The organism is Microbacterium sp. BDGP8, assembly GCF_029991045.1.
Lineage (GTDB): Bacteria > Actinomycetota > Actinomycetes > Actinomycetales > Microbacteriaceae > Microbacterium > Microbacterium plantarum.
The window spans coordinates 2,104,655-2,213,286 of the sequence record NZ_CP120712.1 but is presented as its reverse complement, the minus strand read 5'-3'; the positions used below and the strand labels follow the sequence as shown (position 1 = coordinate 2,213,286).

126 protein-coding genes and 1 tRNA gene (2 of these 127 running past the window's edge) are annotated in these 108,632 nt (G+C 68.5%); 75 read left to right on the top strand and 52 right to left on the bottom strand.

Annotated features, from left to right (window positions below):
* From P6897_RS10745 to P6897_RS10705, 9 genes are all read left to right on the top strand, one after another.
* A protein-coding gene (locus tag P6897_RS10745; RefSeq protein ID WP_282501207.1) for a hypothetical protein crosses the window boundary here: on the top strand, nt 1-282 show its 3' portion. It extends 18 nt beyond the left edge of the window; 282 of the gene's 300 nt are visible here — the last part of the coding sequence; its start codon lies off the left edge, out of view; its stop codon occupies nt 280-282.
* 83 nt (nt 283-365) lie between these two features.
* Entirely contained in the window at nt 366-581 is a 216-nt protein-coding gene (locus tag P6897_RS10740) for a hypothetical protein (RefSeq protein ID WP_282501206.1), read from the top strand.
* Nucleotides 582-670: 89 nt separating this feature from the next.
* The gene (locus P6897_RS10735) at nt 671-829 is read left to right on the top strand and encodes a hypothetical protein (protein WP_282501205.1); all 159 of its coding nucleotides are present in this window, start codon (nt 671-673) and stop codon (nt 827-829) included.
* Nucleotides 830-1,186: 357 nt separating this feature from the next.
* Nucleotides 1,187-1,837: a hypothetical protein gene (locus P6897_RS10730; protein ID WP_282501204.1), complete on the top strand. Its 651-nt coding sequence runs from the start codon at nt 1,187-1,189 to the stop codon at nt 1,835-1,837.
* A gap of 10 nt (nt 1,838-1,847) precedes the next feature.
* Nucleotides 1,848-2,123, top strand: coding sequence for a hypothetical protein (locus P6897_RS10725; protein WP_282501203.1), 276 nt, complete (start codon nt 1,848-1,850; stop codon nt 2,121-2,123).
* Nucleotides 2,120-2,392 carry a hypothetical protein gene (locus tag P6897_RS10720; RefSeq protein ID WP_282501202.1) on the top strand — a complete coding sequence of 91 codons (273 nt, stop codon included), beginning with the start codon at nt 2,120-2,122 and terminating at the stop codon, nt 2,390-2,392. The genes P6897_RS10725 and P6897_RS10720 overlap by 4 nt, the downstream gene beginning before the upstream one ends.
* Nucleotides 2,392-2,868 (top strand): single-stranded DNA-binding protein, encoded by a 477-nt coding sequence (locus P6897_RS10715; RefSeq protein WP_282501201.1) that lies wholly within the window; start codon nt 2,392-2,394, stop codon nt 2,866-2,868. Before P6897_RS10720 ends, P6897_RS10715 begins: the two co-directional genes overlap by 1 nt.
* Before the next feature lie 11 nt (nt 2,869-2,879).
* Nucleotides 2,880-3,794 carry a hypothetical protein gene (locus P6897_RS10710; protein ID WP_282501200.1) on the top strand — a complete coding sequence of 305 codons (915 nt, stop codon included), beginning with the start codon at nt 2,880-2,882 and terminating at the stop codon, nt 3,792-3,794.
* Nucleotides 3,795-3,982: 188 nt separating this feature from the next.
* On the top strand, nt 3,983-4,759 hold the full coding sequence (locus P6897_RS10705) for a hypothetical protein (RefSeq protein WP_282501199.1): 777 nt from the start codon (nt 3,983-3,985) through the stop codon (nt 4,757-4,759).
* Here P6897_RS10705 and P6897_RS10700 read toward each other — a convergent pair.
* From P6897_RS10700 to P6897_RS10685, 4 genes are all read right to left on the bottom strand, one after another.
* Complete coding sequence (locus tag P6897_RS10700; protein ID WP_282501198.1) at nt 4,752-5,843, bottom strand: hypothetical protein; 1,092 nt, start codon at nt 5,841-5,843, stop codon at nt 4,752-4,754. The two genes, P6897_RS10705 and P6897_RS10700, sit on opposite strands and share 8 nt — an antisense overlap.
* Nucleotides 5,844-5,964: 121 nt before the next feature.
* Nucleotides 5,965-6,801 (bottom strand): serine/threonine-protein kinase, encoded by an 837-nt coding sequence (locus P6897_RS10695; protein ID WP_282501197.1) that lies wholly within the window; start codon nt 6,799-6,801, stop codon nt 5,965-5,967.
* 376 nt (nt 6,802-7,177) lie between these two features.
* Nucleotides 7,178-7,939, bottom strand: a complete 762-nt coding sequence (locus P6897_RS10690) for a DUF5677 domain-containing protein (protein ID WP_282501196.1) — start codon at nt 7,937-7,939, stop codon at nt 7,178-7,180.
* 477 nt (nt 7,940-8,416) lie between these two features.
* Nucleotides 8,417-8,653, bottom strand: coding sequence for a DUF2188 domain-containing protein (locus tag P6897_RS10685; protein ID WP_282501195.1), 237 nt, complete (start codon nt 8,651-8,653; stop codon nt 8,417-8,419).
* A 108-nt stretch (nt 8,654-8,761) separates the two neighbouring features.
* Here P6897_RS10685 and P6897_RS10680 point away from each other — a divergent pair, with 108 nt between their 5' ends.
* The 26 genes from P6897_RS10680 (at nt 8,762) to P6897_RS10555 (ending at nt 29,292) form a co-directional block, all read left to right on the top strand.
* Nucleotides 8,762-9,058 carry an HNH endonuclease gene (locus P6897_RS10680; RefSeq protein ID WP_282501194.1) on the top strand — a complete coding sequence of 99 codons (297 nt, stop codon included), beginning with the start codon at nt 8,762-8,764 and terminating at the stop codon, nt 9,056-9,058.
* A gap of 134 nt (nt 9,059-9,192) precedes the next feature.
* On the top strand, nt 9,193-9,444 hold the full coding sequence (locus P6897_RS10675) for a LysM domain-containing protein (protein WP_282501193.1): 252 nt from the start codon (nt 9,193-9,195) through the stop codon (nt 9,442-9,444).
* A gap of 165 nt (nt 9,445-9,609) precedes the next feature.
* Entirely contained in the window at nt 9,610-10,083 is a 474-nt protein-coding gene (locus tag P6897_RS10670; RefSeq protein WP_282501192.1) for a hypothetical protein, read from the top strand.
* A 40-nt stretch (nt 10,084-10,123) separates the two neighbouring features.
* Nucleotides 10,124-11,578, top strand: coding sequence for a hypothetical protein (locus tag P6897_RS10665; protein WP_282501191.1), 1,455 nt, complete (start codon nt 10,124-10,126; stop codon nt 11,576-11,578).
* A complete protein-coding gene (locus P6897_RS10660) occupies nt 11,571-13,442 on the top strand; it encodes a phage portal protein (protein ID WP_282501190.1) in 1,872 nt (623 codons plus the stop codon). The genes P6897_RS10665 and P6897_RS10660 overlap by 8 nt, the downstream gene beginning before the upstream one ends.
* Nucleotides 13,443-13,450: 8 nt before the next feature.
* Nucleotides 13,451-14,041 carry an HK97 family phage prohead protease gene (locus P6897_RS10655; RefSeq protein WP_282501189.1) on the top strand — a complete coding sequence of 197 codons (591 nt, stop codon included), beginning with the start codon at nt 13,451-13,453 and terminating at the stop codon, nt 14,039-14,041.
* A gap of 60 nt (nt 14,042-14,101) precedes the next feature.
* Nucleotides 14,102-15,334, top strand: coding sequence for a phage major capsid protein (locus P6897_RS10650; protein WP_282501188.1), 1,233 nt, complete (start codon nt 14,102-14,104; stop codon nt 15,332-15,334).
* A gap of 86 nt (nt 15,335-15,420) precedes the next feature.
* Nucleotides 15,421-16,005: a hypothetical protein gene (locus P6897_RS10645; protein ID WP_282501187.1), complete on the top strand. Its 585-nt coding sequence runs from the start codon at nt 15,421-15,423 to the stop codon at nt 16,003-16,005.
* The gene (locus P6897_RS10640; RefSeq protein WP_282501186.1) at nt 16,002-16,325 is read left to right on the top strand and encodes a hypothetical protein; all 324 of its coding nucleotides are present in this window, start codon (nt 16,002-16,004) and stop codon (nt 16,323-16,325) included. Before P6897_RS10645 ends, P6897_RS10640 begins: the two co-directional genes overlap by 4 nt.
* Nucleotides 16,326-16,333: 8 nt before the next feature.
* On the top strand, nt 16,334-16,654 hold the full coding sequence (locus tag P6897_RS10635; RefSeq protein ID WP_282501185.1) for a hypothetical protein: 321 nt from the start codon (nt 16,334-16,336) through the stop codon (nt 16,652-16,654).
* Nucleotides 16,647-17,057, top strand: a complete 411-nt coding sequence (locus tag P6897_RS10630; RefSeq protein ID WP_282501184.1) for a minor capsid protein — start codon at nt 16,647-16,649, stop codon at nt 17,055-17,057. Before P6897_RS10635 ends, P6897_RS10630 begins: the two co-directional genes overlap by 8 nt.
* A 5-nt stretch (nt 17,058-17,062) precedes the next feature.
* Nucleotides 17,063-17,860, top strand: coding sequence for an IPT/TIG domain-containing protein (locus P6897_RS10625; protein WP_282501183.1), 798 nt, complete (start codon nt 17,063-17,065; stop codon nt 17,858-17,860).
* Nucleotides 17,857-18,306: a hypothetical protein gene (locus P6897_RS10620; RefSeq protein WP_282501182.1), complete on the top strand. Its 450-nt coding sequence runs from the start codon at nt 17,857-17,859 to the stop codon at nt 18,304-18,306. The genes P6897_RS10625 and P6897_RS10620 overlap by 4 nt, the downstream gene beginning before the upstream one ends.
* 110 nt (nt 18,307-18,416) lie before the next feature.
* Nucleotides 18,417-18,596 (top strand): hypothetical protein, encoded by a 180-nt coding sequence (locus tag P6897_RS10615; RefSeq protein ID WP_282501181.1) that lies wholly within the window; start codon nt 18,417-18,419, stop codon nt 18,594-18,596.
* A 3-nt stretch (nt 18,597-18,599) separates the two neighbouring features.
* The gene (locus P6897_RS10610) at nt 18,600-21,425 is read left to right on the top strand and encodes a phage tail tape measure protein (protein WP_282501180.1); all 2,826 of its coding nucleotides are present in this window, start codon (nt 18,600-18,602) and stop codon (nt 21,423-21,425) included.
* 12 nt (nt 21,426-21,437) lie between these two features.
* The gene (locus tag P6897_RS10605) at nt 21,438-22,379 is read left to right on the top strand and encodes a hypothetical protein (protein WP_282501179.1); all 942 of its coding nucleotides are present in this window, start codon (nt 21,438-21,440) and stop codon (nt 22,377-22,379) included.
* Entirely contained in the window at nt 22,376-23,512 is a 1,137-nt protein-coding gene (locus P6897_RS10600; RefSeq protein ID WP_282501178.1) for a hypothetical protein, read from the top strand. Before P6897_RS10605 ends, P6897_RS10600 begins: the two co-directional genes overlap by 4 nt.
* Before the next feature lie 2 nt (nt 23,513-23,514).
* Nucleotides 23,515-24,525, top strand: coding sequence for a hypothetical protein (locus tag P6897_RS10595; RefSeq protein WP_282501177.1), 1,011 nt, complete (start codon nt 23,515-23,517; stop codon nt 24,523-24,525).
* A 68-nt stretch (nt 24,526-24,593) separates the two neighbouring features.
* A complete protein-coding gene (locus P6897_RS10590; RefSeq protein WP_282501176.1) occupies nt 24,594-24,860 on the top strand; it encodes a hypothetical protein in 267 nt (88 codons plus the stop codon).
* Nucleotides 24,860-25,759 (top strand): M23 family metallopeptidase, encoded by a 900-nt coding sequence (locus P6897_RS10585; protein WP_282501175.1) that lies wholly within the window; start codon nt 24,860-24,862, stop codon nt 25,757-25,759. Before P6897_RS10590 ends, P6897_RS10585 begins: the two co-directional genes overlap by 1 nt.
* Nucleotides 25,756-25,899 carry a hypothetical protein gene (locus P6897_RS10580; RefSeq protein ID WP_282501174.1) on the top strand — a complete coding sequence of 48 codons (144 nt, stop codon included), beginning with the start codon at nt 25,756-25,758 and terminating at the stop codon, nt 25,897-25,899. Before P6897_RS10585 ends, P6897_RS10580 begins: the two co-directional genes overlap by 4 nt.
* Nucleotides 25,896-26,306, top strand: coding sequence for a hypothetical protein (locus P6897_RS10575; RefSeq protein ID WP_282501173.1), 411 nt, complete (start codon nt 25,896-25,898; stop codon nt 26,304-26,306). Before P6897_RS10580 ends, P6897_RS10575 begins: the two co-directional genes overlap by 4 nt.
* Complete coding sequence (locus tag P6897_RS10570; protein ID WP_282501172.1) at nt 26,303-26,794, top strand: hypothetical protein; 492 nt, start codon at nt 26,303-26,305, stop codon at nt 26,792-26,794. Before P6897_RS10575 ends, P6897_RS10570 begins: the two co-directional genes overlap by 4 nt.
* Nucleotides 26,794-27,099 carry a hypothetical protein gene (locus P6897_RS10565; RefSeq protein WP_282501171.1) on the top strand — a complete coding sequence of 102 codons (306 nt, stop codon included), beginning with the start codon at nt 26,794-26,796 and terminating at the stop codon, nt 27,097-27,099. Before P6897_RS10570 ends, P6897_RS10565 begins: the two co-directional genes overlap by 1 nt.
* 15 nt (nt 27,100-27,114) lie before the next feature.
* A complete protein-coding gene (locus P6897_RS10560; protein ID WP_282501170.1) occupies nt 27,115-27,531 on the top strand; it encodes a hypothetical protein in 417 nt (138 codons plus the stop codon).
* A gap of 27 nt (nt 27,532-27,558) precedes the next feature.
* Nucleotides 27,559-29,292, top strand: a complete 1,734-nt coding sequence (locus P6897_RS10555; protein ID WP_282501169.1) for an SGNH/GDSL hydrolase family protein — start codon at nt 27,559-27,561, stop codon at nt 29,290-29,292.
* A gap of 294 nt (nt 29,293-29,586) precedes the next feature.
* Here P6897_RS10555 and P6897_RS10550 read toward each other — a convergent pair whose 3' ends face one another.
* The 3 genes from P6897_RS10550 to P6897_RS10540 form a co-directional block, all read right to left on the bottom strand.
* Nucleotides 29,587-30,912, bottom strand: coding sequence for an O-antigen ligase family protein (locus P6897_RS10550; RefSeq protein ID WP_282501168.1), 1,326 nt, complete (start codon nt 30,910-30,912; stop codon nt 29,587-29,589).
* A gap of 10 nt (nt 30,913-30,922) precedes the next feature.
* The gene (locus P6897_RS10545) at nt 30,923-32,311 is read right to left on the bottom strand and encodes an acyltransferase (protein WP_282501167.1); all 1,389 of its coding nucleotides are present in this window, start codon (nt 32,309-32,311) and stop codon (nt 30,923-30,925) included.
* 77 nt (nt 32,312-32,388) lie between these two features.
* Nucleotides 32,389-32,736, bottom strand: a complete 348-nt coding sequence (locus tag P6897_RS10540) for a hypothetical protein (RefSeq protein ID WP_282501166.1) — start codon at nt 32,734-32,736, stop codon at nt 32,389-32,391.
* Nucleotides 32,737-32,747: 11 nt separating this feature from the next.
* Between P6897_RS10540 and P6897_RS10535 the strand changes: the two genes are divergently transcribed.
* Entirely contained in the window at nt 32,748-32,924 is a 177-nt protein-coding gene (locus P6897_RS10535; RefSeq protein ID WP_282501165.1) for a hypothetical protein, read from the top strand.
* A 33-nt stretch (nt 32,925-32,957) separates the two neighbouring features.
* On the top strand, nt 32,958-33,197 hold the full coding sequence (locus P6897_RS10530) for a DUF3263 domain-containing protein (RefSeq protein ID WP_282501164.1): 240 nt from the start codon (nt 32,958-32,960) through the stop codon (nt 33,195-33,197).
* A gap of 184 nt (nt 33,198-33,381) precedes the next feature.
* Here the strand turns inward: P6897_RS10530 and P6897_RS10525 are convergent, their stop codons facing one another.
* Complete coding sequence (locus P6897_RS10525) at nt 33,382-33,639, bottom strand: hypothetical protein (protein WP_282501163.1); 258 nt, start codon at nt 33,637-33,639, stop codon at nt 33,382-33,384.
* Between the two features lie 419 nt (nt 33,640-34,058).
* Nucleotides 34,059-34,406, bottom strand: a complete 348-nt coding sequence (locus tag P6897_RS10520; RefSeq protein WP_282501162.1) for a hypothetical protein — start codon at nt 34,404-34,406, stop codon at nt 34,059-34,061.
* A gap of 198 nt (nt 34,407-34,604) precedes the next feature.
* Between P6897_RS10520 and P6897_RS10515 the strand changes: the two genes are divergently transcribed.
* On the top strand, nt 34,605-34,934 hold the full coding sequence (locus tag P6897_RS10515; protein WP_274178658.1) for a hypothetical protein: 330 nt from the start codon (nt 34,605-34,607) through the stop codon (nt 34,932-34,934).
* Between the two features lie 4 nt (nt 34,935-34,938).
* Here P6897_RS10515 and P6897_RS10510 read toward each other — a convergent pair whose 3' ends face one another.
* From P6897_RS10510 to P6897_RS10490, 5 genes are all read right to left on the bottom strand, one after another.
* Complete coding sequence (locus P6897_RS10510) at nt 34,939-35,283, bottom strand: hypothetical protein (protein WP_274178657.1); 345 nt, start codon at nt 35,281-35,283, stop codon at nt 34,939-34,941.
* Nucleotides 35,284-35,459: 176 nt separating this feature from the next.
* Nucleotides 35,460-35,819 carry a hypothetical protein gene (locus P6897_RS10505; RefSeq protein WP_274178656.1) on the bottom strand — a complete coding sequence of 120 codons (360 nt, stop codon included), beginning with the start codon at nt 35,817-35,819 and terminating at the stop codon, nt 35,460-35,462.
* A gap of 64 nt (nt 35,820-35,883) precedes the next feature.
* Nucleotides 35,884-36,201 carry a hypothetical protein gene (locus P6897_RS10500; protein WP_274178655.1) on the bottom strand — a complete coding sequence of 106 codons (318 nt, stop codon included), beginning with the start codon at nt 36,199-36,201 and terminating at the stop codon, nt 35,884-35,886.
* A 78-nt stretch (nt 36,202-36,279) separates the two neighbouring features.
* Nucleotides 36,280-36,555 (bottom strand): hypothetical protein, encoded by a 276-nt coding sequence (locus tag P6897_RS10495; RefSeq protein ID WP_112617109.1) that lies wholly within the window; start codon nt 36,553-36,555, stop codon nt 36,280-36,282.
* A gap of 21 nt (nt 36,556-36,576) precedes the next feature.
* Complete coding sequence (locus P6897_RS10490) at nt 36,577-36,942, bottom strand: ATP-dependent DNA ligase (RefSeq protein ID WP_282501161.1); 366 nt, start codon at nt 36,940-36,942, stop codon at nt 36,577-36,579.
* Nucleotides 36,943-37,137: 195 nt separating this feature from the next.
* On the opposite strand from P6897_RS10490, the gene P6897_RS10485 reads away from it, so the two are divergent.
* Complete coding sequence (locus tag P6897_RS10485) at nt 37,138-38,091, top strand: DMT family transporter (protein ID WP_282501160.1); 954 nt, start codon at nt 37,138-37,140, stop codon at nt 38,089-38,091.
* A gap of 17 nt (nt 38,092-38,108) precedes the next feature.
* Here P6897_RS10485 and P6897_RS10480 read toward each other — a convergent pair whose 3' ends face one another.
* From P6897_RS10480 to P6897_RS10455, 6 genes are all read right to left on the bottom strand, one after another.
* Nucleotides 38,109-39,083, bottom strand: a complete 975-nt coding sequence (locus tag P6897_RS10480) for an NAD-dependent epimerase/dehydratase family protein (protein WP_282501159.1) — start codon at nt 39,081-39,083, stop codon at nt 38,109-38,111.
* Nucleotides 39,080-41,734, bottom strand: coding sequence for an alpha/beta fold hydrolase (locus tag P6897_RS10475; RefSeq protein ID WP_282501158.1), 2,655 nt, complete (start codon nt 41,732-41,734; stop codon nt 39,080-39,082). The genes P6897_RS10480 and P6897_RS10475 overlap by 4 nt, the downstream gene beginning before the upstream one ends.
* Before the next feature lie 8 nt (nt 41,735-41,742).
* A complete protein-coding gene (locus tag P6897_RS10470; RefSeq protein WP_240309742.1) occupies nt 41,743-42,765 on the bottom strand; it encodes a 3-oxoacyl-ACP synthase III in 1,023 nt (340 codons plus the stop codon).
* A 124-nt stretch (nt 42,766-42,889) separates the two neighbouring features.
* Nucleotides 42,890-43,318, bottom strand: coding sequence for an ImmA/IrrE family metallo-endopeptidase (locus P6897_RS10465; protein WP_282501157.1), 429 nt, complete (start codon nt 43,316-43,318; stop codon nt 42,890-42,892).
* Nucleotides 43,308-43,673 carry a helix-turn-helix transcriptional regulator gene (locus tag P6897_RS10460; RefSeq protein ID WP_282501156.1) on the bottom strand — a complete coding sequence of 122 codons (366 nt, stop codon included), beginning with the start codon at nt 43,671-43,673 and terminating at the stop codon, nt 43,308-43,310. Before P6897_RS10460 ends, P6897_RS10465 begins: the two co-directional genes overlap by 11 nt.
* A gap of 45 nt (nt 43,674-43,718) precedes the next feature.
* A complete protein-coding gene (locus tag P6897_RS10455; RefSeq protein WP_282501155.1) occupies nt 43,719-44,045 on the bottom strand; it encodes a helix-turn-helix transcriptional regulator in 327 nt (108 codons plus the stop codon).
* A gap of 56 nt (nt 44,046-44,101) precedes the next feature.
* Between P6897_RS10455 and P6897_RS10450 the strand changes: the two genes are divergently transcribed.
* Nucleotides 44,102-44,371: a helix-turn-helix transcriptional regulator gene (locus P6897_RS10450; RefSeq protein WP_112617105.1), complete on the top strand. Its 270-nt coding sequence runs from the start codon at nt 44,102-44,104 to the stop codon at nt 44,369-44,371.
* Nucleotides 44,372-44,378: 7 nt separating this feature from the next.
* Here the strand turns inward: P6897_RS10450 and P6897_RS10445 are convergent, their stop codons facing one another.
* The gene (locus tag P6897_RS10445) at nt 44,379-44,915 is read right to left on the bottom strand and encodes a nitroreductase family protein (protein ID WP_282501154.1); all 537 of its coding nucleotides are present in this window, start codon (nt 44,913-44,915) and stop codon (nt 44,379-44,381) included.
* A complete protein-coding gene (gene msrB, locus P6897_RS10440; protein ID WP_023954808.1) occupies nt 44,912-45,319 on the bottom strand; it encodes a peptide-methionine (R)-S-oxide reductase MsrB in 408 nt (135 codons plus the stop codon). The genes P6897_RS10445 and msrB overlap by 4 nt, the downstream gene beginning before the upstream one ends.
* Before the next feature lie 66 nt (nt 45,320-45,385).
* Between msrB and P6897_RS10435 the strand changes: the two genes are divergently transcribed.
* The 5 genes from P6897_RS10435 to groL all read left to right on the top strand — a co-directional run bounded on the left by P6897_RS10435 (nt 45,386) and on the right by groL (nt 49,367).
* A complete protein-coding gene (locus P6897_RS10435) occupies nt 45,386-46,381 on the top strand; it encodes a DUF2332 domain-containing protein (RefSeq protein ID WP_282501152.1) in 996 nt (331 codons plus the stop codon).
* Between the two features lie 9 nt (nt 46,382-46,390).
* Nucleotides 46,391-46,633 (top strand): DUF3263 domain-containing protein, encoded by a 243-nt coding sequence (locus P6897_RS10430; RefSeq protein ID WP_112617103.1) that lies wholly within the window; start codon nt 46,391-46,393, stop codon nt 46,631-46,633.
* Nucleotides 46,634-46,662: 29 nt separating this feature from the next.
* A complete protein-coding gene (locus tag P6897_RS10425) occupies nt 46,663-47,244 on the top strand; it encodes a LytR C-terminal domain-containing protein (protein WP_112617102.1) in 582 nt (193 codons plus the stop codon).
* Nucleotides 47,245-47,368: 124 nt separating this feature from the next.
* Complete coding sequence (locus P6897_RS10420; protein ID WP_023954799.1) at nt 47,369-47,572, top strand: cold-shock protein; 204 nt, start codon at nt 47,369-47,371, stop codon at nt 47,570-47,572.
* Between the two features lie 175 nt (nt 47,573-47,747).
* Entirely contained in the window at nt 47,748-49,367 is a 1,620-nt protein-coding gene (gene groL / locus P6897_RS10415; protein WP_112617101.1) for a chaperonin GroEL, read from the top strand.
* 60 nt (nt 49,368-49,427) lie between these two features.
* Here groL and P6897_RS10410 read toward each other — a convergent pair whose 3' ends face one another.
* From P6897_RS10410 to P6897_RS10400, 3 genes are all read right to left on the bottom strand, one after another.
* Nucleotides 49,428-49,715 carry a WXG100 family type VII secretion target gene (locus P6897_RS10410; RefSeq protein WP_282501150.1) on the bottom strand — a complete coding sequence of 96 codons (288 nt, stop codon included), beginning with the start codon at nt 49,713-49,715 and terminating at the stop codon, nt 49,428-49,430.
* Nucleotides 49,716-49,846: 131 nt separating this feature from the next.
* Nucleotides 49,847-51,532, bottom strand: coding sequence for a HAMP domain-containing sensor histidine kinase (locus P6897_RS10405; RefSeq protein ID WP_282502588.1), 1,686 nt, complete (start codon nt 51,530-51,532; stop codon nt 49,847-49,849).
* 112 nt (nt 51,533-51,644) lie between these two features.
* Complete coding sequence (locus tag P6897_RS10400; RefSeq protein WP_023954791.1) at nt 51,645-52,337, bottom strand: response regulator transcription factor; 693 nt, start codon at nt 52,335-52,337, stop codon at nt 51,645-51,647.
* An 88-nt stretch (nt 52,338-52,425) separates the two neighbouring features.
* Here P6897_RS10400 and P6897_RS10395 point away from each other — a divergent pair, with 88 nt between their 5' ends.
* Nucleotides 52,426-53,427 (top strand): CPBP family intramembrane glutamic endopeptidase, encoded by a 1,002-nt coding sequence (locus P6897_RS10395; protein ID WP_282501149.1) that lies wholly within the window; start codon nt 52,426-52,428, stop codon nt 53,425-53,427.
* A gap of 24 nt (nt 53,428-53,451) precedes the next feature.
* On the opposite strand, the gene P6897_RS10390 is transcribed toward P6897_RS10395, so the two are convergent.
* Genes P6897_RS10390 through P6897_RS10380 form a run of 3 tightly spaced genes read right to left on the bottom strand, consistent with a single transcriptional unit; the run spans nt 53,452 to nt 57,160 of the window.
* Complete coding sequence (locus P6897_RS10390; RefSeq protein ID WP_114588339.1) at nt 53,452-55,095, bottom strand: DNA repair helicase XPB; 1,644 nt, start codon at nt 55,093-55,095, stop codon at nt 53,452-53,454.
* Nucleotides 55,096-55,155: 60 nt separating this feature from the next.
* The gene (locus P6897_RS10385; protein ID WP_282501146.1) at nt 55,156-56,883 is read right to left on the bottom strand and encodes a helicase-associated domain-containing protein; all 1,728 of its coding nucleotides are present in this window, start codon (nt 56,881-56,883) and stop codon (nt 55,156-55,158) included.
* A gap of 1 nt (nt 56,884) precedes the next feature.
* Nucleotides 56,885-57,160 (bottom strand): multidrug ABC transporter ATPase, encoded by a 276-nt coding sequence (locus P6897_RS10380; RefSeq protein WP_269267569.1) that lies wholly within the window; start codon nt 57,158-57,160, stop codon nt 56,885-56,887.
* 112 nt (nt 57,161-57,272) lie between these two features.
* Here P6897_RS10380 and P6897_RS10375 point away from each other — a divergent pair, with 112 nt between their 5' ends.
* Complete coding sequence (locus P6897_RS10375; protein ID WP_023954781.1) at nt 57,273-57,656, top strand: cold shock domain-containing protein; 384 nt, start codon at nt 57,273-57,275, stop codon at nt 57,654-57,656.
* The gene (locus tag P6897_RS10370; RefSeq protein ID WP_274178640.1) at nt 57,640-58,374 is read left to right on the top strand and encodes a DUF3027 domain-containing protein; all 735 of its coding nucleotides are present in this window, start codon (nt 57,640-57,642) and stop codon (nt 58,372-58,374) included. The genes P6897_RS10375 and P6897_RS10370 overlap by 17 nt, the downstream gene beginning before the upstream one ends.
* A gap of 74 nt (nt 58,375-58,448) precedes the next feature.
* Here P6897_RS10370 and serC read toward each other — a convergent pair whose 3' ends face one another.
* On the bottom strand, nt 58,449-59,561 hold the full coding sequence (gene serC, locus P6897_RS10365; RefSeq protein ID WP_274178639.1) for a phosphoserine transaminase: 1,113 nt from the start codon (nt 59,559-59,561) through the stop codon (nt 58,449-58,451).
* Nucleotides 59,562-59,685: 124 nt separating this feature from the next.
* Here serC and P6897_RS10360 point away from each other — a divergent pair, with 124 nt between their 5' ends.
* From P6897_RS10360 to P6897_RS10350, 3 genes are all read left to right on the top strand, one after another.
* Nucleotides 59,686-60,384, top strand: coding sequence for a metal-dependent transcriptional regulator (locus P6897_RS10360; RefSeq protein WP_274178638.1), 699 nt, complete (start codon nt 59,686-59,688; stop codon nt 60,382-60,384).
* A gap of 242 nt (nt 60,385-60,626) precedes the next feature.
* Entirely contained in the window at nt 60,627-61,532 is a 906-nt protein-coding gene (locus P6897_RS10355; protein WP_112617091.1) for a M23 family metallopeptidase, read from the top strand.
* Between the two features lie 313 nt (nt 61,533-61,845).
* A complete protein-coding gene (locus P6897_RS10350) occupies nt 61,846-62,343 on the top strand; it encodes an HNH endonuclease (RefSeq protein ID WP_114588335.1) in 498 nt (165 codons plus the stop codon).
* 16 nt (nt 62,344-62,359) lie between these two features.
* On the opposite strand, the gene P6897_RS10345 is transcribed toward P6897_RS10350, so the two are convergent.
* The gene (locus P6897_RS10345) at nt 62,360-63,004 is read right to left on the bottom strand and encodes a TetR/AcrR family transcriptional regulator (RefSeq protein ID WP_274178636.1); all 645 of its coding nucleotides are present in this window, start codon (nt 63,002-63,004) and stop codon (nt 62,360-62,362) included.
* 37 nt (nt 63,005-63,041) lie between these two features.
* Here P6897_RS10345 and P6897_RS10340 point away from each other — a divergent pair, with 37 nt between their 5' ends.
* The 5 genes from P6897_RS10340 to P6897_RS10320 all read left to right on the top strand — a co-directional run bounded on the left by P6897_RS10340 (nt 63,042) and on the right by P6897_RS10320 (nt 70,596).
* Complete coding sequence (locus P6897_RS10340; RefSeq protein WP_282501144.1) at nt 63,042-64,004, top strand: ATP-binding cassette domain-containing protein; 963 nt, start codon at nt 63,042-63,044, stop codon at nt 64,002-64,004.
* Between the two features lies 1 nt (nt 64,005).
* A complete protein-coding gene (locus P6897_RS10335) occupies nt 64,006-64,761 on the top strand; it encodes an ABC transporter permease (protein ID WP_282501143.1) in 756 nt (251 codons plus the stop codon).
* A gap of 183 nt (nt 64,762-64,944) precedes the next feature.
* Entirely contained in the window at nt 64,945-65,646 is a 702-nt protein-coding gene (locus tag P6897_RS10330; RefSeq protein WP_064954983.1) for a hypothetical protein, read from the top strand.
* 1 nt (nt 65,647) lies between these two features.
* A complete protein-coding gene (locus P6897_RS10325) occupies nt 65,648-67,189 on the top strand; it encodes a DNA polymerase Y family protein (protein WP_258524671.1) in 1,542 nt (513 codons plus the stop codon).
* Nucleotides 67,189-70,596 (top strand): error-prone DNA polymerase, encoded by a 3,408-nt coding sequence (locus P6897_RS10320; protein WP_282501142.1) that lies wholly within the window; start codon nt 67,189-67,191, stop codon nt 70,594-70,596. The genes P6897_RS10325 and P6897_RS10320 overlap by 1 nt, the downstream gene beginning before the upstream one ends.
* A gap of 80 nt (nt 70,597-70,676) precedes the next feature.
* On the opposite strand, the gene P6897_RS10315 is transcribed toward P6897_RS10320, so the two are convergent.
* The 8 genes from P6897_RS10315 to P6897_RS10280 form a co-directional block, all read right to left on the bottom strand.
* The gene (locus P6897_RS10315; RefSeq protein ID WP_282501141.1) at nt 70,677-72,050 is read right to left on the bottom strand and encodes an alpha-amylase family glycosyl hydrolase; all 1,374 of its coding nucleotides are present in this window, start codon (nt 72,048-72,050) and stop codon (nt 70,677-70,679) included.
* A 62-nt stretch (nt 72,051-72,112) separates the two neighbouring features.
* Complete coding sequence (locus P6897_RS10310) at nt 72,113-73,408, bottom strand: MFS transporter (RefSeq protein ID WP_282501140.1); 1,296 nt, start codon at nt 73,406-73,408, stop codon at nt 72,113-72,115.
* Nucleotides 73,405-73,989: a helix-turn-helix domain-containing protein gene (locus P6897_RS10305; RefSeq protein ID WP_282501139.1), complete on the bottom strand. Its 585-nt coding sequence runs from the start codon at nt 73,987-73,989 to the stop codon at nt 73,405-73,407. Before P6897_RS10305 ends, P6897_RS10310 begins: the two co-directional genes overlap by 4 nt.
* 81 nt (nt 73,990-74,070) lie before the next feature.
* Nucleotides 74,071-74,814, bottom strand: a complete 744-nt coding sequence (locus P6897_RS10300; RefSeq protein WP_282501138.1) for an NAD(P)H-binding protein — start codon at nt 74,812-74,814, stop codon at nt 74,071-74,073.
* Nucleotides 74,815-75,059: 245 nt separating this feature from the next.
* On the bottom strand, nt 75,060-75,749 hold the full coding sequence (locus tag P6897_RS10295) for a response regulator transcription factor (RefSeq protein ID WP_282501137.1): 690 nt from the start codon (nt 75,747-75,749) through the stop codon (nt 75,060-75,062).
* The gene (locus P6897_RS10290; RefSeq protein ID WP_282501136.1) at nt 75,746-76,942 is read right to left on the bottom strand and encodes a histidine kinase; all 1,197 of its coding nucleotides are present in this window, start codon (nt 76,940-76,942) and stop codon (nt 75,746-75,748) included. Before P6897_RS10290 ends, P6897_RS10295 begins: the two co-directional genes overlap by 4 nt.
* Nucleotides 76,939-77,781, bottom strand: coding sequence for an ABC transporter permease subunit (locus tag P6897_RS10285; RefSeq protein ID WP_282501135.1), 843 nt, complete (start codon nt 77,779-77,781; stop codon nt 76,939-76,941). Before P6897_RS10285 ends, P6897_RS10290 begins: the two co-directional genes overlap by 4 nt.
* Nucleotides 77,781-78,707: an ATP-binding cassette domain-containing protein gene (locus P6897_RS10280; protein ID WP_282501134.1), complete on the bottom strand. Its 927-nt coding sequence runs from the start codon at nt 78,705-78,707 to the stop codon at nt 77,781-77,783. Before P6897_RS10280 ends, P6897_RS10285 begins: the two co-directional genes overlap by 1 nt.
* 156 nt (nt 78,708-78,863) lie before the next feature.
* On the opposite strand from P6897_RS10280, the gene P6897_RS10275 reads away from it, so the two are divergent.
* A complete protein-coding gene (locus P6897_RS10275) occupies nt 78,864-79,343 on the top strand; it encodes a DUF2087 domain-containing protein (protein ID WP_282501133.1) in 480 nt (159 codons plus the stop codon).
* Nucleotides 79,344-79,388: 45 nt separating this feature from the next.
* On the opposite strand, the gene P6897_RS10270 is transcribed toward P6897_RS10275, so the two are convergent.
* The 6 genes from P6897_RS10270 to P6897_RS10245 all read right to left on the bottom strand — a co-directional run bounded on the left by P6897_RS10270 (nt 79,389) and on the right by P6897_RS10245 (nt 83,701).
* Nucleotides 79,389-79,859 carry a DUF805 domain-containing protein gene (locus tag P6897_RS10270; protein ID WP_282501132.1) on the bottom strand — a complete coding sequence of 157 codons (471 nt, stop codon included), beginning with the start codon at nt 79,857-79,859 and terminating at the stop codon, nt 79,389-79,391.
* 77 nt (nt 79,860-79,936) lie between these two features.
* Nucleotides 79,937-80,488, bottom strand: coding sequence for a GNAT family protein (locus P6897_RS10265; RefSeq protein WP_282501131.1), 552 nt, complete (start codon nt 80,486-80,488; stop codon nt 79,937-79,939).
* A complete protein-coding gene (locus tag P6897_RS10260; RefSeq protein WP_282501130.1) occupies nt 80,485-80,853 on the bottom strand; it encodes an SdpI family protein in 369 nt (122 codons plus the stop codon). The genes P6897_RS10265 and P6897_RS10260 overlap by 4 nt, the downstream gene beginning before the upstream one ends.
* A 24-nt stretch (nt 80,854-80,877) precedes the next feature.
* Entirely contained in the window at nt 80,878-82,476 is a 1,599-nt protein-coding gene (locus tag P6897_RS10255; RefSeq protein WP_282501129.1) for a DUF4041 domain-containing protein, read from the bottom strand.
* A 187-nt stretch (nt 82,477-82,663) separates the two neighbouring features.
* Entirely contained in the window at nt 82,664-82,945 is a 282-nt protein-coding gene (locus P6897_RS10250; RefSeq protein ID WP_023954731.1) for a hypothetical protein, read from the bottom strand.
* Between the two features lie 117 nt (nt 82,946-83,062).
* Nucleotides 83,063-83,701: a hypothetical protein gene (locus P6897_RS10245; protein WP_282501128.1), complete on the bottom strand. Its 639-nt coding sequence runs from the start codon at nt 83,699-83,701 to the stop codon at nt 83,063-83,065.
* Nucleotides 83,702-83,785: 84 nt separating this feature from the next.
* On the opposite strand from P6897_RS10245, the gene P6897_RS10240 reads away from it, so the two are divergent.
* From P6897_RS10240 to P6897_RS10230, 3 genes are all read left to right on the top strand, one after another.
* Nucleotides 83,786-83,857 (top strand) — tRNA-Arg (locus tag P6897_RS10240).
* Nucleotides 83,858-83,930: 73 nt separating this feature from the next.
* Nucleotides 83,931-84,251 carry a nucleotide pyrophosphohydrolase gene (locus P6897_RS10235; RefSeq protein ID WP_282501127.1) on the top strand — a complete coding sequence of 107 codons (321 nt, stop codon included), beginning with the start codon at nt 83,931-83,933 and terminating at the stop codon, nt 84,249-84,251.
* Nucleotides 84,238-85,989, top strand: coding sequence for a DNA/RNA helicase domain-containing protein (locus tag P6897_RS10230; RefSeq protein WP_282501126.1), 1,752 nt, complete (start codon nt 84,238-84,240; stop codon nt 85,987-85,989). Before P6897_RS10235 ends, P6897_RS10230 begins: the two co-directional genes overlap by 14 nt.
* Before the next feature lie 50 nt (nt 85,990-86,039).
* Here P6897_RS10230 and P6897_RS10225 read toward each other — a convergent pair whose 3' ends face one another.
* Together P6897_RS10225 and P6897_RS10220 are read right to left on the bottom strand one after the other, a co-directional pair.
* Nucleotides 86,040-86,666, bottom strand: a complete 627-nt coding sequence (locus tag P6897_RS10225; protein WP_282501125.1) for a response regulator transcription factor — start codon at nt 86,664-86,666, stop codon at nt 86,040-86,042.
* Nucleotides 86,663-87,874, bottom strand: a complete 1,212-nt coding sequence (locus P6897_RS10220) for a sensor histidine kinase (RefSeq protein WP_282501124.1) — start codon at nt 87,872-87,874, stop codon at nt 86,663-86,665. The genes P6897_RS10225 and P6897_RS10220 overlap by 4 nt, the downstream gene beginning before the upstream one ends.
* Nucleotides 87,875-88,109: 235 nt before the next feature.
* Between P6897_RS10220 and P6897_RS10215 the strand changes: the two genes are divergently transcribed.
* The 4 genes from P6897_RS10215 (at nt 88,110) to P6897_RS10195 (ending at nt 90,935) form a co-directional block, all read left to right on the top strand.
* Complete coding sequence (locus P6897_RS10215; RefSeq protein WP_282501123.1) at nt 88,110-88,922, top strand: CPBP family intramembrane glutamic endopeptidase; 813 nt, start codon at nt 88,110-88,112, stop codon at nt 88,920-88,922.
* Between the two features lie 223 nt (nt 88,923-89,145).
* Nucleotides 89,146-90,015, top strand: a complete 870-nt coding sequence (locus P6897_RS10205; protein ID WP_282502633.1) for a DUF4190 domain-containing protein — start codon at nt 89,146-89,148, stop codon at nt 90,013-90,015.
* Between the two features lie 199 nt (nt 90,016-90,214).
* Nucleotides 90,215-90,811, top strand: a complete 597-nt coding sequence (locus P6897_RS10200) for a hypothetical protein (protein WP_282501122.1) — start codon at nt 90,215-90,217, stop codon at nt 90,809-90,811.
* Nucleotides 90,795-90,935, top strand: a complete 141-nt coding sequence (locus tag P6897_RS10195; protein WP_282501121.1) for a hypothetical protein — start codon at nt 90,795-90,797, stop codon at nt 90,933-90,935. Before P6897_RS10200 ends, P6897_RS10195 begins: the two co-directional genes overlap by 17 nt.
* Nucleotides 90,936-91,423: 488 nt before the next feature.
* Here the strand turns inward: P6897_RS10195 and P6897_RS10190 are convergent, their stop codons facing one another.
* The 4 genes from P6897_RS10190 to P6897_RS10175 form a co-directional block, all read right to left on the bottom strand.
* Nucleotides 91,424-91,822, bottom strand: a complete 399-nt coding sequence (locus P6897_RS10190; protein ID WP_282501120.1) for a hypothetical protein — start codon at nt 91,820-91,822, stop codon at nt 91,424-91,426.
* Between the two features lie 85 nt (nt 91,823-91,907).
* On the bottom strand, nt 91,908-93,074 hold the full coding sequence (locus P6897_RS10185; RefSeq protein ID WP_282501119.1) for a DUF697 domain-containing protein: 1,167 nt from the start codon (nt 93,072-93,074) through the stop codon (nt 91,908-91,910).
* 178 nt (nt 93,075-93,252) lie between these two features.
* Complete coding sequence (locus P6897_RS10180; protein ID WP_282501118.1) at nt 93,253-93,699, bottom strand: HTH domain-containing protein; 447 nt, start codon at nt 93,697-93,699, stop codon at nt 93,253-93,255.
* Nucleotides 93,700-93,779: 80 nt separating this feature from the next.
* Nucleotides 93,780-94,316: a hypothetical protein gene (locus P6897_RS10175; RefSeq protein ID WP_282501117.1), complete on the bottom strand. Its 537-nt coding sequence runs from the start codon at nt 94,314-94,316 to the stop codon at nt 93,780-93,782.
* Between the two features lie 259 nt (nt 94,317-94,575).
* On the opposite strand from P6897_RS10175, the gene P6897_RS10170 reads away from it, so the two are divergent.
* From P6897_RS10170 to P6897_RS10140, 7 genes are all read left to right on the top strand, one after another.
* Nucleotides 94,576-95,067, top strand: a complete 492-nt coding sequence (locus P6897_RS10170; RefSeq protein ID WP_282501116.1) for a sigma-70 family RNA polymerase sigma factor — start codon at nt 94,576-94,578, stop codon at nt 95,065-95,067.
* 183 nt (nt 95,068-95,250) lie between these two features.
* A complete protein-coding gene (locus P6897_RS10165) occupies nt 95,251-95,478 on the top strand; it encodes an RNA-binding S4 domain-containing protein (protein ID WP_282501115.1) in 228 nt (75 codons plus the stop codon).
* Nucleotides 95,479-95,567: 89 nt separating this feature from the next.
* Nucleotides 95,568-97,211 carry an ABC-F family ATP-binding cassette domain-containing protein gene (locus P6897_RS10160; RefSeq protein ID WP_282501114.1) on the top strand — a complete coding sequence of 548 codons (1,644 nt, stop codon included), beginning with the start codon at nt 95,568-95,570 and terminating at the stop codon, nt 97,209-97,211.
* Nucleotides 97,212-97,287: 76 nt separating this feature from the next.
* Complete coding sequence (locus P6897_RS10155; RefSeq protein ID WP_282501113.1) at nt 97,288-97,506, top strand: hypothetical protein; 219 nt, start codon at nt 97,288-97,290, stop codon at nt 97,504-97,506.
* A gap of 21 nt (nt 97,507-97,527) precedes the next feature.
* Complete coding sequence (locus tag P6897_RS10150; RefSeq protein ID WP_282501112.1) at nt 97,528-97,923, top strand: hypothetical protein; 396 nt, start codon at nt 97,528-97,530, stop codon at nt 97,921-97,923.
* Between the two features lie 66 nt (nt 97,924-97,989).
* Entirely contained in the window at nt 97,990-98,235 is a 246-nt protein-coding gene (locus P6897_RS10145) for a helix-turn-helix domain-containing protein (RefSeq protein ID WP_064954960.1), read from the top strand.
* The gene (locus P6897_RS10140; RefSeq protein WP_282501111.1) at nt 98,232-99,221 is read left to right on the top strand and encodes an SRPBCC family protein; all 990 of its coding nucleotides are present in this window, start codon (nt 98,232-98,234) and stop codon (nt 99,219-99,221) included. The genes P6897_RS10145 and P6897_RS10140 overlap by 4 nt, the downstream gene beginning before the upstream one ends.
* A gap of 9 nt (nt 99,222-99,230) precedes the next feature.
* On the opposite strand, the gene P6897_RS10135 is transcribed toward P6897_RS10140, so the two are convergent.
* Entirely contained in the window at nt 99,231-101,504 is a 2,274-nt protein-coding gene (locus P6897_RS10135; RefSeq protein ID WP_282501110.1) for a beta-galactosidase, read from the bottom strand.
* A 74-nt stretch (nt 101,505-101,578) separates the two neighbouring features.
* Nucleotides 101,579-102,487: an AraC family transcriptional regulator gene (locus P6897_RS10130; protein WP_282501109.1), complete on the bottom strand. Its 909-nt coding sequence runs from the start codon at nt 102,485-102,487 to the stop codon at nt 101,579-101,581.
* Nucleotides 102,488-102,592: 105 nt separating this feature from the next.
* On the opposite strand from P6897_RS10130, the gene P6897_RS10125 reads away from it, so the two are divergent.
* The 4 genes from P6897_RS10125 to P6897_RS10110 form a co-directional block, all read left to right on the top strand.
* On the top strand, nt 102,593-105,589 hold the full coding sequence (locus tag P6897_RS10125) for a DUF5107 domain-containing protein (RefSeq protein WP_282501108.1): 2,997 nt from the start codon (nt 102,593-102,595) through the stop codon (nt 105,587-105,589).
* 187 nt (nt 105,590-105,776) lie between these two features.
* Nucleotides 105,777-107,000 carry an extracellular solute-binding protein gene (locus P6897_RS10120; RefSeq protein WP_282501107.1) on the top strand — a complete coding sequence of 408 codons (1,224 nt, stop codon included), beginning with the start codon at nt 105,777-105,779 and terminating at the stop codon, nt 106,998-107,000.
* A gap of 88 nt (nt 107,001-107,088) precedes the next feature.
* Complete coding sequence (locus tag P6897_RS10115) at nt 107,089-108,444, top strand: sugar ABC transporter permease (protein WP_282501106.1); 1,356 nt, start codon at nt 107,089-107,091, stop codon at nt 108,442-108,444.
* Nucleotides 108,444-108,632: the 5' end (the start) of an ABC transporter permease subunit gene (locus tag P6897_RS10110; protein ID WP_274179027.1), read on the top strand. 654 nt of this gene lie beyond the right edge of the window; the window shows 189 of its 843 coding nt (coding positions 1-189); its start codon is at nt 108,444-108,446; its stop codon lies off the right edge, out of view. Before P6897_RS10115 ends, P6897_RS10110 begins: the two co-directional genes overlap by 1 nt.

The following is a 108,632-nucleotide window of genomic DNA, read 5'->3' as shown; positions in this document are numbered from 1 at the left end:
GCCTTCGCTGATTGGCGGGAGGTGCGGGAGGAGTACGAAGAGGTGCGTCTCGCGGCGTACATGCTCGCCGAGGAGGCGACCAACGGCGCGCTGTTGAACGCACGTGGCCGCGCGGCGGGGATCGACCCGGGCTCGCTGTTCATGGGTAACGAGCGCCGCGCCCGCGCGTACGCCTCGCCCGAGCTGCTCGAGCACTGGGAGAAGCACCCGCGCGTGACCTACGCGGCGTTCGAGCGGCGGTGGGTCCGTGAGCGTGAGGCCGAGATGGGGCTCGCGTCATGAAGGCCGCATGCAAGTTCGGATGCTGCACCCCCGAGGTCGCGGCCCTCCCTAACGGCGGATGGTCGTCGACCGAAAAGGGCTGGGTGCTCGACATCCGCCGTCAGGAGCACGTGCGCCGCGAGCGGGAAGCGGAGTTCGCGCGCATCGACCAGATGCACGCCGCGATCTACCCCGTGTGTGCCCTGTGCGGTCAACGCACGATCCGGCTCGACACGTTCGGGCTCTGCAGTAAGAACACCGAGACCCACAAGGCCCGCCGCGGCGGGCTCACATTCGCACCAGCAGGGAGAAGACGATGAGCGCGACGGCAGACCGGTCGATCGGCACTGGGCGCCTAGGCGTGGCAGAACCGTCGCCGACGAGGACCGCACCGGAACTATGCCCCGTCATGTTCCACCCGCCCGTGACGTACAACGCGTGGCTGGACCAGACGTGGTGCCTGTGCGGGCGCAAGTCGTGGATCGGAGACGTCGCGATGCACGGTGTCGCGTGCTGCGACGGCCCTCTCGTCGTCCCGACCTTCCACGCGGCGGAGGAGGACCGATGAGCGCGATGCCGACGTTCGCGATGACGTACGTCGTCTACTGGCCCGCATCCCGCGTCCTGAAGGTGGGGCGCGCGTGGAAGTGGAGCCGCGTCGAGAAGCTCATGCGCGCCGGCGCGCACGTGATCGTCTGCGCCCGAGGCACGGATGCCTCGTGGGAGCGCGAGGCGTTGCGTGTGCTGGCGCGCTGGTTCCCCCGGGCATTCACCGGGTGGGACGACGCCGAGGCGGTGCTCGGCCGCGGCGGGAAGGGATGGACCGAGTGCTTCACGGTCCACGAGCACGACGTGCAGTTCGCCCTCGACAAGTGCATCGAGGGCTTCGCGAGAGGGAACGACCAGGGTGTCAACGAAGCAACGAATGATCAGCGCGGCCGACCTGGCGCACCTCGACGAGGTGCCGAACGAGGCGAAGCCGACGGCGCTGTGGCTGTGGCTGAACCTCGACCCGCTGGGCCGAGGTCCGATGGACCCGGCATGGATCGCGCGGGAGACATTCTCGACGACGGACGACGTGCTCGAGCACCTCGTCGCGCTGATGGACGCCGACTTCCTGACGACGTATGTCGCGGGCGGCGTCGAGTGGCTCCTGCTGCTGCACCCGCTGCGGGTGGACATGCGCGGTGTGCGGATCTCGACCCCGGAACCGCCGGCGCGGGATCATCCATGGACGTCCGTGGCTGTGGGGCGGGGGAGCGCGGGCGGGCGCGAGCGAGCGCGGGAGCGGGCGAGGGCGCAGGTGCGGGCGGAAGACGCCGCGCGGGCCGATGCGTGGGACGCGGTGACGCAGGACCGCGAGGAGGAGCCCGTGCTGCCGGAGCGCCCGCTGATCCTGGATGCGCCGCCGATGTTCTGCGACGACCACATGCCGCACGGTGCCGGGAAGACGAAATGCGGACCCTGCCGGGATGCTCGCCTCAAGCGCGACGAGTGGCTTACACGCCGGGTCTACGAGGAGAAGCTCACCGTCCACTTCGAGCGCGTCGGCATGCCCGACGAGGAGCCGTGGTGATCCCGTGCGCGTGACCGTCGACCTCGACCCGCGTGACGTGTGGCGCATCGAGGAGACCGCGCAGCGCCGCGGCATCACTCCCGGCGAGGTGCTCCGGGCGGAGCTCTCCACCCGGCGATCCCACCTCGAGCGCAACGACCGCATCCGAGCCCGCGTGCTCGCCGGCATGACCGACAAGCAGATCGCGGACGAGCTGGGCGTCGGCGTGACATCGATCCGCGACATTCGGCAGAAGCAGCTTCGGCTGCCCGCCAACCGAATCCGATCCGAAAGGAAGACAGCATGAGTAAGAACACCGAGATCGCGGCCGCCGAGTGGCTGGCCGTTCGCGAGCGCGTCGTCGAACGACTCCGCGAGACCTCGCCGCGTTCCGAGAAGGACACCCGTGTGCGGATGGCCGAGGGCCTCATCCTCGCCGGGTACGTCGACGTCGAGTACATCGCCGCCGAGATGGCCGAGGAAGAGGCAGAGCGACAGCGCCGCATCGACAGCGCGCGCGCTGCTCGGGAGGCCGTGGGCGCCGAGACGGAGCAGGGTGACGAGGTGGCTGTCTGATGCCCGGCGAAACCGTCATCGCCGTGGTTGGCAACCTCACTGCCGACCCCGAGCTGCGCTACACGCAGAACGGCCTCCCGGTCGTGAACATCACGATCGCGAGCACCCCGCGCACCTTCGACCGCGAGGGGAACGAGTGGAAGGACGGCGACGCCCTGTTCATGCGCGCGTCGGCCTGGCGTGACTTCGCCGAGCATATTGCCGGGTCGCTCACGAAGGGTATGCGCGTCGTCGCGACCGGTCGTCTGCGCCAGCGGAGCTACCAGGACCGCGAGGGCCAGACCCGCACCGCGATCGAGCTTGAGATCGACGAGATCGGCCCGAGCCTCCGCTATGCGACCGCGCAGGTCACTCGCGCAGCGGCAGGAGGGACCGCGGCGCAGCCGGCGGCATCCCAGCGCCAGCACGAGCCCTATGCCGCGCCCGTGTCCGAAGACGGCTCGTGGACCGTCCCGAGCGACGACAACCCGTTCTGAGAGGAGATCCCATGTCTGAAAGAGGATGCGTGCTCGGGTGCACTGTGCCCGACCTGCACTTCGCGACCTGCTTCGACTACGGCCTGGTCGTCGATGCGGCCGTCGAGGACGGAACGATGGAGCGTCCCGAGCGCTCGTGCAGGGGGTGCGCTCCGGCGCCCGCTCGTGACGGCGTGATGGTCTGCGATCGCTGCTACCGGCGGATGCGCGGGCACATCGATAACGCGGCGGATCTCGTCGGCCGCCTGCGGTCGCTCGCGGACCCGCGCAAGGCGATGGTCTACGACGCGCTGCGCTCATCGTCGGGGAAGGGTGCCGAGGCGGCCGCGCCGACGCCGGCGGACCTGATCGACGCGTCGGAGGACGTGATGCGGTCGCTGCGGTCGTGGGCTGTGTTCGTCGACCCGCGCTCGGGCATCGTCGGTGGGATGCCCGCGGGGGCCGGCTCGCTCGCGGCGTACGACTACGCCCGCAGCTGCGCGACCGTGATCCTCGGCCACCTCGACCGGATCGCGAACAACGCCGACGACGTCCGGCAGCTCGCCGAGGCCGTACTCATGCGGCATCCGGTCGATGAGGACGGCGTGCGCTCGTTCTGGTCGATCGTCGACGCGGTGAGCCGCTACCGCCTCGAGCGACCGGATGCCGCGCACGTCGTCGATGCGGACACCGAGGAGGAGCTCGAGGTGTCGGCCGTCGCCGAGTGGCGGGACCGGCTGATTACGAAGGACGAGGCGGCCCAGGCGAAGTACGCCGGGTCGGAGCGGACGCTGAAGCGCTGGCGGGAGCGCGAGGGGCTCGTGCCCCGTGCGATTACGCAGGGGCCGATGGGGCGGGTGACGTGGTTCCGTGAATCCGAGGTGCTCGCGATCCGCAACCGAATGCGCGAGCGTGTCGGACGACCACGCAAGCAGGTGTCAGCATGAGCCTGCTCATAGCCGCCACCACGAGCCGTGGACGCCTAAGCGGACTGCCGCACGTCGGTGGAGTGCGGAATCGAGGAGCAACTGACGGTGTTGAAGATAACGAGTCACGCGAGCGAGCGGCGATGTGATGGAGTGGGGTGGGCCGGCTTTAGACTGGCCGCGCGGGATGAGATGCGGAGGATCGTGCGATGACGAACGCCGTAGCTGTGCACCGGGAGCTTCGAAGCTTCCGCTACGAGGCAGACATGATGCCGGTCCTGCGCCGCGCCCTCCCGCGTCTGGCTTTCCGGCACGAGTCAAACTCGCCGGTCGAGGTATTCAGCGAGGTGCCGGCTGTTCACGGTGTTCCTGATCTCGCAGGTGTCCGCTTCGATTTCGAGAGAATCGCTGCGCGGGCAGCGCGCGGAGTACGACCGCTGACGACGGATGCCGAGGTGCGCGCCGTCCTTGCTGTCGGTGACGCAACTCTGACGACAAGGGAGATCGCCGACCGGACGCGCATGTCCTCCGACTACGTGCGCCGCGCCGTTGCACCCCTCCTCATCGAACAGGGGTGGATGGAGTGGACCGAGGAGAATCGACTCCGACGCCGACAGGGCGCGCAATGGGTCGGTAAACGAGTCGTGACGGTCGAGGCGAAGCTCCGTGACTGGAGGCGCGCCCTTACGCAAGCCCGCCGTCAACAGCTCTCGGCGGATGCTGCGTATATCGCCTTGGACGCAAGCACAGTAAGCCGAGTGACGGATCACCTCGCCGAGATCGCGCGCGGTGGGGTCGGCGTGATCGCTGTTGACTGCGATCAACAGCGCGCGCGTGTGCTCGTGCGCCCGAACACGACACCCGACAGCCGTCGTGCCGTAGGTCGAGCGCTTCTCGCGGAGCGCAGTCTCGAGATGATGCTCCGTGGCACGCGCGAGGGGCAAATTTACCCCGTGTTCGGCTGGACCGCTCCGCACCTCACTTAAGGCGAGGCATCCACAGCGGGAGGTGGAGCGGCCTATTGATCCCACTCATCCGGTCAGTGAGCGAGAGCGAGTCGACGAACGCCTGACCCTTTCTAGCCCTCCGATATGCCACCGCATTCGGGCGTTTGTCGGCGAGACTCGCCGTCAGGTTACCCACCGCCGCAACGTAATGCAGGCCGGCGACCTCGGGCGAGTGTCCCTCGATGTCGATCTCGTCCAGGTAGGGCGTCGCGTAGTCCTTGTGTCCCGCCAGGGGGCGGATGCGCACGAACTCGTTGTGATCCATTGTGTGCAGGACCGTCGAATCGAAGATGCGCGGGATCGGAGCGGGGGGCGGTCCTTGCCGCTTGATCGCGATCACTTTCTGCCGCGCGAATGCCTGCTCCGGCCATGCCTGACCGGTCGAGAATCCGTTGGCACCGAGCGCTGTCGCGAACCAGCCGGTGAGACCGCTGTTAGGAAGATACAGCCGCTTATCCTCCAACATGCACTCCCGCGCGAGGGCTTGGTAGCCGGCCAGGATGGCTTCGTCGAGGAGCTGTCCATACCGGGTGGCGACTTCGGGCCAGTAGAACCGCAAGTACCAGTCGCGCTCATTGCTCTCGACGATTTCGTTCAAGAGGATGTTACGAAGCGTGCGGTCAGAAAGCCACCGCGAGTCGAGGGTGAGGTTCACCCACATCGGAGCATCTCCCACCTGTCTACGGCTTTCTTCGACCCACTTGAGAGCGTTCCGTAGGGCGACCGCCGCGTTCACTTCGGAGACCCACCCCGTCGCAGACAGGAGAACGGACGCGCCGTGATCCCTCTGCGCGTTGAGTACGGTCTCAACCCAGCGTGCTGAGACCTTTGCGGGAGGAGGTGTGTGCAGGTGCGGCCACGCGGCGGCGGTCGCCTTGAGGGCGGTGGCTTCGGGCCACCCGGTGTCGGGGATGCGCCAGAGCTCCGGATCGACGATTCGAAGCGGGACATGAGCTACCTTCCCCATGAAGGTGCGTGCCGTGTTGGCCGTCATTGCGGGCAACCGCATCACTGTTCCAAGTCCGAGGTCGCGCCCGTGGCTGGAAGCCAGGTAGTCGAGCACCTCGGGGAGACGCCCGCCATTTTGGTGGCTTCGATGGACAAGGAGCACGGGCACTTTGCCGCTAAGGGACCTTCTCAGCGATGCGCCCGCCCACGCGTCGGTTGCCGGATGTGTAGCCATGTCAGTTCTTCCCCCGGAGTGTCTTCAAAGCTCGTGCGGCGCTTCCTCGCGCTCCCGGGGGGTCAGGCGTGAGTAGTCGTGTCACCAACTCGGCGAGATCATCTGGCACATCAGCCGGGAGTGAGGGCGGCGGCACCGATACGAGGTCCACCAGTTCTTCGGGCTCCATCGCCCGGAGGTCTACCCCATCGAAGAATGGATGGGTGCCGGTGAGCAGTTGATAGAGGATGACGCCGCAAGCCCAGTTGTCGCACGCCTTGCGCGCGCGTTCGCCCTGGAGCTGTTCAGGCGCCATCCAAGGGATACTGCCCACCAGTGCGGGGTAATTGGTCATGGTGTCTCCGGTAAGCGACCGGACAAGCCCGAAGTCGATCAATACCGGCTGTTTCCACTTACCGTTACGGAGCATGATGTTGTCGGGCTTCAGATCTCGGTGAATCTTGTCCTTCGCGTGCAGTTCCGCGACCGCTTCGAACAAACCGCGAGCAAACTTCCGGACGTGCTTGAAGCTAGGCCTTGCGCCCGTTCTCAGAGCCTGCCCAGCGCTTCCGCCGTCGATGTACTCACATACGATCACGTGGTGCTCATCGCCTTGGAATGTGATCGTCCGGACACCGTGCAGGCGCACGATGTTGTCGTGTGCGAACTCGTTCAGGTTGTCGGTCTCACGCGCCAAGAGGCGAGGGTCGAAATACTCGGCTCGGAGCACCTTTACGGCGAGTGGCTCGGAACTCCCATCCAGGTCGAGAGCGCGCCATGTGTCGCCGAACGTCCCTCGTCCCAGAAAAGAAACGGATGATGCCCCCAGCGCGGCGGCCAACTCGTCTTCAAGCCCCATAGACGCGAGTCTGCCGCACTTTCCGGTCAGTCCAACGAGATGTGCGGGCGTCGGCGTGTCTTGACCTGCGCGTCCGCATCTGACGTTCGGGGCAGTGGACCTTCAATGAGTCCGACTGCGGCCCCGAGGGGTCGCGCCCGCCGGGGGAGTGGCCGGGCAGGCTGTTCGACTTGCCGCCGGTGTGACCTCAGCGCTGCGTGGCCCAGTACACGCACAGCGCAACCAGAGCGCCGACGAGCGAGAGCGCCGATCCGAGAAGCTTTCCAGCGGCCTTGCGCTCACGGTTCTCACGACGCACCTCGACCGGACAGACCGTCCCCGGCCGGTGGCGTGTCGTCGGGCATGTCGCGTTGTACTGGCACATCAGGGATCAACCTCAGTCGCGGAATGCGCGTTCACCGACTGGCCAGTTCCCGTCGTAACGAGTAGGCAGCCGCAGGCGGTCGGAGGTTGTGTCAAGCCGGGCGAGCATCGCCTCATCCTCTGTGATGTGAGCGAAAACCCATGTGGCGGCCATCAGGGCGAACCCGAGAGCGCCTGTAGTCACATTGCCGAAGACGTCATCGTCTCGACCGGGGACCAGCACGAGCTGATCGTCGACACGGTCGAAGTATCGATCGCGTCCGCCCGGTCGCACGTGAGTTACTTGAGACAGCACAGCGTAGGTCGAGTGCAGAATTACGTGCTCAGGATCCACGATCTCGAGAATCTGGGTGAACTTTGGCATGCCCTTCGCGCCCGGCTTTGGCTGTTCCTGCGGAATCATATCCAGGTACTCAGGATCGTCGTGCCAATTCGCCATGTCCTCCATGAGTTTCTTGCGATCCAGCAGGCTCGACTTCTGCAAGCGATCCAGTCCGTCCACTCGGAGATAGACGTACTGGATCGTCAAGGCGTACTCGAGTGCGGAACGAGCCAGCACTTGACCCTCGATGCGGTGCCCGCTGTTGGCAAGCAGGGCGGCAGACGAAGCAAATCGGACGACCTGCATGATTGGCCCGTACAAGCTCAAAAATGCGCGGCGGCTGGTCTGCCGGGATCGAACTTGGTCGAGGGTGTTGAAGTATTCGATGCACTCGTTGACAAAGGCGAGAACTTCGCGTCGATGCGATTCGGCGAGTTGCTCCGGGTTCGTCATGGCTGGGACCATAGCAGGGCCCGGGGGGTGTCTGTGAGTCATGGCGCGTCCGGGATCGGCCGACACGCCGTGGCCGGCTGCTCCGGAAACGTGGCCCATCTCGCTGATAGGCTGTGCCTCGCACAAGAACTATGACCGAAAGCCTCACCCGAGCGGGTGGGGCTTTCGGCGTTCTCGGGGTCGCGTTCGCGTCTCGCGCATCGGGCGCGACTCCGCCTGATCTTCCGGTCCGACTGGCCGGGATCTCGCCTCACCGTTCACGCGACGCTCGCACTTCCAGCCAGACGGCGCCCGGCCACCCTGCAGCGGTGGAGTCGAGGAGCGCTGATCATCTCGCACTCGGGAGCGATCGAGGGCGCGTGAGGCGCAGACGTAACCGGTGGGCGTTCACCTCCTCGGAGTCTGAACACCCACCGGCGCGGTGCCGTCACGTCCTCCTACCGCTTCCCCTCGGTGGTTGACTGACGGCGGTAGGTGTCAGCCCTTGATGTTGCGCGGATCGTTTCCCGGGTCGATCGAGTCCTTCGCCCGGATCTGACCGTCGCGGCCATGGATGTTGAGCTCTCCGCCGCCGGCGTTGTGCACGATCGCGCGGCCGCGATCGATCGCCTCCGCCTGAGTGTCATGGTGTGAAGACGCGCGGGTTGCGCCGGGCTTCTTCACGTCCCAGCCTCCGTTTGCGCCGGGAACCACGTGTCGATTGTTGTTCGTCATTGTTGTCACCTCCTTCGTTTTCAACTGCTGTCGGGAGCACCGTGCCACAGATCGCGGGCCAGCTGGTGACGCGACACGCGCGGCGAATATCGGCTTTCAGGAGTTTCCATGTCAGCAGGCGTTCCCGGCCGCACGACTGCGGCCCATCGGAAGAACCGGGCCGACCTTAAGGCGCTTACCGCCGAGCACGGCCTGCCCTGCGCTCTCTGCGGGCAGCCGATCGACACGACGCTGAAGCACACCGATAAGTGGGCATTCGCGTACGACCACATTAAGTCGGTCGTCGCCTATCCCGAGCTGGCCGACGATCCGTCAAACGGGCAGCCGTCGCACAAGATCTGCAACGAGAACAAGGGCGAGGGAGATCCGAAGCCCGGGCTCGGCGATCCGTCCGAAGTCTGGTGACCGAGAGGAGCCGAGATGGCAGAGCAGCCGATGCCGACGACCTGCATGCGATGCGGGCTCGATCAGCCAATAACGATCGCGCAGGCGATGCGTCACGACGAAGAGCGCCGCAAGGCGCAGAAGGGCAAGTGATCATGGCGAACACTCAGAGCGCGAAGCAGACTGCGACCGCGAACCGGCCGCCCTCTCCCGAGGACCGGGGCGCCGACCACGGCAACGAGACCCACGAGGTCAAGGAGGGGGAGACCCTCGACGACATCGCGAGCGCGCACAAGGTCGAGCCCCGCACCGTCCAGCGCCTCAACGGGATCAAGCGACCCGACCTCATCTGGCCCGGCATGGTGATCCGCATCCCTCGCCGAGACCCTCACACGCCCAAGGGCTGACACCGAGCCCACCAGAGCCTCCCCACGGCCCAGAGATCACCGCTCCCGCCCCGAGGGGTAGGGGGGTCCGATCTCTAGCCGTGGGGGCTCCGCACACCGCCGGGGGTGATCTGTCCCCCTCCGCACGGTCGTGTCCCGTGTCCCGCCCCGTTGGAGGTGGTCGTGATGGCCATGACGCCCGAGGAGCGACGGCAGAAGGAGCGCGAGCGGAAGGCCCGGCAGCGCGCGGAAAAACGCAAGGCCGCCGAGCTCGAGGCGCTCCCGAGGATCGGCCCCGGCGGACGGGACACACCCGGGACAGAAAACGGGACAGACGGCGGGACAGATGAGCAGCCGCTGATCTCGAACGAGCTCGCGGCGCGCGCGTTCGTCGAGGCGCTGCAGGTGCCGCCGTCGGCGATGCCTCGAGTCGCGCTGCTCTACACCCTGGCCCGCGACCTCGACTCGGGCGCGGTGGCGCAGCGGTCCGCGATCGCGCAGCGCTACGACGAGACGATGGAGAAGCTCATCGCGGCCGCGAAGCCGCGCGAGCGGGACGAGCTCGACGAGATGCGCCTCAAGTTCTACACGGGGGGCGTGGATGGCATCGACGACAACCCGGAAGCGTCCCAGCGGCGCCCAGTCCGCAAGAAGGCGTAGCGCGCGGCCGCGGCGGGTGTACGGGCACACCGTTCCGCGTGTGTTCACCCCGCCGCGCCGCAAGCTGACGCCCGAGACGAGCGCCGGCTATGCCGCGGTGCATTTCGCGATGTGGCTGCACGTGCAGCTCGCCGGCACCCGGTTCGCCGAGCTGGCTCCGAAGCTCAACCCGTGGCAGCGCTGGTTCCTGATCCACGCGCTCGAGCTGAACCCCGACGGGTCGTACCGGTTCAAGACGGTGCTGCTGTGGGTCGCTCGCCAGAACGGCAAGACGTTCATCGCGGCGCTGCTGATTCTGTTCCGCATGTTCGTCGACGGCGACGCGCAGATCATCGGCGTTGCCCAGAAGCTCGCCACCGCCAAGAAGACGTGGGAGCACGCGCAGAACATCATCGACGCGATCCCGCGGCTGCAGCAGGAGCGCGGCGGGTTCTCGAACACGAACGGCGAACTCTGGTTCGAGCTCACCGGCGGTCAGCGGTACTGGGTCGACTCGGCCGACAACGGTGGCCGCGGTCTGACGTTCGACCTCGTGTTCGTCGACGAGATCCTCAAGCACAAGACGTTCAAGGCGTGGTCGGCGCTGTCGAAGACCACCGCCGCCCGGCGCCGCTCGCAGCTGATCGCCGCGTCGAACGCCGGCGACATGGAAGCGATCGTCCAGCGTCACCTGCACAAGATGGCGATGGACGCGATCGAGTCCGGTGACGCCGAGACGACGATCGGGCTGTTCTGGTGGTCGCCGCCGCCGGGGATGCCGCTGGACAGCCCCGAGGCGTGGGCTTACTCGAACCCGTCGATGAACTACAACCTCCCGCAGGAGAACCTCGCGGCGTATTGGGTGTCAGACCCGGCGCCTGTGTTCGCCTCCGAGGTCGGAAACGTGTTCGTCGACTCCGCCACCGGCGGCCCGTTCCAGCCCGGCAAGTGGGCGGCCGGGTTCGACCGCCTCTCCAAGCGCGCCGACGGCGCCCCGGTGTACATCTGCATCGAGGTCTCCCACAACCGCGAGATGGCCTACATCGGTTTCGCTGCCGAGCGCGCCGACGGTGCAGCGCACGTCGGCATCATGGCCAAGGCGCCCGGCACCGACTGGATCATTCCCTGGCTGACTTCGCCTGACCGCACGTTCACGCCGGCCGCGATCACGTTCCAAACCAACGGCGCCCCGGTGTCGTCCCTCGTCGCCGACTTCAAGGCCGCCGAGCTCGAGGTCACCGAGTGGGGTGGCCCGGACCTCGGGCGCGCTACCGGCATGATCCTCGACGGCGTGAACCTCGGCCGCGTGTTCCACCGCGCGCAGCCCGTGCTCGACGTGCCCGCCGGCGCCGCCGTGATGAAGGCGCTCGGCAACGCGTACGTGATCGACCGCATCAAGTCGCCCGGCGACGCCGCGCCGCTGTCCGCCGTCACCGGCGCGCATTGGCTGCTGAAGAACCCGCCGGAGGCTCCCGAGCCCCGCATCCGCACACTCAAGAGGAGGTCACGTGGCTAAGTTCACCGAGCGAGTCACCTCTGCGTGGCGCGCCCTCGTGCGTCGCGCGAACAGCCGGCTCCCGTCGCTGCGGGGCACCCGCACCTCGGCGGGCGTGAACGTCACGCCCGAGCAGTCGCTGCAGGTCATGGCCGTGCTCACCTCGGTGCGCCTGGTCGCCGAGGCGATCGCGACCCTTCCCGTCTCGGTCGTGGTCCGCCGCGGCCGCGACCGGGTCGCCCCGAGTCCGAAGTACCGCAAGCTCGTGAAGCTGCTCACGGTGCAGTCGAACCCGGTGCAGGATGCCGCCGAGTTCTGGCGGGTCGTCGTGACCTGGCTCCTCATCCGAGGAAACGCGTACGTGTTCGTTCAGCGCAACGGCGCCGGCGAGGTCGAGGCTCTGTGGCCGGTCCCGCCGACGGATGTGACCGTGCTGCGCACCCCGACCGGGCAGCTGGCCTACAAGCTCAGCCACGACGGCAAGGAGACGTGGCTGCCGGTCGAGAAGGGGTACATCGCGACCGACCTCGAGATCCTGCATTACCGCTGGTTCGGCACCGGCCCCGAGGCGCTCTCGCCGATCGGGGTCGCCCGCCAGCAGGTCGGGATCTCCGTCGCCGCGACGTCCTACATCGGCGGGTTCTTCGAGCGGGACGCGACACCGGAGACGGTGCTCACCACGGCGAACAACCTCACCGACAAGCAGTGGGAGCGCCTCGTCGCGCAGATGGAAGACCGGCACCAGGGATTCGAGAACTCGCACCAGATCGCCGTCTTCGAGGGCGGCGCGAAGCTCGAGCGGGTGTCGCTGTCGCCGGCGGACGCGCAGTTCCTCGCGATCTACAAGCTCACCGAGGGCAAGATCGCGTCGATGTACGGCGTCCCGCCGCACAAGATCGGCGACCTCGAGCGCGCCACGTTCTCCAACATCGAGCACCTGAGCATCGAGTTCGTCCAGGACGCGCTGCTGCCCCCGATCACTCGTCTCGAGAAGGTCACGCAGCGGCTGTTCGACGACGAGGAGATGCGGCTGAAGTTCGACCCGAAGGGCCGGATGCGCGGCGACACCGCAGCGCAGACAGCGGCCTACGCCGCGGGACGTCAGTGGGGGTACTACTCCGCGAACGACATCCGCGCGATGGAGGACGAGCCGCCGATCGACAACGGCGACGTCTACCTCGAGCCGGTGAACATGATCCCCGCCGGGTCGTCGCCGGTGCAGCGTGACGGGCTCCCGCCCGTGAACATCCCGCGGCTGCAGCCCACGCAGTACCGGGCGCTCGAGCAGACCCGCCGCAGCGCCGTCGACGACGCGCCCGCGTGGGTTACCCGCGTCGAGCGCACCCTCGCCGACTTCCTCGGCGATCAGCGCGAGCAGGTCGACGCGGCACCTTCCGACGAGGAGCGGGCCGTGTGGGATGAGCTGCTCGCCGAGCAGCTGGCCCCGGTGCTCGCTGGCGTCGTCGGGGAGTTCGGGTCGCGGCAGGCTGAGACCCGCGGGGACGTGTTCATCGCCGCGCAGACGGCCAACTGGGTCGGCGCCGTCGCGGCATCCGAGGCGCGCGCGTTCAACACCGCCGCGATCCGCCTGCTCGACAAGGTCGGCGACGCGACAGCGTTCGACGTGATGCTCGAGTCGGTCGCCGTCTGGGCGGGCCGCATCGTCACCCGCGGCGGCGCGTTCGGGCGTCACGAGGGCGCGGTGCAGACCGGCGCGACCGGCAAGCGGTGGCGTTCGGGCGACGACGGGATGCACGACTCGATGCACGGCGAGACCGTCGCGATCGACGCGCCGTTCTCCAACGGTGCGCAGTGGCCGGGCGACCTCGCCGCCGGCGCCGACAACGCTGCAGGGTGCACCTGCGGCGAGGACTTCGACTACTAGGAGCAGACATGGAACGCACCTTCGAGCGCCGCGTCTTCCCGCTCACGGATATCCAAGTCCGCGCGGCGAACGACGACGAGCGGCGCCTGCACTTCACCGGCCGGGCGGTCGTGTACGACCAGCTGTCCGAGGATCTCGGCGGGTGGCAGGAAGTCATCCGCCCGGGCGCCGCGACCCGCACCCTCGCCGGGACGCCGGATGTCCGGTTCCTGATCAATCACGACGCGAACCTGCTGCTCGCCCGCACCCGGTCGGGGACGCTGACGCTGTCCGAGGACAGCGACGGCGTGCTCGTCGACGCGGACATGGCCGACGTGTCCTACGCCCGAGACGCCGCGGTGTCGCTCGAGCGCGGCGACCTGTCGCAGATGTCGTTCGGGTTCTGGGTCGTCTCCGACAGCTGGTCGGGGAACCTCCACGAGGTCCGGGAATTCGACTTCGACGGCGGCGACGTCTCCGTCGTCACCTACCCGGCATACACGCAGACCTCCGCCGAGCTGCGCGCGATGGCGAAGCGGCACCTCGCCGCCGAGACCGGCTACCCGCTGCAGCGCGCGCAGCACCGACTCCACGAACTCGAGCTGCTCTCGCAGCTCTGACCCACACGTGCCCGTCCGAACGGTGCGGGACACCACCCAGAAAACGAAAGGGGAGCGGCTATGGCCACTTCTGTTCAGCTCCGCCAGGAGCGAGCTCGCACCGTCGAGGCGATGCGAGAGATCACCGAGCGCGCCGAGGGCGAGAACCGCAACCTCAACGCGGACGAGCGCACCGCGTACGACCGCGGCGAGACCGAGTTCCGCGACCTCTCCGAGCGCATCGAGCGCCAGGAGGCGCAGGAACGTCGCAACGCCGAGCAGGGCCAGACCATCGGCGCCGGTGGCGACGAGCTGGGCGGCAGCGGCACCGAGGCTGAGCGCCGGTCGGCGTCGCAGCGCTCGGCGTTCCTGCGGTTCGTTCGCGGTGCCAGCATGGCACCCGAGCAGCGCGCGCTCGTCGAGAACGCCGCCGGCGAGATCCTCGTGCCCGAAGATCTCGAGGCCGAGATCATCCGAGCGGTCCCGCGCCTGAGCGCGATCCGCCCGATCGCCGGCCAGCGCAACACGACCTCCAACCGCGTGCGTCGCCGCTCGCTCGACGAGGTCCGCGTCGGCTGGGGCAAGCTCGAGACCAACGAGCAGGATCTCGAAGACTCGATGCCCGACACCCCCGAGGAGGAGTGGACGTACATCGAGGATCTCTACGGTCTGGCCAAGATCGGCGAGGACGAGCTCGACGACTCCGACGTCAACCTCGAGGCGTTCGTGCGTGACAGCTTCGCCCAGGCCGCGGCCGAGGCCGAGGACGTCGCGTTCACCATCGGCGCCGGCCACACCGCCCACCAGCCCGTCGGCATCTTCTCGACCGCTGGCGGCGTCTCGAGCATCGTCTCGGGCGCGACCGACTACTCGGGCGCGAGCGGCGCGAACGCACGGAACCAGATCCTCGACGACCTCAAGGCTCTGATCTACGGCGTGCCGGCGCAGTACCGCGCGAACGGCAGCTTCCTGCTGCCCTCGCTCACCGAGCTGCACATCTCGACGCTGAAGGACGGAAACGGCCAGTACCTCTGGCAGGCATCCGTCCAGGCGGGCCGCCCGAACACGTTCCTCGGTTACGCGATGCACAACCAGGACAACATCGACGGCATCGCCGCAGGCAAGGCGATCGCCGCGTTCGGTGACTTCGCCCGCGGCTACCGCGTGTACGACCGTCAGGGCGTCACCGTGAAGCGCCTCGAGGAGCTCTACGCCGAAGAGGGCATGATCGGCTTCAAGTTCAAGAAGCGGGTCGGCGGCGACGTCGTTCGCCCGCAGGCGCTGAAGCTGCTCAAGACCAAGGCCTCCGCGTAAGCGACGCCGAACGTCAGGCGGCCGGGAGTGACGCACCCGGCCGCCACCACCCTCCGGTGGTGCGACCCGACATGGGAGGAACCAGCATGCCCGAGCAGCCCACCGAAGAGCAGACGGACCTGCTGCTCTCGGCCGCCGAGATCCAAGCCGTCACCAACCGCGATATGCCAGACGAGCTCGCGCAGGCGATCGCCGCTCTGGCGACCGACGCCGTACGCGACTACTGCGGATGGCGCGTCGCGAAGACCGCGACCGAGACGATCACGCTCGCCTCCCGCGGCACCCGAACCATCTTCCTGCCGTCTCTGCACATCGTGCGGGTCGACGCCGTCACAGAGAACGGCGTCACCGTCGCGCCCGTCGACGGATACGACTGGGATGACTCCGGCATCCTCCACCGCACCGGCCGTCGCCGCTGGCACGCCGGCCGCCGCACGGTCGAGGTCACCCTCACCCACGGGCACCCCCGATGCCCCGGCGGCATCGCCACCGCGATCGCGTCCGCCGTCGCAAGAGGAGCGTTCACGCCCGCCGGTGGCCTCGTCTCCGAGGGTGCGCTCGGGCAGACCAACCAGTACGGCCGCACCGCCAGCGGTGCCGCCGTCGACATGGCCTTCACGCCCGAGGAGCTGCTGCGCCTGGACGCCTACCGGATCGGTGCGAGCCGATGACCCTTCCCGACCGGTTCACCCGGCACAGCGCGGTGGTCCGCGCCAAGCGCCGCGGCGGCGGCATGGGCGGAGGCGGCTACGCCGACCCTCGCACCGTCCGCGCGTGGGTCGTAGACGAGCAACAGACCGTCATCGGAGCCGACGCCGTCGAGGTCATCTCGAGCACCCAGGTCTCTCTCGACATCGACGAGGACATCCCGCAGGGTTCCCTCGTCACTGTCTGGTCCGGAGCGCCAAACGAACGCGAAGCAGTCGTCCTCGCGATCAGCGTGTTCCGCCACGAGCGGCTCCCCTCGTTCCAGACCCTGCACCTGAAGTAGGAGGCACGATGGCGAAATTCAACCCCGTCATGACCAAGCTCGAGAAGTCGATCCAGGCCGGCCTCCGAGACGGAGGCCGCGAAGTTCTCAAGCGGGCACGCGAACTCGCACCGAAGGACTCGGGCGAACTGCACAAGGGCGGCGCCGTTGCGGTCGACGACCTCACCATGCAGGTCGCGTTCCGCGGCGACTACGCCGTGATCCAGCACGAGAATCTCGACTTCGAGCACCCCAACGGGCAAGCGAAGTTCCTCGAAACGTCAACCGAGCAGGTCGACATCGGCCCGATCCTCGCCGCCCGGAACCGGAAGGACCTCGGCGGTGCATGACCGGGCGCTCACAATCTGGCTCTGCGAGCAACTCGGCGAGATCGCCGGGTGGAAGTGGTCCGAGACCGACTCCTATTCGGCGAGCGTCGTCGGCGTCTACTACGGCCGCATCTCGACCGACACCGCCCGCGGCGTCGGCGTCCGCATCTACGGCGGCACCGACGACCGAGAGACCGGGGTCAAGACCCGCCGGGTGCAGCTGCGATTCCGCGGCGGCCCCAGCGCCACAGACGGCGCCGACATCCTCGCGGACCAGGCGTTCGACCGCTTCGACGATCTCTTCCGTGTGGGCGTGATCAGCGAGGTGGTTCGACAGTCGTTCTCCCCGGCGGGGAGCGACACGAATCAGCGCGAAGAGCGCACCGACAACTACCTGATCGACTTCGACAACCCAGAGGGGTAACGACCATGAACAAGCGTGTTCAGCTTCCCGCCGGCACCGTGCGGGGCAAGTCCTACGAGTACGGCCTCCGCGTCAACATCGCGCCCCGCGGTGAGACGCCGGACTTCATCGACATCCGTCGACTGTTCGGCTACGCGCCGACGTTCACCCCGACGACGTCCGACGCTCAGACCTACGACGACCTCGGTTCGCAGAACACCTCGGTCGACGCCTGGTCCCACGCGCACGCGTTCTCCACGTTCGTGAACCGTTCGCGGGAGACCGGCGAGTACCTGCCCGAGATCGAGGCGCTGCGGAAGCGCACTCTCCCGACGGCGATCGACGAGGACGCGGAGATCGAGATCCAGTTCTTCCACAAGCCCGCGAAGGGCGCGCCGAACCTCGACGACGCCGGACAGGGCTTCGTCACCGTCTCCTACACCCGCGGGCAGACCGGCCCCAACGGGCAGAACGAGACGTGGAACTGGACGCTCACCGGCGTCGGCGCGTACACCCCGATCGAGAACCCCTTCGAGGGATGGGACGAGGACGCGCCCCTGGTGTCGCTGGTCGAGCCCATCACCGGGCCCGCCGCCGAGCTCGTCACCCTCCGCGGAACCGGGTTCGTCGACGCGCAGGGCAACGCCCTCGTGACCGGCGCCGACGGCGTCAAATTCGGTGGCACGAACGCCGCCGACTACACCGTCGTCAACGCCACGACCATCGTCGCCTCCGTGCCCGCCGGCGCGGCCGGTTCCGCCGCGGTCGTCGTCAAGACGGTCCACGGCGTCTCGGCCGCACGTCCCTTCACCCGGACGGCGTGACCGTGTCCGGCGCGGTCGACTTCGCGCAGTGGGCCGCGCCGGATCTCGTCCTCACGCTGGGGGAGCGCGTCTACAACGTCGTGCCCCCCAGCGTGGAGCAGGCTCGGAAGGTCATCGCACTCGCTGCTCGCGGAGAGGTCAACCTGCGAATCGTTCGCGGCAAGATCCCCGAGGCTGCGCAGCAGGTCCTCGCGACCATCGGCCCGCTCGAGCGCCCCGGCCTCGGCGACGCCGCCGCGCAGATGATGGCCGACGGCATCCCGGTGGAGACCATCGACCGGATGCACTACTACGCCATCTTCTACTGGACCCGCGGCAAGGAGTACGCCGACGCTCTGGCCGTGGCGCTCTGGGCGCCCCGAGCGGACGCCCCGGACGGCGGTGATGGTCCGGCCCCAAAAGCGCGGGCGCGCTCACCGCGGAGGAGTGGGCGCAATACGGCGTAGGGGAAGTCCTCGACTACGACGAGAACGGCATCCCGATCTACGCCGACTACCGCGTCCCCGACGAGGTCCACGCGGCCACACCCACCGTCCCGCGCGGGCAGGTCGACGACGTGTCGTGGGTGGCGCTCATCGAGCACTGGCGGCTCGTGATCGCTGACCTCCGCAAGGAGGAAGGCATCGACCTCTACTCGCCGACCGTGCTCGCCGGCTCCTGGCTCACCGTCCGGTCCGCGATCTTCTCGCTCCTCGACTCGGCGACACGGCTGAGGAGCGCACTCACCCGGAGGTGATCCATGCCCGCTCTGCGCGCCGCCGAGCTCGAGGTCCTCTACACCGCCAACACGGTCGGGGTGGAGAAGGCCGAGAAGCAGGTCAAGGACTCCGCCGAGCGGATCGAGAAGAAGCCGGTCGTCAAGAAGGTCGGCGCCGACACCAGCGACGCCGAAAAGGGCATGGACCGCGTCGAGGCAGACGCGAAGAAGCTCGTCTCCGAGCGAGCCATGCTGCAGATCGACGCGGACATCACCCGCACTGAGAAGAGCCTTCAGCGCGCCCGCGACAAGGTCGAGGACCTGCAGATCCGCGGCGAGGCCGGGTTCGAGGTCACCGCCGAGACCAAGCGCGCCGAGGCCGCGGTCGCCCGGCTCGAGCAGCAGGCCGAACGCCTCGGCAAGCTCCGCGAGTCGATCACCGTCGAGGCCGACACCGACAAGGCCGAGACCGGCCTCAAGCGGTTCCTGGCCCTGTTCAAGCGCGAGTCCGAGGAAGCCGGCACGGAGAGCGGCCGGTCCCTCTCGAAGGGGCTCGATTCCGCCACCCGCGGCGCCGGCGAGAAGGTCGGGCAGGTCGTCGGCGGCGACATCGAGGGTTCCCTCATCGCCGCGCTCACCGCGATCCCGATCGCCGGCGGCATCATCCTCGGCGGCGTCGCGATCGGCAAGGCGATCGTCGCCGGTGTGCAGGACGGGCTGCAGCAGGAGGTCGGTTTCGACCGCCTCGAGGCGCTCACCGGCATCAGCCCCGAGCAGGCCATGCGCATCGGCCGCGCCGCCGGTGAGGCGTACACGAACGTCTTCGGTGAGTCCGTCGAAGCGAACATGGACACCGCGCGCCTCGCGCTGCAGTTCCGCATCATCGACCCGGAAGCCACCAGCCGCGACGCGCAGCAGGTCGTCCAAGGGCTTTCCGGTATCGCCGACGTGCTCGGTGAAGACGTCCGCCCCGTCGCGACCGCCGTGACGCAGCTGCTGCGCACCGGCCTCGCGTCGTCGTCGAAGGAGGCGTTCGACCTTCTCGCGACCGGCGCCCGCAACGGCGTCAACGCCAGCGAAGACCTAATCGACACCTTCACCGAGTACCCGGCCCTGTTTAAGCGGCTCGGCCTCACCGGGCCCGAAGCGCTCGGCCTCATCAACCAGGGGCTTCTCGCCGGCGCACGCAACAGCGACCTCGCCGCCGACGCGCTCAAGGAGTTCCAGATCCGGGCCACCGACGGCACCGAGGGTCCCGCCGAGGCGTTCCGATCGCTTGGGCTGAACGCCGAGGAGATGACGGCGAAGATCGCGCGCGGTGGGACCGAGGCGCGGGACGGCCTCGCGCTCGTCCTCGACAAGCTCCGCGAAACCGAGGACCCCGTCCTCCGCAACGCGGCCGCCGTCGGCCTATTCGGCACACAGGCCGAGGACCTCGGCGACGCCCTGTTCGCGATGGACCTCTCCAACGCCGTCGAGCAGCTCGGCGGGGTCGAAGGCGCCGCTCAGCGGATGTTCGACACCCTCGCCGACAACGACGCAACCAAGATGGAGCAGGCCCAGCGCAACATCGAGGTCGCCGCAGACGGCATCAAGGGTGCGCTCGCGTCCGCATTCTCCGAGCCGCTGCAGGAGCTCGCCGACTTCGTGTCGCAGAACCGCGGCCCCGTGCTGCAGTTCTTCCTCGACATGGCCAACGGCGCCCTCGACTTCGCCGAGACTGCATCCGACGGGTTCGGCGATTTCGTCACGGGACCGCTGCGGGAGACGCTGCATGGGCTCCGCGACTTCATCGAATGGCTGCCCGGCGATGCCGACCTCGAGGGGCTCGACGCGGTCATCGAGGGGATGGGCGACGTCGACAAGACCACCGACGCCATGTCCGACAAGATCGCGGACGCGCGGGACCGGCTCAACGAATTCGCCGAGCCCGCGGTCAAGATTGGCTACCTCAACGACGCGCAGCTGCGGCTCGCGGAGGCGATCGACATGGTCGGGGAGTCCGCCACCGAGGGGCGGTCGGTACTCGATGACCTGACCGAGGCTCAGGACGGCAGCACCCGTGCGTCGGGTGAGCTCGACGCGCAGATCCGCGCAGCCGTCGACGCGCTGAACGCGCAGCAGACGGCGGCCGCGGCGACAGGCGAGGAGCAAGACGAGCTCAGCGGCCGGTGGCGCGACGGTGCCGGCGCGATCGCCGAGCAGCTGCAGCAGATGGGGCTCACCGAGGTGCAGGCGTGGCGGCTCATCGCCGCATACGCCGGCATCCCGGAGTCGGAGATCACCGAGATCATCTCGAACGCTCCCGACGAGCAGTCGAAGGTGCAGGCGCTCGTCGACCGGGTGAACTCGATCCCGGACGGGTCGACCACGATCACGGCGGACACCTCGCCCGCTGACCGGGCGATCGCCTGGCTGACGAACCCGGACCGGTACCGGCTCAATATCCCGGCGTTCCTCGACTACCAGGGCGGGAACATCCCGGGCGCCGGAACGGTGCTGAAGGGTCATAACGGCGGCGTGGTCGAGTTCATGGCACAGGGCGGCATTCCCGACCTCGTGCCGATGAGCGCGACCGCTGCGGTCGTTCCTGCGAACACCTGGCGCGTGGTGGGGGACCGGCCTGATGTCTCGGAGTCGTTCATCCCGCTCGACGGATCGCCGCGGTCGCTCGCGATCCTCGCGGAGACCATCCGTCGGATGCCCGGGCTCGACGTCGCCCCGGCTCCGCCGGTGTCGACAGGTGCGCGGGCGGCTTCTCTGCAGGTGGTCGACAACAGCACGTACTACTCGTACGACCCGACGGAGATTGCCCGTCAGCGGGACGTGCGTCTCGCTCAGGCGCTCACCCGCCTGCCCCGCCGATAGGAGGCCCATGCCATGACGATCGTGCTGTCGTCCCCGCTGCGCTCCGAGGAGGCCGCCCCGGTAGCGGGGAACCGGCCTATGACATGGACCGGCTTCGACGGCACCGTGTGGCGCCTGACACGCCCCGGGAGCCCGAACCCTCGGATGCTCCCGGGCGTGCAGGGCCTGCACATGCCCCGCATGGATGTCTACACCTCGAGCAGCCCCGGCGTCCCGGGCGTGATCATCACCGGGTACGAGCTCCCGCCGCGTCCGGTGTATTGGCCGCTGCGGTTCGCGAACCGGTCGATCGATGAGTGGGAGGACGAGCACGCCGGGTTCTTCGACTCGTTCCACCCGGTGCTCGAGGGCGTGTGGACGGTGGGGGACGGCGTCGATGCGCGCACTCTCCCGCTGACCGGATCGTTCGACGGATCGCACTCGTTCGAGCTCGACCCGTTCGTCACCGGTAAGGCCGTCATCGGTGTGCAGCTCCTCGCACCGCGCCCGCTGTGGCGGGGCCGCACGATCCGACGGCAGTTCAAGGCCCCCGAGCCGTCCCCGTTCTTTCCAGGCCCGCCGTTCACGATCAGCTCCGGCGCGTCGTACGAGAACGCGACCATTCCCAACCCCGGCCAGGAACCCAGCTACGTCACGTGGGAGATCGACGGCCCGCACCCCGCCGGGGTGAAGGTCGGAGTCGGCGACGCGCTCGTCGAGGTCCCGTTCGAGATCCCCATCGGTCGCCGCCTGGTCGTGAACACCGACCCGTCCGAGCAGTACGCGCGGATCGGCGACCTTGAGTCCGTCGACGACAAGCTCGTGCTGACGAACGCGACCGACGCCGCCCGCGACCTCGGGTTCCAGATCTTCGCCCCGATTCCCGCTCGCGGCGACGTCGTCCTCACAATCGTCACTGAGGGAAGCGGCGTCATCGCGGCGACCCACACCCCGCTGTATTGGAGGGCGTTTTGAGTCGCCTGCTGATCGCGGAGTTCATGGACGTCGAGCATCGCTTCATCGGCCAGGCCGTCGCGCAGCGCACCGAGGCCGCGCTGCTGTGGAACGCCGCGTCGACGGCGAAGCTGCAGCTCCGCGACACGCATCCGATCATCGAACCCGCGGTGCGAACCGACGGGCTCCGGTGCGCGCTGTGGATGGTGAACCACACCGGCCAGGCCCTCACGCGGACCCGCCTGCTCGAAGGGCCGGTCGCACCGATCACCGGGCGAGACACCCCGTTCGGGACGGTCGAGCTCGACGTGATCGACGACTGGTCCGAGTTTGACACCGTCCTCGGCTGGCAAGTCCCCACCGCGGGCGCCGGCGGGCAAGGCGCCGCCGAGTATTGGCGGGCATCCGGCGCGTCGGAAACGCGCGCGAAGGCGGCAATCGCCGCGAACGCCACGCGGCTCGACCTCCCGTGGGAGGTCGTCCCGACGCGGGGTAAGGGGAGCCCGGGGACGACCGAGCTTCGGATGCACACCCTCGCGGAGAAGCTCGTCGAACCGCTTACCGCCGACCGGCTACAGCTCACCATCCGCCGCGACCGCGTCACGAACCGCAAGGTCGTCGACGTCGTCGCCGGCGCGACATTCCCCCGCCCCATCACCCCAGCATCCGGGGTCCTCGGGCACTACTCCTGGATGCAGCAACCAGCGACCGCGACTCGCGCGCTCGTCGGCGGCCGCGGCGAAGGCGTCGAGCGCGAGTTCGTGCTCGTCGTTGACCACGCCCTCGAGGCGAAGCTCGGGCGCGTGATCGAGATCTTCGTCTCCGCGACCTCGGCCGAGGAAGGCGAAGACCTCGCACCGTACGGGTGGGCCGCGCTCGCGAAGCACGCCGCCGCGTCGTCGTTCACCGCGGAGCTGCGCGAGACGTCCTGGTTCCGCCTCGGCGAGACGTTTGAGCTCGGCGACCGCCTACCCGTGAAGGTCGGCGCGCTCGAGTTCGAGGACGTGATCTCCCGCGTCGACGTCGTCCACGACGTCCGCTCCGGGTTCACCGCCACCCCCACCGTCGGCCTCGCCACCGAGGACCCGCAAGCCCAGCTCGTCGACTACGTCCGCTCCGTCGCGACGGCCGTCGGCGAACAGGAAAGGAAGTGACCATGCCCGTCGTCATCACCGACACCGCCGGCTACGAGGGAACCGTCGACGAACCGCAATGGTCGGAGCTGATCGCCGGTGCCGGCGGACGGCAGTACGGCGTCCGTGGCCCTGACAGCTGGCGCGCGACCATCGGCGCCGTCGACCGCGAGGTGCGAATCTCGGCCGGAACAGGGTTCGGGTGGGGCGTCCTCGACCGTACCACCTCGGAAGGCTCGATCGTGCTGCCCCCGTCGCCGGTCGGGTCCACGTGGCACCTCATCCATGTGCACCGAGACTGGCAGGCGAACCGTTCGGAGATCGACGCGATCCCCGCCGGCAACTCGGCCACGATTCCCGAACGCGCGAATACTCCGGGCGAGCTCGACGACCAGCCGCTGTGGCTCGCACGAGTTGACGCGGGCCGGTCGCAGGTCCAGGAGCTCATCGACCTGCGGGTCTGGGGTAGCGACGGAGGTTCATTCGCGACGAGCCTCCTCGTTCGTCAGTATCTCGACCGTGTCGGCACCGTAATCCGCATCGGAAACGCGACGTGGGCGCGGATGCTCGATGCCCTCGGACAGCCGACGTGGTCGGCTGTGGACTCCGGCCGGCTGCTGGGCGTCTACCCGCTGAAGTGGTTCGGTATGGCACCCTCTGGGTCGCTCCCCGGCCAGGGCGTGACCGTCTTCGGCAACCAGACGCAGATCCTCGCAGACTTCAACCTCCCCGACCCAGGCGTGCCGTACCGCGTACAGATGATGGCGCAGGGCTTCTGGGGACGGGAGTTCGACAACACGGGCGCGCGGATCGACTTCGACATGATGGTCGGCGACACCCCGATCGCGACATGGCTGCCGCCCGCCGACTCCTACACGTTCACTAACTGGCGCTCGTGGTCCCCGTGGCCGTCGACGCAGGTCTTCAACGGGGCGAAGCGTCTCGGGTTCCGCGCGCGCCGGATCTATGGCCAGCCCTATGGGGCCGTGAAGGAATCGGAGAGCATCGTCGTCGCGTGGGTCTACTCGGCCTGACGACCCTTACCAACACTCGCCCTCGGCATCCGCCGGGGGCTTTGTCGTACACACCGAAGGAGACCACCGTGTCGTCGATTCCCATCCACCGTCTCGACATCGTCGAGCCGGCAAACGCGAACGAGGAGATTCTCCGCTTCGCGACCGACCTCGATTCGAAGGGCGAACGCGCCTGGTTCGAGGTTCACTACCCGAAGCCCGACGCCATGAGCGACGAGGAGTTCGCCAAGCGCGACGCCGGGACGTTCGACGCGGTCGAGGTCATCGACGGCGAGATTCACACCCTCCCGCCGTACGAACTCCTCGGCAACCCGACGGAAGAGCAGGTGAAGTGATGAGCGCCTTCTGGCCCAACGGGTCCAAGACCAACAAGCCCCGTCGAACCCGCGAATTCGGCTATCGCAGCTCGATCTACAAGCGCGGCTGGCACACCGGATGGGACACCGCCGGGTATCCGCGGAACCATGTTCCCGAGCGCGGCGTCGTCGAGCGCTGCTATTACGACGGTTCCTACGGGAACACCGTCCTCGTCCGCCATCACGACGGTGTGCTGTCCCGCACCGCTCACGGCGCGCCGGGTGGCTTCCTCGTCAGCCCCGGCCAGATCGTCGAGGACGGTCAGGCGCTTCTCGTGCAGGGTACGACGGGCATGTCGACGGGCGTCCACAACCACGAGGAGATCATCCTCCCCGACGGCACCTTCGTGGACCCGGAGCAGTGGATCCCGAACCGCGGCGAGGCGCCTGCGCCGGCCCCCGCCGGTGGCGGGAACCGCCTCGGCTACTTCGATGTCCCCGCCGACACCCAGTTCTACTACTGGTACTACGGCAACGCCCTCGCCGGCCTCCACTCCGAGAAGCAGTGGCTCCGCGGCGGCCAGACCCTCGCCGTGGTCGAGAACCCCGGCACCGGCCCCGTCCGCGTTCGCTGCGCCGACGGCGACCTCGTGTGGGTCGGCACCCGACGCAACCCCGCCCGGGTCCGCCAGGGCGCCGCGCCTGCGCCCGCCCCGGCGAAGCGGCACCTGTTCGACGTTCCCGCCGAGGGGCAGTTCTGGTACAACCAGTACGCGAACGCCCTCGCCGGGAACCACGACCCGAAGCAGATCATGCACGGCGGCACCCGCGAGGTCGTCGAGGACCCGGGCACCGGCCCGGTCCGCATCCGCGCGAAGGACGGATCGCTGATCTGGGTCGGCACCCGACGTAACCCGGCTCGGACGTATTGGGCATGAGCGACCGCTCCATCGCCACCGTCTCGATCTCGGTCGCGGCGGTGGCGGGCGCCGCGCTGGTCGGCGGGCTGGCATGGCTCGCCGACCTCGTCCGCGCTGCCGTCGCGGTGTTCTCGGTGTTTGGGGGAGGGGTGCTGTGATCCTTCCTGCGAGATGGCAGCGGAAGCTCGCGCACCTGTACGTGCCGGAGATGTTCGCGGTGATCCTCGGTCTCGGATCGGCGGTGTTCGGGGCGAGCATCCTCGCGATGCCCGGCAGCTACCGGGACGTCCCGTCGTTCGCTCAGGCGTTCGCGTTCGTCGCCCCTCACTGGTGGGGGCTCGCGATGGTCGTCCTCGGAGTCGCGATGCTCAGCCTCATCGCGCACTCGCGCGCAGCGGCGGCCGTGCCAACGTTCCTGCTCGGCCTGGTGTGGGCCGCATGGGTGCTCCCCATCGCGGCCTCACCTGGCTTCGCACCATCGGCACCGATCGTCTACACGATGCTCTCGGTCCTGACCCTCGCGGCGGGCCTGGCATGCCTCGTCCCCCGGGAGGTGAAGCCGTGACCGAATCGAAGCCCGTCCGGTGGTCGTCGCCGGCAAACGCGTGGGCGACCGGGGCGCAGCTGATCGCGTTCCTGATCCCGATGCTGTCGGTCCTGGAGATCTATCAGCCCGTCGCGCTCGAGGCGGTGAGCATCCCGCTCGCCGACGCCTGGCAGTGGCTGCTGTTCGTCACCGCCGGGATCTCTCTCGCCGCGTCGCTCGCGATGCAGTTCGTGCTCGGGAGCGGCAACCGGATGAGCGCCGTCGTCCGCCTCGAAGGCGTCGCGACCGCGATCGTCTCGATGTGCTTCGCGGCGCTGTGGGCGGCGCTCGTGCGCGAGTACGGCTTCGGCGCGAACCCGCTCACCCAGCTCCTCGTCGGCGGTCTGGGGCTGGCCGCCGCGGGGCGCGTGGGTCAGATCCGCTGGGAGCTCCGGAAGTACCGCCGCGCTCTCAGGGCCGGCCAGACCGCACACGTGGAGGCGATCGCCCAGCCGAAGGAGACCTGATGGGTGCAGACGCGATCGCAGCCCTCGCGACAGCGGTCGCTCTCATCCTCACCGCCATCGGCGGCGTTATCGCCGCGATCGCCACCCTCATCGGCGCACTCCGCAAGAAGGACACCGCCCCAGCTCCGCAGGTCGGCATCACAGCCACCGTCCCGCCCACCGGCGACGACATCGACTACCGCGCCTACCTCGACATGAAGGAACGCGCGGAGCGAGCCGAGACCCGCGCCGGCGCCGCAGAGGAGACGCTCCGACGTCTCCTCAACCGCGGCGAGCACATCGACGAAGACACCCAACCACTCTGACCGGGAGGTCACCCCATGAAGAAGTACCTCGCCGCGCTCCTGCCCGGCATCATCATCCTGTTCGGCGGACTGCAGACCGCGCTCGCTGACGAACGCATCGACAGCGCCGAAGGCAGCCAGCTGCTCGCGCTCACCGGCGGCATCATCGTCACGTTCGGTGTCCCGATCGTCGAGGGTCGGTGGCGCGGTCTGTTCAAGACCGGTGCCGCGATATTCGCGGCCGTCGCGACCCTCATCATTCCGCTGATCCTCGGCTTCACCTGGCAGTCGCTCGTGATCTTCGCCCTGGCCGCGCTCTCCGCGCTCGCGACTGAGATCGGTGTGCAGGTCCGCTCGGAGCCGCTCGACGCCGGCGTCACAGCCGACGGGGCAGCCGTGGTCACGTCGCTGCATCCCGAACCGCAGCGCCTCGACGCCCACAACATCCGCTGATCTACCCGACCCGAAGGGACCACGCACATGGCCGAATTCGTCGGCGCCTTCCCGTCCTCGCTCGCACTCGACGACCGCAACAACATCGTCCGCGAGGCTGAGGCGTACGTCTACGACGTCAACGACGCCAACCTGGCCTCGCCCCTTCCCATCACGGATCTGCAGGGGGTCCCGTTCACCGGCGGCAAGCTCGTCGCATCGAATGGGATCTTCCCGCAGTTCAGGACCCCAACCGGTGTGCTCGAGGTATACGTCAAGTCCGGCGAGCGTGTCACTTACCTCACCGATGTGAGCGTTCCGGCGAAGGCCGCCGTCGAGGCGGCGGGCGTCGCTTCCGAGTCAGCAGCGTCAGCATCTCAGGACCGAGTGCTTGCTCAGAGCGCCAGCGGCGAAGCCGTCGACGCCGCCGCGCGGGCGGAGGCGGTCGGATCGACGAACGACGACATCACCGGCACCCTGATTCGCACTAAGGGGACCAAGACAGAGGCTGCTGTATCTGCGGCTGTCGGCGAAGTCCTGAGCAGCGCACTTCCGGGTTTCGCGGCCATCGGAGTGCGAGGCGACTCGATCGCGCGGGGTGAGGGCGTCTCCGACTTCGGCGCGGACGGATCGACGTCGGTGCAGAAGTTCACGGCGAAGCTTCCCGCGGCTGTGGAGGCTGAGGTCACGAACCTCAGCGGAGTGACTGTGCTCGCCTCCGGAACGTCTGGGCAGACGACCGGCCAGAACCGTGCAGGGCTTCAGGCGTGGTTGCTGGCCAATCGCCCCCGAGAGGTGGTGCTGCTGAAGTCGGTCAATGACGCTCGTGTGGACCGCCCGGAGACCCCCGCTCTCACCGACCGGTACATGCGGCAAATGGTGACCATCTGTCGCATGGCTGGGGTCCGCCCGATCGTCGTCACCTCCGGTCCCGTCGATCCGGCCACGTTCAACAACCCCGCGCTGATCGACTACTCGACCGTCATGGAAGCCCGGGCGTCCAACGCACTCCTGCGCGCGATGGGAGCCGAACTGGGCGTGACGGTCGCGGACATCGAGGCTGCCTTCGGCGCGGCCGACATCGTCGCGCGGCCCTACGCAGGGCTGTTCGACCTAGCCGACGGCCTCCACCCGAACAACAACGGGCACACCGGATGGGCAACCGTCATCGCTCGTGCGATCGCTGGGCTTCCCCAGGGTGCCGTCGGATCGAACCCCAGCCCGTACGCAACCCTCGTGTCGGACGCGTTCAACCGCGCTGACACGACCGCGGGTCTCGGATCGGCCGACACCGGCCAGGCGTGGACAACGGGGGCGGACTGGGGAGTGATCGGCAACAAGGCGTACGCGGTGACCCCCGCCGACAACGAGCGCGCGCTGATCGACTGCGGGCAGGCTGTGCATGAGGCGCATGTGACGGTCAGCAATCCGGGCGGCCGGGTTACCGCAGGCGTCATCTACGGCGGCACCGACGCCAGCAACTACTACCTCGCATCGCTCGACGTGCTCGACAACACGAGGACGACCGGGACGCTCTCGGTGTTCAAGTGCGTCGCGGGCGTCTATACCCTGCTGCACTCCAGCACGATCTCGGGGTTGACGCCGGATCAGCCTGTTCGGATCAGCGGTGCGCGGCGCGGCGTTGGAGCGCACCGCATTTCCGTCAACGGAGTCGGTGTCAAGGCGCTCACCGACTCCTCGATCGTCGGCGGCACGCGGTGCGGCATGCGACAGGCCAACGCCACCCCCCTGCGCTTCGACAGCTTCCTGGTGACGACCTAGGCGTGAGTCAGGAGTTCAGCGGTGTCGAGGAGCGAGGACGAGACTTGGGGCCGCGCCACCGCAACCGGCTCCGCTACCGGTCATGGAAGGGGTTGCGGCACCGGCAGCGACCTTCCTCGGGGAAGCCGATGTCGTCGATGTGAGAGCACGGAGGTGACGACCGCAAGCCGAGCTTCGCGCGCCACTTCCCAACGAACGGGTACTCCGCAGACCCTGGGTCGGAGTGCTCGCACTCGGGGCAGGTGCTCGCCGACGTGGCAGCTGGGTCAGCGCTGGCGATGTCTTCCCGGGTGATCACGACGAGAGCGTACCAATCGAGTGGGACGGCAACGAGGATCCGCCCGGAATGAGACCGTCGCGGGTGGCGTAACCGATCTTGTCGGAGTAGCCGAGGCCGACGACGAGGAAGAGCAACGTGACGACGCTCAGACTCAACCACGTCGTCTCGAAGAGGGAGTCGACGGCGAATGCAACGAGGCCACCCAGTGCGGCGTAGGCGAATTGGCTGTCAGGTGATTGCTTGAGGGTCACCCGGATGCCCCGGTACGCGAGTACGAGCACGATCAAGAACAGAACCAGACCGATGCCGCCGTAAAGGTACAGGACCTGTAAGTAGTTCTCGTGGGCGTGCCCGAATGCCGCAGCGTCTCCCGCGACGGGTCGCAGCATGTCCACGAAGGACGTCTGCCCGAACCCGATAATGGGCGACTGCTGGATGACAGTCAGTACGCCTTCCCAAAGTGAGAGGCGCGCTGTACGCGAGGTCGTCGCGTCGCTCAGGAGTCCAGAGAGGCGGTCGAAGATCGTCCCCACCAGATCCAGGTTGGTCAATGCGAAGATGAGCGCCACGATCCCGGCAGGGACGAGCCAGACCACGGCTCGCATCCGGGCGCGACCCGGCCGGTGGAAGAACACCACCACGAGAGCGGCGGCGGCTGCGATCCAAGCCGCACGGGTCTCCGTCATCAGGAGCCCGGCCGCTGTGACAGCGAACCACGCCCACGCCGCCCACCCTCGGTGAAGCAGTGTCACCGCGACACCGATCATCGCTAGGTATGCTCCGAACACAGTCGGGGAGAGGAACGTGCCGAAGGGACGGAAAGCGCCCTCGAATGTGAAGTAGTAGAAGCCGGTGGTATATCCGAGCGCCTGCAGGCGACCCAGACCGGCGAGGGACTGGTAGCCAGCGATTGCGACGAGAAACAGGAGCGACAGGCGCAATCCGCTCTTGAAGGCCGGGCGCAATTCGTGTCGACGAGCGAGGCGGAACATGACTATTCCTGCGATGACCGCACCCACCGAACTGACTACGTCCAGGATGTCCGGCGCGGCGTCCTCCAACGGCCCAAGGATCAAGATGCGAACGCCGATCCAGCTTGCAAGCAAGATACTGGCTGTGTCCATTGCGCCTAGGCGCCGCCCCAGCGCCCCGTAGCGCGCACCCACGAGGAGCACAAGCGCGACGACGGCGGGAGTGACGCTTAGGTTCCGCACGCCGAACTCATGCGGGACGTATGAGAACGGCAGCGCGAACACGGTCAACTGCAGCAAGAGATGACGACGGGGCTTGTGTTCCGGAGCCATCTTCCGGCTTGGCCGAAACGTAGTCGTCGTCGTCATGGGCGCGACTTTACCGGGGCTCATCAGCGGCACGTCGAACGCCGCGGGATGCAGCGGTGGCCGGTTTGTACGAACGTCCCCAGCGGATACATGGGAGTTCGACGTACTTGTGAAGCAACCAAGCGCTGAGGATCGCCGATGAGAGAGCTGCGAGGAACGCGGGCCACAGGAGATCGTCCGGCGCGGCTCGAATGAAACCGCCCGTGACGGAGTGCGAGAGATAGAGCGCGTAGGAGATGCCGCCGAGCCACACTGCCCAGCGCAGTTCGAATCGGTTGCGCGCGAGGTAGGCGAGCCCGAAGAGGGCGATGCCGCCCAAGAAAGACACGACGTACAGTAGCGGCGGCCAGAGCGGGTCGACGTCCGCTCGAAGCAGGCCGGCCACGACGATCGTGGCTGTGACTACGACAGTGATGGTGATCGTGTGCTTCTTCGCGAGCAAGCCGCCGAAGCTGAGCGACATCGCGTGACCCACGCAGGCGACCGCGAGGAGCATCGGGAACGAGATCGGCAACTCACGGTCCAGTACTCGTTCGGCAGCGACGGCGCCGGCAAAAACGGCGACCCAGAAGTAGCCAACGATCCAGGACCGGTCGAGTTGCCGGATCGTCTTGGCAGCGATCTGCTGGAAGTAGTAGATGATCTCGATGGTGAGCGTCCATGCGACGGTGATCATTGAGGCCATGAATAGCTGCTGAAGCATCGTCGCGTTGAGCAGAAGTTCGCCCCACCACGCGGGGCTTGTCCAGTCCGCACGCGCAGAAAGAAGCGCCGTGACCACGAGCACGATCCAGTAGATGGGGTAGAGCCGCGTGAGGCGTCGCACTATGAACACGTTGGTGCTCTGGCGTCGGTACGACAGTGGGATCACGAACCCTGAGACAAGAAAGAACGCGACGACGCCGGCGCGGCCGGGATCGAAGACTTCGCGCGAGAAGTCGTGGAAGGCCGGGACGACGCCGTCGAGGAAGTGTGAGAGCACGACGACTAGCGCGGCTATCCCACGAACCCACTCGATCCAGACGAGTCTGGTGTTCCCAATCTCGGGCAGCGATGAAGTCACTAGCGGATCGTATCGGGTCTGCGTCTTGTGAGGTCTTCCGTCGGCCCTGGGCCTGGTGCCAAACTTCGAGCCATGACTGACGAACCGAACAAAATCATGATCGACCCTGTGAAGCAGCCGGCTGCTTCCATGCTTTTCGAGCAGACGACGAAGATGAGGAACGACCCAAGCCCCGAAGGTCGCGCCAAGTTCGACGCTGACGTCATGGGCTTCCTCGGCCGCGTCGTCATGGCTGTGGGTGGCCTCGAGCTTCAGCTCCGTTCCCTCGAAGAACGCGCCGCGGCCCTCGAAGGTCGCACGCCGGGTGCCGCTGGGACCGGGAGTCACGGCATCCACTGAGCGACACATATAGTTCAGCCCCCGGCTGCCTCACCCCGAGGCGGCCGGGGGCCTTCGTCGTTCCCATCCCGGAGTCACGGCCGGGGTATCGGCGCTCCGTGTCGAGGGATGCCGCGCCGGCGTCGTCCTTCCGCGACCCATTGCTCGGCGCCGGGGAGCAAGCGCAGCGCGCTCGCGAGCGTGCGGGTCTCGGCGGCGTCGAAGTAGCCCGCCCATATCCCTGCCGCTCGCGCGAGGACCTCGTCCCGCCCGCCCGCTGCGGCGATGAGCTCCGTGATGACGGGCTCTGCGTCACGGGCGTACTGGTTGCGGGCGCAGATCGCGGACAGCGTCACGTCCAGCATGGCGTCGTGGTCGAGCGGTGATCGCATGGCCGGGTTCCCCATTCCTCCGGCCGAGAGGATGCCATCGTACGCCGACATAGGCTGGCCGCATGGACGAGTTCGACGACTTCGACATCGGCTCGGAGCCGCGCTGCGAGGTCTGCGGCACCGTCATGCGCACCGTCGACCGCGGCTACCAGTGCGGCGGCTGTGGGTGGGAGATCGACATCCCGTGGATCGAGCGGCCGGATGCCGGCGACGACCTGCCGGGCATCCGCGGCGGCTGACCGCGTGTCGGTGGCCCGGCGGAGAATCGGGGCATGCCCACCACGGCTCAACTACTCGACTTCGAGGCTGCTCATCCGACGTGGACCGGCAGGAAAGACGAGCTCTGCATCTCGGTGCTCGGCCTGCGGCCGGCCCGGTATTACGTGCTGTTGCACCGTGCGGTCGAGACGCGTGACGCGCTCGAGCATGACCCGGTGACGACGCACCGCGTACTGCGGGGCCTCGCTCGTTCGCACGCGTCGCGCAGCGCCGGCGGGCGGCTCGCGTCGTGAGTGGCCGCCCGCGACGGATGCGAGCCATGGTTTACCCATGATTTTGCGCATGTACTTAGTTGTACTTTGATGTACCGCAACCGCCGAGAGCCGCGGAAAGTACAGCAAAGTACACGATGGTACGACGCACGTCGAAAACGGGGGTTACGGGTTCGAGTCCCGTAGTCGGCTCAGTAAGGTCAGCTCAGCTCGTGGGGATCCGTCCCATCACGTCGCGTGCGAGTTCCGCGGCGGTCGTCTTGGTGACGAGCGTGCCGTCGACGATCACCCATACTCCGTCGCTCAATGCATATGCCAGGACACTCCCGATGCCGTCTTCGACATCGCGGTGGAAGACATCGACACGCGAGAAGCTCTCGTAGGTGTACTCGTTCGAGGCCGTGAGCGCGGTCCGCAGCTCCTGCTCTACCTGAGGCTCGAGAAGGGCGACTTCCACGTTCACGACTCCGTCCGACATCGGAACACCCCAGCCGCAGCTCGTCGTTTCGCGAGCGCCCTCATATGCGGCGCGAGCCAGCGGGCCGGGCAGAGCTTCGGCGCTCCACGCGATGGTGGAGAGAGGGCCGATTCGGGCGTCATCGTTAGCCGCTGCACGCACCTGCTCGGTGGTCAGCATCTCAGCGCACGACGGTACGGAGACGACCCTGGGCGTCGGCGCCGCCGTTGGCGTCGACGGCGCGGGTTCAGCCGTCTGCTGCGGAGCTTGCGATGGAGGAGGCGTCGTCGTGAGCCTCGTCTCCTCGTCGGGAGTATTCGCCGTGCACCCTGTCGCTGCGAGAAGGAGGGCTAGCGAGAGCAGGCTGAGGCGGCGCAGACGATGGCGGGGCTTCATGTCTCGCAACGCTATCGCAACGCCTCGGCTCAGTAGCCCTCGAGATCGGGGTCCCAGTCGTCCGTGTCGATCGGCGCCATCGGCTGCGCCTGTCCGGCGGGGCGCCGATAGGGGTAGTGCGGGTTCATCCGGAGCAGGGTGGCACCGGTCGAGAAGTCCGGTTCGTCTCCGTGCCACGGAGCGGGCTCGGACATGATCGCGATGCCGGGGCCGAGGATGAGGTCGACGCTGCTGTTCGCGGAATCGCCGCTCGCGACGGGAATCGTCACCCGCTCGGAGTGCGCAAGGTTGGCGAGGGCGACGTTGAGTCGGAGCAACACGTCGGCGACGTCGTCCGTCGTGAGGACGACGCCCGTTCCGTAGTGGATCCGACGCACTGGACAATTGTCGTCGGGTGGCGAAAGTATGCAAGGTGGCTTGCGCGAGCGGGGGAGCGCGACGCATCATTTGCGCCCTCGGCGCGGTCTCCCGACGCCCGACGGGCGCGGTACATTTTGGTCAGCCGCTCGGACGCTCAGGCGTCAGAGGAGCCCCGGTCCGGGGCGGGTCGCGACCGCTGCTCGAGAGGGAGAACCATGGGACATCTGATCTACGGTGTCGCACCGGCCATCAACATCGACGACTGGGCGCTGCAGCATCTCCGTGCGGTCATCGTCACCAAGCTCCGTCGCGACGAGAGCTTCGTCTTCACATGGGGCAGCGAGCCCGACACGCATGGTGACGACGCGGCCGCGGGGCAGGAAGGCGAGTACGGAAGCGTCTGGATCTCACGCGCCTCCTCGCTGTACTTCAGCTTCACCGAAGCGCCGACGGGGACCCTCAACCGGCGGTGGCTCGTGGTTCTCAATGAGGCGGCGAACAGCGCGGCCGGGTTGCGGTTGGTCCCGGAGCCGCCCGGCGACTGAGTCCTCAGGCCGCCCGGCTGGCGATGAACGCGGCGGACTTGGACTGCAGGAACGAGCACAGAGCGGACACCATCGCGAGCTCTGAAGAGAGTTCGAAGGCGCGGCCCGCGTCGAGCTTGACGTCCTGCTCGCGCGCTTCGAACGTGATCGCCCAGTGCGTCGACCCGACGGGCTCGGGCTGCAGGTAGGTCACGGTGCCGGCGTTCACCAGGTCGAGGCCGATGAGGCCGGTGTCGTGGCCCCCGGTGCCGTCCTGAGGCATGACCCGCAGCCGCTCGCTGATCGGGTAACCGAGCTCAGCGAACTCGGCCAGCCAGGCCTCCAGTGTTTCCTTCGTGCGAAACGGCATGCGCTCCTCCAATGGCACCCGGCAAAACACCCTGTCGTGTTGCCAGCGCTCATTATCACCTGAGCTCGCGACCGTTCCCGACGCCCGCGCCCGCGGCGTTCGCTTCGATGCTCGCCTCTACTGAAACGGGATCAGCACGTTGCGTTCCACAGCTCCGTGCCACACTGCGGCAGGCATCAGATGATGTCGATCGCTCCGCCGAAATCGTCGTTCCACGACGTGAGGTCGTCGGTGTCGGCTGTCGGGCCTGGCTCAGGCGCGAGCCGGGGATAGTCGGGATGAAGCTGCAGCCAGCCGACGGCATCCTCGAAATCCGGCTCCGGGATGTCGATGGCGGCGGGCCGGGACAGGATGTGGATGCCCGTCCCGATCACGAGGTCGACCTGCGCGGGTTCCTCCGATCCCGGCTCGATTGCGAGGATGGTGACGACTTCACTTCCCGATGTGGCGGCGACGCTCGCGGTCAGAGCCAGCAGCGCGCGGGCGACGGCGTCGCTGGTGATGAAAGTCTCGCCCCCGTACTTCACGTAACGCATCGCCGTGCACGATGCCACCTCACCCCGCGATGCGGCACGGGGTTGCCAACTCGCGCTCGGCGGGCTAACCGCGCCTGTGGTCGCTCCGACGCGTGACGGCGTTGCGCCAGACGACCGTGTTGAGCTCGCCGGCGGGGCTCATCCAATGCACCACCACGACGCGGTCGTTCCATCCGTGTGCGACAGCCGCGACCCGTTCGGCCGGCTTGTGCGGCCACGACACCCATGCCCACACCGTGGGCCGCTCCGCCGGCCACTCGAGCGGGTCGGGGCCGTAGGCCTGCATCGGGATCGTGCACGGCGGGATGCGCATGAGGACCCGCTCGGTGCGCTCGTCGGCACGGCGATCGATCGCATCGGCGTAGCGCTTGTTGGTCCCCACAGGCCGGGTTCTCCTCTCCCGGCCCGAAGACTGTCATGGCCCGACGACATCCCGACGAGATGGCGCGCGGACGCGTCGTCAGTGCTTGCGGATGTTGACGAGCTGCCAGCCCTCCGGCACCTGCGCGAAAAGCGCCTGCCGGTCATCGGCCTCGATGTCGCGCAAACCGTCGCGCCGCTGATACGTCGCGGTCGCCTTCAGCTCTGTGCTGCCCTTGATCATCTGGACGGGAGCCGACACGAGGTCGAAGCCCTCCGGCGCGGCAGCCTGCGCCTGATCGCGGATCTCCTCGAGCGAGTGCCCGGCAAGCTCGACGGTGGTGTTCTCGACACGACGAATGGTGCCCACGTACATGGGACAAGCCTAAGCGTCGCGTCAGTGCAGCCCGATCATGTCGGCACGATCGTGCATCGTCACGGCATCGCGACCGCCGCGACCGCGAGGGGTCGGCTCCGGGGTCAGGTACAGACCGCTCCCGGAATTCGCGACGGCGGTGAGCGCCTCGAGCCAGTCGCGGTTGAGCTGCGGCGAACGGTGACCGTGGTACTTGAATACCAGGTCGGCGTTCTGATGGATCCAGACCGACCGCCGCCCGTCGCCGATGCTCACGTCGTCGCGCCACGTGAAGAAGAAGCACTCGTTGCGCCGCAGCTTCGACCCGATCACCTGCTGCAGGTGCGCGAGCGCGCGGTCCTCGATCTCGACTTTGGTGTTGCCGTTGCCATAGATGAATCGCCCCATGATGGTCCCCGAGAAGAACGATTCGCGGGTCGGCCGCCGCACCGAGGGGGGATGTGCGACGTGCGGACCAGACCCGCGAACCGTTCCCCGTTCTCCTTCTCCACGGTCCCGGTTCGTCCTGCGAGCGTCAAGAGGGGGCGGATGCAGTGCTCGCGGGTTCGTGGCGTGCGGCGCTCCTGATGCACTATTGACCGAGTGACCGATCAGACTCGACCCCCGGCTCTGCCGCTCGGAGCGGCGATCGCCGCGACGGTGTTCATCGGCGTCCTCACCGCCGTTCAAGCGCGCATCAACGGCGCGCTCGGCGCAGCGATCGGTGACGGGTTCGTCGCGGCATCCATCTCGTTCGGAAGCGGGCTGGTGCTCATCCTCGCGATCACCCTGCTGGCTCCCAGCGGGCGGCGGGGACTCCGTCTCCTGATCGCGGGGGCGGGGCGCGGCATCCCGATCTGGATGCTGCTGGGCGGCCTCGCGGGCGCCGTCACGGTCGCCACGCAGGGACTCACCGTCGCCACGATCGGAGTCGCGCTCTTCACCGTCGGGTTGGTCGCCGGCCAGACGGCGGGCGGACTGGTGCTCGACCGCGTCGGGTACGGACCCGCCGGGGTGGTCGCCGTGACCGTGCCCCGCCTGGTCGGGGGACTGCTCGCGATCGTCGGCGTTGTGCTGTGCGCGCTCGGTCAGCGGGGTGAGCCGGTCGCGTGGTGGATGCTGGCGCTGCCGCTCATCGCCGGAGCCGGCATCGCCTGGCAGCAGGGCACCAACGGGCGCCTGCGCCAGGAGCTCGGCAGCCCGTTGTCGACGACGGTCGTGAACTTCACGGGCGGGTCCGTCGCGCTCGGCATCGCGGCTGCGGTGAGCGTGACCCGCAATGGAATGCCCGCGGCGCTGCCGTCGGAGCCCTGGATGTACCTGGGCGGCGCGATGGGGGTCGTCTACATCGTCATCTCGGCCGCGCTGGTGAAGCGCACCGGGGTACTGCTCCTGGGCCTCGGATCGGTCGTGGGGCTGCTCGCCGCATCGATCGTCCTCGATGCGATCGCGCCCCCTCCGGCCGGACCGTCGCTGCTGGCCGCCACGGTCGCGGCCGGTGTGGCCTTCGTCGGCGTCGTCATCGCCGTCGTACCCTGGCGGCGCCGAGTCCGCTGAGGTGTGATGAGCGCGACTCAGCGACGAGCGGCGTAGTGCTCCGCGAGGCGCGCGAGGCCCTCATCGATCGAGACGGTCGGCGCCCACTGCAGGTCGCGCCGGATGTCGGTCTGATCGAACCAGTGCGCGGTCGACAGCTGTTCGGCGAGGAAGCGCGTCATCGGCGGCTCGTCGGCGCCGGGACGCACCTCCCAGACCTTCTCCACGGCGGCTCCCGCCGCGCGCGCGACGGCAGCCGGTAGGCGCAGCTTCGGCTCGGGGGCTCCCGCCGCGCGGCAGATGCCGGCCATCAGGTCGCCCACGGGCCGCGGTTCGCCGTTGGTGAGCACGTAGGCGCGACCGCCGACGGCATCCGCCCGGTGCAGCGCCGCGACGATGCCGGAGGCGGCGTTATCGACGTACGTGGTGTCGATCAGCGCCGTGCCGCCGTTGAGGAGGGGCAGGGTGCGCCGCCGCGCGCGAGCGACGATGCGCTCGATGAGCTGCGGGTCGCCCGGCCCCCACACCAGGTGCGGCCGCACCGCGACGACGTGCATGGCTGCGCTGTCGCGGCTCAGCGCGATGAGCTCGGCCTCCGCCTTCGTGCGCGCGTATTCGCCGCGCGCGCGGACGGGGTCGGCCGGGTCGGCCCCCGCTCCCGCGAGCGCAGACCCGGCATGGGCGACCGATGGTGAGGAGACCTGGACGAAGCGCGCCACGCCGGCTGCCGCCGCGGCGTCGAGGAGGGTCGTCGTGCCGCCGACGTTGACGTCGTGGAACTCGCGCCGGTCACCGGCGAGCGACACCTTCGCGGCGAGGTGGACGACGGCATCGGCGCCCGCCACCGCATCCGACACGGTCGTCGTATCCGTGACGGATCCCCGGATGTCGTGCGCGCCGACGCCACCCGAGGGGCGACGCTGCAGGGTCCGCACCTCATGTCCGGCGGAGATCAGCTCGGCGACGACGGCGCGACCGAGAAATCCGGATGCACCGGTGGCGAGGACGATCACGGCGCGCTCGCCTTCGCGCCCGCGAGCACGCGCTCGGCCCATGCCGCCAAGCGCGACCGGTCGATCTTGGAGTTGTGACGGATGTCGGTCGGCAGTGCCGGGACGACGAGCGCCGCAGCGACGGGCGTGTCGGATGCCGTGCGGATGCGCTCGGCCAGATCCGACGGTGCGAGGCCCGGCCGACGCGCGCCGGGTGTCGTCTCGACGACCGCGACGCAGACCTGGCGGCCACGTGGTCCGACCCCGACGATCGCGGCACGGCGAACGTCGTCGATGCTCTCGATCTGCTGCTCGGGACCGACGGGCGTCACGGGGCCGTCGGCCGTGACGATGACGTGGGGGAGCCGCCCCTCGACCCAGAGCCTGCCTTCGCCGTCGAGGTGGCCGACATCGCCGGTGCGATGCCAGCGTCCCGGATGCGCCTGAGTGCCGCGTACGGCATCGCGGTCGGTAGCCCAGAGGCGGTGATATCCGCGCTTGAGGTGCGGTGCCGAGACGACGATCTCACCCGTCACGTGCGGCGTGTCGGACAGATCGCCCGTTGCGCGCCCATCGTCGTCGAGAGCCGAGATGCGCACCGTGCCCGATCCGATCGGCGTGCCGACGCAGACCCCGGCGTCGGGTGCCTGCTGTGCGCTCTCGAGCTCGTCGAGGGTGACGTCGGTGACGAGCAGGCACTCGGTCATGCCGTACGGCGTATGCGCCGCGGCGGCGGGCATGAGCTGGTGCGCCTGACGCAGGAGATCGATGCTCACCGGCGCGCCGGTCGAGAGGAACGTCCGGACCTGCGCGAGCGCTGCGCGATCGTCGGGAGTGAGCGCGCCGGCTGTGGCGCAGACGTTCGCGACGGCGGCGGGGGAGAGGAACACGATTCGCGCACGCGAGGCGCGCACGGCTTCGGCGACGGCGGAGGCCGTGAGGGTGCGCGGTGCCGAGACGTCCATGCGCGGCGTCGCCGAGCGCGTCCCGAGCGCGGGCCCGAGCAGCGCGAACGGAGCGAAGCCCGTGACCAGTCCGACGTCCGGGGTGACGTCGAAGTGCGCCCCCAGGGTGTCGCGCAGCGCGGCCAGTTGCGCGTGCGTATAGACGACGCCCTTCGCCGGTCCCGTCGAACCCGACGTGAAGAGGATGGCCGCCTCGTCGTGCGCGTCCGGGGGTGCCGGAACGGTGGCACGCGACCCGGAAGCCGCGATCTCGGCCAGACTCGCCTCGACGCCGAGCGCGCGCGCCGCCGGCGCCGGGAGGTTCGGCGCCGAGACGCGTCGGCCGGGCCATCCGAGTGCGCGGGCCGCTGCGAGGCCCGCCTGCTCGCCGATGACGAAAGCGGGCTCGGTGCCGCGAACGGCCCGCGAGAGTCCGCGGATGCCCAGCCCCCGGTCCGCGACGACCACGACGGCACCGATGCGAAGGCATGCGTAGAGCACGGCCGTCAGGGTCGGGCCGGGTTGGACCAGGAGCGAGACGCGGTCTCCGGGACGGATGCCGAACGCCGCGAATCCGGCGGCGAGCTGGTCGACGCGCTGCGCGAGTTCGTTCCAGCTGACATCGAGCGGTTCGCCGCCGACCCGACGGGTGAGGTCGACCACGGCGGTGTCACCGTCGTCGCGGCGGTCGTACAGTCGCTGCCAGATCGGAACGAACGGCTGAGCGTCGTCGTGCGCGTTCTCCTCCTCGGCGCGGACGCCGCGGTCGACGGGGTCGCCGTGGTCGCCGCCGGACAGGCCCCTGTCGTCGAGCCAGTCGAGCACCAGCTCTGCGTACGGTCGTTCCTCGGCGAGCATGTGACCGGCGCCTTCGAAACGGTGGGCGTCGGCGTGCGGGAGGCGACGCGCGAGATCGTCGAGGTGGTGCTCGCCGAAGACGGGGTCGCGCGGTCCGCGCAGCAGCAGGGCGGGCACGGTGAGGTCGACGAGACCGCCCGCGAGCTCATCGAGCGCCGGCGTGCTCGGGTGGTCGGGAGTCGCGGGAATGTCGGCGACGAAAGCGCCGATGCCCCGGCGGAGCTCGCTCGACGCGTAGGGCGCCCGGTAGGCGGCGCGCACGTCGGGCGCGAGCGGGGGATCGGCCAGCGCGAGAGTCGTGTCGAGGAACGCGGTCGTCTTGACCGTCGTGGTGGCCAGCAGCGATCGGGCTCCCGCGACGCGCAGCGCCGAGGGCAGCGGCATCCCGGCCGGGTGGTGCACAGCCGTGTTGAGCACGGCGACGGCGTCGACCCGGTCACGATTGCGCACGGCCCACCCGAGAGAGACCGGGCCGCCCCAGTCGTGTCCGAGAGTGACGAGCGTGCCGGCGATGTCGAGATCGTCGATGATCGCACCGAGGTCGGCGATGCGCTGCGGCAGGCCTCTCGTCAGCGACGTCCGTTCGGAGTAGCCCATCTCGAGCTGGTCGACGGCGACGATCCGCCAGGCCGGCCCGCCGGCCCGTGCACGCTGCAGCGACGCAGCGACGAGCCCGCGCCAGAGATACGACCAGGTCGGGTTGCCGTGCACGGCGACGATCGTCCCGACGGGCGTGATGCCTTCGCGCGCGAGCAGCGGGGCGGTGTCGAGCAGGTGCCACCGGCGCTGCGACCCGGCGTCGGCGCCGACACCGGTGACGACGCGGGTCGTCGATACGTTGCTCTCTACTCCGGGCAGCTCCCGCGGCACCGAGGGGATCACCAGGCGAGCTCCAGCATGCTGGTGTTCAGGCCCGACCCGACCCCCATCAGCAGGACCCGGTCGCCACGCTGCAACGTCGACTTCTCCGCATCGAGGGTGATCGGGATGGACGCCGGTCCGACGTTGCCCAGGTGAGGGTAGGTCACCGGCACACGACGCCGGTCGAGACCGACCGCCTTAACGATCGCGTTGGTGTGCACGGACGAGACCTGATGCGTGATGTAGCGGTCGATCGTCGACCACGAAAAGGTCGACTGCGCTTCCTTCCACGCATCGACGACGAGCGCGAGCCCGCCTTTCAGGAGCGCTTTGGCGTCGGTGAACATCCCGTCGACGCTGCCGACGCACAGCTCGTGGAACTGCGTGGCCGCGCGGGTGACGCCACCGACGATCCGGTGCCCGCCGGGGTTCTCGCTCGCCCGCCCCAGCACGGCCGCGGCGGCGCCGGAGCCGAGCGTGAGCGACGCGAACTCGCTCATGAAGCCGTCGCGGCCGAGACCGCCGCGATTGAGTCGCTCGACGGTGTTGACCTGGATCTCGTCGGCATCCTCGCCGTTGACGATGATCGCGTAGTCGATCTGGCCCGATTGGATCATGCCCGACGCGAGGCTCATGCCGTTGATGAATCCGAGGCAGGCATTGGCCACGTCGAAGTTGATGGCCGAGGTGGGGAGGCCGAGCCCGTGGTGCAGCCGCACCGCGACCGACGGCTCGAGATGCTTGCGCGACACGGAGGTGTTGATGAGCAGTCCGATCTGGTCCGGGCGCACACCCGCCTCGTCGAGCGCTCGCCGACCGGCCTGGATCGTCGCGTCGTCGGACGACTCGCCCGCCGCCCAATTGCGTCGCTCGTTCACGCCCGCGACGCGTCGCAGCAGTCCGGGCTTGAGCTTCAGCTGACGCAGCACATCCGACAGCCGCTCCTCTATCGCGTCTGACGGGGTGATGCGGGAGGGGAGGACACTCGCCACCGAGAGGAGGGCGACGTCGTCGTAACGAGTGGTGGCGTTTCCGTGCAATGCGACTCCCGCGGTGTCTCCGGTGGCCAGCGGCTTCTGCCTCCGACCCGCGCTCGAGGCGCCTCCGGGCATCCCTCGATTTTACGTCTCGACTCATGCGGTCGGCTGCATGCGGATCGCTGTGCTACCGCGGCGCGCCCGTCGGAATGTCTGGCATACGAAGGGTGCGAGGGTGCCGGAGCGTGCGTTGGAAGGCCCGGATGAGGTCGACGGTCACGTCGAGCTCGAGGGCCATCGCATCCACGTGTCCGTCGTGGATGCTCTCGGCGCGCGCGTACTCGTCGACGGACACCAGCATCCGCGCCGCCCATTCGTCGGCTCTCGCCTCTTGCCGTTCGGCGTGGTGCGGGTCGCGAAGCGGCACGTCGCCGTGCACGGCGTGGGCGCACTCGTGCGCCAGGACCGACCGGTGGAGGCGTCGGGCCATTCCCGGCCGGAGTCGGACGACGCGGAGCCCGTGCTCGTACTCTCCGTCGCGGTCGGGAGGCAGGTCGGTGATGGTCAGGCGTACGCCGAGAAGATCGAGTGTGTCGAGAAGTTCGTCATCCGTCACCGTCGTCCCCTCCGCGGTCATCGTGTGGCGCTTTGGCCACCGCCCGCTCAGTATCGCGTGAGGGGCCGACATCGATGCGGGGGAGGGGAGACCCGTCGCGGGTCCGGCGAGACTGCCGGCCCGGCATGACGACGACCTGCGCGATGGGAATGCCGACCGCGCGGCAGACGGCGTCGAGTTGGTCGATCGTGAAGACCTTCTTGGCAGCGAGCACCCGCGACAATTGCGAGGCCGACATGCCCGCTTGGGCGGCGACGTCGGTCTGGCGCAGTCCGCGGCGTGCGATCTCGGTGGCGAGCAGACTCGCCACATGACGACTGAGCGGGCCGGCTTCCGGGGTCTTTCCTGAGGGCACGTGCCCAGTTTGGCGGAGTTGTCGGCATTCTGCCGCTCGGCTGCATCATCCGTCACACTCGTCCGCTCCGCGGTCGTTCTGCGGCGCCTTGGACACGGCGATGTCGACGGCTCCGCTGCCGGGCCACCGCCGCCGGCCGGGCATGACGACGACCTGCCCGATGGGGATGCCGACGGCGCGGCACACCGCGTCGAGCTGATCGATCGTGAAGACCTTCTTCGCGGCGAGGACGCGCGACAGCTGCGAGGCCGACATGCCGGCCTGGGCGGCGACATCGGTCTGACGCAGTCCGCGACGAGCGATCTCAGCGGCGAGCAGATTCGCGACATGACGGCTGAGCGAGCCGGGTTCCGGTGTTCTTCCTGTGGGCACGTGCCAAGTTTGGCTGAACTATTGCCATGTGGCAAGGGCGTCAATAGTGTTGCCATATGGCAGACGGCTTGCTAAGCGCTCGAGTGGCTCGGTCCATCCGCGCGGTTCTCGCGGATGAGCGGTTGACGCAGGAATGGCTGGCAGAGGCGAGCGGGATCCCGATGCGAACGCTCGCCCGCCGCTTGCACGTTCGGCAGCCATCGGCGATGTCGATCGAGGAGCTGGCGCGGATCTCGGCAGCGCTCGACGTCGACATCGCCGACCTCCTCGACGAGCGTCGTCTGTCGGCCCGCAGGCTCCGATCCCGCTCGCAGCCTCCGACCTGAGGGCGATTCAGGGCATCGGGCTCAGAAACGACTCGCCGTCGATCGACTTGCGGCGCCCGGAGTCGCGGTCTGCGGGCTTACCGCCGACATAGAGCCAGCCGAGTAGCTCTTCGCGCTTGCCGAGCTTGTGCGCCTTCGCGACCGCCTTGGATCGCGTCGCGCCGCCCGTGCGCCAGAACACGCCCCACCCGGCCTCGTCGAGAAGCAGGCTCAGCATGTGAGCGACGCCCGATGCCACGGCCTCCTGCTCCCACCGCGGGACCTTGCTCTTCTTGCTGTAGCTGGCGACGACCGCGATGAGCAGCGGGGCGCGCATCGGCTTCGTCGAGACACCGCGTTTGCCCTCGGCCTTGTTCAGCGCACGGCCCAGCCGCGTCCGCCCGTCGCCTCGGATCTCGATGAGCCGCCACGGACGCAACGACGAGTGGTCGGCGACCCGCCCCGCGGCCGAGACCAGTCGCACGAGCTCCTCGTGCGAGGGTGCTTCGTCGGTGACCTTCGACCACGACCGGCGTGCGCCGGCGGCCTCGAAGGCTCCGGTCACTTCTCCTGCTCGGGAGTGAACGACAGCGACAGCGAGTTCATGCAGTAGCGGTCTCCAGTGGGCGTGCCGAAACCGTCGGGGAAGACGTGCCCCAGGTGCGAACCGCAGTTCGCGCAGCGCACTTCCGTGCGCACCATGCCGTGCGAGCGGTCCTCGATCAGCTCGACGGCCTCGGGGCGCACCGACTCGTAGAAGCTCGGCCAACCGCAGTGCGAGTCGAACTTCGTTCCGCTCTGGAACAGCTCGGCGCCGCAGGCGGCGCAGGTGTACAGGCCCGCGCGGCTCTCGTCGAGCAGCTCCCCGGTCCACGCGCGCTCGGTGCCGGCCTGCCGCAGCACCGCGTACTGCTCAGGGGTGAGCTCCTCGCGCCACTGCTCGTCGGTCTTGTTCACGGAATAGGTCATGTCTGCTCCTTCGCCTCGTCCTATTCAACTCGACGTTGCGGGTCGATGTTCCCTGAGAATGGCTTCATGTCCGACGAGTTCGCCGCCGTGATCGAGCGCTACCGACGCTTCGCCGTCTACGAGGCACCCGGGCGATCGGATCTCTACGCGGCATGGGCGCGGCGCGTCGTCGAAGACCGCGACCTGCAGCAGGTGCTGTCGCGGCTTCCCGCGAACCGGCGCCAGCCGCCGCTCGTGTTCGCGGTCTGCCGCCTGCTCGGTTCCGGCGACGTGGATTCGTCGTCGTGGGCATCGTGGGTGCTCGATCATGCCGACGCCGTCGTCTCGGAGACCCTCGTCCGCTCGGTGCAGACGAACGAGCCGCTCCGCTGCGCGGCGCTTCTTCCGACGCTGTCGCGCGTCTCGGGGCCTATCGCGCTGCTCGAGATCGGAGCGAGTGCCGGGTTGTGCCTGTATCCCGACCGCTACTCGTATCGGTACCGGGGTGACGACCGCGAGACGCGCCTCGACCCGCCCGCGGGGGCAGCCGTGGTCGAGCTGCCGAGCGAGGTGAGGGGGGTGCGGATGCCGCGCGTGCGGCATCCCGAGATCGTCTGGCGCGCCGGCATCGATCTCGCCCCGTTGGACGTGCGCGATCCCCGCGACGTCGACTGGCTGACGCGCCTGGTGTGGCCGGGCGAGAGCGGGCGGGCGGAGCGCATCCGAGCGGCGGCGGCTGTCGCGGCATCCGACCCGCCCCTTCTGTTCGCCGGCGACGCGTACGACCTTCTTCCGGACGTGGCAGCGCTCGCCCCGGCCGACGCGACGCTCGTGATCACCACGCCCGGGGTGCTCGTGCACATCCCGCGGGAACGACGCGCGGGCGTGGTCACGCGTGCGCGCGGACTGGGGCGCTGGCTGACGATCGACGAGCCCGCCACCCATGACGGCTGGGCAGGCGGTGCTCCCTCCGGCTGGCGCGACGGCTTCGCGGTCGCCCTCGACGGGGAGATCGACGCTGCGGCCGACCCGCTCGGGCGATGGTGGGAGTGGCGTCCCGGCTCCGAGCGCGCGCGGTCGTAGCGTGGAGACGTGGCACTTTCCGAACGCGACCGCTCGATCCTCGATTTCGAGGCGCGTTGGGGTGCTCACAGCGGCGCGAAAGAAGAGGCCGTTCGCGAAGAGCTCTCGCTGAGCCCTGCGCGGTACTACCAGCTGCTCGGGCGGATCATCGAGTCGGTCGACGCGGTGTCGCACGACCCCCTGCTCGTGCACCGCCTGCGGCGCATGCGTGCGGCGGCCGAGCGCTCGCGCGCCGACCGCGCGGCCATGTGACGCGAAGCTTCGGCAGATAGCATTCCTCCGTGCCGACAACGACATACCCGAAAGACCGCTTCGACGAGCTGCCCGCCGACACCACCCGCGTCGGCGCCCACCGGGCCGAGAACCCCCGGCTGCGTGCCGGCGTGCTCCTGGTCTGGGCTGCCGTCGCGGTCCTCGTCCTGGTGGCGGCGGGCGTCCTCGGCACGATGATCGTCACCGGTCGCATCGGGCTGTTCCCGGCGGCGCCCACGGCGACGTCCGTGGTCGAGGCTCCCGTCGAGGCCGATCCGGTCGTCGACACCTCGTATCCCGTCCTGATCCTCAACGCGACGTCGGAGCGCGGACTGGCGACCGCCCTCCGCGACACCGTCGTCGGTGCCGGATGGAACTCGGATGTCGTCGACGCGGGTGACGCCAGCACTCATGACTTCGCGACGACCACGATCTTCTACGTCCATGCGGAGGACGAGGGTGCCGCGCGGGGCCTCGCCCAAGTGATCGGCGGAGCGGACGTGGAGATGAGCGAGGCCTATGCAGGCCCGGACGGCGCGGACGGGGAGCCCAGCAAGCAGCTCACCGTGGTCGTCGGCGAGGACCGCGCGGGCGGTGGCGGCGAGGGCTGACGACCGGGCGTGTTTCACGCTCGTGAAATTCTCGATGCGGCCGTGTCAACAGTGACCGGAAGCGCCGGATCCGGCGGAACGCCCTGCATACGATGACGCTGTCGCACAGCATCAGGAGATTCGCATGACACAGGGCACCGTCAAGTGGTTCAACGCCGAGAAGGGTTTCGGCTTCATCACCGTGAACGAAGGGCAGGACGTCTTCGTCCACTACTCCAACATCGAGATGAGCGGCTTCCGCGTGCTCGAAGAGGGGCAGGCGGTCGAGTTCACCGTGGGGACGGGGCAGAAGGGTCCGCAAGCGGAATCGGTGCGCGTCGTCGCCTGAATCGCAACACTCCACGGAGCGCACCGCCATCGCGGTGCGCTCCGTCGTTTCCCCGGGTCGCGTCACCGGCCACGCGGCTTGCACTCCCCATGGGCGAGTGCCAGAATGGCTTTAGCACTCACGTTCATCGAGTGCTAAAGACTGTTCTCCACCGTCCGGGAGGGACGACACACACATGGCAAAGATCATCGCTTTCGACGAGGAGGCCCGCCGCGGCCTCGAGCGCGGCCTGAACACGCTGGCCGACGCCGTCAAGGTGACGCTCGGCCCGCGCGGTCGCAACGTCGTGCTCGAAAAGAAGTGGGGCGCCCCCACCATCACGAACGATGGCGTCTCGATCGCCAAGGAGATCGAGCTCGACGACCCGTACGAGAAGATCGGTGCGGAGCTCGTCAAGGAGGTCGCCAAGAAGACCGACGACGTCGCCGGTGACGGAACGACCACCGCGACCGTCCTCGCTCAGGCGCTCGTCCGCGAAGGCCTGCGCAACGTCGCAGCCGGCGCCGACCCCATCTCGCTCAAGAAGGGCATCGAGAAGGCCGTCAAGGCCATCACCGACCAGCTCCTCGCTGACGCCAAGGAGGTCGAGTCGAAGGAGCAGATCGCTGCCACCGCTTCGATCTCGGCTGCTGACGCCTCGATCGGCGAGCTGATCGCCGAGGCCATCGACAAGGTCGGCAAGGAGGGCGTCGTCACCGTCGAGGAGTCGAACACCTTCGGCACCGAGCTCGAGCTCACCGAGGGCATGCGCTTCGACAAGGGTTACATCAACCCCTACTTCGTCACGGACCCGGAGCGCCAGGAGGCCGTCTTCGAGGACCCGTACATCCTCATCGCGAACCAGAAGATCTCGAACATCAAGGACCTTCTGCCCATCGTCGACAAGGTGATCCAGGAGGGCAAGGAGCTCCTCATCATCGCCGAGGACGTCGAGGGCGAGGCTCTCGCGACGCTGGTCCTCAACAAGATCCGCGGCATCTTCAAGTCGGCTGCCGTCAAGGCTCCCGGCTTCGGCGACCGTCGCAAGGCTCAGCTGCAGGACATCGCGATCCTCACCGGCGGCCAGGTCATCACCGAAGAGGTGGGCCTCAAGCTCGAGAACGCCACCGTCGACCTGCTCGGCCGTGCGCGCAAGGTCATCATCACGAAGGACGAGACCACGATCGTCGAGGGTGCCGGTGACTCGGCTCAGCTCGAGGGCCGCGTGACCCAGATCCGTCGCGAGATCGACAACACCGACAGTGACTACGACCGCGAGAAGCTCCAGGAGCGCCTCGCGAAGCTCGCCGGTGGCGTCGCCGTCATCAAGGCCGGAGCTGCGACCGAGGTCGAGCTCAAGGAGCGCAAGCACCGCATCGAGGACGCCGTCCGCAACGCCAAGGCAGCTGTGGAAGAGGGTGTCGTCGCCGGTGGTGGTGTCGCGCTCATTCAGGCCGGCAAGAACGCGTTCAGCGGTCTCGAGCTCTCGGGCGACGAGGCGACCGGTGCGAACATCGTCAAGGTCGCGATCGAGGCTCCGCTGAAGCAGATCGCTCTGAACGCCGGCCTTGAGCCGGGCGTCGTCGCCAACAAGGTGGCCGAGCTCGAGATCGGACACGGCCTGAACGCCGCGACCGGCGAGTACGGCAACTTGTTCGAGCAGGGCATCATCGACCCGGCCAAGGTGACGCGCTCCGCGCTGCAGAACGCCGCGTCGATCGCGGGCCTGTTCCTCACGACCGAGGCGGTCGTGGCGGACAAGCCGGAGAAGACCCCGGCTCCCGCGGGCGACCCCACGGGTGGCATGGACTTCTGATCCATCGCATACAGAACGGCCCCTCCTTCGGGAGGGGCCGTTCTGCGTTTCGGAGGGGCCTCAGCGGAACAGGCCCGCGGCCGCAGCCTCGGCCTGCAGGTACTGCTGGCCGGCGGCATCCAGTGCCGATCCGATGTCGCCGAGCGCAGCCTCCACCTCGCGCTGCGCCGCGCGCCACCTCTCGACGACGGCCTGGAAAGCGAGAGCGGCGCTGCCGGTCCACGAGCCCTGCAGTTGTGTCAGTTGTGCCATCATCGCGCCGGTGTCGCTCTCGAGGCGTTCCGAGGTGGCGCGGATGGCGGCGGTGGCGCTCGCCACGGCGTCGCTGTCGATCGAAAAGGTGGCCATGTCGCTCCTTGCGTCGTGTGCGGTGGATGCCGACACGCTAGGTCGCCGTCGACCCGCTGCGCTCGCGCGCGGATGCGATCGGGGAGAGGCCAGTGCCCGGTGCGGCGGGGGAGAAGCCGCCGCGACTCCGCTCAGCGCTCGTCGCGCAGACGCGGCAGCGGTTGGGTCTCGATCCAGAGATGCTCGGCGGCCTCGCGGCGATCGGCCAAGGGGAATGCGACCCGGAACGTGGCGCCGCCGCCCGGCGTGGCCTGGACGTCGATCGAACCGTGCAGCGCCTCCACGATCGAGGCGACGATGGACAGGCCGAGGCCCGAGCCGCCGGTCTCGCGCGTGCGCGACGTGTCGGCCCGCCAGAACCGCTGGAAGATCTTCTCGCGCAGGGGTTCGGGGATGCCTTCGCCGTGATCGATCACCGAGATCCATCCCATGCGGGCGTCGCGGTCCAGGCCCACGGCGATCTCGATCGGGGTGCCCTCCGGGCTGTAGCGCCGCGCGTTGCCGATGAGGTTGGCGACGACCTGGCGGATGCGGTTCTCGTCGCCGAGGACGACCGGTACGAGCGGCGGCTCGCTCGGCTGCAGCAGCGGCTTCGTGTCCGCGGTCGCGCCGGGTGACGTGTTCGCCGACGCGGCATCCGTCTTCCGGGACGCCGTGCCGGAGTCTCCCGAGCGTGCGCCCCGCTCGTCCTTCGGTCGCCGACGCAGGCGGGAGAGCGTCTGGCCGGTGCGGTTGCGGGCACCGCCCGAACGCTTCGTCGTCGCGCCGGTCCCCGTGTTCGTCGGCAGATCCACCGTGAGCGTCTCATCGGAGTACTCGATCACCGAGACATGGCGCTCGGGCGCCGCCGCTCGCGTGTCGAGCGCGGCGTCACGGGCGATGGGACGCAGGTCGACCGGCGTGATGACCAGGTCACGGCGTTCGTCGAGGCGCGCGAGGGCCAGGAGGTCTTCAACGAGGCCGCTCATCCGAACGGCCTCTTTCTCGATCCGCTCCATCGACTGCGCGGTGTGCTCGGCGTCGGTGATCGCGCCCATGCGGTACAGCTCCGCGTATCCGCGGACCGTCACGAGCGGTGTGCGCAGCTCGTGGCTGGCGTCGCCGATGAACCGCCGCATCTGCTGGACCGTGGCGTCGCGCTGGGCCAGGGCGGTGTCGATACGGTCGAGCATCGCGTTGATGGCGATCTTCAGCCGGCCGACCTCGGTACCGGGGGAGATGTCGCCCATGCGCTGGCTCAGATCGCCCGCCGCGATCGTCATCGCGGTCTCCTCGACCTGGCTGAGGCTGCGGAAGGTGAGGGTCACGAGCCAGCGGGTGCCGAGAGCGCCGGCCACGAGGATGAGGGCGGCGATCACGGTGTAGATGCTGATGAAGTTCGCGACGGTCTGTGTCACCGAGGTGAGCGGCAGCGCGACGAGCTGCGTATAGCTCTCACGCGACCCCTCGGGCTGGAGGACATCGACACTCGCGTGGAAGGTGCCGGTTCCCTGACGGGCGGCGAGCTCGAAAGGCTCGGTGCCCTTGACGACCGTGCGGTCGAGGGGGAACGAAGCGGGCAGATCGGGGCGGACCGACTCGGGTCCGCCCGCGACCGACAGCAGCTCGCCCTCGGCGCTGTAGATCGCGACGACGAAGGTGGTCGGCGCCGGTGACTCCTTCGCCTCGAAGAGCGCGATGCCGTCTTCGACGGTGACATCCATCACCGTGCTCGCCAGGTCGGTCGGGGCCAGCGAACGGAGGCTGCCGTCGAGCGCTGCGACTTGGGCGTTCCGGAGGAAGATCATCGTGCCGACGCCCGCGGCGATCAGACCCATCGCGAGCAACGTGACGATGACCCCGGTCACCTTCGTGCGCAGGCTGATGCCGCGCCACCATCGGGTGACGCCGTCGTTCGCGGAATCGCTCAGGCGTCTGCGCTCCCGCGGATCAGGCCGACTTGTCGGCCTTGAGCATGTATCCGAAGCCGCGCTTGGTCTGGATCAGCGGCTCGGACGAGTGCGGATCGATCTTGCGCCGCAGGTACGAGATGTAGCTCTCGACGATGCCGGCATCGCCGTTGAAGTCGTACTCCCAGACGTGGTCGAGGATCTGCGCCTTGCTCAGCACCCGGTTCGGATTGAGCATCAGGTAGCGCAGCAGCTTGAACTCGGTGGGCGAAAGGTCGATCGAGACGTCGCCGACCTGGACGTCGTGGGTGTCCTGATCCATCGTCAGCTCGCCGGCGCGGATGATCGACTCCTCGTCGGCCTGCATCGTGCGGCGGAGGATGGCCTGGATGCGGGCGACGATCTCGTCGAGACTGAACGGCTTCGTGACGTAGTCGTCGCCGCCGGCGTTGAGCCCCTCGATCTTGTCCTCGGTCTCGTCCTTGGCGGTGAGGAAGAGGATCGGCGCGGTGTAGCCCGCCCCGCGGAGCCGCTTGGTGACGCTGAAGCCGTTCATGTCGGGCAGCATCACATCGAGCACGATCAGATCGGGCTCCTCCTCGAGCACCGCCGAGATCGTCTGCGCGCCGTTGCCGACGGCGCGGACCTGGTATCCGGCGAACTTCAGCCCGGTGATCAGCAGGTCACGGATGTTCGGTTCGTCGTCCACGACGAGAATGCGCGGTGCTGTCATAGGCCCATACTTGCACCGGATCCCATCGGTTTGCTGGATATCGCGCCGCAGGGGGTCGACCTGGTAGGGGTCGCGAGAGGATGGAGGCATGCCGCGTCCGATCGATTCCGACCGTCTCGCATTCCATCGGCTCGTCTTCGCACGTCGTCGTTCGGGGTGGTGGACCCCGCTCGCGGTGGGCGCCGTCGGCATCGTCTTCTTCCTCGCCATGCTGCTCGTCGTCGCGCTCGCGGCGCTTCTCGTCGCGCTGTCGAGCGACGACGCGGCTCGGGCGCTGAACCGCGTGCTCGAGACCTCCGACTCCCTGGATGTCACGAACCCGCTGTCGCTGCTGGTCGGCCTCGGCGCGATCGCGCTGCTGCTGCCCGCGTACCTGCTCGCGTCGCTCCTCATCAACGGATGTCGTCTCGGGTTCGCCTCCGCCGTGTTCGGGCGGCTGCGCTGGCGGTGGCTGATCGTGTGCGTCGGGCTCGCCGCGGCCATGGCGGTCGTCGTCGCGATCGTCACCTCGCTGCTCCCGGCCGAGCAGGGCGGAGCATCGCTCACGCCCCCGGGCGCCACGCTGTGGCTGAGTCTGCTCGTGGTCATCCTCGTGGTGCCGGTCCAGGCCGCCGCAGAGGAGTACATCTTCCGCGGCTACCTGATGCAGTCGATCGGGCGGTGGCTGCGGCATCCGCTGTTCGCCATCCTGCTGCCGGTGCCCCTGTTCGTCATCGGACACCTCTACGACCCGGTCGGTCAGGCAGCCGTCGCGCTCTTCGCGATCGCCGCGGGCTGGCTCACGTGGCGCACCGGCGGACTCGAGGCCGCGATCGCGGTGCACATCGTGAACAACCTGCTGGCCTTCGTGACCGGGATCGTGGCGGGAACCGACCCGTCGGCGGCGGATGTCGGCTGGGTGAGCTTCGCCACCTCGGTGCTGCTGCTCGGGGGCTACTGCCTTGCCGTCGAGTACGTGCTGCGGCGGCGGCCGATCGCGCGCACGTACGGCCTTCCGCGGACCCAGCTGCCGCCGCCGATCCCCATGCCGACGCCTACGGCGACCGTGCCGCTTCCCGGCGAGCCGACGCCCGAGCTCACCAAGCCCTGACACGGCCGCCGTGGGGCGACCGGCTCAGGCCGCTTCGAGCTTCTCGGCGTCGAGGATCGTGTAGCTGTACCCCTGCTCGGCGAGGAAGCGCTGCCGGTTCTGCGCGAAGTCCTGGTCGACGGTGTCGCGCGCGATGAGCGTGTAGAAGCTCGCGGTGTGACCGTTGGACTTCGGACGCAGCAGGCGCCCGAGTCGCTGCGCCTCCTCCTGGCGCGAGCCGAACGATCCCGAGACCTGAATGGCGACGGAGGCGTCGGGGAGGTCGATCGAGAAGTTCGCGACCTTCGATACGATCAGCACCGGGATCTCGCCCGTTCGGAACGCCTCGTACAGCTCCTCGCGCTCGTCGACGGGCGTCGAACCCGTGATCTTCGGCGCTCCCAGCGCGTCGGACAGCACATCGATCTGATCGAGGTACTGGCCGATCACGAGGATCTGCTCGCCCGTGTGCTTCGCGACGAGGTCGCGGACGACCCCGATCTTCGCGTGCGCGGTGGCAGCCAGGCGGTACCGCTCGTCATCGGCCGAGGCCGCGTACTCGAGGCGGTCGGATGCCGGGAGGTCGACGCGCACCTCGTAGCAGACGGCGGGGGAGATGAAGCCCTGGGCCTCGATCTCCTTCCACGGCGCGTCGAAGCGCTTGGGGCCGATGAGGCTGAACACGTCGCCTTCGCGGCCGTCCTCCCGGACCAGGGTCGCGGTGAGGCCGAGCCGGCGTCGCGCCTGCAGGTCGGCGGTGAGCTTGAACACGGGGGCGGGCAGCAGGTGCACCTCGTCGTACACGACGAGACCCCAGTCGAGCGCGTCGAGGAGAGCGAGGTGGGCGTATTCGCCTTTCCGCTTCGCGGTGAGGATCTGGTAGGTCGCGATCGTGACCGGCTTGACCTCCTTCGACTGACCGGAGTACTCGCCGATCTCCTCCGGAGTCAGGCTCGTGCGCTTGAGCAGCTCGTTGCGCCACTGCCGCGCGCTGACGGTGTTGGTCACGAGGATGAGCGTGGTCGTCTTCGTGTCGGCCATCGCTGCGGCTCCGACGAGCGTCTTGCCGGCGCCGCAGGGGAGTACGACGACGCCTGAGCCGCCCTCGGTGAAGATGTCGACCGCCTTGCGCTGATAGGGGCGCAGGCTCCAGCCGTCTTCGTGCAGCTCGATCTCGTGCGGCGTGCCCGGCGTGAAGCCGGCGAGGTCTTCGGCGGGCCAGCCGATCTTCAGCAGCTCCTGCTTGATCTGGCCGCGGGCCCAGGCGTCGATGACATACGTGTCGGGCGTGGGGTTGCCCAGGAGCAGCGGCTGGATGCGCTTGTTGCGCGTGACCTCCGAGAGAACGGCCGCGTCGCTCGAGCGCAGGATCAGGGTGCCCTCGTCGTCGCGCTCGATGACCAGACGTCCGTAGCGCGTCACTGTCTCGCGGATGTCGGTCGACACCGACGGCGGCACGGGGAAGCGCGACCAGCGGTCGAGTGTGGCCAGCATGTCTTCGGCATCGTGCCCCGCGGCGCGTGCGTTCCACAGGCCCAGGCGCGTGATGCGATAGGTGTGGATGTGCTCGGGCGCCCGCTCGAGCTCGGCGAAGATCGCGAGCTCGTGCCGCGCATCCTCGGCGCTCGGGTGGGCGACTTCCAGCAGCACGGTGCGGTCGCTCTGGACGATCAGGGGGCCATCAGCCATAACGAGCAATCGTACCGGTGCTCAGCCCACGTCGGCCTGTGCGGAGGGCGCCTGCGATGCTCAGGTCAGCCGGGCGGAGACAATGCTCGACACCGGCAGAGTGCGTTCGACATCCGAGGCGCGGTCGCGTCCGCGCAGCCGGCCGCCGCCCAGCCCCGTCGCTTCGAGCACGAAGTCACGTGTCGAGCCGTCCGGCAGACGCACGCTCACCTCGATCACCGCGCGTGCTTTGACCGCCTGCTCGAGCTCGCGGCCCAGCCACGCGGCATCCGCGTCGTCGGAGGAATGGGCTCGACGCATTCGCTCGATGAGAGGCAAGAAGCGGGTGTCGTCGCTCCCCGCCGGTGCGTCGTCCGCCGGTGCGGCCAGTTTGGCGCGGTCGAGGATCCGTACCTCTCCGTTCTCGTCGACCGCGGCGACGGGGTAGCGAGCGTCGCTCAGCATCCAGAAGACAGCGTCGACCGAGCTGCGGCTGAGCAGCCGGTCGCCATCGCGCACGAGCCCGAGCGGTCGCAGCGCCTGATCGACGGCGAGCGTGTCGAGGGCACCCTGGTCGGATGCCGTGACCTGCGTTCGACCGGTGGGGTCGGAGCCCACGCGCAGTCGGCCGTGGCGGCCGGCCGCCCGTTCGAGCTCGTACGCCAGCGGCTGCGGCAGGCCGGTCAGCGAGATCGCGGCGAGGAACTCGGCGAGGGATGCCGGATCCTCTCCGGCCGCGAGCGCCGCTCCGATCGATTCGGCGGAGAACCGGTAGGTCGACGCCTGCGCGCGCGACTCGCGCCGCGCCGCCCGGCGCAGCCGCGCATCGATCGCGGGCTCGAGCGGCCCGGGCGCGATCGCCGTGAGGTCGTTCTGGAGGAAGATGCGGTCGACCTCGCCGGGCAGGTGCTCCTGCAGCGTCGTCCGGTCGACGTCGCCTCCGTTCGCGAGCGCCGTCGCCCAGGCTGCCGGGCGCCCCGATGCGTCGATGATCGCCCACAGCCGCCACTGCGCCGTCAGGCGGTCGGCGCGGGCGTACCACTGCGGGTCGAGCGGATAGGCGAGGTGCCACTGCGCCGGCGGCCGCCATCCGCCGTCCGTCGTCCGCAGAGCTGCCGGGAGCGCGTCGCGCAGGCGGCCGGCGGTGTCGGCCCAGCGATCGGCGGAGCCACGGAGCAACCAGGCGGTTCCCTCGGTCGTGACCCGCCACTCGCGGTCGACCGGACCGAGGAGCCCGGCGTCGAGACCGATCCCGATCACGAGGTCGGCTGTCTCGGCATCCGCCACCGCTCCTGCTTCGATCAGGCGGCGGCGGTCGGCGGCACCCAGGGTTCCCGCACCGGTGCGTCCGAGGGGCGACGGTTGCGTAAGCGACAGGACATCGGCGAGTGACGAGAGCGCGGTGAAGGCGCGTTCGGCCAGCTGCGCATCATCCTCCGGCGAGCCCGTCGTGATGAAACGGCCGGGGGCCTCGGGGCGGGGGATATCGCGCCACGCCGTAGCGGCACCGGCGTAGGGCATCCCGCCAGGAGAGACGAGCCCGAGATGCAGTAGAGCGTCCCGTGCCGGACCGGGCGGAACCGCATCGCCGGAGGCGACCGCGTCGTCCATGGCCTCGACGAGCGGCCGGGTGAGAAGCGGAGCGGCCTTGGCCACCGCCGCGGGATCGAGCAAGGCCTCGGCGGCATCGAAGAAATCGGCCCAGGCGGCGTCGGGCGAGACGCGGCGTCGACGGAGCAGGTCCGTCAGGACGTCGTCGTCGACCGTGGCGAGCCAGCTCGCGAGGGCACGGGCGTCGACGGGAGACACGTCACCGGCCCTTGTTGGCCCGGCTCCGTCGGATGAAGGTCATGATCAGCACCGTCAGCAGCAGGGCGAACGCGACGGGCGGCGCGATCCACACGATGGCGCTCACCGTGGGCCACGCTCCGGTGCCGAAGTCTGCCTGCTCCATGCCGGTCGCGGTGCCGATGATGATCGCGAAGAAACAGACGATCGCCAGAATCAGCAGCCCCAGCGACATGAACGCGAGGATGCGGTCGATACGGCGGACCGGAAGGTCGTCGCCCGTGCTGCGCGTGCTCATCCGCATCAGCGTAGCGGTTCGCAGTGGTGCCGTAGGCTGGTTACCGGGGCTGACACGGCCCCGGCATTCCGTTCTGCCCGCGAAACGCGGTCCGTGACAGCGAGGTACGCACATGCCCACCGGCAAGGTCAGGTTCTACGACGACGAGAAGGGGTTCGGCTTCATCTCCTCCGATGACGGCCAGGACGTCTTCCTGCACGCCACGGCACTCCCGGCGGGCACCGAGTCGCTCAAGCCCGGCACGCGCCTCGAGTTCGGTGTCGCTGATGGCAAGCGCGGTCTGCAGGCGCTGGCCGTCCGCGTGCTCGAGGCTCCCGTGAGCCTGAGCAAGCGCAACCGCAAGCCCGCGGACGACATGGCGATCATCGTCGAGGACCTCGTGAAGCTCCTCGACGGCATCGGCGCCGATCTCCGTCGCGGTCGCTACCCCAGCTCGGGTCACGGCAAGAAGATCGCCGCGGTGCTGCGCAAGGTCGCCGATGACCTCGACGCCTGAGCCCGCCGACACGTCGGCGACGGACGAGGTCGAAGTCATCGAGCCGGCGTCCGGCGAGGCCGCAGCGCCCCAAGATGCCGTAGCGTCCGAGCCGGTCGCGGTCGACGAGCGTTTGCTCGCCGCTCACGATCTCGCCCTGGCTGCGCTCGCCGAGATCACGCCCCCGTCGACCGTCGGCGATCCCGTCGACTACGTCGTCGAGGCCGACGGCGTCGTATCTCTGCGCTTCGCCAACCGTCTGGCCGGCTACCCCGGGTGGCTGTGGACGGTCAGCGTCGCCGTGGTCGAAGACGCCGAGCCGACGGTGCTCGAGGTCGAGCTGCTCCCGGCCGTCGGAGCGCTGCTCGCTCCCGAGTGGGTTCCGTGGGCTGTGCGGCTCGCGGACTACCAGGCCGCTCAGGCCGCCGCGGACGAGGACGATGACAGCGACGACGACGCGGACGATCTCGACGACGACGCGGCCGATCTCGATGATGACGCGGACGACCTCGACGACGACGCGGACGAGGACGACTTCGCGGACGGCAGCACAGCGGTCACCCACGCGGGCGACGTCGACGGGGTCGACATCGACGCGCTCGATTCCGGCGCTGCCGATGACGACGAAGACGACTCGGATGACGACGAGTTCGACGACGATGATGACGACTCGGACGAGGACGATGATTCGGACGAGAACGACGACTCCGACCATGACGAATCGCCCTGGGAGCGCTGACCGCTCGAACGGGAACGAAGAAGGGATGCCGCGCGGTGCGGCATCCCTTCTGTCGTCTCAGCGGCGTTACGCGCTCAGAGACGGTCGATCGTGTAGTCGATGCACTTGATCAGCTGGCGCACGTCGTCGGGCTCGATCGAGACGAACGTCGCGATGCGCAGCTGGTTGCGGCCCAGCTTGCGGTACGGCTCGGTGTCGACGATGCCGTTGCCGCGCAGGCTCTTGGCGACGGCAGCGGCATCGACGGTGTCGTCGAAGTCGATCGTCACCACGACGGGGGAGCGGTCGGCGGGATCGGCGACGAACGGCGTCGCGTGCTCGGACGCTTCGGCCCAGTCGTACAGCGCCGAAGAGGACTCTGCGGTGCGGTCAGCCGCCCACTGCAGGCCGCCGTTGCTGTGGATCCACTCGAGCTGCTTGTCGAGCAGATAGAGCGTCGCGACGGCGGGCGTGTTCAGTGTCTGGTTGAGTCGCGAGTTGTCGAGCGCGTTCTTCAGGCTCAGGAACTCGGGGATGTAGCGGCCCGACGCGGCGACCTGCTCGATCCGCTCGATCGCGGCGGGGGAGACCGCGGCGAACCATATGCCGCCATCCGAGCCGAGGTTCTTCTGCGGGGCGAAGTAGTAGACGTCGCACTGCGAGACCGAGAAGTCGATTCCGCCCGCCGCGCTCGTGGCATCGATGACGGTCAGCGCGCCTTCGTCGCCGACGACGCGGCGCACGGGGGCGGCGACACCGGTCGACGTCTCGTTGTGGGGCCAGGCGTACACGTCGACGCCCTCCACAGCCTCGGCCGAGATGCTCGAGCCGGGCTCCGCCTTGCGGATGTCGGGAGCCTGGAGCCAGGGCGCGGATGCGGCCGCGCCGAACTTGCCGCCGAACTCGCCGAAGACGAGGTTCTGGCTGCGGTTCTCGATGAGGCCGAATGCCGCGGCATCCCAGAACGCGGTCGATCCGCCGTTGCCGAGGATGATCTCGTATCCGTTGGGCAGCCGCAGCAGATCGGACAGGCCGGAGCGGACCTGGCCGACGAGGCTCTTCACCGGCGATTGGCGGTGCGACGTGCCGAGCAGGATCGAGCCGGGACCCGACAGGGCGGCGACCTGCTCGGGGCGGATCTTGGCGGGACCGCAGCCGAAGCGGCCGTCGCGGGGAAGGATGTCTCGGGGCAGGGTGACGTGCGCCATGAGCCGATTCTAGGGGCGGCGTCCGGGCCCGCCGTGCCATGAGCAGGAGGTAAGGGCAGCCTCGCATGTCCTCACCAGCGGATAGGCTGGGATCCTCCCGACCACGCGCACGACAAGGGCTGTGATGACCGATCTCATCGACACGACAGAGATGTATCTGCGTACCATCCTCGAACTCGAGGAAGAGGCGATCGTCCCCCTGCGTGCACGCATCTCCGAGCGCCTCGGGCACTCCGGCCCCACCGTCTCGCAGACGGTCGGCCGCATGGAGCGCGACGGACTCGTCGTCGTGTCGGAAGACCGCTCGCTCGAGCTGACCGACAGCGGTCGGCAGAAGGCGGTCGACGTCATGCGCAAGCACCGTCTCGCCGAGCGCCTGCTCAGTGATGTCATCGGACTCGACTGGGCCTATGTCCACGAAGAGGCCTGCCGCTGGGAGCACGTGATGAGCGAGCTCGTCGAGCGTCGCCTCATCGAGCTGCTCGGTCACCCCACGGAATCGCCCTACGGCAACCCGATCCCCGGTCTCGACCAGCTCGGGGATGTGCCTGCGCGCACCTTCGACGACGGTGTGGTGGGCCTCGTGCGTCTGCTGAACGAGGCCGGCGGGCCGATCGAGGGCACCGTGCGACGGCTCGCCGAGCCGGCCCAGGTCGACCCCGAACTGCTGCAGCAGCTGCGGGCGGCGGGCGTCGTCCCCGGCCGTGAGGGCACGTTCCAGTTCTCGGAGGGGTACGTCCTCGTTCAGATGGACGGTGTCGACGAGGGGCTCGAGCTGCCCGTCGAGGTCGCGTCGCACATCTTCCTCACGCGTCGCGACTGAGTCCGCGAGCGTTTGGCCACCGGACCTGAGCGTCCGGTGGGGAAGGGAACGACAGCGTGACTTATTCGTTACCTTCCGGTAGCCTCGAGAAGTCTTCAGGCGAGAAGCCCGCCCGAGACCGCTGCATGGATTGCCTCTTCGGCTCGTCGTCCACGCGGTGACACCCGAATGTCGCGTGGACCTACACGCGCAGTGTCGACGAGCCAGCGCAGACCATCGCGCAGAGGCGCCGGAGGACTGATTTGGCTGAACACAACGATTCGTCGGTAGACGTACCCGAGGTCGACGCGACGAATCCCGAACGCTCTGGTCGCGCCCTGCGTGGCCGCCGCTTCCCGATGGCGAAGAAGCAGAAGCGGGACGTCGCGACCATCGAGAACCGCGCTTCCCGCCGGAGCCGTCGCCGGGTCCACCCCGTTCGCAGCACCTTCACCGTCGCTGCCGTGGTCGGCCTTGTCGCCACCGTCGCCATCCCGGCCTTCGCCGCCGTGCGCGGTACGTCGGCCGACGCGATGACGCTGCAGCAGGTCGCCGCCAACAACGCGCAGTCGATCGTCGTCGCGTCCGAGGTCGGACCCGCGTCTCTCGACCGCAGTGGCTTCACGGCGACCACGCCCGAAGAGATCAAGAAGAAGAAGGACGAGGAGGCCGCCGCCAAGGCAGCCGCCGAGGCCCTCGCGAACCGCATCTCCGCGAGCAGCTCGACCGCCTCGTCGTCGACGTCGTACAGCCAGTCGATCCCGCTCGTCGCGCCGGGTTCCGGTCTCGTGCGTCGTCCGCTGATGTCGTTCAACAACTTCGGCACCCCGTACGCCGGTCACCGCGGCACCGACTACATGGCCGACCGTGGCACGCCGATCTACTCGGTCGCCGACGGCACGGTCGTCGCCTCGAGCGAGAGCGGTCCGGGCTGGGGCGTGTACGTCAAGGTCGCGCACAACATCAACGGCACGAACGTCACGAGCCTCTATGCGCACATGGACTGGGGCACCCGCGCGGTGCAGGTCGGCGACACCGTCTCGGCGGGACAGCTGCTCGGCCAGGTCGGCGATACGGGCCGCGCGTTCGGAACGCACCTGCATCTCGAGATCGTGGTCGACGGCGCGTACATGAACGCCGAGTCGTGGCTCGTCGCGAACGCGGGCTGACGACACGCATCATCCGTTCATCTCCCGTCGACCTTCCTGGGTCGAGGGTGTATTACCCTGAACGCGACGCTCGCGCACGCCGAGGGGGAGCTGATGGGACCAGTACCGGGCATTCGAACCGTGAATGCGATCGGTCGCTACGTCCTGCGGCATCGTGTGCACCACTGCGGCCTCGGCCGTGAATCAAGGCGCTGTCTTCATGACAGCGCCTTTTTTTGTGCTCGCACCCTCGCGGGGCCTGCCCGCACGGCTCGCGCGACGTCGGTCATCGAACATCCGCTGAAGCCGTCAGGGCAGTTCGTGAGGACAGGAAATGCGCACTCTGGTACTGAACGCCGGGTATGAGCCACTCGCTGTGGTGTCGTTCCGTCGGGCCCTCCTCCTGGTGTTGAACGACAAGGCGACGATCGTCGAGCACGTCGTCCACGATCCCGTTCTCGGGATCGATGGAACGTACGAACGCCCGGCCGTGATCGTCCTGACCCGGTACGTCCGTATCCCGAATGCGCGCCGCGTGCCGGTGACGCGGCGTGGCGTGCTCCGCCGCGACGCGCACCGATGCGCCTATTGCGGGAAAGCGGCGTCGACGATCGACCACGTGATGCCGCGTTCGCGCGGGGGCAGCAACTCGTGGGAGAACCTCGTCGCCTGCTGCCTGCGGTGCAACAACCTCAAGAGCGACCACACTCCGCAGGAGATGGGGTGGGAGCTGCGATGGCTGCCGAAGCCCCCGCGAGGCCCGCAGTGGGCCGTACGGGGCACGGAGCGATCCGACCCGCGCTGGGAGCCGTACCTGAGTCTCGCCGCCTGATCGCCGCGGTGCGCGCCTACCGCGCTCTCGGGCCGTAGGCGCGCAGGAATGCGCCGGCGCCATCGGTCATGATCTGTCGGACCCGCTCGGCGTCCGTCCGGCGGCGAGCGGGCTCGTTGAGAACCCGGAGCGTCGTGAGCGCGTGGAAATGCTCGGCGGCGAGTCCCGGGTCGTCGAGGTCGAGCAGACCCTCGGTCGCGAAATGAGCGAAGCGCTCGGCGAGAACGTCGGCGTGCGCTCGGTCCAGCGGGTGGTCCTCGAGTTCGGGCAGGAGCGACTCGTTCTCCGAGATCAGCTTGACAGCGGCTGCGTAGTTCGTCGACGTGGCGAGGAACCCCCCGAGTTCGGCGGCGAACGCGATCACAGCCTGGTGCAATTCATCGCGGCCGTCGATCGCGATGGTGTCCGGCAGGTGCGTCTCGGACAGCTCGCGGAGGGTGTTCACGGCCGTCTCGCCCGCGCTCTCGACCACTCCGAGCAGCAGCCGCCGTTTATCGCCGTAGTAGTCGTAGACGGTGCGCTTGGAGACACCCGCGCGCGCCGAAACGGCATCCATACTCGATCGCTCGACGCCCACCTCGACGAAGAGCTCTCGCGCCGCCGCGAGTATCGCGGAGCGCTTCTGCTCCTGGCCCTGCCTGACCGGCCTCGCATCGCTCATCGTCATCCTTTGCTCTTCCCGAACTCTACACCGACCAGTGCAGCAAAACTACACGGTACGGTGTAGTGTACCTGCCGTGCAGAAGACAACGCAGGCATCTCTCCAAGCTCACGATCTCGTCAAGCGCTATGGAACCGTCACCGCCGTGGACGGTCTGTCATTCCAGGTTCGGCCCGGGATCGTGACCGGCTTCCTCGGGCCGAACGGGGCGGGCAAGTCCACCACTCTCCGCATGTTCCTCGGCCTGGACAAGCCCACGAGCGGCGCCGCGACCGTGAACGGGCATCGTCTGCATGAGTTGCCCCATCCGATGCGCGTGATCGGCGCGATGCTCGATGCGCGTGCCGTTCATCCGCGGCGTACGGCCGTGGATCATCTCGCGTCCGTCGCGCGTGCTGGAGGCGTGCCGCGGGGTCGAGTCGGGGAGGTTCTGGAATTGGTGGGCCTGGCTGAAGCAGGGAGCCGGCCGGCCGGCGACTTCTCGCTCGGGATGAAGCAACGGCTGGGGATCGCCACGGCGTTGATCGGCGACCCCGGCATCGTCATCTTCGACGAACCTCTCAACGGGCTCGACCCGGAAGGCATCCGCTGGGCTCGATCCCTGATGCGCGAGCTCGCTGCGGAAGGCCGATTGGTGCTGTTCTCGAGCCATCTGATGGGTGAGATGCAACTGACGGCGGATCACCTCATCGTGATCAACCACGGTCGTCTGCTCGCCGACCAGTCTTTGGACGCATTCATCGCCTCGCACACGAACGAGTACGTCCGCGTTCGGACTCCGAATGCCGACGTCCTGCGTGATGCGCTCCGGCGAGCCGGGCTTCCGGTTCGGGCAGACGCCGATCGCAACGACGTCCTCATCGTCTCGGGGGCGACGACGGAGAGCGTCGGCCGCATCGCCTCCGCCGCCGGCGCCGAGGTGTTCGAGCTCACCCTCGTTCGGGACTCGCTCGAAGACGCGTTTCTCGCCATGACCACGATCGAGCAGAAGGCCGCCTGACATGAACCTCTTCGCTTCCGAATGGATCAAAGCCCGCAGCGTCCACAGCACCTGGATCCTCGCTGCCTCGGCCGTCGTCGTGACGGTGATGGTCAGCCTGCTGGGGGTGAGCGGGCTCGTGGCCGACTGGCAGGCCGCGCTCCCTTCCGATTTTGACCCCACCGGCATCAGCTTCAAGGGCATCCTGGTCGGTCAGATCCTCCTGGCGACCATCGGATCGCAGGCCATCACCAGTGAATACGGCTCGGGGCAGATCATCACGAGCCTCGCCATCGTGCCCCGGCGCGGGGCTCTCCTGGCTTCGAAGCTGGGAGTCTCGGCGCTCATCGGCTTGGTCGTGGCAGTCGCGGCGGTGGCAGGCAGCTTCGGTGCCACGCAGGCCGCGCTCGCTGCGGCCGGCCTGCCCATGTCGGCACTCGATGACCCTGGAACTGCTCGGGCCATCGTCTGTGCGATCGTGTACCTCGTCCTCACGGCCGTCCTCGGCCTCGGATTCGGCATCATCACGCGAAGCTCTTCCGGTGCGCTCGCGATCATCGTGACCGTCGCGCTTCTCGTGCCCGCTCTCGCCCCGGGGATGCCCGGGGTCATCGGCGAGTTCGCGGGTACCTACTGGCCCACGACGGCCGGCCAGGCCTCGTACGCTGTCGGGACGACGAGCGGGATGCCGCCGCTGGTGGGACTCGGGATCATGGCGATCTTCACGCTATGGACGACGCTCGCCGCTCTTCTCGTCCTCAGAACGCGTGACGTGTGAGAGGACCTTCCGCATCCGGTAGTTCGTCAGCGGCCGACCGGTAGGGGCGCAGGGTCACGGGCGGGGTGTCGGAGGCGTTCACGCGATCCAATCTGCCACGCGATGTCGGACGTCGGTCGTATCTTCGATCTCGACATTGATGGTCTAGAACATATGTTCTACCCTTGCTGAGTGAGGTCGATCATGCGCAATCCTGCTGCCGCCGAGGACGTGCAGCGACTGCGCGCGCAGATGGAGCGGATGCAGGGGCGCCGCCTCGACGCTCCGGTGCTGCCGACCCATCCTGCCCTGGCCGGACTGCTGCCCGGGCGGGGGCTGCGTCCCGGCGCGGCCTATTCGCTGGGCTCCTCGTCGTCGCTCCTGTTCGCCCTGCTCGCCCAGCCGTCGCAGACCGGGTCGTGGTGCGGTGTCGTCGGGATGCCGGGCTTCGGTGCCGAGGCGGCGGAGCACGCCGGGGTCGACCTGTCGCGCGTCGTGCTGATCCCCGATCCGGGCGCACGCTGGCTCGCCGTCACCGCGACGATCGCCGACGTGCTTCCTATCGTCGCGGTGCGTCCGCCCGAACGGGCGAAAGACTCCGATATCGCCAAGCTCGCCGGCCGGCTGCGCGACCGCGGCACGGTGCTGCTCGTGCAGGGGCCGTGGCCGCAGACCGAGGCGATGCTCGACGTCACCGATCCGCGGTGGTCGGGGTTGGGCGACGGCGATGGCTACCTCAGCGACCGCGAGCTGACGGTCACCGTGTCGAGCCGGCGGTTCCCGGTTCCCCGATCGGCGCGGATGCTGCTGCCCGCGCCCGATGGCGCGATCTCGGCTGCTCCGCACGAGCGGGCTCTCGCGGGCGGCCCGGTCGTCGAGCCGATCCCGATGCGACGGGCGGTCTGACGTGGGGGAGCAGGAGGCGACGGCACCGGTACGCAGCCTCGTGGTGTGGGTGCCCGACTGGCCGGTCGTGGCGTTCGTGCGCGAAAGCGGCGGCGATCCGAACGCGCCGATCGCGGTCTTCGAGAAGGGCGTGGTCATCGCGTGTTCGGCGGCTGCGCGGGCCGACGGCGTCGCACGTGGGCAGCGTCGCCGCGACGCTCAGGCCCGATGCCCCGCGCTGCAGGTGGCCGACGCGGATGCGGTGCGCGATCACCGGGAGTTCGCTCCCATCGTCGCGCGCCTCGAAGAGATGGCGCCAGGAGTGCAGGTGCTCGAGGCAGGGCTCTGCGCGCTGCGCGTGCGCGGCCCCGCACGTTTCTACGGCGGTGAGACCGAGGCCGCCGGCGCGCTGCTGGCCGCAGTCGCCGAGGGCGACCTCGACGTGCGGGCCGGTGTCGCCGACGGCCCCTTCACGGCGCAGCAGGCCGCGCGGATGAGCACCCGCCCCGACCGGCCCATCCGGGTGGTCGAGGCCGGACGCTCGGCGGAGTTCCTCGCACCGTTGACGATCGCGGTGCTCGACGACGACTCCGTCGACCTCTTCGCCCGGCTCGGCGTGCAGACCCTCGGCGACCTCGCCGCGATCGAGCCCGAACGACTGGTCGAACGCTTCGGCCCCCGCGGCGCGCGCTTGCACGGCCTCGCCTCCGGCGCCGATTCACGCCCGGTGGTCCCGCGCACTCCGCCGCCCGAGCTGCACCGCGAGGTCTCGTTCGAGCCTCCGCTCGACCTCGCCGACCAGGTCGCGTTCGGCATGAGGGTCGCGGCCGAGGAGTTCATCTCCGGACTCGGCGCGGTCGATCTCGTGTGCACCGAGCTGCGGGTCATCCTCACCGGCGACCGGGGCGAGACGAGCAACCGTGTCTGGCTCCACCCCGGCACCTTCGACGCCGCCGCCGTCGTCGACCGGGTGCGCTGGCAGCTGGCCGAGAGCGGCAAGCTCACCAGCGGTGTCGCTCGGGTCAAGATCGAGCCCGAAGCGGTGGATGCGGCATCCCATCACGCCGTGTCGCTGTTCGGCTCCGGTCCCGAGCAGCGGGTGCACCACGCCCTGTCGCGGGTGCAGGCGATGCTCGGCCACACGGGCGTCGTGACCCCGGTCGTGGGCGGTGGCCGCTGGCTCGCCGAGCGGCAGGTGCTCGTGCCGTGGGGTGACCGCCCGGTGACGAGCTCGCGCGAACGGCCCTGGCCGGGGAGCCTGCCCGATCCGCTGCCCGCGACGGTCTTCGAGCGGGCGCTGCCGCTGGCTGTCGTCGATCGGGAGGGCGACATGGTGGCCGTCGACGGGCGGGGCGAGCTGACGGCGATCCCGGCCGCCCTGGTGTCGTCGACCGGGTCGCGCGGCATCCGCTCGTGGGCGGGGCCGTGGCCGGTGATCGAGCGGGCGTGGGATGCCGCGCGAGCGCGCCATGCCCACCGCTTCCAGATGGTCGATGCCACCCAGACCGCGTGGCTGCTGGTGTGCGACGGCGGCGAATGGTCGGTCGAGGGGCGGTACGACTGATGGGCTTCAACAACCCCTCGGTGCCGTGGTCCGAGATGGAGCGGCTGCTCAGCGGCAACCGCGCGCCGAGCGCGCCGCCGGGTGCGGACGGGGGCGACAGTCCCGCGTGGTCGCGCAAGCGGGGTAAGTACTCCGCGCCGAGGATCGAGCGTCCCGAGAACGCGGTGCCATACGCCGAGCTGCATGCGCACACGTCGTACTCGTTCCTCGACGGGGCCTCATCGCCCGAAGAGCTGGCTGAAGAGGCCGAACGGCTGGGGCTGCACGCCCTGGCTGTCACCGATCACGACGGGTTCTATGGCATCGTCCGCTTCGCCGAGGCCGCCGAGCAGCTGGCCGTGAAGACCGTGTTCGGGGCGGAGCTGTCGCTCGATCTGCCGCAGCGCGTCGGCGCCGCGCGCAACGAGGCTGACCCGCCGGGCGAGCATCTGCTCGTCCTCGCCCGCGGCGAAGAGGGGTACCACCGGCTGGCGCGGGCGCTCACGCAGGGCCAGCTCGCGGGAGCGGAGAAGGGCAAGCCCCGGTACCGGCTCGACGATCTGGCCGACATCGCCGGAGGCGAATGGAGCATCCTCACCGGATGCCGCAAGGGCGCTGTGCGTCGGGCGCTCATCGAGCGCGGACCGGATGCTGCCGCCGCCGAGCTCGACGCCCTGGTCGACCGGTTCGGGCGCGACGCCGTCGAGGTCGAGTTGATGGATCACGGTGAGCCGCTCGACTCGCGACACAACGACATCCTCGCCGGCCTCGCCCGCGAGCGGGGTCTGCCGATCCTCGCGACGAACAACGTGCACTACGCCGTGCCCGAGCGCGTCCACCTTGCCGCGGCGATCGCGGCGGTCCGGGCCAACCGCGGTCTCGACGAGCTCGACGGGTGGCTGCCGTCCCACGCCGGGGCGCACCTGCGGTCGGGAGCCGAGATGACGCGGCGCTTCCGCCGGTTCCCCGGAGCCGTGGCGCGCACCGTCGAGCTTGCCGACGAGCTCGCCTTCCCGCTGCGCCGGGCCAAGCCCGCCCTGCCGAAGCTTCCCGTTCCCGAGGGGCACACACCGATGACGTGGCTGCGGCACCTCGTGTGGGAAGCCGTGCCGCGCAAGTACCCGAACCTGCCGGCCGAAGACCGCGACCGCATCGAGCGAGAGCTCGCCGTCATCGAGCAGAAGGACTTTCCGGGTTACTTCCTCATCGTCCATGGCATCGTGCAAGAGGCACGGCGGCGCGGCATCCTCTGTCAGGGGCGTGGCTCGGCGGCCAACAGCGCCGTCTGCTACCTGCTCGACATCACCGCGATCGACTCCATCTACTACCGGCTGCCGTTCGAGCGCTTCCTGTCCGCCCTGCGCGAGGAGGAACCAGACATCGACGTCGACTTCGACTCCGACCGGCGCGAGGAGATCATCCAGTGGGTCTACGCCACCTACGGGCGCGAGCGTGCGGCGCAGGTGGCGAACGTCATCCAGTACCGGCCCAAGAACGCCGTGCGCGACATGGCGAAGGCCCTCGGGCACTCCCCGGGACAGCAGGACGCCTGGTCGAAGCAGGTCGAACGCTGGGGAGCCACGCTCGACACCGGTCCCGACCACGACATCCCCGAGCGGGTGCTCACCTACGCCGCCGAACTGCTGAAGGCTCCCCGGCATCTGGGCATCCACTCGGGCGGCATGGTGCTGACCGATCGTCCTGTCGGCGAGGTCGTGCCGATCGAGCACGCCCGGATGCAGGACCGCACCGTCATCCAGTGGGACAAAGACGACGCCGCCTGGATGGGCCTGGTGAAGTTCGACCTGCTGGGACTGGGGATGCTCGCCGCGCTGCAGTACTGCTTCGACCTCATCGAGGGGGCGACGGGGGAGAGATTCGAGCTCTCGACGCTGCCGAAGGAAGAGGCCGCCGTCTACGACATGCTGTGCCGGGCCGACTCGATCGGGGTGTTCCAGGTCGAGTCCCGCGCGCAGATGGGACTGCTGCCGCGCCTGCAGCCGCGACGGTTCTACGACCTCGTGATCGAGATCGCGCTCATCCGGCCGGGGCCCATCCAGGGCGGTGCCGTGCACCCGTACGTGCGCCGCAAGCTCGGGTACGAGAAAACGACGTATCCGCACGAGAAGCTCAAGCCCGTGCTCGAACGCACGCTCGGGGTGCCGGTCTTTCAGGAGCAGCTCATGCAGATGGGCATGGTCATCGGCGGACTCTCGGGCGAGGATGCCGACCTGCTGCGTCGTGCGATGGGCTCCAAGCGCGGCATCGAGCGCATCGACTCACTCAAGCAGAAGCTCTACGAGGGCATGGCCGAGAACGGTCTCGTCGGGGATGCCGCCGACGACATCTACGCCAAGATCCAGGCATTCGCGAACTTCGGCTTCGCCGAAAGCCACTCGCTCTCGTTCGGGCTGCTCGTCTACGCCAGCTCGTGGATCAAGCTGCACTACCCGGCGGCGTTCCTCGCGGGGCTGCTGCGGGCTCAGCCGATGGGCTTCTACTCGCCGGCGACACTGGCGGCCGACGCCCGCCGTCACGGAGCCGAGGTGCGGCGCCCCGACCTGCAGCTCTCGGGAGCCGAGGCCGTGCTCGAATCCGTGTCGGGTGAGGCGGGGCGGTCGGGGCCGACGGGGCTCGACAGCTGCCTCGGCGAGCAGCCTCCCGTGCCGGTCTTCGACATCAACGCTCCCGACGAGTCGGCTGCGCATCGCCGTGATGGCGGCTTCGCGGTGCGGCTCGGTCTCGCCGCGGTCACCGGCATCGGCAAGAGGTTCGCCGAGCGCATCGTCGCCGAGCGCGAGGCATCCGGTCCCTACCGCGACATGCGCGACCTCGTCCGCCGCACCGGAGCCGACACGACGCAGCTCGAAGCGCTCGCGACCGCGGGGGCGCTGGAGTGCTTCGGGCACACCCGTCGCGAGGCGATCTGGCTGGCGGGGTCGGCTGCGCAGGACCGCATCGAGTACTTGCCCGATTCGCTCATCGCCGTGCAGCCGCCGCTGTTCACCGATCAGTCGAGCTACGACGTGCTGGCCTCCGACCTGTGGGCCACGGGCATCTCACCCGATGACCATCCGATGACCCACTACCGTTCGCAGCTCGACGCGCGCGGCGTGCTCACCGCGAACGATCTGCGACAGCACGAGTCGGGGCGCCGTGTCGAGATCGCCGGGCTCGTCACCCACCGGCAGCGGCCGGCGACGGCATCCGGCATCACGTTCCTCAACCTCGAGGACGAGCACGGACTGATGAACGTCATCTGCTCGACGGGCATGTGGCACCGCTACCGGCGGGTGGTGCGCGACAGCCCGGCGCTCATCGTCCGCGGCATCCTCGAACGGTCGAACGAGGGGGTCGTGAACATCCTCGCCGACGCCTTCGAAGACCTGCGAGTGGGGGTGAGGCACCAGTCACGAGACTTCCGCTGACGCCCCGCGCGACCCGATGCGAGCCGACGCGAATTGTCGTCACGCGTGGGGGAGAACCGCCATCTGGGTCGGGTCGCGGGTCAGGCGGGGGTAGCCGATAGCACTGCCCAGCCGCGCGGGGGAAGGGATGCCTCGCCGGCGTGCCTGTCGATGTCGTCGGCCAGCGATCCGGCGAGCAGCCGCGTCGCATCGGCCACCGGCACGGACACCGGCGCGTCGCCGACGTTGAGCGCCGTGACGACGGCATCCGTTCCCGTCGCGGTCCGCAGCACCATCGCGGTGTTGTCGATATGGATGACGTCGGTGTGGGCGCGACGCAACCAGGGATGCTGCCGGCGCACGGCGATGAGCTGCTGATGCGTGCGGAGGATGTGCTGCGCGGTCTCGGGCAGCGACTCGGGGGCGGGCGGCGCATCGGGGAACTCGGGGCGCACCGCGTCGTCGCCGCCGAGTCGTTCCTCCTTCACGGCCTCGTAGCCGTACTCGTCGCCCGCATACACCGACGGCACCCCGGCCACGGTGAACAGCACCGCCAGCGCGTGCGGCACCAGGTCGGGGCCGATCGCCGAGGCGATCCGCGTGACGTCGTGGTTGCCGACGAAGGTCTGCGGAGCGAAGACCGATAGGAGCTCGTTGTTCCGCTCGATCGCGTGCTTCAGCTCGAAGAGGTTGCGGTCGGCGATGCCGTGCCAGATGCCCTGCCACAGCTCGTATTGCGTCAGCGAGTCGATCGTCGACTCCTCGACGATGCGGGCGGCGTCGCCGTGGATGACCTCGCCGAGGAACCATGCCTCGGGGTACTCGGCGCGAACCCGCGGCAGCACTCTCGCCCAGAAGGCGGACGGCACAGCGTAGGCAGCATCCAGGCGCCAGCCGTCGATGCCGCGGCCCAGCCAGTGGGTCATCACCTCGACGACGAGATCCGCGACGGCGGGGGAGTCGTGGTTCAGCGTGACCAGGGCGTCGTGCCCCTCGAAGACGTCGGCGTCGATCGGCTCGCCGGGCTGCCAGCCGTCCCACCGCACGCGGAAGAGGTCAGCGGTGTCGGCTTCCGGCCCCTGCTCTTCCAGAGCCGCGAACGCGGGGTGCTCGCGTCCCACATGGTTGAAGACGCCGTCGAACAGCACGCGGATGCCGCGGTCGTGGGCGGCCGCGATCAGACGGTCGATGTCGCCGTCATCACCGAGCCGAGCATCGATGCGGAAGTAGTCGACGGTGTCGTAGCCGTGCGTGCTCGAGGGGAAGACCGGGCCGAGGAGCAGCCCGTTGAGGCCGAGCTCGACGACGTGATCGAGCCAGTCCTCGATGCGGCTCAGTCGGTGCTCGACGGGCTGGTCTGCGGCGCCGGCATTCGACTGGCCGTCGTCGTCGGCGCCGTCCGGCCGGATCGGTGCTCCCGTGAACCCCAGCGGGTACACGTGCCACAACATGACGGTCTCGGCCCAGTTGCTCATCCCCGCAGTCAACACGAGCGGGTGCCGGATAGGGAACGACGTGCGAGACGTGGCGCAGGGGCCTAGAGTGCCGCCTGTTCGTTCGGTCGCCGTTCCATCAGCCGCCAGGCTCCGCCCGTGAGGGGTGCCGTCGTGACCACGGTGTAGACGATCGCGACGATGCCGAACGATGCGAAGAGACCGAGGCCATCGGCGGCGATGCCGCCGAGCAGCGCGCCGAGCGGGACCCCTGCCCACGTGCCGGCGTTGAGCAGGCCGAAGACGCGACCGCGCATGGGCGCCGGGACGCGCTCGAGCTGCACCGCGCCGAGGATCGGGTTCAACGCGCCGGCCGCGAGCCCCGAGACGCCGGCGGCAGCGACGAGCACCGGGAACGGCGCGCCGAGGGCGAACACCGCGCTGGACGGGCCGCCGGCGACGAGGAAGCACAGCGCGAAGGTCACACGCCGCGGCATCCGGTGCGCGATGAAGCCGAAAGCGATGTTGCCCATGAGCGCGCACCCGCCCATGACAGCGACGATGACGGCGAGGGCTCCGGCGCCGCCGAGCTCGGCGTTCGCGTAGAGAGGCATCAGCGAGGCGCTGCGGGCCGCATCGAGCAGGTTGGTGATGAGCACCATGCCGACGATGAGCCGCATGAGCGGATCATGCGCGACGAACCGGAACCCGTCGCGCAGCTCGCGCCAGTACGAGCGCCGGGCTGCGGCATCCGTGTCGCCGACAGCGGCCATTCGCACCGTCGTCGCGGGGACCATCAGGCGGGTGATCGCAGCCGAGATGAAGAATGCCGCGGCGTTCGTGACGAGCGCCGCCATCGGTCCGAGGAGAGCGACGAGCGCGCCGGCGACGGACGCGCCGATGAGCTTGGAGAGGCGCTCCGAGCCGTCGAGGAGTCCGACGCTCCGTTCGAGCCTGACGTGCGCCGCCTCCGTGAGCTCGGGCAGCATCACGCGGCGGGCGATCTGGCCGGGGGTGTCGAGCACGCCGCTCGTGAAGACGAGTGCCAGCAGAGCCCAGAAGGGCAGGCCCACCGTGAGCGCGAGCGCGGGGATCGCGAGAACCGTCACACCGCTCACGATGTCGGCGACGATCGCGGCGCGACGGCCGCCGATGCGGTCGACGACCACCCCGCCGAACACGCCTCCCACGATGACGGGCGCGGTCGCGGCGAACGCGGCCAGCCCGACCTCGACGCCCGAGCCGCCCGTGGCCAGGACGTAGAAGGGGATCGCGAAGGCCGTGATGACGTTACCCGTCTGCGAGATCGCGTGCGCCGACAGCAGGGCGTAGAGGGCGCGGGATGCTGCGCGCCGGCGCGTGACATCGGCCGAACGGGCAGGGGAGTCGGTCGTGGTCATGGCCGGCGGTAGGCCTGGTAGACGAGGGCGACCGGTACGGCGGTCTCGTCTGCGTCGTCGTGCCGCGCGCTCGCTTCTTGCCACCGGTGCATCAGCGACTCGAGTTCGGTGCGCATCGCGGTCAGCTCGTCGAGTGTGAGGCGCAGCGTGCGGTCACCGGTCGCCCCGGCGGCCACCCACTCGGGGGGAAGAGTCGGCATCGCGTCGACGTACTCGCTGTAGCGGGCGGCGTAGATCTGCGCGATCGACTTCTCCAGCGCCGACGATGCGGCTCGTTGGGCCGGGTCGTCGAGGTGTTCGGCCGGCTCCCACGTCGTCTCGGCAGCGGCGGCCTGCCACCAGCGCTCGCGCTGATCGGCGCTGCGCGGCTCGGCGGGCTCGATGAGATCGATCGAGGCGAGTTTGCTCAGGTGGTAGCTGATCGTGCCCGGCGCTTCGTCGACGATCTCGCCGAGCTGAGCCGCCGTCTGCGGGCCGTTCTCGCGCAGGATGCCGAGGAGACGCAGTCGGGTCGGGTGCGCGAGCACGCGCATGGAGGCCGCCGTCTCGAGTCGAGAAGCGGAGCGATCGGCAGAGGTCATACCCGCAACGCTAGATGCACAAGAAGCCTTGCGCAACAGTTCTTGTGCTTTATGAGTTCCGCGGCCTCGGTGGCGCCCCTCTCAGCTCTGGTTCGCGAGCCACTGCGCGAACGTGACGGTTCCGCGTTCGGCGTTCGCGTGCCCGCGCAGGCGCCCCGACGACATCGCGCGACCGAACGAGCCCGGCAGGCGCATCTCGATCGTGGTGCGGCGGATGCCTCGGGCATCGAGCAGCGCTCGCACCATGTCGATGAGCAGCTCGTCGCGCGGCCCGGTCAGGTCGCGCGCGCGGCCCACCGGCTCGCCTTCCGCGAGCGTGACGAGGTGGTCGGCGACCTCCTCTGCCGCGACGGGGCGAACCCGGGCCGCGGGAACAACCGTGAGCGGACCCATCTTCCCGCGGACGAGCGTCTGCTCGGCGAACTCGTGGAACTGCGCAGCGCGGAGCAGCGTGTGGGGGAGCGCCCCGCGCTGCACCGCCCGCTCGTGCGCGAGTTTGCCGCCGTAGTACGCGGCATCCACCCCGTCGATGCCGACGATCGAGAGAGCGACGAGGTGTTTGACACCCGCGGCCGTTCCCGCCTGCTGCAGGTTGGCCGACACCCTCTCGAAGAACCGGCGCGAGCGATGCCGCGAGAGCGTCTGGATGCCGCTGACGTCGACGATCGTGTCGACACCGTCCAGCACCGAAGGCGGGAGCGAGGCATGCTCGAGGTCCTGACCCTTGCTGCGCGCGAGCGCGACGACGTCGTGTCCGCGTTGGGTGGCGATGCTGTGGACGAGCTTGCCGACGGTGCCGGTGCTGCCGGCGATCGCGATCCTCACGAGGTCAGTATGCATCGACTCACGCGGTTCACCTGGCAGCCGTGGCCCCACCCCCCGAGCTGAAGGAGCATGAGGTGCCAAATGAAGCGCGGACTGCCGTGGGAGCCTGGGCTGCGCGAGGTGGGCATCGGCGAGGCGGTTCACTTGGCAGCTGTGGCCCCCACCCCCGACCCGAGGGGGCGCGAAGTGCCAGACGAAGCGCCGGCCAGAGTGAGCCACACCGCCGTACCGTGCCGCAAACAGGCTCAGCGGTCGACGCTGACCACTCCGAGCTCGTAGGCGAGGATCACAGCCTGTACGCGGTTCGCGAGGTCGAGCTTCACCAGGATGCGGCCGAAGTGCGCCTTCACCGTCGATTCGCTCAGGTGCAGCGCCTCAGCGATCTCGGCGTTGGTCAGCCCCTGCCCGACGAGGCGGAACACGTCGCGCTCGCGCGGCGACAGCGCCGAGAGTGCCTCGGGGGATGCCGGCCGGCCGGTGCCAGAGAGATGCGGCATGGCCGCGTCGATGAGTTTCGCGGTGATCCGGGGCGACACGACGGCATCACCCGCCGTGACGGCCCGCACCGCCGCGACGAGCTCGTCGGGGCGGGTGTTCTTCAGCAGGAAGCCGGCCGCGCCCGCCCGCAGTGCGCCGAACGCGAACTCGTCGAGGTCGTACGTCGTCAGCACGATGATCCGCGTCTCGGGCAGAGCCGCGGTCAGCCGGCGGGTGGCCTCGATGCCGTCGAGTCCCGGCATCCGGACGTCCATGAGCACGACGTCGGGACGCAGCCGCTGCGCTGCCTGCACGGCTTCGGCGCCATCGGATGCCTCACCCACCACGACCAGGTCGGGCTGAGCCTCGAGCACGAGGCGCAAGCCGTACCGGATCAGTTCCTGATCGTCGACGAGCAGCACCGCCGTACGGGCCTCGGGCGCGCCGGGCTGGGTCATCGTTCCTCCGTCGAGAGGCGGACGAGAACCCGCCAGCCGCCGCCGGCGACCGGCCCAGCCTCCACCGAGCCATCGTAGAAGGCGGCCCGTTCCCGGATGCCGACGAGCCCGCGCCCCGGCGAGGTAGACGGGGCAGCCGGCGCCGACACGTCCTTCACCAGGATCCTCACCTCCGCTCGCTCGAACACCAGCCGCACGAGCACGTCGCGCACGTCACGTCCGTGCCGCAGGACGTTCGTCAGCGCCTCCTGCACGATGCGGTAGATCGTCAGGCTCACCGCAGCGCCTTCGGTCACGGTTCCGGTCTGCTCCAGCCGCACCGGGATGCCTGCTGACCGGAACTCCTCGACGAGCGCCGGGATCCGTTCCACCCGGGGCGCCTCTGTTGCCAGCGCCGTGTCGCGCTCGCCGCGCACCGCGGTGAGCAGCCGCCGCACCTCGCCGAGGGTCCGCCGCCCGGTCTCGCTCACCCGACCGATGGCGCGGTGCGCCTCGTCGGGCCGCTGGTCGACCGAGGCCTGCGCGCCGTCGGCGAGCGCGACCATCACCGCGAGGCTGTGCGCGATGACGTCGTGCATCTCGCGGGCGATACGTTCGCGCTCGGCCGCGGCCGCGATGCTCGCCTCCTGATCGCGCTCGCGCCGCAGGTGCTCCGCGCGCTCGGCGAGCGCTGCGGCCTGCCGCCGGCCGTGCCCGGCGTTGATGCCGAGCAGGGTCGCGATGAGGCTCGCGGCGATGACCACGACGGCGATGCTCGCCCAGTCGGTCGCCCAGGCTGCGGCATCCTCTCGTGGTGCCAGGCCGAGCAGCGGTGGACCGACCCTCACCCGCACCGCGAGCGCGAGCGACGCCACGAGCGCTCCTGCGGTCGCCCACCCGAACCAGACCCACGCGCGGCGTGCCTCGTCGAGACCGGCGCGGTAGAGCGCGACGACCACGAGGAGGGCTTCGGCCCCCGTTCCCGCGGCGAACGACACCAGCATCAGGGCGACGGCAGCGCCGAAACCGATAGCCGGATGCCGCCGTGAGGCTACGATCACCGCCACCCCGGCGAGCGCCAGCAGCAGCACCGGCCACAGGGGAGTGGCGATCGTCGATTCGACGGACAGGTACCCGAGGAACGCTGCGACGATCAGGTAGGAGACGAGGATGACGGCATCCGCCACGTCCCGTCGCCCTGGGGACGGGCTCACGCGTCCCTCGTCCGCAGCGCCACCGCGCCGATCACGATTGCTGCACCCGCCCAGACGGCCGCGATCAGCCAGCCGGCTCCGACGCTCATGTGTCCGCTCCAGAGGTCGAGGAAAGGTCCGCCTTCGATTCCCACCCGGCCCATGGCGTCACCGGCGTTGCCGAGCAGGCCGAGGCGGATGACGCGAGAGAGGAGTCCGAACGGCAGCAGCGAGCTGAGTACGGGTAGCAGCAGCGTCGCGGCGAAGACGATGATCGATCCGGTGGTCGTCGAGCGGACGAGAGTCGTCACGCCGAGTCCGAACATTGCGCAGAAGCCGAGGTAGACAGCCGAGCCGACGAGGGCGAGCAACACCCCGGGTGCGGTGAGGGGAGCGCCCAGACCGAAGCCGTCGTAGATCGGGTTCGTCACCGCCCACGCACCGAACACGGTGACGAGGGCGACGGCGGTGACGGTCGTGAAGGTGACGAGGGTCTTGGCCGTCAGCATCCGCATCCGATGCGGCACCGCCGTGAGGGTCGTCTGCATGGCACCAGAGGAGTATTCGGCGCCGATCGTCATGACGCCGAAGATACCGGCGATGATCTGCCCGAGCACGACCATCGGTACCGTGACGTCGGCCATGGTGCGCTCGATGGAGGGAACCGAGGGCACGCCGGATGATTCGAGGGTCAGGCCGAGGAACAGGCTCCCGCCGATTCCCACCGCCAGGATGCCGACCAGTGCGAGGACGGATGACGGCAGGCTCACGACCTTGATCCACTCGGAGTGCACCACGGCGGTGAACGGCGGGCGCTGGGTGCGGGCGTCGAGGCGGTGGGGCTTGGTGGTGGGGGCCATCAGTTGTCCTTCTCGTTCTGGCTCGGTGCCGACGGGTATTCGGTGGCGTGCGCGGTGAGGGCGAGGTAGGCGTCTTCGAGCGAGCCCGACACCGACGTCACCTCGTAGAGCACGACGCCCGCGGCCCCGGCGATGCGCGCGACCTCTTCCGTCGTCAGGTCGGTGATGTCGAGCGCGCCGTCTTCGCGCGTGATGACTGTCACTCCCGGGCGTGCGACCGCCGCCACGAGCCGCTCGCTGTCGTGCGTGCGCACCCGGACGACCGGCTGAGTCGCTCCCGCGATGACATCGCGCATCGGCCCGTCGGCGATGATCGCGCCGCGACCGATGACGATCAGGTGGTCGGCGGTCTGGGCCATCTCGCTCATGACGTGCGACGAGAGCAGCACCGTGCGGCCCTCGGCGGCGAGTTCGCGCAGCAGGCGTCGGATCCACAGGATGCCGTCGGGGTCGAGTCCGTTGATGGGCTCGTCGAGGATGATCGTCTGCGGGTCACCCAGGAGCGCTGCGGCGATACCGAGCCGCTGGCCCATGCCCAGCGAGAAGCCGCCGACGCGCTTGTTCGCTACCGAGTCGATACCGGTGCGCTCCATCACCTCGCGCACGCGCGGGGCGCGGATGCGGTGGGTCGCGGCAATCGCGAGCAGGTGCTTGTACGCGGTGCGGCGCTTGTGCGCGGCGCGGGCGTCGAGCAGCACCCCGACCTCGCGCAGTGGCGCGGGCAGGTCGCGGTACGCGCGACCGTTGACCTCGGCCGTGCCGGATGTCGGCTTGTCGAGCCCCACGATCATGCGCATGGTGGTCGACTTGCCGGCGCCGTTCGGGCCGAGGAATCCCGTCACCCGGCCCGGCTCGACCGCGAAGTCGAGGCCGTCGACCGCGACCTTCTGGCCATACCGTTTCGAGAGCGATTGAACACGGATCATGTGTCACCTTTCGTCCCCATCGACGCTACGAAGGGGCGCGACATGCCACATCGGACTGCGGTTCGGACTTGTCTGGGCGACCAGTACCTGGGTCTACATGCGCTTTAGCGTCGCCGTCGTCTTGCTACGCGCGTGTGGCTCGGTGAGGATCGAGGGATGTCCGCTTCGTCGCTGCGTCCGGTTCGCTCCCTCGTCATGATGCTTCGGAGTCCGCGGCTGCGGGGCGCCTTCACCGATCTGATCGGGTCGACGCCGTCGGCATCCGTTGATCGAGAGTCGGAGGCGTTCGTCCGGAGCGGCATCGCCGAGCGAACGGATGACGGCGTGCGCCTGAACGAGAGCTTTCTGGATGACGCGCTCGCCGCGCTCGACGCTCAGCTCGGCCCGCTCGCCGTTCTGCAGGGGTCGCGGATCTCCGCCGGCGACCTCGCGCTCGACGAGCTCGACTCCGCTGTGGCGGCCGTGGCCCGCCGGGTCGTCGGCGCCGGCGAACAAGTCACCGAGCCGGCGCTCAACGAGCGGCTGAGCGTGTTCGTGACGGATGTCGCGTTCTTCCGCCGCCACGCCGTCGACACCGGAGTGCTCGAGCGCACGGCCGACGGTGCGCTGTACTGGCTCGCCGATCGCGGGGAGTGACGGCGAGCAGTTTTCTGCGGGCCTCGGTTTACGGGGCGACCGCGGTTACTTGTCGAAGCGTGCCCCGGCGGGGTTGCTCGGCAGTGCGCAGAGCACGAGGACGACGACGCCGCCGATGGGGAACACGAATCCGAGGAACCAGAACGGACCGGCCAGGTTGGCATCGTGCAGCCGGCGCCACGACAGGGCGATCATCGGGATGAAGGTTGCGAGCTGCCAGAGCACCAACAGGAACGCACCCACGCCGATGAGCGGCCCGGGCTGGTCCCGTCCCGTGACGGGATCGGTCGTCATCCCGGAGAACGCACCGACGATCATGAACGCGAAGATCGCCGTCACGATGAGCGCGTGCGCGAGGTAGAACCACCAGAATTCGCTCCGGCTCGCGCGACCCGAGAAGGTCACGTACTTCCGCCAGAAGCGGGCGAACGCCTGGCCGAACGAGGCGCCGTAAAGAGGCTGTGACAGGGGAGTGGGCCCGGAAGCGGGAGCTTGCGGAGCGGCGGCGTAGGTCACAGGATCCTCCAGTGGGTGGTTCGACTCACGAGAATGGTGCGGGCCTATCCTGCCGTATTCGTGCGCTCGCCCGCGGGTTATCTCGCGAGAATCCTCTGGAATAGCCGGTGGTCCTGCCAGCGCCCGGCGATGAGCAGGTATTGAGGTGCGAGCCCGAATTCGATGAAGCCGCACTTTCTGAGCACGGTTTGCGAGGCGACGTTGTCGACGAGCGTGCCGGCCTGGATGCGGTGCAGTTGCAGCTCGTCCGCCGCGAGGCGTGAGATCTCGTCAACCGCGGCGGTCATGAGGCCGCGACCTGCGTAGCTCTGGTCGATCCAGTAGCCGAGGTTGCCGCTCTGAAAGGCTCCGCGTGTGATGCCCGAGAGCGTGGTCCGCCCGATGATCCGCGATCCGTGGGCGAGGACGAGGGGGAGTGCCGTACCGGCCTCGCGGCTCGCGGTGAGCGCGGCGATCTCGGTGCGCTGACCTGCCTCGGTGGTGAAGTTCGCCGGGCGGAGGGGCTCGAAAGGTGCGAGGTATTCGCTATTCACGCGGTACGCCTCGGCAAGGGCCGCCGCATCCTCTGGGCGGAGAGACCGCAAGACGACGTCGTCGTGCAGGTTCATCTCGACGGGCGTTGGTGTCATCGCGCTGCCTCGGTTGCCGCCAACGCCGCTTTGGTGCCGACGCGGGTTCCCCACATCATCACGATGATCATGAGCGCGGCGCCCACGAGCACCATGATCCCGAGCGCTGCCGGCGGCATCGGCACGAGAGAAATCACGCCGATTGCGATGGACAGGTAACCGGTGAGGAGGGTCGCCCCCTTCGAACGTTCGTGGGCAGCGAGCCAGGCTTCGTCGCTGGCCATGGTGCTGGGTGTGCGGATGCCGGCGAGCGAGTTCCGCCTCAGCTTTCCGGATGCCGCGGCCCGCGCCATCCAGATGAGCAGCGCACCCGAGCCGGCCATCGTGACGAAGAGGACGATGCGGGGGATGATCTCAGCTTCCATCCCTTCGACCCTATCGACGGGGTCTCAGACGACGGCGATGGAGCTCCGATACTCGGCTGCAACCGGGTCCAGGGTGTACTCGAGGACCTCGACGTGATGCTCATTCAGCGCGTTGAGTACGTCTTCGGGCGTCACGCGGAAGTACTCCCGCCGCAGGTTCACCTTGTTCAGCCGTTGCTCAGCGAACTGCTGGTGCAGCATGGACTCGATCGCAACAGCGTCATCGGCGAAGAACAGCGCGTGCACGTCGAATCGGAACGGCACGGACGCGTCTCCGAGCTCGTTCACCCGGTCCATGGGGTCGAGCCGTCGTGTGAGTCCGATCTTCACGACATCGGGGCCAAAAGCACCGATGTTGCTGATCACGTATACGTAACCGGCTCGGATGTTCGCCGCGCGGTAGTCAACGTTCTCGATCGCGTTCTCAACATCGTCGAGCTTCTCGCGAATGCGCTGTGCCCCTTCGAGGTCACCCTTCGCTTCCAGGGTCGCGAGCGCGTTCGCGTAATGCGAGCGCTCCTTCTGCAGCCGCTCTTTCTCTCGCGCGAGCTCCTGCTCAGCCTTCTTCTGCTCCCGCAGTTCCTCGCGTCGTGCGCGCTCGAGCTCCTTCTCGGCCTGGACCGCCTGGAGATGACGGCTCGCAAGTTCGAGCTCGCGCAGCCGAAGCCGGTGGTACCCGGGAGTGATGCGCAGATCGATCATCTTGCCGAGACGCTCGACCTGATCGACGACTGTCGAAAGGCGTTTGCGTGCCGCATCGAGGTTGCCTGCTCGAACCGTCTTGACGCAGTTCTCAGCCTCGGCGTTGTAGGCCCGCAGAAGAAGCTTCGACATGTCGGCGACCAACTTTCGTCCCTTGGCGGCGCTGTTGTTGAACGTGAAGTTCTGCGTGGCCTGCGTGGCCCCACCAGCTCTAATCTTGCTCTTGATCTCGCTGCGCACGGACTCAAGTTCCGTCGCTAGCGCTACTGAGCTTTCCGCGGGATGCTCGAAATCGAAGAGTCCGAACTCCTGCAGTTCGATCTGATTGCGGAGGTCGATGACCTGGGCGGCTACCGATGCCTTCTCCTGGTGGGCCGCGAAGGCACCGGAACGAGCGCGGTCAAGATCCGCTTCTGCCCGCGCGGTCTCCGCCTGAATGCTCACTTTCGCCGCGTCCAAGTCGGCAAGCTCGCGAAGGCCGTAGCGAGCGATGAGTTCCTCGAGGCGGGCATTCTCTGCTTGGAGGTCCTGAGCGAACTTGCGGGCACCGAAGAACGGCACCTTCTGCGGCGGTGTCGACCGAGCTGGCGACAGTTCCTGCGGGGCGAGAGGCGCGCTCGGCTGTTGGGCGATGGTGGGCGCAGCTTCATCAAGGATGGGTGCGCCGACCTGCCCGCCCGCAGCGGGCATGTCATCGCTTACGGACTCGCTGACCGTCAATTCACGGGCCGCGCGCCGTGTCGTGGGCTGGCCGAGCGTGGCAGCGGCGCTTTCGGGTGTTTCGCGGACCTGCTCGCGCGTTTGAACCCCATTGATCACGATGTGGTCGGTCCAGGTAGCGCCGTCCCAGTAGCGGCTCTCGTATATTCCACCCGGGTCGGGATACCACGATGCGGGCGGGGAAGAGGTGCGATCGGTCACGTCGTTGGGCCTTTCAGATGAGACCCCTCTAATATGCCCGACGGCGGGCGATGCTCAAATTTCGCTTGTCGCCGGCGATGAATGCGCGTCGCATCCTGGACTCACTTTGCTGTCGGCCGGACAGACGAGAGCCCCGGCTTCCGCGCTGAGGATGCGGGTGCCGGGGCTCTCGAAGTCTGTCGGGGTGTCAGCCCCGGACGCCGAGCGCGAAGCTGATCGCGCCCTCGCCGTCGACCTGCGCGTCGAGCACGCGGTCATCCAGCGCAAGGGCCGCGGCCGGGTCGACGAAGATGCGTGCACCATCGGCTTCGACGACGGCATCCTCGCTGTGCGGGGCCTCGGCGAGGGAGAGGGCGAAGCCGGTTTCGGGGGAGCCGGAGTCGCTGATACGGATACCGCCGGTCTCGGCGGGGATCTGGGCGGTGAGGTTCTTCACCGCGGTGGCGGCGTTCTCGGTGAGCGTGAGCATGAAGCTCTCCTTCCGTGGATTGCTGCGGAGCCCGCCACGATTCCGAGAATCCGAGCCGAACGCAAACGTGAGCGCCGACTCCCAGGGGATTCTGAAGGTCGGCGGACGGCTATCGCGTCAGAGGGTTCTGACGAGAACGAAGCTCACGATCAGCCCGAGCAGCAGGCAGCAGACCCACGCGGTCGCCGCCGAGACGTACCAGTTCTGGCGGAGCTCGAGACTGAGGCGATCCGGGTGATCGCGCGGGGTGCGGCGGAGGCTCCGCTGTGTGATGAGCATCGGCGGAACCATCAGCACGAAGCACAGCAGCAGACCGATCAGCTGCAGGAGCGCGCTCGATGACCGTCCGCCGGGAGCGAGGACCTGCCACGCCTCGGCCAGGGCGAGAGTGATGTTGCGCGGCCCGCACAGCGCGACGAGCCCCGCCGCGCCGACGACCATGACGAGGATGCGGAGAGCGCGGTCCGGTGCCGTCACGGACGCTTTCGGCGGAGTGGCGCCGTGGTGCTGGTGAGCCCAGAACTCGCGATGTGCTCGCCGTCCCGCGAGCGGCCACACCGCGAGGGCGATGAGCCCCGCGAGCACCCAGCCGAGCCACTCATCGCCCTGCATCGGGATACCGAGCGCGTGGAACGCGATGAGCCCGCCGATCCACGTGGCCATGGTGGCGAAGAAGAGGACGGAGGCGGCGAGCATCCCGAGCGCCGTCCGCAGCGGCCTGCGCGCTGGCGCAGCGGCTGGGGCGTCTCGGGTCACGCTGGTCAGCTTAGGGCGGGGCGCGGTGGGGCTGAGGAGAGACGGGATGCCGCGGCCCGCGGCCGTCTAGACTTGGGGTGCCTTGCCTCTGTAGCTCAGTGGAAGAGCCACTCCGTCCTAAGGAGCGGGTCGGGGGTTCGAATCCCTCCAGGGGCACCTATCACTCGCTAGCTCGCTGTTCCGGGCCTCGGAAGCAGTGAGTGGGGTCCGCCTGCGGTACCGTCGCACCGTGACGAGTGAGTCGGTGAAAGAAGCGTTGTCGCAGTTTGTCGCCGAGCGTGACTGGAGTCAGTTCCACACGGCGAGCAACCTCGCCAAGAGCATCTCGATAGAAGCCGCAGAGCTGCTCGAGTGCTTTCAGTGGAGCGACGATGCCGACGAGACGCGGGTCCGAGAAGAGCTGGCTGACGTCGTAACCTACTGCACTCTTCTCGCGGAGCGGCTTGGCCTCGACCTGGACCAGATCGTTCTCGACAAGCTTGCCGAGACCCGGGCAAAGTACCCCGTCGACAAGGCGAGGGGACGGAGCACCAAGTATGACGCCCTCTGAGATCGAGGAGCTCGACCTCACCGTGTCGAACGTTCGGGCTTGGGCGTCTGAAGATGAGCGGCGGACGAATTGGCCGGTCGTGTACGTACTCGACAGCGCCGGAGCCCCGGGCCCACCGCTCGTCTATGTCGGCGAGACCATCAATGCCGCCTCGCGGATGGAGCAGCACCTGCGCAACCCGGCCAAGGCAGCGTTGCGCCGATCGCGGGTGGTGATTGACGAGGCGTTCAACAAGTCAGCGTGTCTCGATCTCGAATCGCATCTCATCCGCTGGCTTGCGGGTGACGGGCACTTCACCGTCCTCAACGGCAACGAGGGCATCATCGATGCTCGCTACTACGAGCGGGAACGGTACCGGGAGAGCTTCCGTGACGTCTTCGAGCAGCTGCGCTCCGAGGGGCTATTTCAGCGGAGCATCCCCGAGATCGAGAACACCGATCTATTCAAGCTCTCACCGTTCAAGGTCCTCACGCATGAGCAAGCGATTGCCGTCGAGCAGATCGTCGAGGCGCTTCTGCAAGATCTCGCGGCGGGCACCCGATCCACCAGCGTCATCCAGGGGAACCCCGGCACGGGCAAGACCATCGTTGCTATCTTCCTCATGAAGCTGCTGGGCGACATACGCGACTATGACGACGCGGATGAAGTCGAACAGGATTCTCTCTTCGCGGAGTTTTTCGTTCCTGAAAACCGGGAGTTGCTGAGGGGCGTCCGTATCGGGCTCGTCGTCCCGCAGCAGTCGTTACGTGACTCGATCAAGAAGGTCTTTCGGAAGACCCCCAAGGTCAGCGAAGAGCTCGTTCTCAACCCGTTCGATGTGGGCAAGTCGACTGTGCCGTTCGACCTGCTGATCGTGGACGAGACGCACCGGCTCAATCGCCGCGCGAATCAGTCGTCGGGCATCCGAAACCGGGACTTCGCTGAGATCAACGCACGGCTCTTCGGAGTGGACGACACGACCAAGACTCAACTCGACTGGGTCCGTGCGCAAAGCCGTCACCAGATCTTGCTCATCGACGAGCGGCAGGGTGTCCGGCCGGCAGACCTCCCGAGCGACGTGCTTGACACCGAGGTCAGGGGCGCGCAGCGAGACAATCGGTGGTTCCCCTTAGCGAGACAGATGCGCGTGAGGGCGGATGCCGACTATGTCGGATTCACTCGTCAGCTGCTGCGAGGCGAGCTGCGGGCGGGAGACCGCCCTGACTTCGGCGCATACGATCTGAGGTTTTTCGACAGCGTCGCGGGCATGCAAGCTGCGATCCGCAAGCGCGACCGCGAGGTTGGGCTCGCCCGTCTCGTGGCCGGTTACGCCTGGGATTGGAAGACACGAGGGAACAAACCGGGATTCGACTTCGAGCTGGAAGGTATCCCGTTCACGTGGAATCGCACTGATAAGGACTGGATCAACTCTCCCGGGTCGCTGGAGGAGGTCGGATCCATCCATACGGTTCAGGGATACGACCTCAACTACACCGGCGTGATCATCGGCAACGACTTGTGCTATGACGGACGAGTAGTGGTGGACCGCGCTGCGTACCGCGATAGGAAGGGCAAGGAGAACCTGAGCCAGCTTGGTCGGCGCACGACGGATGCAGATCTCCTCGCGCTCGTTCAAAACATCTACGGAGTCCTGCTGACGCGCGGGATTCTGGGGACGTACGTGTACGTCTGCGACCCTGATCTCCGGGAGTATATGAGATCTGTCATCGATGTCGGCCTGAAAGAGGGCCACGCCTGACCCGAGTGTGAGCGCCCGCGAGCGGTTCCCGAGCGGAGCCCTGATTGCGCTCACCGCCCGCGCGCCAACTCCAACGCCAGCGACGTCCTGTCTGTGTGCGCAAACTTCCTCAGCAGCGCCGAGACCGCGTTCTTCACGGTGCCGTGAGCCAGGTGCAGGCGAGCCGCGATCTCCGCGTTCGGTAGCCCGAGCGCGAGCAGGTCCGCGACGGCCTGCTCCGTCTGCGTCAGCACGGGTGAGAGCGGGGGAGCGGCACTGCTGTCACGGCTGAGCGCGACGCGTGCGACGCGCGGATCGATGACCAGGCCACCGTCGACGACATGCCTGATCGAGTCGAGCAGCCGGTCGGGTGAGACATCCTTCAGAAGAAACCCCGCGGCGCCCGCCTCGAGCAGCGACCGAACGAGTTCCGCGTCGTCGAACGTCGTAAGGGCCAGCACGGGCAGACCCGGATGATGCACCGCGCACTCTCGCAAGAGCCCCAGTCCATCGAGGACGGGCATGCGCGCATCCGCGAGCACGATGTCGGGGCGGACGGTCGGGATGAGCGCGAGCGCTCGCGAACCGTCCTCCGCTTCGCCGACCACCTCGACGCCGCTGTCGGTCTCGAGGATCATTCGCAGGCCTCGACGGAGCAGCTCTTGATCGTCGACGACGAGCACGCGGATGGCGCTCACGCGACTCCCGCCGGCACGCTCACATCTTCCGGGGCACCCGCAGTCTCGCCGCCCGCCCGGACGGGCAGCAGCATCGAGAGTCGGAAACCCGACGCCCCTCCCTCAACCGCCAGCGAGCCACCAAGCTCCTCGGCCCGTGCACGCAGCGAGCGCAGGCCGAAGCCCGCAGCCGGCGGTGTCCCACCCTGGGACGCGACGCCATCGTCGTCGAGCGTCGCCTGAATCGACGTGGCGCCGACCTCCATGCGCAGGCTGGCGGTGGCGGAATCCGCGTGTCGGATGACGTTTGTCAGACCTTCCTGAACGAAGCGGAGGAGGAGCAGTGCGTGCTCGCGTGGCAGAGAGCGCTCGCCCTCGATCTCGACCGAGACAGTCAGTCCCGTGCCGCGGAAGCTCTTGGCCAGCGTGCGGAACGCGTCGAGGTCGCCGAGCTCGCCGAGTTCGATCGGATGCATCGCACGGACGAGCCGCCGCATCGCTTCCAGACTCTCGCCGACGACCGCTCGGGCGTGAACGATCTCAGCGCGTGCTGCGGCCGGGTCGGCGACGCGACTGGCGTAGTCCAACGAGAGGCCGACCGCCGTAAGGCGATGGCCGAGGTCGTCGTGCAGTTCGCGGGCCGTGCGCTCCCGTTCCTGCGCGAGGACCAGATCGCGATCGGCGGCGTACCGTCGTTGCAACTCGGCATGCGCCGCGTCGAGCCGCGCAAGGGCATCCTGCAGATCGTCGTTCACGCGCAGACTGTCTCGCAGCACGACCGCGACTGCCGCAGCGATCCCCGCGAGCACTGCCGTGCCGATGGCCTCCGCGAGCATGAACTCTGCCGGGCTTCCGCTGGCGAGATGCAGGGACAGGACGATGAGTACGAGCGTGGTCGCATAGCCCCACAGCACTCTCGTCGCGGAGAACGTGACGCCCAGCATCAGCAGAGCCGCCCAGATAATGCCGTAGTAGAGGGCGCCGTTGCCGAACGACATCACGACGACGGCGATGACCGCGAATAGGGCGGCCGCAACACGCGAACGCTGGCCCGACCTGCGCCAGATGACCCAGAGGGCAACGGAGACGACCGTCAGAACCGTGACCGTCACCGTGAGCCAGAGGGGACGGGAGTCGTAGGAGTACAGCACCATCAGAACCGGACCGGCCAAGCCCAAGCTCACGGCGATGTCGAGCAGACCGGTACGGAGAGTCGGAATGCGCGCCATGGCTTCAGCGTATGTAGGCGACGCGGGTCATGGCGGTGACCCGAGTCACGACTTTTGCCCGGCGACAAGTGACTGCCGGAACGAGCAGGACTGACTCGAGGACGATGCGCAGCCGAAGGCCGGCTTTTAGCTTTGCGATATGAGCTCCTCACCGGCATCCAGCGCCACTACTTCGGGCGACCACGTTCAGCCTGCGCAGCCGCCCCGACTCGGTGTGGGTCCGCTCGGCATCATCGTGAGAGCAGTCGTCGCGGTCGCGATCCTGATGGCGGCGAACCTCCTGGCGGGGGTGATTCCCGCCGTTGTGGTTCTGATTCCGGGGGCGGCGGAGGTCTTCGGCGGTTCGTCCCCGTGGGGGTTCGCGCTCGCCGCAGTCGTGCAACTATCGGTGCTCGGATTCGTCCTACTCGTGCTGCGCATCTGGATGACCACGGTCGAGCGCGCACCCCTGCGAGCCGCGGGCTGGAGCTGGCGACGCAGCTCGGGTCTGTGGCTTGCGCTCGGCATCGGAGTCTCTGCGCTCACCGTGGTCATCGTCTATGCAGCGCTTCCGGCGATCGGTCCCATCCGAGACGACGAACTTCCCGGCGGCGAACAGGACGTCGTGCTCGTCAGCGCGCTGCTGATCATCTACTACCTCGGGCTCGCCTTCGTGCAGCAGTCACTGCCCGAGGAACTGCTGTTCCGCGGATGGCTGCTCTGGCGACTGCGCGACCGCCCCGTCTTGGCGATCACAGTCACCACGCTCGTCTTCACCGCCATCCACCTGGTGTCCCAGGGCGGACAGCAATCGGTCTCGGAGCACGTGCTGTACCTCGCGCTTCCGCTCGGGTTCTCCCTGCTCGCCGTCGGACTGCTGCTGTGGACCGGGTCGCTGTGGGCCGCCGTCGGCGTGCACGGTGGCTTCCACGTCGGCAACTACATCGCCGTGGCGGCCATGCCGGAAGTGGATGCCGTCAGCTCGTGGCTCGCGATCGGGGGAGTTCAGGTGGTCATCGGAATCGCGCTGACAATCCCCGCACTTCGAGGGGGAAGGGTGCTCGCGTGACTGGCGAGGTGCTCGATAGGCGGTAACGTCCCCAGAGACGCACTGGGGCGTTGGATTTCATCTGGGGAGACGAATGTCTGGAACACCTGCCGGCTGGTACGCGGCACCGCACGCAAACAATGAACCGCGTTACTGGGACGGCTCACGCTGGCTCGAGTCGCCGCCGCCCGGGAGCGGGCCACAGCCCTCGCCGTCGCCGGCGACGGGTAACGGTTCGATCGCAATGAGCGCTGCCACTGCGACGTACACGCAGGCTCCGAACGCGCCCGCGTACCCCGGCAATGCTCCTGCGAAGCCCAAGAGTTTGGCGCTCGCTGCATTGATCGTTGGTATCTGCGCTTTCGTTATCGGCTGGATTCCGTGGTTGGGGTTGCTGCTCGGGGTGGCGGCCGTCGCGCTGAGCATCTTTGCACTGGTCAAGCACCAGTCGAAGGTGATGGGCATTTTCGGCCTCGTGCTCGGTAGCCTCGGGATGCTCACAGGGCTGGTGATGACGATCGGCTTCATGAATGTCGTGACTGCCCCGGCAAGGCCGGTGGCGGCTGCCTCGCCGGCAGCGGAGGCTGTCGAGCCGCCAGCGACACAGGAGCCGGAACCGCCGGCGGAAGAGCCGGTCGCCGAGGAATCGGCCCCGTCACAACCGGCTGCGGAGCCTGCGGCGCCGAGTGCGGACGGGTCAGCTGAACACCCTTATCCCCAGCCTTACGTCGCTGTCGGCCTGTTCGGAGGCGAGAAGTACAGTCTCACCGGGCGAATCGTGGATGCAAACGCAGGCGGGCTCGTGAATGATTGGAATCAGTTCAACTCGCCGGCACCGAGCGGCTTCAAGTACGTCGTCGTAGAGCTCACCATGACTGGTATCGACGCTGATGGAGTGGAGCCGAGCTTAGCGGAATGGGATCTCTCGCTCGCTACGGCGGAAGGCAATCAGTACTCAAGCGAATCGGTCGTTTTCGGCGACGGAATGCCGCAGATGTGGGAGGGGCCGACCCTCTACCCGGGCAACTCCTTCACCGGCTACACGGCCTACGTGGTACCCGAGACTGCGCAATCGTTCATGCTGCATGACAACGGTAACTACATATCGTTCTGAGGGCGCGTTCGCTCGCCAGGTGGCAACGCCACAGGCGCGGGCAACTGATCGAGTATGTCGACGGTCTGGTGCGGCGTCGAGATAACGGCGCAGACCGGACCGCGCTGCGTACGCCCGTCGAAGGCCGACGGGGTACCGAAGCGCCGGGAGCTTAAGCTCAACTGAGTCGATCCGCTCGACATCGACATCTGGGGGTCCCATGAAAGCTCGTCCTGCTATCGCCGCGCTGATTGCCGTTGCCGTTCTGTCCCTCGGCGCGTGTTCGGCGGGTGGCGAGAGGGGCCCTGACGCGTCCTCGACGACTCCGGCGATCGAGGTAGAAGAGGCTATCGCGACGGTCGACATCCGTCTCCCGCGCACCCTGATCGATCAGGAGGGCGTGCTCGCGGACGAGCAGATCGTCGACGCCGCCGAGCAGGAGGGCATCTCGGCAGTGATCGACGGCGACGCCGTGGTTTACACGATGACGCGAGCGCAGCAGGCGGACATGCTCGCGCAGATGCGTGCATCCGCGCAGACAGCCGCAGACGGTTTGATTGCGGATGAGACGAATTCGGTCACAGCCGTAGAGTTCAATGAGGCGATGACATCGTTCAAGGTCCACGTGGATGCCGAACGGTACGGCGCGCTCGAGAGCCTTCTCGCCCTGGGTTTCTGCATCCAGGGGGCACTGTTCCAGCAGTTCAGTGGCGTCGGTGCCGATGACGTCGACGTGGTTGTGGAATTTGTCGACGATGCAACTGAGGAGGTATTGGACAGCGGTTCCTACGAGGACATGCGTGAGCGCGTCCAGTGATGAGTCACTCTCTTCGTGTGACTATCACGTCAAGGCCGCCGACGAGTTGCGCTACCGCTTCCAACTGCTGAAGTCAGCGGTCGCCGCGGCGGGCGACGTGAACGCCTCGTCGCACGGCGTGTGAGCACGACTGACCGATCACGACTCCCGACCGTGGATGGCCGGGCCATATCCGCCCGGCCGGGCCTAGCCGGCTGGATCGGCCAACGGGGATAGCGATCGAGCGACCTCGCACGCGGGCGGGCGACCGACTCAGGGGAGTCGCGGGCTAAGTGGCGAACGATCGACAGGCGACAGCGCGCACCCGGCCGGGCGACATCTCCGATCGCTTAGTCGCAGGGGCGCGTCATGCGGCCCGCCAAACTGCGCCTGTCACCGCGTCGGATCCAGACCCGCATGGTCGAAGGCCCGCGGTTAGCCCAGTCGCGGTAGGCCACGAGCGGCACCAGCCCATCGGCCTTTCCCGCAGCACCATTCCTGGGACGACCCGCCCCTGATGTCGGGTCGGGTCCACGGCTGGCCGGGGTTTCGTCCGGCGCACTCTCACGTGCTTCGGCGGTTGCGCCAGCTGGCCCGAAGCGGAATGGGTCGATCGTCGGGGCTGACCGCGCGTCAGTGCCGGAGGCGCCGGGCGGCGGTGAGATCGATGACGAACAGCGCCGCCCCCTGCAGCACGACGGCCAGGCCGTGACCGCGCGCGTCGGCGGGTCGTAGGCGGCCGCCGAAGGTCGGCGTCCGAACGGCGAGATGGGCGCCCGCGGCGACGTAGCCGACATCGAGCGCTGTGTTCACGAGCAGGATGCGGCGCAAGGTCTGCGTCTTCGGGACCTCGCCCCTCCTGCGGGTGACGGCCGCGAGCGCGAGGTTGATTGCGCCCCACATCAGGGTCTGCACTCCGAACCCGCGCGTGCGTTGCGGGAGCGCGAATGCCCCACCGACGAGCACAGATGCCGTGCCCCACCGCGTCAGCCGACGGACGACGGTGCGGGTCACGGTGCGCGCGGAGCTCATGGACCCATCATGGCGCGGCGGGGCCACCGCATCTCGCTACTGTCGTCCCACCCGCCGGCGACCTAGACTCAGCCACACCAGTGCGTCAGCGCTTCAGCACGCGCCGCTCCGCCATCTTGCGTACGACCTCGAGCAACCCGGGTGCGTAGTCGCCCCACGAATCGGTGACCTTCGAGACGTCGATCTTGCCGGTGTGCACGTTCTCGCACAGCCGCATCCAGGCTTCGCCGGCCGCGGCGGTGAGAGCGAAGGCGACCCCCGCGTTGATGACGCTCCCCGCGCCGGGGATGAGCTTGAGAAAGCTCCGCGCCAGAGCCTGTCCGCTGATCTGGACGCCGAGCTGAGCGAGTGCTCCCGCTGACATCATCGTCGTGAGCTCGAGATCGTAGATCGCCGCGATCCGGCCCATCATCGCGAGCTGGATCGGCGCGAGAACCACGGCGTCGGCAACCGGAACGGGAACCGCCGCGGCTGCCGCTGCGGCTCCTGCGGCACCGGTGATGACGGGGCGGACGAGCTCCCTTTTCCACGGGAGGTTGAGTCTTTGCGCGATGCGAAAGGCGTCCTTCTCGTTGTCCGGCGAGAGGGTCAGGGTCTCCGCCACGAGCTCACCGAGGCCGTGCCCCTTGCCCTTTCCGTGCTTACCAGCCGTGGAGGTGAGGATGACCCGCTGGATCGGGATGTCGATCGGCCGCCCCTCGCCGTCGACGGGGTCTTCGAGCCACTCCTGGAACTCGGTCACGTCGTCCGGTGCGCTGCGCTTGCCCGTGATCGGGTTCTTCGACCAGTCGACCTTCGTGAGGACGAGGATGACGGGAAGCCCCGCGGCATCCAGCTCGCGGATCATGTCGATGTCGGGCTGCGTGAGCCGCGGCAGCTGCGAGAGCAAGCAGTACCAGACGACGGAGATCTGCTCGATGGCCGGACGCTCGGAGATCGTTCGCAAATGACCTCGCAGGATGTCTGCCGGGGGAGTTGCGGATCCGATCTCGAATCCTTCGATGTCCCAGATGCCGAGAGAGGGATCGCTGTAGTACTTCACGCCCCGCGTGACGGGCAGGCCTTTCCCGACCTTCGCGAGGTCGCGACCGAACACCGCGTTGACGAGCGACGACTTGCCGACTCCGGTGCCGCCGATGACGGCGAGGTTGAAGCGCCCGTACCGCGACTTTGCCTCGGAGTTCGCCTCGATGAACGTCCGCTCATCGGCCTCTGAGGCTTTCGGCGTCTTCTTGTCACGCTTGTCAGTCACAGGTCGATCATCCCTCGTCCCGCGCCTCTGAAGCGCCGATCCGATGTCGACGTCGAAACCGGCGGTGTCAGACCTCTCCTACGCGCTCGGACGTGATGAGCCTAGAGGTCTGCGAGGTAGCCGAGTGCGTCGTTCGCGCCCAGTTCGGATGTCGCGTAGCCCCAAGCTGCCGAGCTCGTCATGGACGCGCGCGCTCGATCGCGTTAGTGAGGTACGAGAGCCGCGTAGCCAGCGCGTACTTGCGCTCCGGGGGCAGCGAGCTCGGGTCACGACGCGCCGTGGCAAGGTCCGCGGAGTCGAGCCGCGCGAGCAACGCGATGTTTTCGAGAGTGAGATGGAACTGCGTCGTCAGTCCTTCGAGGATCGCCTGCAGACGCTCGTCGTCGCCGATGTCGAAGCCCTGAAGGATCTGCGACGCGAGGACGGACAACCGGGTCGCCTCGTCTGCGGAGAGCGGCTGAAGATCCGTCGTGACACCGTAAGTGTCCTTTTCAGAGCCGGTGAGGAAAGCGCGAAGCGTCGCGGTCGGCGTCTGGGTGATGGCCTCGAGAGCCGTCTCGGAAATGCGCCCGTCAGCGACGGCACGGCTGAGTTCCTCGGCGGTATTGAACATTTGAGCGGCCACAGTCAACTCCTTCGATCGGCATGGGCAGAGCGACGGTGGCGGGAGGAGGCAGGCTCATCCCGCCACCGGTGTTTCGGATTTTATCTCGTGTACGTGTAGAGCGTGTAGTTCGGGACAACGGTGGCAACCGGCACTCCCACGAGGAATGCCGTACCGGTCAGCACTCCGGAATACCGATGACCGCGCAGACGGCTAGTCGGCACCGAACCGGAGAACCCAGACACGATAGTCGTGCCGCCCGAAAGGCCATGGCTCACGTCGGTGACACTGAACGAACCGGTGAAAGACGTCGCCGGAATCGACATAGCGATGCTGTAGTGAAAGCTGCCACCCGAACCGGTCACCGTCAGCGTGCCCGCGTCGCCGGGGTACACGGCGTCGGGCGTCATCTGGCCCGGCGCCGAGGGCGAGGCGACTCGGTGCAAGGCGAAGGTCGCTGTTTCACCCTCTCGGAGCGTGTACGCTCTCCCGTCCACTTCCAGGAGATACTCCGCTGCGCCCAAGCGTTCGCTCGCGTTCGCAGCGGATGCCGTTGTGCCGAGCGAGAAGATTCCGATCAGCATGACCAGGATCACACCGATCGAACGCCTGCTGCGGGCCCCGCGCTGAAAAGCCATCGATCTAGCGCTACTCGCCCTAGATCCCGGTCCAGTCGGCTCTTGCGTTGCCGTGCTCATGATTTTTCCCTCCACATGGATGAATCGTCGATGCCGGCCCAGAATGCAGCCGATCGCTTTGTACTGTTTGGTCGCCCGGAGGTTCCTGACAGCATGTGCTCGACGCGGCCCGCCGGGCCGTGACTTCCGACGAAACAAGAAGTCAGGTGTCAGGTTTGGCGTCTTCGGCAAACTGCTCGTAGGGGTGCAGGGAGGTCACATGCCACAGGCGTTCGCTGCTCTTTACGAGGCCCACGCTCGAGTCGTCGAACACTACATCCGTCTGCGCATCGACGACGTGGACTTAGCGCAGGATCTGACGGCGGAAACTTTCACCATCGCATGGGAGAAGTACTCCGCCGGCACTGCGATCACCAGGGGATGGCTCCTGAAGACGGCTCGAAATCTCATTGGTAACGAGTACCAACGACGAACGCGTGTCAGGGAGCGAACGCAACGTTCGATCGCAGCGCAACTCGTTGTAGCGCAACACGAGATCGATGACATAGCGGACGTGGAGCTGAAGGCCGCGATAGCGCGGCTGCGGCCAGCAGATGCGCTCGTATTGAAGCTCACCTACTGGTGCGGTTTGCCCGCCGCTGAGGCCGCGCAGTTCCTCGGCTGCACAACGGTCTCGTACTGGCAACGTCTAGCGCGTGCTCGTGTGGCGCTACGTGCAGAACTCGGGGCGCCCGGGACGGCCATCCTCTAGTCGTGAACTCGAACCGGCGCCGGAGTGCACACTCCCGTGGCGCCCTCGAGCCGCGTCAAAGGAGGCGCTGGCGCGTCCGGCGGAGGAACGGAAAGGCCATTCGGGGATGATCTCTCCTCAGCGCGAATCCGACGCCGACCCGCCCCGCGCCGGCCAGGGGGAGCGCTCGGCTAGCCTTTCTCCATGCCCGATTCCACCCGGATCACCGACGTCTCGATCGGGAGCGACGGCATCCGCCTCGGCCAGTTCATGAAGTTCGCGGGCCTGCTCGACTCGGGCGGCGACGTGAAGGAAGCCATCATCGACGGATACGTGACCGTCAACGGCGAGGTCGACCGCCGACGCGGGCGACAGCTGCAGACGGGCGATGTCGTCACCTACGACGGGCGCTCCGTTCGCGTGCAGCCCTGACCGTGGCTCACGGGTTCACATTCCGTTAGCCACAAGGCCGACACAGGCACCGATCCAGCGCCGCACCCACCAGATGGAAGAATCGTCCGGTGACCGCAACTCTCGTCGCTCGGGGCCTCGCCGGCGGGTACGGCCACCGCACACTCTTCGAGGGCGTCGATCTCACCGTCAGCCCGGGTGACGTCGTCGGCGTCGTCGGGGCCAACGGCGCCGGCAAGTCGACACTGCTCCGCATCCTCGCCGGGCGCGACGCCCCTCAGGCGGGAACTGTCAGCCTCGCTCCAGCCGACGCGTTCGTCGGCTGGCTGCCGCAGGAGCATGAGCGCGTCGAGGGTGAGACCGTCGCCGCGTACATCGCCCGCCGTACGGGATGCGCCGAGGCGACGGCCGAGATGAACGCCGCGGCATCCGACCTCGGTGACCCCTCGATCCCCGGCGCCGACGACCGGTACGCCACGGCCCTGGAACGCTGGCTCGCGAGCGGCGCCGCCGACCTCGACGAGCGCCTGCCGATCGTGCTCGCCGACCTCGGGCTCGAGCTCGACGCCGACGGCGCCCACATGACATCTCTTTCGGGCGGTCAGGCAGCGCGCGTCGGACTCGCCGCGCTGCTGCTCTCGCGCTTCGACATCGTCCTGCTCGACGAGCCGACGAATGACCTCGACCTCGACGGGCTCGAGCGACTCGAAGCCTTCGTGCGCGGCCTGCGCGGGGGAGTCGTGCTGGTCAGCCACGACCGCGAGTTCCTCGCGCGCAGCGTCACCCGCGTGCTCGAGCTCGACCTCGCGCAGAACTCCCACCGCATCTACGGCGGCGGCTACGACGCCTACCTCGAAGAGCGGGCGACCGTGCGCCGTCACGCGCGCGAGAAGTACGACGAGTTCGCGGGCAAGAAGGCCGATCTCGTCGCTCGAGCCCGCGTGCAGCGCGAGTGGTCGAGCCAGGGCGTCCGCAACGCGATGAAGAAGAACCCCGACAACGACAAGATCCGGCGCAAGGCCGCGACGGAGTCGAGCGAGAAGCAGGCGCAGAAGGTGCGCCAGATGGAGAGCCGCATCGCCCGGCTCGAAGAAGTCGACGAGCCCCGCAAGGAGTGGCAGCTCGAGTTCACGATCGGTGCTGCGCCGCGGTCGAGCTCGGTCGTCTCGACGCTCAACGGTGCCGTCGTCCGACAGGGCTCGTTCACCCTCGGACCGGTGTCGTTGCAGGTGAACGCCGGCGACCGCATCGGCATCACCGGGCCGAACGGCGCGGGCAAGTCGACGCTGCTGCGCACGATCCTCGGTCGGCAGACTCCCGACGAGGGATCGGCCGGCCTCGGGTCGAGCGTGAGCATCGGCGAAATCGATCAGGCGCGTTCGCTGCTCGTGGGCTCTCGTCCGCTGGCCGACGCGTTCGAGGCTCTCGTGCCCGAGATGGCGTCGGGGGAGGTCCGGACGCTGCTCGCGAAGTTCGGTCTCAAGGCCGATCACGTGCTGCGCCCGGTCGATGAGCTGTCGCCGGGGGAGCGCACGCGCGCCGGTCTCGCCCTGCTGCAGGCGCGGGGCGTGAACGTCCTGGTGCTCGACGAGCCGACCAACCACCTCGACCTGCCCGCGATCGAGCAGCTCGAACAGGCGATCGAGTCGTACGACGGCACGCTGCTGCTCGTCACCCACGACCGGCGGATGCTGGATGCCGTGAGCACCAACCGCCGCTGGCACGTCGAGGGTGGCCGCGTCACCGAGGCCTGAGAGCACTGCGTCAGGCGCACGGCTGGACGCCCTCCTAGACCACAGCGCAGACTGTGATCATCGAGAGGAGAACCTCATGCAAGGTGCAGATCCCTTCCGTGCCTATTACGTGACAGTCATCGCGGTCGCGGTCTTGAGCATCGGCGTCGGCATCTTCGTCGGAGGTCTGACCCAGCAGTACGTGATGGTGTTCTTCATGCAACTCCTCGTGGCCGCGCTGCTGGCCGCCTGGTATGTGAGCATCAAGAAGCGCGTCACCGCCAACGACGATTCCGCCGAAACCTCCAGCCGATAAGGTGCGGGCATGCGATCGCCGATGAAAGCACTGCTCGTGGCTGCACCGATCCTGCTGCTTGCCGGCTGCTCGGCAGGCGATCTGCCTGAGTTTGCGACCAAGCAGACCGACCGCGACGTCGTCGACGACGAGCGGGCGATCGAGGGCATCGCGTCCGAGACGACGCGCTTCGTCGGCGAGGTGGACGGGGTCGAGCTGTTCCTCGCGAAGAGCCAGGACGACGAGATCTGCCTCATTCAGCTCCGCGACGGCGGCTTCGAAAGCACCGCATGCTCGTCCGGGGGCGGGCTCGGAACGACCGTCACGGGCGGGCCCGCCGTCGAGGTCGGCGACTTCAGCTACCTGCCGGATGCCGAGAGCCGCCCGGGCCGAGAGCAGATCAGTGACAGCGTCGTCATCATCCGCGGTGGGCTGTAGTCCGACGCAGCCCTCGGCTGGCAACCAAGGTTGACAAGGAGCTCTTCAGCAACCTAGGTTGCTTATATGGAATCCACCCAGATCGCCGGCGTCGCCGCAGACACGCGTGATCCACGTGCGGGTCTGCGTGCGATCGCGTCGCTGCGCTCTCTCACCGAGCGCCTCGAGCTGGCGCAGGTCGAGGCGGGCCTGCGCGCGGGCATGAGCTGGCAAGAGATCGCCGACGCGCTCGGCGTCTCGCGCCAGGCCGTGCACAAGAAGTACGCCAAACGGATCGATCCGACCATCGACGTCCCCAGGAGAACCCGATGAGCAAGCTGACGGTAGCGACCGCGACGATGTACGACCTGTCCCTCGCCGGTGCGGAGGAGGCATCTCGACTCGGCGAGCAGAGCGGTGACATCGACCACTTGCTGCTGGCACTGACGATCAACGAGCAGGTCGCCGGTCAGGTGTTGCGTGCGCTCGGCGTCGACCTCGAGCGCACTCGCGCGGCGGTCGAGCAGCAGCACGCCGATCAACTGGCTTCGCTCGGCGTGCAGGCCGCGGCGCCCGGCCCGGGGCGCATCACCTTCCACGAGCGCGGCGACTTCGACTGGAACGACCGCGCCCTCGAGGTACTGCGCCGCGCGGCCAAGGGGGGCAAGCGCGGCGACGCCGCTGCGGTGCTGCGCGAACTGCTCGCCGAGGGCAGCGGGCTGATCGAGGCGATCCTCGAGCGGCTCGACACGACGGCGCACCACGTGCGTGAGCTCCTCGACCAGGCTGAGCAGTACCCGTCGCCGCCGAGCGGGGCCGTCGACGGTCGATCGCTGTCAGGGGCGGGCGCAGCTCACGTGGCCGCACCCGTCGCGCACGTGTGGGCGCTCGTGAGTGACCCGACGCGGATGCCGGAATGGGACCTCGCATTCGGCCGGGTCAGCGATGTGCCCGACGAGGTGGAGGCGCGGTCGGTATGGACCGCACACGCGCTCGAGACCGCGCCCAACGGCAAACCGCAGCGGGTCCGGCCCGATCGTCAGCGTGCTCGGGTCGAGCTCGTGGGGTTCGAGCCGATGACCATGATCGAGTGGACGACGACCTGGCCCGACTCGGCCACGTCGAACAGGCGCCGCACGCGCATCGAACTCGAACCCGCCGCCGGCGGCACCCACCTGCGCATCTCCCAGGCCTGGGAACGTACCGGCTCGCGTCGCGGCATCCCGCTGCTGCGCTGGCTCATGCGGCCCCTCTACACCTTCGCGATCTGGCTGCAGATCTCGCAACTGGGTGCCTCGATCGGACGCGCGTTCCGCTGAGCGTGCCGCTCAGCTCCCGAGCGGCACCACGACCCGCGGCGCGCGCACATGCCTCACCGACGCGATCTCTGCGCGGCCCGCAACGCGATCGCCCCGCACTCGACTGTCGACGAAGAAGTCGGTGTCACCGTTCCACGGCAGGATCTCGATGCGCAGGGGGCGCCCGGCGAGCTGCAACACCGCGAGATCCAGGTCCCACGTGCGGCCGTACCAGAACTGGTCGGCGACGAGCTCGTCGCCGACGTAGGCGCGCGCGACATCGCCGAACCAGGTGAGGCGCAGCACGTTCGCGGCATCCTCCTCGTAGGCGAGTGCTGACGTCTCGATCTCGAAGACCGCCGCCTGTTCCCATTCCGCTTCGAGGGGCGCGCTGAAGCGGTTCGCGGTGCCGCCCCGCCGGAGCTCGGGAGCGCCTGAAGCCCCGCGGACGGACCGCACCGCCACCGGTGTGTCGCCATCGACGGGCGCCAGCGCTCGTCGCGAGAACACTCCGGCACGCTCGGCACCCTCGAGCGCCGGGATCGTCAGGATGTCGGCGGCGCTGCTCCAACGCTCGAGGAGAAGACCGTCGGGCGTGAACGTGAGACCGCCGTCCCACAGCGCCACGACACGCCGACCGTCCACCTCGCCGGCCCAGACCTGTGCGCTCGAATCGGGGTCGAGGATGACCAACCGGGTGGAGCCGACCGTGATCACGCAGTCCGGCCCGGGCGCCGCCGTCGGCACCCAGCGTGCGCCCTGCGGCGTTTCGATCTCCTGGGCGCCCGAAACGGCAACACCGGCGTCGACGCGCAGGTCGAGCTCGACGTCGATGCCCGCGGTCGTCCCGAACACCACGACAAGACCCTCAGCGGTGTCGATCTGCGTGATCGGCTGCACGGTTCCCGACAGCGCGGCGACGTCGCCGTAGGGTTGCGCGACCGGCCAGAACGCTGCGGCCCCGGCCGGCACGTCGGTAGGCGACGAAGGCAACACCGTGCCGTCCGGAAGAGTCAGCTGCACGTCTGAGAGGGCCGGGAGCGCGGCGGCGGCCGGCTGATGGTTGTTGATGAACACGTACCCGCGGCCGTCGGCGACCCGGACGGCCGAGCGGACACCGGCATCCTCGATGTCGGTGAAGACAGCCGGCAGTTCCAACAACTCCGCTCCCCACTCCTGCAGGAACAGGTGCTGGGTGCGCAGCAGGTGGTAGTGCGGCCGAAGCGTGCCCGCTGCTCCGATGGGTGCGAAGAAGTCGTAGTCCTTCAACGGCAGGTCGTTCGGATACGCCGTCGCCTGCGACTCCTGCATCCCGCTCAGCCGCCCGTTGACCTGCGTCGTGCCGTGGTAGACGTAGTAGCCCTGCCACGCCGAACGGCTGCCCAGCTTGGTCACCGCAAGCGCGGCGATGTCGGCGGAGTCGACGTGGGGGCGGCGGTGGTAGGCGACGGCCATGCCGCCGCCGAGTTCGCACGTGATGAACGGATACCGATGGTCGTCGCGACCGTCGGTCTCGGGGGCGTTGCGCACGTCGGCGCCGACGCTCAGGTCGTCGCGCACGTCGCTGAAGATGAAGTGCATCCGCGAGAACGCGGGCAGCTCGACATCCGACTCCTCCCAGAACCCGTCGGAGTAGCCGGCGTAGACGGAGATGAGCTCGTCCTGCGGCACCTGGGCACCGCCCCAGCCCGTGGCGACCCAGAACGGCGCGGTCATACCCACCGATTCGGCGAGCCGTCGCAACGAGGCGAGGTGCTCGGGCTGGTCGTAGAGCTCGTTGTCGACCTGCACCGCGATGATCGGCGCGTTGGGAGCATCATCCGATCGGAACTGTCCCCGCAACTGACGCTCGATATCGGCGTACCAGTCCTCGACGAGGTCGAGATAGGCGGGGTCGTTCGTGCGATGCCGCACCGGCAGGGCCTGGAGCCAATCGGGGAACCCGCCGTTGCGTGCCTCACCGTGCGCCCAGGGTCCAATGCGCATGACGACGTTCAGACCGACGCGTCCGGCGGTCTCCACGAACCGGCGCACGTCGAGGTGGCCCGCCCAGCTGCGCTCGCCGCGGATCTCTTCGTGGAGGATCCAGATGAGGTAGGTCGCGACGGTGTCGATGCCACCGGCCTTCATCTTGCGCAGCTCGTGCTCCCACCGTTCGGGCACATCGCGGCTGAAGTGATACTCGCCCATGACGGGGAACCAGCGCTCGCCGCCCCGGATGAGCGATGTCGCATCGATCTCGAGGCCGGCACCGCCCTGACGCGTGACGGGGGCTGCGGAGGTGGAGCGGGAGATCGTGGGCATGCGATCGACGATACGGGCGCCGCGCCGGTGCACATCAGCACAATGCGCGCGCTGACATGGACGTTCGTGCGGTGTCAGCCCTTGTGCTGTGCGCGGTAGGTCGTGGGGTTGACGCCGTGCACCCGGCGGAAGTGACGCGAGAAGTACAGCGGATCGACGTAGCCGACAGCCGTGGCGACGTCGGCGATCGGAAGCTCGGTGGTGTCGAGCAGCTCGCGGGCGCGCGCCATCTTGACGCCGGTATGGAAGGCGCCCGGCCCGCCGCCCGTCGCCCGGCGGAACAGCGCGCTGAGATGCGAGGGCGACATGCCCACGAGGTCGGCGAGCTCGGCGACCTGGATCGACCCGTCCACGCGGGCCTCGAGGTAGCGCATCGCCCGCTCGAGCGGCGAGCCATCGGCCGGCAGCACGCTGTCGGCCTCGATGCGCGTCAGCAGATGCCACGCGAGACCGGATGCCGAGAGCAGGTGCGCTTGCGAGAGGCGGCGCTCCAGCAGTGAGACGATCTCGTCGAAGAGCGCCGACACCCGGTCGACCGATCGCAGACGCGTCAGCGGGCGAGGGGCGCCGAGCATCGAGGACGACAGCTCCGCGACATCTGAACCGCGCAGGTGCATCCACCAGATCGTCCATGGGTCGGTGGGGGAAGCCTGATAAACGTGCGACCGATGCGGCGGGATGATCACGCAGGCGCCGCGGGTGAGCGCGTGCTCCTGTCCATCGATCGACACGGTGCCGGAACCGGAGACGCAGAGGATGATGATCGTCTCACTGGCGCCGTGCGCACGGACGCGGCGGTGCCCGGCAGCGGCGGGGAAGTAGCCCGCATCCGTCACCGTGAGGCGACGTGTTCCCGGCCGATCGAGGGCGATGTCGACCTGCGGACGCGGAACGACCACGAGGCGCTGATTCTCGAACCCATCGATCCGGTCGTGCGGCTGAATGCGTGGCTGATCCTGGGCCTGGTTCGCTGATTCGTCCATGTATGTCCTCGTTCTCACCATATTCCGATCACGGCGACGCGCATAGCGTTGCCCCAGGCGTCACCGACGTCGCCCCTCCGCCACGCCGAAACGGAAAGGTCAGCGATGACCCTTCATCACCCCGCACCGTTCGATCCCCGCCCCGCCGGCGGCCCCGAGAAGCTCGTGCTGCCCGAGGCCGACGCCGACCTCGCGTCGGACATCGCCGCCGGCCGTGCGGTGGCGTGGAGCGAGTCGGTCGAGATCCTGACCTACGAGGCGGGTACGCCGAGCCCGTACCCGATGTTCCTCGATCAACGCGTCTATCAGGGGTCCCGCGGCACCGTGTACCCGCTCCCATTCACCGAGTCCGTCGCCGACGAGCCGGTGCGCCGTTCGTGGCAGGCTGTGCACCTCGAGAACGCGTACGTGCGCGTCATGGTGCTCCCGGAGCTCGGCGGACGCATCCACATCGGGTTCGACAAGACGACCGGATACGACTTCTTCTACCGCAACAACGTCATCAAGCCCGCGCTCGTCGGGCTCGCCGGCCCGTGGATCAGCGGGGGAGTCGAGTTCAACTGGCCGCAGCACCACCGGCCGGCGACCTACCTGCCCGTCGAGACCGTCATCGAGCATGACCCCGACGGCTCGGCCACGGTCTGGTGTCACGACCACGACCCCTTCGCGCGGATGTCGGCGCAGCACGGCATCCGTCTGCGGCCGGACAGCTCGGTCGTCGAGCTCGTCGTGCGGCTGCACAACCGGACCAAGGAGCGGCAGACGTTCCTCTGGTGGGCGAATGTCGCCGCGCGTGTCGGCGACGACTACCAATCGTTCTTCCCCGAGGACGTGCGCTACGTCGCCGATCACGCCCGTCGCGCGCTGACGGCGTTCCCGGAAGCGGATCGTCCCTACTACGGCGTCGACTACCCCGAGCGGGCGGCAGCTGAGCCCGGGACCGACCGCATCGACTGGTACCGCAACATCCCGGTGCCGACGTCTTACATGATCGTCGACTCGAACGAGGACTTCTTCGGCGGATACGACCACGGTGCCGGCGCCGGCTTCGTGCACTGGGCCGAGCGCCGCGTCTCGCCGGGCAAGAAGCAGTGGACGTGGGGCGATGCGCCGTTCGGCCACGCCTGGGATGCCCAGCTGACCGACGACGACGGCCCCTACGTCGAGCTCATGGCCGGGGTCTACACCGACAATCAGCCCGACTTCAGCTGGCTCCTGCCGGGCGAGACGAAGACCTTCACGCAGTACTGGTACCCGATCCCCGCGATCGGACCGGCGTCTCAGGCCACCCCGGATGCCGCCGTGCACGTCGACCGCAGCGACACCGGCATCCGCGCCGCCGTCGCCGTCACGCGGTCTCAACGGGGCGCCGCGCTGCGCGTCATGTCAGGCGCTGACGTCATCGCAGCCCGCACGGTCGACCTCCGTCCGGGCGATGTCGCCGAGCTGTCGGCCGACGCTGTCGGCGCGACGGATGCGGGCGACCTGCGGGTCGAGCTGACCGACGCCACGGGTCGCCTCCTCGTTCGATGGGCGCCGGTCGCGGTCGCCGACGACGAGCCGTGGGTGGCCGAGGAGCCTCCGCTCGCCGAGCAGATCGACTCGGTCGACGAGCTCTATCTCACGGGTCTGCACCTCAGCCAGTACCGCCACCCGACCCGCTCCCCGCTGCCGTACTGGAACGCGGCGTTGCGCATCGATCCGGGAGACGTGCGCACGAACCTCGCAGTCGCCGACCTCGACTACCGGGCCGGACGCTACGACGCGGCTCTCGAGCGGGTCGAGCGCGCGCTGACCCGACTGACCCGGCGCAACGCGAACCCGATGGATGCCGAGGCCTTCTATCTCCATGGCCTCGTGCTGCAGCGCCTCGGGCGCCGCTGCGAGGCGGAGCGCGCCTTCGGCAAGGCCGCCTGGGACGGCACCTGGGCCGCTGCGGCCGGCTTCGCGCTCGCGCAGTCGCTCGCGGAGCGCGCGCAGCACCGCGCAGCTTTCCGCGTGCTCGACGAGCTCGACCAGGTCGCCGGGCACGATGCGCGCCGTGCCGCCCTGCGCGTCATCCTGCTCCGTCGCGCCGGCGACGAGGATGCGGCCGCCGCGGTGCTGACCGCCGCCCGGGCGCTCGACCCGCTCGACGCGTGGCTGCGTATTCTCGACGGCGCAGACGTGGCAGATCCCGGCATCCTGCTGGATGTCGCCCTCGATCTCCGCGACAGCGGCGAACGCGACGCGGCCGCCGCGCTCTTCGACCGGGTCGCCGACGCTGATCCCGGGCTCGCCGCGAACCTCTGTGCCGTCGCCTCGTACATGGCGGCGCAGCTCGCCGACACGAGCGGCGCCCCCGCGCGCGCTGCCGCCGAGCGCGCCCGCGCTCGTCGCTCCGACCTCACCCGAGCATTCCCGGCCGGTCTGGACGCCGCCGACGCGCTGACGGCGGCTCTCGAGGCCGACCCCGACGATGCCGTGGCGCATCACCTGCTCGGCACGCTCCTCTACGCGCACCATCGCCGGACCGAAGCGAGCGCGCACTTCGCGCGCGCCCTCGAGCTGGGCGACGCGACTCCCGTGCTTCTGCGCAACGCCGGCCTCGCCGCGTACAACATCGACGCCGACGATGAGCGCGCCTGGCTGCTCTACGAACGGGCGGTCGAGGCCGCGCCGGGCGATGCCCGCCTGCTCTTCGAGCGCGATCAGCTCGCGACTCGACTCGGGCACAGCACGGGTGAGCGTCTCGCGCGCCTGCGCCCGCTCGAGCATGTCGTGCTCGGACGCGACGACCTGACGATCGCCTACGTGACGCTGCTCGTCGCCGAGGGTGACGCGAAAACGGCGTACGAGATCCTGACCACGCGATCGTTCCATCCCTGGGAGGGCGGAGAAGGGTTGGCGATCGCCGCCTGGGATGCCGTTCACGACGCCCTCGGGATGCCGCCGGCCGAGCCCCCCGCGACGCTCGGCGAGGCGCGCAGCCCGTACACGGCACCGGTCGCGCGACACGACGACGGGGTCACCGACTACTTCGCCACGAGCCTTCCCGAACTGCTGCTCTTCGTCCGAGAGCCGGCATCCGACCACCGTCACGATGCGTCGTTTCGTCCATGAATGCCAGCGATTCGCCCATCGTTCGAGGACCGGGTCCGACCTAGCCTGAGGCGCAGGTTCGATGTCGAACCGAAACCGCACCACACCCGGCGATGTCGATTCCCGGTCCTGTCGCACGCACCACCCGATCATCCGGCGCGCCCTGCACCGAGCCGCCGGACCTCACGAGGAACAAAGGAGAACCATCGTGAAGAACCCTGTGAACAAGCCCGTGGTCGCCGCCGCGGTCATGGCCATCTCGGCGCTCGCCCTCGCCGGATGCTCCGGCGACAACGGCTCGGGCTCTGCGGGCGGCGAGGGCGACGCGGTCACTCTCGTGGTCTGGGAGTCACTCGAGGGTCGTTCGGACTTCATCAAGCAGGCCGGCGAGGCCTACACGGAGCAGAATCCGAACGTCACCATCGAGTACAAGAACGTCGAACTCGGCGATGCCCCCGCCCAGATCGCCCTCGATGGCCCGGCCGGCGTCGGACCCGACGTGTTCGCAGCGCCGAGCAACGCCACCGGTGAGCTCGTCGCCGGTGGCCACATCCTCGCCGTCGCCGGCGCCGATGAGCTCAGGGACGAGCTGCTGGAGGGGGCCGTGCAGAACGTCACCTATGAGGACGAGATGTGGGGCGTGCCGGTCACGATCGACACCTACTCGCTGTTCTACAACAAGGAGTACGTCGCCGACCCGCCGAAGACCTGGGCCGACGTCGTCGCTTTCTCGAAGCAGTTCGCCGCCGAGAACCCCGGCAAGTACGGCTTCGCGATGAACCCGGGCGTCGTGTACTACGCGGGTTCGTTCCTCTTCGACAAGCCCGACAACCTGCCCTTCGGCGAGAACGTCGACGATCCCAGCCAGCCCAACACCGACACGGCGGCGACCGCCGAGGGCGCAGCCGAGCTCGTGAAGCTCCGCGAGGTCCTCGACGTCGCCGCCGATGACCTGGATGACGCGACGGTCGACACCCTGTTCGAGAGCGGCCAGTCGGCGATGACCCTCACCGGCTCCTGGAACATCCCCGTCTTCGACGACGCGGGCCTCGACTACGCGGTGACCACGATGCCGGCGGCATCCGGTTCGGACGAGCCGTCGGGGTCGTTCTCGAACTCGCGCACGATGTACGTCTCGGCGTACTCCGAGCACACCGAGGCAGCGCAGGATTTCGCCGCCTTCCTCGCGAGCGCGGAGATGCTCCAGCTCGCCTATGACCTGACCGGATCGGTGCCGTCCGCCGACATCCCCGTCGACAACGAGGCCACCCTCGGCCTGATCGAGCAGGGTAACTACGCCTTCCCGAGCCCGTCCATCCCCGAGGCCGCTCAGTTCTGGCTCGCGATGGACTCGGCCGTGAAGAACATCTGGAACGGTGCCGACATCGACACCGAACTCGCCACGGCCACCTCGGTCATCGAAGGTCAGTGACGCCTCGTCACCGTCCACGCAGCGGCGCTCCCGCCCTTCGCTCCGGCGAAGCCGCGGGAGCGTCGCCGCCCGGAGAAGGGTTCACGACATGTCGCTTCTGACGCGACGACCGGCTGACGAGGCGACGCGCCCCGAGACCCCGGCCGCCTCGGCCTCCGACGCCCGTCGCGTGCGCCTGCTCGCGCTCGCGTTCATGGGCCTCGCCCACATGACCGTGCTGAAACAGCGCTACAAGGGCGCTGCCTTCGCTGCCGTCGAGGTGCTGTTCCTCGTCGCCGCGCCGTTCCTCATCGGCAACGTGGTCGGCATGATCACCCTCGGCACACCGCAGCCCGAGCTGCCGGTGCGCGAACGGGACAACTCGCTGTTCATGCTCATCGACGGTGTGCTCGCGTCCGCCGTGGTTGCGGTGTTCCTCGCCGTGTACGCGATCTCGGTGCGCAGCGCGATGCTCGATCACCGCCTCGGCGTGAACCGGGAGAAGACCTCGGCGCGCCGCCAGCTCTCGGCCATCACCACGCGCGCCTTCCCCGTGCTCGGCCTCGCGCCGATGGTCGTGCTGATCCTCTTCTTCGTGCTCGTGCCTCTGGTGTTCTCAGCGCTCGTCGCCTTCACCAACTACTCGTCGCCGAACAACATCCCCCCGGCCAACACCGTCGACTGGGTCGGCTTCGACAACTTCGCCGCGATGTTCGGAGGTGACCAGCTGTGGGCGGGCGCGCTCGTGCGCGTCTTCATCTGGACGCTCGTGTGGGCGGTGCTCGCCGTGGCCACGTGCTTCTTCGGCGGCATGATCCTCGCCGTCATCCTCAACGAGTCGAACTTCCGCATCAAGCCGATCTTCCAGGCGATCTTCATCCTCCCGTACGCCATCCCGGCGGTCGTCTCACTGCTCGTCTGGCGCAACATGCTCAACGGGGCGTTCGGTTCGGTGAACAAGCTTCTGCTCGACCTCGGCATCATCGACACCGCCATCCCGTGGCTCACCGAGCCGACCCTCGCTCGATTCACCGTCGTGCTGATCAACCTCTGGTGCGGGTTCCCGTACTTCATGCTGCTGACGATGAGCGCGATGACGGCGATCCCGCAGGATGTGCGTGAAGCCGCCGCGCTCGATGGCGCGACCGGCATCCAGCGATTCCGCTTCATCACGTTCCCGCTCGTCCTCTTCCAGACGGCGCCGCTGCTGATCATGTCGTTCGCGGCGAACTTCAACAATTTCGGCGCGATCTACTTCCTCACCAACGGCGGGCCCAACGAGGCGGATACGACACGCACGGGCGCAGGCTCGACCGACATCCTCGTCAGCTGGATCTACAAGATCACGATCGAACTGCTCCAGTACAACTACGGCGCGGTGATCGCGGTCGTCATCTTCCTGGTGCTCGCTCCGTTCGCGATCCTGCAGTTCCGCCGCACCAAGGCCTTCAAGGGAGAACTGTGATGCGCATCGATAAAGTCCGCGCCGCGGTCTGGACGACCGTCGTCATCATCGGCTGCGTGATGCTGTCGATCGTGGTCATCTGGCCCATTCTGTTCACCCTCAGCTCCGCCGTCTCGCCGGGCCGGTCGGCGGCGTCGCTATCGCCCATTCCGTTCGCCAACGGGTTCACGCTCGACAACTTCTCGAAG

Excerpts from the sequence above, each read along its gene's own strand:
- P6897_RS10715 (WP_282501201.1), top strand. The coding sequence starts at position 2,392 with ATGCCCGGCGAAACCGTCATCGCCGTGGTTGGCAACCTCACTGCCGAC.
- P6897_RS10115 (WP_282501106.1), top strand. The coding sequence starts at position 107,089 with ATGTCGCTTCTGACGCGACGACCGGCTGACGAGGCGACGCGCCCCGAG.
- P6897_RS10585 (WP_282501175.1), top strand. The coding sequence starts at position 24,860 with ATGAGCGCCTTCTGGCCCAACGGGTCCAAGACCAACAAGCCCCGTCGA.
- P6897_RS10345 (WP_274178636.1), bottom strand. The coding sequence starts at position 63,004 with ATGAGCGATGCGAGGCCGGTCAGGCAGGGCCAGGAGCAGAAGCGCTCC.
- P6897_RS10155 (WP_282501113.1), top strand. The coding sequence starts at position 97,288 with ATGCAAGGTGCAGATCCCTTCCGTGCCTATTACGTGACAGTCATCGCG.
- groL (WP_112617101.1), top strand. The coding sequence starts at position 47,748 with ATGGCAAAGATCATCGCTTTCGACGAGGAGGCCCGCCGCGGCCTCGAG.
- P6897_RS10510 (WP_274178657.1), bottom strand. The coding sequence starts at position 35,283 with ATGCCGTTTCGCACGAAGGAAACACTGGAGGCCTGGCTGGCCGAGTTC.
- P6897_RS10320 (WP_282501142.1), top strand. The coding sequence starts at position 67,189 with ATGGGCTTCAACAACCCCTCGGTGCCGTGGTCCGAGATGGAGCGGCTG.
- P6897_RS10580 (WP_282501174.1), top strand. The coding sequence starts at position 25,756 with ATGAGCGACCGCTCCATCGCCACCGTCTCGATCTCGGTCGCGGCGGTG.
- P6897_RS10150 (WP_282501112.1), top strand. The coding sequence starts at position 97,528 with ATGAAAGCACTGCTCGTGGCTGCACCGATCCTGCTGCTTGCCGGCTGC.
- P6897_RS10535 (WP_282501165.1), top strand. The coding sequence starts at position 32,748 with ATGGACGAGTTCGACGACTTCGACATCGGCTCGGAGCCGCGCTGCGAG.
- P6897_RS10350 (WP_114588335.1), top strand. The coding sequence starts at position 61,846 with ATGCGCACTCTGGTACTGAACGCCGGGTATGAGCCACTCGCTGTGGTG.
- P6897_RS10405 (WP_282502588.1), bottom strand. The coding sequence starts at position 51,532 with ATGGGTCTGATCGCCGCGGGCGTCGGCACGATGATCTTCCTCCGGAAC.
- P6897_RS10610 (WP_282501180.1), top strand. The coding sequence starts at position 18,600 with ATGCCCGCTCTGCGCGCCGCCGAGCTCGAGGTCCTCTACACCGCCAAC.
- P6897_RS10165 (WP_282501115.1), top strand. The coding sequence starts at position 95,251 with ATGCCCGATTCCACCCGGATCACCGACGTCTCGATCGGGAGCGACGGC.
- P6897_RS10565 (WP_282501171.1), top strand. The coding sequence starts at position 26,794 with ATGGGTGCAGACGCGATCGCAGCCCTCGCGACAGCGGTCGCTCTCATC.
- P6897_RS10640 (WP_282501186.1), top strand. The coding sequence starts at position 16,002 with ATGACCCTTCCCGACCGGTTCACCCGGCACAGCGCGGTGGTCCGCGCC.
- P6897_RS10280 (WP_282501134.1), bottom strand. The coding sequence starts at position 78,707 with ATGATCCGTGTTCAATCGCTCTCGAAACGGTATGGCCAGAAGGTCGCG.
- P6897_RS10435 (WP_282501152.1), top strand. The coding sequence starts at position 45,386 with ATGTCCGACGAGTTCGCCGCCGTGATCGAGCGCTACCGACGCTTCGCC.
- P6897_RS10690 (WP_282501196.1), bottom strand. The coding sequence starts at position 7,939 with ATGACGAACCCGGAGCAACTCGCCGAATCGCATCGACGCGAAGTTCTC.
- P6897_RS10735 (WP_282501205.1), top strand. The coding sequence starts at position 671 with ATGTTCCACCCGCCCGTGACGTACAACGCGTGGCTGGACCAGACGTGG.
- P6897_RS10205 (WP_282502633.1), top strand. The coding sequence starts at position 89,146 with ATGAGCGCTGCCACTGCGACGTACACGCAGGCTCCGAACGCGCCCGCG.
- P6897_RS10230 (WP_282501126.1), top strand. The coding sequence starts at position 84,238 with ATGACGCCCTCTGAGATCGAGGAGCTCGACCTCACCGTGTCGAACGTT.
- P6897_RS10375 (WP_023954781.1), top strand. The coding sequence starts at position 57,273 with ATGCCCACCGGCAAGGTCAGGTTCTACGACGACGAGAAGGGGTTCGGC.
- P6897_RS10540 (WP_282501166.1), bottom strand. The coding sequence starts at position 32,736 with ATGTCGGCGTACGATGGCATCCTCTCGGCCGGAGGAATGGGGAACCCG.
- P6897_RS10335 (WP_282501143.1), top strand. The coding sequence starts at position 64,006 with ATGAACCTCTTCGCTTCCGAATGGATCAAAGCCCGCAGCGTCCACAGC.
- P6897_RS10220 (WP_282501124.1), bottom strand. The coding sequence starts at position 87,874 with ATGGCGCGCATTCCGACTCTCCGTACCGGTCTGCTCGACATCGCCGTG.
- P6897_RS10175 (WP_282501117.1), bottom strand. The coding sequence starts at position 94,316 with ATGGCTTTTCAGCGCGGGGCCCGCAGCAGGCGTTCGATCGGTGTGATC.
- P6897_RS10330 (WP_064954983.1), top strand. The coding sequence starts at position 64,945 with ATGCGCAATCCTGCTGCCGCCGAGGACGTGCAGCGACTGCGCGCGCAG.
- P6897_RS10710 (WP_282501200.1), top strand. The coding sequence starts at position 2,880 with ATGTCTGAAAGAGGATGCGTGCTCGGGTGCACTGTGCCCGACCTGCAC.
- P6897_RS10380 (WP_269267569.1), bottom strand. The coding sequence starts at position 57,160 with ATGAGCACGCGCAGCACGGGCGACGACCTTCCGGTCCGCCGTATCGAC.
- P6897_RS10635 (WP_282501185.1), top strand. The coding sequence starts at position 16,334 with ATGGCGAAATTCAACCCCGTCATGACCAAGCTCGAGAAGTCGATCCAG.
- P6897_RS10170 (WP_282501116.1), top strand. The coding sequence starts at position 94,576 with ATGCCACAGGCGTTCGCTGCTCTTTACGAGGCCCACGCTCGAGTCGTC.
- P6897_RS10360 (WP_274178638.1), top strand. The coding sequence starts at position 59,686 with ATGACCGATCTCATCGACACGACAGAGATGTATCTGCGTACCATCCTC.
- P6897_RS10130 (WP_282501109.1), bottom strand. The coding sequence starts at position 102,487 with ATGGACGAATCAGCGAACCAGGCCCAGGATCAGCCACGCATTCAGCCG.
- P6897_RS10625 (WP_282501183.1), top strand. The coding sequence starts at position 17,063 with ATGAACAAGCGTGTTCAGCTTCCCGCCGGCACCGTGCGGGGCAAGTCC.
- P6897_RS10645 (WP_282501187.1), top strand. The coding sequence starts at position 15,421 with ATGCCCGAGCAGCCCACCGAAGAGCAGACGGACCTGCTGCTCTCGGCC.
- P6897_RS10410 (WP_282501150.1), bottom strand. The coding sequence starts at position 49,715 with ATGGCCACCTTTTCGATCGACAGCGACGCCGTGGCGAGCGCCACCGCC.
- P6897_RS10140 (WP_282501111.1), top strand. The coding sequence starts at position 98,232 with ATGAGCAAGCTGACGGTAGCGACCGCGACGATGTACGACCTGTCCCTC.
- msrB (WP_023954808.1), bottom strand. The coding sequence starts at position 45,319 with ATGACCTATTCCGTGAACAAGACCGACGAGCAGTGGCGCGAGGAGCTC.
- P6897_RS10265 (WP_282501131.1), bottom strand. The coding sequence starts at position 80,488 with ATGACACCAACGCCCGTCGAGATGAACCTGCACGACGACGTCGTCTTG.
- P6897_RS10420 (WP_023954799.1), top strand. The coding sequence starts at position 47,369 with ATGACACAGGGCACCGTCAAGTGGTTCAACGCCGAGAAGGGTTTCGGC.
- P6897_RS10705 (WP_282501199.1), top strand. The coding sequence starts at position 3,983 with ATGACGAACGCCGTAGCTGTGCACCGGGAGCTTCGAAGCTTCCGCTAC.
- P6897_RS10190 (WP_282501120.1), bottom strand. The coding sequence starts at position 91,822 with ATGAGCTCCGCGCGCACCGTGACCCGCACCGTCGTCCGTCGGCTGACG.
- P6897_RS10260 (WP_282501130.1), bottom strand. The coding sequence starts at position 80,853 with ATGGAAGCTGAGATCATCCCCCGCATCGTCCTCTTCGTCACGATGGCC.
- P6897_RS10275 (WP_282501133.1), top strand. The coding sequence starts at position 78,864 with ATGTCCGCTTCGTCGCTGCGTCCGGTTCGCTCCCTCGTCATGATGCTT.
- P6897_RS10530 (WP_282501164.1), top strand. The coding sequence starts at position 32,958 with ATGCCCACCACGGCTCAACTACTCGACTTCGAGGCTGCTCATCCGACG.
- P6897_RS10675 (WP_282501193.1), top strand. The coding sequence starts at position 9,193 with ATGGCGAACACTCAGAGCGCGAAGCAGACTGCGACCGCGAACCGGCCG.
- P6897_RS10695 (WP_282501197.1), bottom strand. The coding sequence starts at position 6,801 with ATGGGGCTTGAAGACGAGTTGGCCGCCGCGCTGGGGGCATCATCCGTT.
- P6897_RS10400 (WP_023954791.1), bottom strand. The coding sequence starts at position 52,337 with ATGACAGCACCGCGCATTCTCGTCGTGGACGACGAACCGAACATCCGT.
- P6897_RS10555 (WP_282501169.1), top strand. The coding sequence starts at position 27,559 with ATGGCCGAATTCGTCGGCGCCTTCCCGTCCTCGCTCGCACTCGACGAC.
- P6897_RS10370 (WP_274178640.1), top strand. The coding sequence starts at position 57,640 with ATGACCTCGACGCCTGAGCCCGCCGACACGTCGGCGACGGACGAGGTC.
- P6897_RS10685 (WP_282501195.1), bottom strand. The coding sequence starts at position 8,653 with ATGACGAACAACAATCGACACGTGGTTCCCGGCGCAAACGGAGGCTGG.
- P6897_RS10560 (WP_282501170.1), top strand. The coding sequence starts at position 27,115 with ATGAAGAAGTACCTCGCCGCGCTCCTGCCCGGCATCATCATCCTGTTC.
- P6897_RS10515 (WP_274178658.1), top strand. The coding sequence starts at position 34,605 with ATGGGACATCTGATCTACGGTGTCGCACCGGCCATCAACATCGACGAC.
- P6897_RS10200 (WP_282501122.1), top strand. The coding sequence starts at position 90,215 with ATGAAAGCTCGTCCTGCTATCGCCGCGCTGATTGCCGTTGCCGTTCTG.
- P6897_RS10595 (WP_282501177.1), top strand. The coding sequence starts at position 23,515 with ATGCCCGTCGTCATCACCGACACCGCCGGCTACGAGGGAACCGTCGAC.
- P6897_RS10650 (WP_282501188.1), top strand. The coding sequence starts at position 14,102 with ATGGCCACTTCTGTTCAGCTCCGCCAGGAGCGAGCTCGCACCGTCGAG.
- P6897_RS10505 (WP_274178656.1), bottom strand. The coding sequence starts at position 35,819 with ATGCGTTACGTGAAGTACGGGGGCGAGACTTTCATCACCAGCGACGCC.
- serC (WP_274178639.1), bottom strand. The coding sequence starts at position 59,561 with ATGGCGCACGTCACCCTGCCCCGAGACATCCTTCCCCGCGACGGCCGC.
- P6897_RS10395 (WP_282501149.1), top strand. The coding sequence starts at position 52,426 with ATGCCGCGTCCGATCGATTCCGACCGTCTCGCATTCCATCGGCTCGTC.
- P6897_RS10285 (WP_282501135.1), bottom strand. The coding sequence starts at position 77,781 with ATGGCCCCCACCACCAAGCCCCACCGCCTCGACGCCCGCACCCAGCGC.
- P6897_RS10315 (WP_282501141.1), bottom strand. The coding sequence starts at position 72,050 with ATGAGCAACTGGGCCGAGACCGTCATGTTGTGGCACGTGTACCCGCTG.
- P6897_RS10495 (WP_112617109.1), bottom strand. The coding sequence starts at position 36,555 with ATGTACGTGGGCACCATTCGTCGTGTCGAGAACACCACCGTCGAGCTT.
- P6897_RS10310 (WP_282501140.1), bottom strand. The coding sequence starts at position 73,408 with ATGACCACGACCGACTCCCCTGCCCGTTCGGCCGATGTCACGCGCCGG.
- P6897_RS10550 (WP_282501168.1), bottom strand. The coding sequence starts at position 30,912 with ATGACGACGACGACTACGTTTCGGCCAAGCCGGAAGATGGCTCCGGAA.
- P6897_RS10730 (WP_282501204.1), top strand. The coding sequence starts at position 1,187 with ATGATCAGCGCGGCCGACCTGGCGCACCTCGACGAGGTGCCGAACGAG.
- P6897_RS10145 (WP_064954960.1), top strand. The coding sequence starts at position 97,990 with ATGGAATCCACCCAGATCGCCGGCGTCGCCGCAGACACGCGTGATCCA.
- P6897_RS10720 (WP_282501202.1), top strand. The coding sequence starts at position 2,120 with ATGAGTAAGAACACCGAGATCGCGGCCGCCGAGTGGCTGGCCGTTCGC.
- P6897_RS10135 (WP_282501110.1), bottom strand. The coding sequence starts at position 101,504 with ATGCCCACGATCTCCCGCTCCACCTCCGCAGCCCCCGTCACGCGTCAG.
- P6897_RS10305 (WP_282501139.1), bottom strand. The coding sequence starts at position 73,989 with ATGACCTCTGCCGATCGCTCCGCTTCTCGACTCGAGACGGCGGCCTCC.
- P6897_RS10605 (WP_282501179.1), top strand. The coding sequence starts at position 21,438 with ATGACGATCGTGCTGTCGTCCCCGCTGCGCTCCGAGGAGGCCGCCCCG.
- P6897_RS10390 (WP_114588339.1), bottom strand. The coding sequence starts at position 55,095 with ATGGCTGATGGCCCCCTGATCGTCCAGAGCGACCGCACCGTGCTGCTG.
- P6897_RS10680 (WP_282501194.1), top strand. The coding sequence starts at position 8,762 with ATGTCAGCAGGCGTTCCCGGCCGCACGACTGCGGCCCATCGGAAGAAC.
- P6897_RS10450 (WP_112617105.1), top strand. The coding sequence starts at position 44,102 with ATGGCAGACGGCTTGCTAAGCGCTCGAGTGGCTCGGTCCATCCGCGCG.
- P6897_RS10670 (WP_282501192.1), top strand. The coding sequence starts at position 9,610 with ATGGCCATGACGCCCGAGGAGCGACGGCAGAAGGAGCGCGAGCGGAAG.
- P6897_RS10490 (WP_282501161.1), bottom strand. The coding sequence starts at position 36,942 with ATGGGGCGATTCATCTATGGCAACGGCAACACCAAAGTCGAGATCGAG.
- P6897_RS10295 (WP_282501137.1), bottom strand. The coding sequence starts at position 75,749 with ATGACCCAGCCCGGCGCGCCCGAGGCCCGTACGGCGGTGCTGCTCGTC.
- P6897_RS10250 (WP_023954731.1), bottom strand. The coding sequence starts at position 82,945 with ATGCTCACGCTCACCGAGAACGCCGCCACCGCGGTGAAGAACCTCACC.
- P6897_RS10655 (WP_282501189.1), top strand. The coding sequence starts at position 13,451 with ATGGAACGCACCTTCGAGCGCCGCGTCTTCCCGCTCACGGATATCCAA.
- P6897_RS10125 (WP_282501108.1), top strand. The coding sequence starts at position 102,593 with ATGACCCTTCATCACCCCGCACCGTTCGATCCCCGCCCCGCCGGCGGC.